Consider the following 87829-nt stretch of genomic DNA (forward strand, 5'->3'; position numbering starts at 1 on the left):
GCAATGGTATCCACGGCCCCACCGCCCAGCCAGTGATTGAGGGCCCATGTGGCCAGGGCCGCCGCCACCAGTGCCACCAGGGGTGCGGGCACGGGAACCTTGAGACGTCCCCAGAAGACGAGGATCAGCAGGGTGAAGATGCCCACCCCCAACTCCATCGGGTTGATGCTGGGGAAGGCGGACACGATGCTCCCCAGGTTGGCCAGATAGTGCTCTCCCAGATGATCCACGGTCAGCCCCAGAAAATCCGGCAACTGCAGGGTGGCGATCACCACGGCGATGCCGGCGGTGAACCCCAGTACCACCGGATAGGGCACGAACTGGATCAGGGCACCCATGCGGGTCAACCCCAGGGCAATCAGGATCAGTCCGGCCATCACGGTGGCCACCAGCAAGCCGCCCAGACCGTACTGCTGCACCACCGGGATGAGGATCACCACGAAGGCCGCCGTGGGCCCGGAGACGTTGAAACGGGAGCCTCCGGTGAGGGCGATGATGGCCCCCGCCACGATGGCCGTGTACAGGCCATGTTGGGGCGGCACCCCCACGGCGATGGCCAGCGCCATGGCCAGGGGCACCGCGACAATACCAATGGTCAGGCCGGCCATCACATCCTTGCGCAGGTCGGCCAGACCGTAGCCTTCCTTCCAGGCGGCCCGAAGCCCCATGAACAGACCGGGCATGCGGCCGGACCAGGGGGAATTGTGCATGAATGACACTCCTCAAAGGTGCTGACGGTTCGACGACGGCAAGGGGATGGCAGACAGCTGCCCGGGGCAGACCACGGCCTGTGCCTGATGCAAGGTGACGGGAGTCGTGGCAGATATTGCCAAACGGAATGATGGTATCACTTCTGACACAAATCAGGGGATTCACGCGTCACGGTCTTGCCCTGGCGAGCCGTAAACGGTGAACATCCGGAACTGGGCATCCAGAATCATGGAGCAAGGCATGGCAAAGGCATTCCATTCTTCAGGCAACGGACGGACCCTGGCCCTCTGGGTGGTGGCGCTGGTGTCCCTGGCGGCCATTCTGACCGCCCTCTGGCAACTTCATGCCGGTACCCGGGGGCTCGAGATACGTCAGATTCAGGTGGATGGCGTACCCATGACCCTATATCTGCCGGCCCGGGAGGCTCCCGCCCCGGTCGCGGTCATTGCCCACGGCTTTGCCGGCTCACGGCAGATGATGCAGCCCCTGGCCATCACCCTGGCCCGCAACGGGTACATCGCCCTGACCTTCGACTTCCCCGGTCACGGCGCCAATACCCAGCCCTTCGTCGCCGATCTGCTGGACGAGGACAAGCGTCGCGGCCTGCTGGGCGGAGCGCTGGAGACCGCGGTGACCACGGGCCTGGCCCTGCCCCGTTCGGATGGACGCCTGGCGTTGCTGGGGCACTCCATGGCCGGGGACATCATACTCATGCACATGCATGAACACCCCGACCGGGTCCGGGCCGCCGTGCTGCTCTCCCCCTACATCTCGGGCGCCTTTCCCATGGAGACACTGAACAACCTGTTGTTCGTGTTCGGCGGGCTCGAACCCGCCGGCCTCCATCAGGCCGCCCTGGCGGCTTTTGCCCCGTTGACGGATACCCCCGAGACGGGCGTCACCTACGGCAACATGGCGGACGGCTCGGCCCGGCGCCTGGCTCTGGCCGGCGGGGTGGAACACATTGGCGTGCTCTACGCGCGGGACATGCTGCGGGAGTCCCTGGCGTGGCTGAACGCCAGCGTCAGCCCGGCGGGTGCAAGCCACGACGGTGATCTGGACCGGCGCGGCCCCTGGCTGGGCCTGCTGTTTTTGGGCATCATCGCCCTGGCCTGGCCCCTCTCCCGCCTGCTGCCCCGGGTGGCGGTCCCGTCGGTGGGTCTGGGCCTGCCCCGTCGGCAATTGCTGAAAATCCTCTGGTTACCGGCCCTGCTCACGCCCCTGCTGCTCTGGCCCGTGCCCGTGGGGCTGTTGCCCCTGTTGCTGGTGGACTACCTGGCCCTGCATTTTGCCGTCTATGGCCTGCTCTGCTGGGGCCTGCTGGGATGGTCGGCCCGTCGCCACCGGGAATCCGCCGGGGCCACCATCCGCTGGCAGGCCCTGGCTCCGGCCGTGCTGCTGGCGGCCGGCTATCTCACCCTGGCCATCGGCATCCCCGTTCATCTCTATGTCACCGGCTATCTGCCCGGACCGGAGCGGGCGCTGATCCTGCCGCTGGTGTTTCTGGGCATGCTCCTGTTCTTCTCCGCCGACGAATGGATGACCCGAGGGTCTGAAGCGGCCCGCGGGGCCTATGCCCTGACCAAGGTCTTTCTATTCCTGTCCCTGATCCTGGCCGTGGCCCTGCGGCTGGAGACCTTGTTCTTCCTGATCATCATCCTGCCGGCGATCCTGGTGTGTCTCACCGTCTACGGCCTGCTCAGCGGGTGGATATATCGCGCCACGGGGCACCCCTGGGTGGGCGCGACGGCGGTGGCCCTGGCCCTGGCCTGGGGCATGAGCGTGACCTTCCCCCTGGTGGGGGCATAAGATGAAGCGGGACAACCAAGAGGACAACCAATGACAAAGAGAATCGTCACCCTGACCCTGAATCCGGCCGTGGATGCCTCATGCGCCACCGACAAGGTCAGGCCGGTCCACAAGATCCGCACCACCAACGAGCGCATGGACCCGGGCGGCGGCGGCATCAACGTGGCCCGGGTGGTCAACGAGCTTGGCGGGCAGAGTTTCGCCGTCTATCTGGCCGGTGGACGGTCCGGTGACGTGCTCGACGAACTGGTGGCCGATGCCGGGGTCATGGCTCACCGGGTCCACACCCGCGAAACCACCCGGGTCAGCCACGTGGTCTACGAACAGAGTTCAGGACAGGAATTCCGCTTCACCCCGGAAGGTCCCACGGTGCAGCCGGCCGAGTGGAAGGCCGCCCTGGATTTCATCGAACTGCTGGACTTCGACTACGTGATCGCCAGCGGCAGTATCCCGCGGGGGACACCGGAAGATGTCTACGCCCGTCTGTCGGTGATGACCAAGCGACGCGGTGCCCGGATGGTCCTGGATACCTCCGGACCGGCACTGGCGGCCGCGTTGGAAGAAGGCGTTTACCTGGCCAAGCCCAGCCGGGGTGAGTTTGCCGCGCTGATGGGACGGGATCTGGAAGACCCCAGGGAACTGGAAGCAGCGGCCCGGGAGATCGTGGCCGATGGAGGCGTCGAGATCCTGACGGTAACGCTGGGGCATGATGGCGCCCTGCTGGCCACCCGGGACGGCATCGCCTGGCTCAAGACACCGGAAGTGACCGCCAAGAGCGCCGTCGGTGCCGGTGACAGCTTCGTGGCCGGCATGACCCACGGCCTTTCCACCGGTGAAAGCATCTCCCGGGCCTTCGCCCTGGGCGTGGCGGCGGGAACGGCCACGGTGCTCACCTCGGGTACCGAACTGTGCCACAAGTCCGACGTGATGCACTTCTGGGAAATGCTGACGCAGCAGGAGTAGGTGCATGATCCCATGCCTGCCTTTCTCTTTCGGCTCAGTCCTGCATCGCCACCTCGTCCACCAGGGCATCCAGCGCCGCCGGATCGGGCAATGCCAGATAATCCACCAGATGCTCGCTGCTGATGCTCCATTCCGCATAGGTCATCAGGGAGGCATCCACCGCCGTGGCAAAACGCAGGGCCAGTTTGAGAATGACGACCAGATCCGGCACGTCTTCATGGAGGGTTCCCAGATGCGTGATCTGGTCCACCGCATACTGCTGGTCGATGGCGTGGACCACCGCCGGGGGAATATGCCAGCGCTGGGTGATCAGCGCCCCCACCCGGGGATGCTGCACACCGAACAAGCGCATCTCCTCCGGCAACAGTGCCGACCATCCCTTCGTCGGCGCCGCCTTGACCAGGGCGACATACTCATCGCCCATCAGACTGCACAGGGCTGGAATCCCCACCATGTGGAACAACCCCAAAAGATGGGCCTCGTCCACCAGATCCGGGCGCTTGATCACCCGTGCCGCCCGGGCCGCCGACTCCGCCACATGGACCCCGCGTTTCCAGAAGGCCGCCATGCCGGGATACTGAGCCATGGCATTGCGCAGTGCGACGGTACGGACAATGGCGTAAACCCGGTTAAAACCCAGCAACATCACCGCCTGCTGAATGGAACTGATCTCCCGGGCCCGTCGAAACAGGGGGGAATTGACGATCTGCAACACGCCGCCGGCGATACTGGCATCACCGGCGATATGCCGGGCGACCCGCCCCAGGTCGGGATCCTCCCTTCTGGACTCCGCCACCACCACTCGCAGCACCTCCGGTTGGGGAGGGATGACCAGCTTGTCGACGATGTCGTGTTCTTCAACCTGCATGGATCCAGTATCCTGTCGGGCACAAGCGCGATAGCTTCCTTTCGCGGAGAGTAATCCATTGACAGCCGATTGCGTAGTCGCATGAACAGCACCAAGCAGGAAGACCCCCATGGCCTGATCCGCGACCAGGGCATGATTACCCGCTGTGCCCTGGAAGTCATCGACGCCATCCGTGTGCAGCGCGGCCGACCCCTGCAGTCCCGGGACCGAATGGCCCTGAAACTGCTGACCCCGCGCAATGCCGCCCTGATGATGAAGGAAAACCGTCGACATCTGGCCTGTCGTCAGGTGAGTTTCGAGATCCTTACCGATGACGTGGGCCTGGGTGCCTATCGCCTCCTCCCCGTCGGCGTGCATGTGCTCAATCCGGAACGGGGCTGGTGGAACGATGACTACGGCGTCCGCCGTTTCCTGTGGAACCTGTATCTGGGGGAAGATCCCATCGAAGGCATGCAACGCATCCTGGAGCGCCTGTTCAAGGTATCCCCCCAGGGCCTTCGCACCCTCTCCGGCAACCTGGACATGCACCAGGCGGAACAGGACATTGAGGCCACCGTCCGCCCCGACCTGAATCTTTACATCCGCCGTCACAAGGGCAGCGTGGAAACCTCCCTGCGCAGGCTCAACCAGGCCCAGGCCCTCCACCGGATCAAGGACCTGGGAATCGACACCCACGGACAGGGCCGCATGGCCCTGGTGTTCGGCAGCAACCGACGCTATGCGGTGAGTTTTGCGGTGGAGAGGGCTTGATACCGGCGCCCATCAAGGGGCATCATCCCCGGTCAAACGGGTTCGTGACACCGGAGTGTCATGGACCCGGTGCACAATTCATCCACTGCAACATGATCCTGTCTCGGACCCCGGTCCGATCCGCCTTTTTTCTCACATCTTTCCCAGTTTGATTCGAGGCCTATGAGCAAAGTCCTGATTATCGGCGCCGGCGGCGTTGGCGGAGTTGTCACCCACAAATGCGCGCAGCATCCGGAGGTCTTCACGGAGATCTGTCTGGCCAGCCGCAACGAGGCCAAGTGCCGCGCCATCGCGGCCCAGCTGGACCGTCCCATCCAGACCGCCCAGGTGGACGCGGACGACGTGGAGGCCCTGGTGGCCCTGATCGAGTCCTTCAAGCCTGATGTCCTCATCCATGTGGCCCTGCCCTACCAGGACCTGACCATCATGGAAGCCTGCCTGCGCACCGGCACCCCCTACCTGGATACCGCCAACTACGAACACCCCGACGAGGCCAAGTTCGAGTACAAGGAGCAGTGGGCGTTCCAGGACCGCTACGCCAAGGCCAACCTCATGGCTACCCTGGGCTGCGGCTTCGATCCGGGGATGACCAACATCTACTGCGCCTGGGGTCAGAAGAACCTGTTCGACGAAATCCACCGCATCGACATCCTGGATGCCAACGGCGGCGACCACGGCTACCCGTTCGCCACCAACTTCAACCCCGAGATCAACATCCGCGAGATCACCGCCAACGGCCGCTATTGGGAGGAAGGCGAGTGGAAGGAAACCGCTCCCCTGGCGGAAAAGCGGGTGTTCGACTTCGACGGCATCGGTCCCAAGGATATCTACCTGCTCTACCATGAGGAGCTGGAGTCCCTGTGCCGCAACATCAAGGGTCTCAAGCGCATCCGTTTCTGGATGACCTTCTCCGAAAAGTACATCACCCACCTGAAGGTGCTGGAGAACGTGGGCATGACCTCCATCGAGCCCATCCGCTTCGAAGGCAAGGAGATCATCCCCCTGCAGTTCCTCAAGGCCATCCTGCCCGACCCGGCTTCCCTGGGGCCTCGCACCAAGGGCAAGACCAACATCGGCGTGATCCTGGACGGCATCAAGGACGGCAAGCGGCGCAAGGTCTACATCTACAACATCTGCGACCACGAGGCCTGCTACCGGGAAGTGCAGTCCCAGGCCATTTCCTACACCACCGGCGTGCCCGCCGTCACCGGCGCCATGCTCATGGTACAGGGCATCTGGCAGGGTGCCGGCGTGTTCAACGTGGAGCAGCTGGACCCGGATCCGTTCATGGAGCGCATCGGCGACATGGGCCTGCCCTGGCAGATGGTGGAACTGGATCCCGACAGCGATCCCCTGGCCTGATCGCCCATGGACAAGACGACCCCTCCCTTTTTTGACGTCCATGCCTGCCCATCACCCGCCTTCGTGGTGGACGACGCCCTGCTGCGCAAGAACCTGGCCCTGCTCAAGCAGGTCCAGGCCGACAGCGGCTGTCGCATCCTGCTGGCCCTGAAGGGCTTCGCCATGTGGGATACCTTCCCCATGGTCCGGGAATACCTGGTGGGCACCACCGCCAGCGGCCAGGACGAGGCCCGCCTGGGGGCGGAGAAGTTCGGTGGGGAGGTGCATGTGTACTCCCCCGCCTTCACCGACGAGGAGATGAAGGTGGTGGTGCAATATGCCGACCACATCAGCTTCAACTCCCCCACCCAGTGGCAGCGTTTTCGCACGCAGGTGGCCGGGGCGGCCCGGCACATCTCCTGCGGCATCCGGGTGAATCCGGAGTATTCCGAAGGCAAGGTGGCCCTCTACGACCCCTGCGCCCCCGGCTCCCGCCTGGGGACCCGGTCGGTGGATCTGGCCGGGGTGGACCTGACGGGCCTGGAAGGCCTGCATTTCCACACCCTGTGCGAGCAGAACAGTGATGCCCTGGAGCACACCCTGGAGGCTTTCGAGGCCCGGTTCGGGCAATACATCCCGGGCCGACGGTGGATCAACTTCGGCGGCGGTCACCACATCACCCGGGACGACTATGACGTGGAACGGCTGATCCGCCTGATCCGGGATTTCCGTGCCCGTCATCCGGGGGTGACGGTCTACCTAGAGCCGGGCGAGGCCATCGCCCTGCGCACCGGCTACTTGGTGTGCACGGTGCTGGACATCGTGCAGAACGCCGGTCCCATCGCCATCCTGGACACCTCCGCCACCGCCCACATGCCGGACGTGCTGGAGATGCCCTATCGACCGGAGATCATCGGCGCGGGCATGCCGGGGGAGAAGACCTTCACCTATCGTCTGGGTGGCTCCACCTGTCTGGCCGGCGACATCGTCGGGGAGTATTCCTTCGACCGTCCCCTGGAGATCGGACAACGTCTGGTATTCACCGACATGGCCCACTACACCATGGTCAAGACCACCACCTTCAACGGCATCCGCCTGCCCGCCATCTGCCGGGTGGAAGAGGATACCCGGGCCGTGAGGACAGTGAAGACCTTCGGCTACGAAGACTACATGCGTCGACTGAGCTGACGGATTCTCCGGGACGACAGGAACCCGGACACGCCGAAACCAGAAAGACAGGCACGAAAAAGGGCGGGATATCCCGCCCTTTTTTCATACTACTTCCCTTTTCACCCCATCATGCCGCCGGGGGCTGCTCGTAGGTACCTTCCAGACGGTCTTCCAGCTCCTCGCCGGCACGGCGCAGCGCCTCCAGGGTCTCCTCGTCGGGCTGCCAGTAGTTGCGCTCCGAAGCCTCCAGCAAACGATTGGCCATCTTGGCCGAGGCAGTGGGGTTGAGGGCGGCCAGACGCTCGCGCATCTCCGGATCCAGCATGAAGGTCTCGGACAGCTTCTGGTAGACCCAGGGCTGCACCTGACCGGTGGTGGCGGACCATCCCATGGTATTGGTGATATGCACCTCGATCTGGCGCACGCCCTCATAGCCATGCTTGAGGGCCCCTTCATACCATTTGGGATTGAGCATCCGGGTTCGGGTTTCCAGGGCGACCTGTTCCGACAGGGTGCGGACGGTCCCGTCACCCTTGGTCTGGTCACCGATGTATACCGGGGTATCCTGGCCGCCCCGGGCCTGACGCACTGCCCGGCTGATACCGCCCAGGGTATCGAAGTAATTGTCCACCGTGGTGATGCCCAGCTCCACCGAATCCAGGTTCTGGTAGGTGAGCTGTACGTCCGCCAGCATGCTCTTGAGCAGGGCGTCCTGCTTCACCGGACGGCCGGACAGGCCGTAGGCAAAGCCCTTGCGCTGGGTGTAAGTGTCGGCCAGTTCGTCCTCGTCGTTCCAGCGGCCGTTCTCCACCAGGTTGTTGACGTTGGAGCCGTAGGCACCATCGGCGTTGCCGTAGACCCGCAGGGCGGCGGTTTCCAGATCGCAGCCGTGCTTCTCCTGGTAGGCCAGGGCATGGGCACGGACGAAGTTCTGATCCAGCGGTTCATCGGCGCTGGCGGCCAGGAAGGTGGCCTCGGCCAGCAGCTTGATCTGCAGCGGCAGCAGGTCGCGGAAGATGCCCGACAGGGTGATCACCACGTCGACCCGGGGACGCCCCAGCTCCTCCAGGGGAATCAGGGTGGCGCCAGCCAGGCGACCATAATTGTCGAACCGGGGTCTGGCACCCACCAGGGCCAGGGCCTGACCGATCTGGCTGCCCTCGGTCTTGAGGTTGTCACTGCCCCACAGCACCAGGGCGATGGACTCCGGCAGCGGGTTGCCTTCTTCCACATGGCGGGCCAGCAGGCGTTCCGCCTGGCGGGCGCCATCCTTGAGGGCATAGGCACTGGGGATCCGGAAGGGATCGAAGCCGTGCAGGTTGCGGCCGGTGGGCAGCACCTCGGGGGTACGCATGACGTCACCGCCCGGGGCCGGGCGCAGGTAGCGTCCGTCCAGGGCCTTGAGGATGCCTTCCAGCTCAGTTTCCTGGGCCAGCAGATGGTCGGCATTGGCCAATTCACGCAGACGCTCCAGGGTGGCGTCGTCCACCTGGGCGCCGGTCTGCTTCACCGCCTTGTCGGCGGAACCGGTGCGGACCAGTGCCTCGATCAGGTCACGGTCGGGCCGACTCTCGTCGGTGGCCTCGGCCATGGACAGGAGCATGTCCACCCGCTCCTCTTCGGACAGGGGCTGCCCCACCACGTGCAGGCCGTGGGGAATGAGGGTGTACTCCAGTTCCAGGATCTGTTCGTTCAGCTTGAGGATCTGCGTGTCCGCATCCCCGGCATCGGAGACATCCCACAGGGGCTCGGCCTTGCACAGCTCCAGCTCGGCGGCCTGGGACTGGATCAGGGCCGCCAGTTCCTCCCTCTGATGGGCCTGCTCGGGCTCCAGACCGCGCCAGCGCTCCAGGGAGCTCTTCAGGTCCAGCAAGCCGCGATACAGCCCCGCATGGGCCACCGGCGGGGTCAGGTAGCTGATCAGGGTGGCACCGGCGCGGCGCTTGGCAATGGCCCCTTCCGAGGGGTTGTTGGAAGCGTACAGGTACAGGTTGGGCAGATCGCCGATGAGACGGTCCGGCCAGCAGGTGCCGGACATGCCCACCTGCTTGCCGGGCATGAACTCCAGGGCGCCGTGGGTACCGAAATGCAGCACCGCGTGAGCCTTGAAATCCTCCCGCAGGTAGCGATAGAAGGCGGAGAAGGCATGGGTGGGGGCAAAGCCGTGCTCGAACAGCAGGCGCATGGGGTCGCCTTCGTAGCCGAAGGACGGCTGCACGGCCACCAGCACGTTGCCGAACTGCCGTCCCTGGACCAGGATGGAGCTGCCGTTGCTGAGCAGCTTGCCCGGCGCGGCGCCCCACTGGGATTCGATCTGCTTGAGCCAGCGCTCCCGGCGCACGTGCTCTTCGGCGGGGATCAGGGTATGGACGTTGGCATCGGAGCCGTACTGCTCCCGGTTGCCGTTGATCACCGCCTCGCGCAGGGCGTCGGCGTTCTCGGGCAAATCCACCTGGTACCCTTCCGCCTTCATGGCCTTGAGGGTATTGAAGAGGGATTCGAACACCGCCAGGTAGGCGGCGGTGCCGGTATTGCCCGCATTGGGCGGGAAGTTGAACAGGACGATGGCCACCTTGCGCTGGGCGCGCTCGGAGCGGCGCAACGCCACCAGCTTGCGCACCCGGGCCACCAGCATGGCGGTACGCTCCTTGCAGGTGGACATGTCCTGCGGGTTCTCGATCTGGCTGAAGGTGCAGGGGGTGTCGCAACCCTGGCAGACCGCCCCTTCACCACCAGGACGTCCCCCATAGACCATGGGCACGGTGCTGCCGTCCAGCTCCGGGATGGCCACCATGATGGTACTTTCCACCGGCAACAGGCCGCGGTCCGAGTTGCCCCACTGGTCCAGGGTCTGGAATTCCACCGGATGGGCGGCCACATAGGGCACGTCCAGCTTGGACAGGATCTCCTCGGCGGCGCGGGCATCGTTGTAGGCAGGACCGCCCACCAGGGAAAAACCGGTCAGGGACACCACGGCATCCACCGTGGGACGGCCATCCTTCATGAAGAACTTTTCGATGGCGGGACGGGAGTCCAGGCCGGAGGCGAAGGCCGGCACCACCTGCATGCCTTCCTCTTCCAGGCTGCGGATGACCGGATCGTAGTGGCCGGCATTACCCGCCAGGACATAGGAGCGCAGCACCAATACCCCGACCCGACCCTTGGCATTCTTGTCGGACCAGCGGACCGGCAGATCCTGCAGACGGTCGGAGATGCGCGGTTTCATGTCCGGGTGATAGATGCCGGTCTCGGGATATTCCACCGGCATGGAGGACGGCACCTTGCCCTTGAGGGCGGCGCGAGGGCCGGAGGCATAGCGGTCGACGAGGAAGCGAATCATGTTGCTCATGTTCTCTTCCGAACCGCCCAGCCAGTACTGCAGGGTGAGGAAATAGGCGCGGACGTCCTGGGCGGTGCCCGGGATGAAGCGCAGAAGCTGGGGAATGCGCCGCAGCATCTTCATCTGCTGGGCGCCGGCGGTCCCGCCGGATTCCTTGTCCTTGTTGCCCCGCAGGCGCTTGAGCAGGGTCATGGGGCCGCTGCTGGGCTTGGACATGTCGAAGCTGCCCATGTGGGTCAGCTTGGTCACATCGGCGGCGGACATGGCGCAGACCAAGGCATCGCAGTTGTCACGGCGGGCTTCCAGGGCCGGCACGATGGGCTTGTACTGGTCTTCCAGGAACAGCATGGTGGCGATAATGATGTCCGCCTTCTCGATGTCCGACCGGCAGGCCTCCAGGGCCTCCTGGTCGCCCTGCCACTCGGAGGCGGCATGCAGGCTCAGCGTCAGGCCCGGCAGGTCTTTCTGGAGCTTGATCCGTGCCCGGTCCGTGGCACTGGCCAGATGAGTGTCCATGGTCACGATGACAACCCGGACGGGAGTATGATCAACTGTGGACTTGGGCTTTGTTGCCATGATGCTCTTGGTGCCTGTTGATAGATTGGGCCGGGTGAGGCGGTCGGACGAATTCACCCTGGAATGCGTGTCAAATTAGATCGCCCTGCCCCGGGTGTCAACCAAGCTAGACAACAACCCGGGGTATAGTTGAGCTTTATCGTGTTGTCAGTTCAAGTGGAGACCTGTCTTGAAAGGAATTACCCGAACCTTCCTCACCGGCCTGGCGGCCATTCTGCCACTCCTGGTCACCATCGTCCTGCTGTTATGGCTGGGCAACACCCTGGAAAACCTGCTGGGCGCGGTACTGCAGTGGGTATTGCCCGACATTCTCTATTTCCCGGGCCTGGGGCTCGTCACCGGACTGGGCCTGATCTTCGTGCTGGGACTCCTGATGCGGGCCTATGTGGTGCAGGGGATCTTCAACTGGGTGGAAGGCTGGATGCAGCGCATCCCGGTGGTGAAGACCATTCACGGCACGGTGCGGGACGTGACCCGGCTCTTTTCCAGCGACATCCAGAAGCGCTTCGGTGAGGCGGTGCTGGTCACCCTGCCGGGGCTGGAAGGCAAGCTGGTGGGATTCGTCACCCGGGAGGATTTTACCGGACTGCCCGACAACCTGGGCGGCAAAGGGATGATCGCCGTCTACCTGCCCATGAGCTATCAGATCGGCGGCTACACCCTGATGTTGCCGCGGGAGCGGGTGGAACCGCTGGATCTGTCCCTGGAAGATGCCATGCGCTATACCCTCACCGCCGGTGTCTCCGCCCACAAGAACGATGACTGATCCTGCACACTCCCGCTGCCGGCGCTATCTCAAGGTGCCCTGGAACCCGTCCTGGAACACCCTCAGGGCAGCCACCCCAAGGCCTTCCGCCAGACGGGTGAACAGATCCTGGCGCCGGGTGAAGTCCACGATCCGCTCCTCGCCGACCACCTCCCGGGCGACATAACCGGCACTGCCCAGGCCGTCGATCAGACCCAGCTCAACGCCTTCCTCGCCGGTCCAGATCAGGCCGGTGAAGAGGCGGGGATCATCCGCCAGCCGATCGCCACGACCGGTCTTCACCGCCTCCACGAATTGCATGTGGATGCGATCCAGCATGGCCTGGACATGGGCCTTTTCATCCGCCTGCACGGGCATGAAGGGATCCAGCAGCCCCTTGTTGCCGCCCGCCGTCATCAGACGGCGTTCGATGCCGAGGCGGTCGATGGCGTCCACAAAGCCGAAGCTGTCCATGCGCACCCCGATGGAACCGATGATGCTGGCCCTGTCGGCATAGATCCGGTCCGCGGAAACGGCCACATAGTAGCCACCGGAAGCCCCCACATCGGAGATCACCGCATAGAGCGGGATATCGGGATGCTGCTCCCGCAGGTGCCGGATGGCGTCATTGATGTAACCGGCCTGTACCGGACTGCCGCCCGGGCTGTTGATGCGCAGGATCACCGCCACGGTATTGCGGTTCTCGAAGGCGGCCCGCAAGCCCCTCACCACCAGGTCGGCACTGGCGGCACTCCCCTCGGCAATGATGCCCTGGACATCCACCAGGGCGGTGTGGGGCGCCTTGCGATCCGCGTCCCGGCCCGGCATGGAGTCCATCACCGCAAACAGGATGAAGAAGAGATAGGCAAAGCCCAGCAGTTTGAAAAAGATGCCCCAGCGGCGGGCGGCGCGACGCTCCTTGACGCCCGCCAGGGCAATCTCGCGCAGCGCCTCCCGCTCCCAATTCTCCGGGGCGGAACGGCGCTGGCCGTCATCGGGATCCATTGAAGCATTCATCGGTTGAAGTATCCTTGATTGCACATGATGTTTTCGACCACAGGCCCTATGAGGACCACCCCTGGCACCGGCGTTTCAGCCACTCCGGCAATTGCGCCACCCCTTCCAGCAGGCCCCTGGGCGCATGGGATTGCAGTTCCCGGGCGGAATGGACACCGGAGGTGACACCCAGGGCGTCGGTACCGGCATTGCGGGCCATCAGCAGATCGTGAGTGCTGTCGCCGATCATCAATGTCCGCGCCGGCATGACGCCCAGCTCGTCCATGATGCCCAGCAACATCTGGGGATGGGGCTTGGAGAGTGTCTCGTCCGCGCAACGGGTCGTCAGAAAGCGAGGCCCCAGGCCCGTTTCCTCCAGCACCCGATCCAGTCCCATCCGTGACTTGCCGGTGGCCACGGCACACCAGTATCCCTGTCCACGCAGGTCATCCAGCAGTTCCGGCACACCCGCAAACAGGGGCATGGGGGTGTCGTCGGTGAACAGGAACCGTTCCCGATAGGCCTGGGTGAAGGCATGGAACAGATCCTCGTCCGCGTCCGGATAGAGCTGCAGGATGGCTTCCCGCATGCCCAGGCCGATCACGTGACGCAGACGCTGTTCCGGCAACGGGGCAATACCCAGGACCTCGATGGTGGACTGCATACAGGTCACAATGCGCGCCACCGAATCCATCAGGGTGCCGTCCCAGTCGAAGACCAGCAGTTGATAGGGGTTTTCAGATGTCACGGGGAAAAGACCTCAATCCAGCGATGCAAGCCGCTTCAGCACCTGCGCCAGCTCCGGTTCCAGCGGGGCTTCGACGGCATAGGTGCGGCCGCTGCCCGGCAGCGTGAAATGCAGGGCACGGGCATGCAGAAATTGGCGCCTGAGCCCCAGTGTCTTCAACCGGCGATTGAACTCGAAATCACCGTAGTGCCGATCGCCCGCCACCGGATGTCCCTCATGGGCGGCGTGCACACGGATCTGATGGGTTCGCCCCGTGCCGATACGGATATCCATCAGGGTGGCTTGGTCAAAACGCCGCACCGGGATGAACAGGCTGTCCGCGTCACGGCCCTCCTCCTCATCCACCTGTACCAGACGGATGCCACCGCGACGGACATTACGGGCCAGACCCGCGTTCACCCGACGCTCCCCCCCCGGCCACCGCCCCGCCAGCAGGGCCAGGTAGATCTTGTCGATCCCACCGCCACGCAGAAGTTCATGAAAGGCCAGCAACGCCTGGCGGTTGCGGGCCAGAACCAGGCAGCCGCTGGTCTCCCGGTCAAGGCGATGGGCCAGTTCCAGGAAGGGCTCGCCACGGCCCATCTTGCGCAAGGCCTCGATGACCCCCAAGGCCACGCCACTGCCCCCATGCACCGGCAGACCGGCGGGCTTGTTGATCACCAGCAGGTCGTCGTCTTCCAGCAGCACCGACCGTTCCAGCAGATCCACCAGCCCCGGGGGTAGCGGCCGGTCGTCCTGACGCGGCTCACTGCGGCTGACCGGCGGAATCCTTACACTATCCCCGGTCACAACCCGGTAATCGGGCTTGGCGCGGCCCTTGTTGACTCGCACCTCACCCTTGCGCAGCAGCCGGTAGACCCGGGTACGAGGCACGCCCTTGAGATGGCGCAGGAGGAAATTGTCCAGGCGCTGTCCGGCATCGGCCGCGCTGACCTGGACGTGGACAACCGTCGAAGGGCTGGATTCGGGGCTTTTGGACATCATCGAATAATAACAGGTCACTCAAAGGTTTGATGGAATTTTACCGGATTGCTATCATGACGTGTCGCGCTGGGTTGACTCGGCAGATATCGGAGCGGCCCCCGCAGCCTCGTGGTTGCCGCAAACCCTCCCGAATCGCCCACCTCCCGCGACCGACAGAACACCAAACGGAGAATGCCTGCCCAGAGGGCATGTGTCGTTCCCCGTCATGGATATCCACGCTCTAGAAAAAAGATCCTTTTGAATATTCTGAGCGGTTTTTTGGACAATCTTGCCCCCACGCCCCCATGCCCTGCACATGCGGGCGTCGTGCTCCCATGGCTGTTCGCATGCGCCCTGATGATCGGCGGCGCGCGCCCCCTCCATGCAGCACCGCCGACGCCGTGTGACCGCCGGGGCGTGGCCGGGCATTGCACCCGAGACACACTTCATGAAACGAATCCTAGTCAATGCCACGCAGCCGGAAGAGCTGCGTGTGGCCATGGTGGACGGCCAGAAACTCTACGATCTGGACATCGAACTGCCTTCCCGCGAACAGAAAAAGGCCAACGTCTACAAGGGTGTCGTCACCCGCGTCGAACCCAGCCTTGAAGCCGCCTTCGTCAACTATGGTTCGGAGCGCCACGGCTTCCTGCCCTTCAAGGAAATTGCCCGCGGCTATCTGAACCAGCCCGACAGCCCCGAAGCCTCGCCGAAAACCTCCCTCAAGGAGGGCATGGAACTCATCGTCCAGGTGGAAAAAGAGGAACGGGGCAACAAGGGCGCCGCCCTGACCACCTTCGTCAGCCTGGCAGGGCGTTATCTGGTGCTCATGCCGAACAACCCCCGGGCCGGCGGCGTGTCACGCCGCATCGAGGGCGAGGAACGCAGCGAGATCCGCGAATCCCTGGCCCAGCTGGACGTCCCTCAGGGCATGGGCCTGATCGCCCGCACCGCCGGTGTCGGCCGCACCGTGGAAGAACTGCAGTGGGATCTGGAATACCTCAAGACCCTCTGGAACTCCATCGCCGAGGCTGCCGAAAGCCGCAAGGCCCCGTTCCTGATCTATCAGGAAAGCAACGTGATCATCCGTACCCTGCGGGATCACATGCGTAACGACATCGCCGAAGTCATCATCGATGATGCCAAGGTCTTCGGTCAGGCGCGGGATTTCGTCCAGCAGGTGATGCCCAACAGTCTGCGCAAGCTCAAGCTCTACGAAGATCATGTCCCCCTCTTCAACCGCTATCAGATCGAAAGCCAGATCGAAGCCGCTTTCCAGCGGGAGGTGACACTGCCCTCCGGCGGTGCCATCGTCATCGACCACACCGAGGCGCTGATCTCCATCGACGTCAACTCCGCCCGCGCCACCAAGGGCAGCGACATCGAGGAAACCGCCCTCAACACCAACCTGGAAGCCGCCGAGGAGATTGCCAGGCAACTGCGCCTGCGGGACTTGGGCGGCCTGATCGTCATCGATTTCATCGACATGGCCCCCAACAAGAACCAGCGCGAGGTGGAAAACCGTCTACGCTCGGCTCTGGAAATGGACCGGGCCAGGGTCCAGGTGGGACGCATCTCCCGCTTCGGCCTGCTGGAGATGTCCCGCCAGCGCCTACGTCCCTCCCTGGGGGAATCCAGCCAGATCGTCTGTCCCCGCTGCAATGGTCACGGCCATATCCGCAGCGTGGAGTCGCTGTCCCTGTCCGTGCTGCGACTGGTGGAAGAAGAGGCCATGAAGGAGAAAACCGGACGCGTGCTGGCTCACCTGCCGGTGGATGTGGCCACCTTCCTGCTGAACGAAAAAAGGGACGTGATCTCCACCATCGAGAGCCGTTACAAAGTGGACATCACCCTGGTGCCCACTCCCAACATGCTGACGCCCCATTTCACGGTACGGCGCATGCGCGGCGAGGAAGTGACGGAAGAACTCGAAGGCAAGAGCAGCTATCAGATCCTGACCGAAGATGAACCGGAACTGGTGAATCAGACCCGCAAGAGCCGGCTGGAGAAGGCGCTGGTGCAGACCATTGCCCCCTCGGCCCCGGTGCAACCGGACATGCAGCCCCGGGCTAGGCCACTCGCCCCTCAGGATCGCCGTGGTGTCTCTCCGGTGTCCCTGCCCGGCCTGTTCAGCCGCATCTGGAGCAGCCTGTTCTCCAATGAAGAGCGCCCGGTGGCGCCGCAGGCCACGCCACCTCGCCCGGCGCAACGCAGTCAACCTGTCCGCGGCTCTGAGTCACAGGGCGGCCAGGCCCACGGCGAACACGCTGACAGCGGCACGCCTCCCGCTCGGCGTGAGCGCCAGCCCCAGGAGAGTGATGCCGAGACGGGCAGGGGACGCTCTCGTCGCAACCCCCGTTCCCGCCGCGGTCGGGATACGGGCAACGATGAGCGCTCGCGCGGCAATGGCGGTCAGCGCCCGGAATCGTCCAGGCGCGTCGAAGAATCCGACGCCGGCAAAACCGTGGAATCCAGAGCGGCCGAGACACCATCGGCGGCCACCGTCGAGGAATCCCGCCCGAGCGAAACCACCCAGCCCCCAGCTCAGGAGCGTCGGGACCGGGACGGTGCCACCGGTAGCGGCACCCGCAGCCGGGGACGCCGTGGTGGGCGCCGTCGTCGCCGCGGCACAGGCTCGGGTGATGAGACGCGCGGCGCGGAAAACAATCGTCAGGGCGATGCTCAGACCACCACGGAGCCGACACAGGAAGGCCGCAAGGCGCCTTCCGACGGTGCGGAGCAACGTTCCGGAGAGGGTGAGGACAGCCGCGCCAGGGATCGGCGCCCGCGTCAGGCAGAAACCGGAGCGACCACGCCCAAAACAGAGCAACCCGGACAGGAATCCCCGGTAGCCGCCCCCCCCGCCGACCCTGACCACCGGCTGCCCCCGCCGCCGGCGGCCAAGCCCTTGGTCGTCTCGACGGAACCCCAGTCTGCCGGGCAACCGGCACCCAAGGTGGAGCCGGCCCGTGAGGCTGCCCAGCCCACCCAGGAGAAGGCGTCACCGGTAAAGGAGACCGCAGGGGAGAAGGATCTGCAGGCCGCCCCCTCGGCCAAGCCGGACGAGGGTGGCAAGGGCGTGGCGGAAGACGCCCGGGAACCCCGTCGCTCGGGTTCCGTCAAGGCCCAGAGACCGGCCGGCAATCGCCGCGGGGAAGGCCGACGCACGACGGCCGGCACCAGCAAGGAAGAGGCCGCCAGGACGGCGAAGGAACATGCCGGCACGGTCGCTACTGCCACCGCTCCGGAACCATCGGCCGCGACTGACAAATCCGCGCCCACCGACAAACCGGCGCCCGCCGGTCCGGTGAACAACGGCAAGGAAACACCGACGACGGACAGCGGCAAGGGCCAGGAAACGACGGATCGCTGACGGCGAGGCCCGATCCGCCACCCGGGCCGGGGGGACTACCCCCGGCCCTTCAACGGAAGATCGTGAGCCTGACAGAGGTGCAACAACAATCCTCTTGAAGCGTCTTCCACCATGTCCATGACCCGCTCAAAGCCGGTGGAACCACCATAGTAAGGGTCCGGCACCTCCCGCTCGGACCAGTGGTTGCCGAACTCCATGAACAGGGACAGACGCATGCCGGGACGCCCCTCGCCCATCAGGCGGACGTTCTCCAGATTGTCCCGGTCCATTACCATCACGTAATCAAACCGTTCCAGATCCGCGCGCTCGATGCGCCGAGCCCGTTGCCCGGACAGGTCAATCCCCCGAGCCTGGGCCGTGCGCCGCGCCCGCTCGTCCGGTGGCTCGCCCACGTGATAGGCATGGGTCCCCGCGGAATCCACATGAAGCAGATCCGCAAGACCGGCCTGTGCCACATGATGTTCGAAGACACCCTGAGCCATGGGGGATCGGCAAATATTCCCCATGCAAACGAACAGGACATTCACTTTCATCTTGAAATCTCCGTCAACAGGCCCGGATTGCCTGCGCCGCTGAAACCATTTCTTGATCATTCATCATCCATCCCGACACTCTCCAGGCACGTTGCCAGGGCGCATCGACGCAGGCTATGGTTAGACCATCCATGGAAACTTCCGCTCCCCAGCTGATTCGTCTCCCACCTGCCGACCTGCAGGCCGGCACGCTGAGCAATCTCCTGCAACGCCTACAGACCGGACAGATCCTCCAGGCCAGGGTTCTGACCGGCAGTCTGAATGCAGGAGATGCCGTCCAGTTACGGCTGGCGGGTGAAACCCTGGCACTGCGCCTGCCGGTGGTCGTGCGCGCCGGGGATAGCCTGCGGATGCAGGTCACCGCCGTCAACCCCAGACTGGAACTGTCCCTGCTGCGGGAAGCATCGTCGCCACAACCCTCCACACCGCAATCTCCGCTGCAGTCCGCGCCACACTCTCCATCGCCGAATACGCCGCAGGCAATCCTGCCGACCTTGCTCCGACAATGGGTGCCCCAGCAGTCGGGACAGGCTCCCCTGCTGGCAAGCCTGCATGCATTGAACCAGCCGGGACAGGCCGGTGCCGCCGGGATTCCCGAACCGCTGACCCAGGCCTTGCAACGTCTGTGGCAGGCCCTGCCCACCCCCTCACACATTGCCACCCCGGAAGGTCTGCGCCAGGTGATGCTGGGGTCGGGCCTGTTCTACGAAGCCCGGCTTGCTCACCCCGCACCTTCGGCGCGCACGGATCTCCCCCAGGACCTGAAGGCACGCCTGCTGTCCCTGGCCGAACAACTGCGCGCCCTGCCCCTGCAGCCGCGCACCTCGTTGCCCCGGGGCGGCCAAGTGACGGCGGATCTGCCGCCGCCCTTGCCCAACACCTTACCGACCGCCCAGCCTCGCGCTCCGGCGGCCGCCGGTACCGCACTCCTGCCCGCCCCTCTGTTGCTGGACGCACTGCGCCAGCAGGTGGAGCGATCCCTGGCCAGACTGGTGATCCACCAGCTTTCGTCCACGGAAAAACCGGACGAGGTTTCTCAGCCACGGTGGCTGCTGGAACTGGCCCTGCGCGCAGAACAGGGGGTCGACATCGTCCATATGCGTCTGGAACGGGAGGCTCGCCAAGGTCACGGGGATGATGCCCGTGAACATGCCTGGAAGGCGGATCTGGCCCTGGATCTGCCGGAACTGGGACCGGTGCATGTCAGGATCGTAGTCCGGGGACAGGATGTCAGCACCCACTTCCGGGTCGGCTCGGAAGAGACACGTCGACGCCTTGAAGACGCGCTACCCCGGCTCAAGGACAACCTGGAAGCCAGGAATCTTCAGGTTCACAGCCTGAACTGCCGCACCGGAACACCCCCGGAACCCTCGCCCACCGCCGCGGACGGCCCCTGGATCGACAGCCACGCCTGATGAAGACACCCATCGAACACAAGCAGGGCCGGCGGCAGGCAATTGCGTTGCACTACGGCGGCAGCGGCGCCCCACGCCTGACGGCCAAGGGTGAAGGGGAGCTGGCGGAGCGGATACTGGACATCGCCAGGGCCCATGATGTGCCCGTTCATCGGGATGCCGCCCTGAGCATGACCCTTTCCCGCGTCCCCCTGGGTGAGGAGATTCCGGAAAATCTCTATGTGGCGGTGGCGGAAGTCCTGGCCTTCATCTACCTGCTCAGCGGCAGGACGCCCGCCGATGCCGGCAGACATCAGGACACGGACTGATCGCGATGCATGGCCAGCAGCAGTTCCGCCTCCCCCGATGAGAGCCCGCAACTGGCCACTAGGTCATCCCGGGTCGCCCCCTGTCTGACCATGCGCATGGCCTGCCGGTAAGGGCCTTCGTCCACATCGCGCATGAGCACCTGTTCCTGCTGCTCCGCCAGACGCCGCAGTTGCTGATCCACCTTCTTGCGATAAGCCTCGAACTGCTGTTCCTCGCTGTGCAGCGCACTGAGTGCGCCCCTCAGGGCCAGCACGGAGGTTTCCTGCAGGCTCAGGCGCTTGCGCACGCCATCCAGTTGGTGCTTGAGCCAGAAACAGGCCGCGGCACTTGCCATGGCAATCAGCAAGGCCAGGGTCATGACGATGTAAGGAATCATGCGTATTCGTCTATGTGGTTGGGGTCATCATCCCGGTCAGACCTGCGCGGCGGCCCGGAGGGCGGCTTGCCGTCATCCTGACTCTCGTCGTCCGCATCGTCTTCCGGTCGCTTGCGACGGGGCGGAGAACGGGGAAACCGCCCCCGCTCGTCCCCTTCCTCGGGCACGGGGCGCCCCGGCACCAGTGGGTGGGCAGGCGGAATCGGGAGATCTGCGGCCATGGCGTGCCTCCGGAAAAGAAGGTCATCCCTCTTAAAGGGTTGCCACCTCGGCCCACTCATCATCGGTGAGCAGCTTGTTGAGGTCAACCACGATGGTCAGCTCGCCGTCACGACTGGCCACGCCCTGGATGTACTTGGAGCTTTCATCGTTGCCCACGTTCGGAGCCGGCTCCACATCCCGGGCCGCCAGCTCGATGACTTCGGCCACGCTGTCCACCATGATGCCCACCACCTGTCCACCCACCTCGATGATGACGATCCTGGAGGCATCATCGGACTCCTTGTCCATCAGCCCCATGCGACGACGGGCATCAATCACCGTGACCACATTGCCGCGCAGGTTGATGATACCGAGCACATAATGGGGTGCCCCGGGTACCGGCGCGATCTCCGTCACCCGCAGCACTTCCTGCACCTGCATGACGTTGATGGCATAGGTCTCCTCCGCAAGCCGGAAGGTGACGTACTGAGTGGCAGCTGCCGCCTGGGATTCTTTTGCCATGAAATGAAACCTCTGTTCGGGCCGGGTGCATCATGTCATGTGACCGGCAATGGATCTTGATATTGGAATTCAGGCTGCAGGAAATGCCTTCAGCCCCAGGTCCCCTGTTCCAGGCTCCGGGCCAGATAATCCGCATCCAGTATCGCACACAGATGCTTGATCACCGTGCCGGAGAGCCAGGGCCGCTTGCCGCTGGGCGAACGCCAGCGCACCAGCTCGGGAGACAGGGTCAGGGTCTCTTCCACCCGGTCACAGACCAGTCCCCAACGCCCCTCGTCGATGAGAATCAGGTTGCCGGGAGGCGGCCTTTGCGCCAGACGATCCGGTGGCAGTACATGGGGGCTGATATCCACCACCTTCACCTTGCGGCCGTGGTGCTCCGTCAGTCCCAGAAACAGGGCACTGTGACCGGGCATGGGGGTAATGTCCCTGGGCATCGCCAGAATGCCGGTCAGTTTGACCAGTGGAATCGCCAGCGTCACCCCGCCCAGCCGGAACAGCAGACACTGAAAGGGCTTCCGTGCCCAGGCCGGGGGGTGATCCTGCACCGGTGCCGTCGGGGGCGGCGGCGGTGCGACAGGTACCGGCTTGATCGGGGTCACCAGGGCGCGTGCCGGGGCGGCGGGCGCGGTCTTGACGACGGCCGGCGGTGCCTCCGGCGCGGACGGCCGTGGCGTGACTTCCGCAATTTCCTGCAGCAGGTCATCCAGATAGGCGGTGAGTGCCTGGGGTTCATCCACCACCGTGATCCGTTGCTTGCGCGCCTCCGGCCTGTCATCCCGCTGGTTCATGATGCGGCCCTTTGACGAAAGTCGTCCTGTCCCAGTAGGCTCGCCAGCAGGCGTGCGTAGGCCTCCGTCCCCCGGGCGTCCGGCGCCATGATGGGCAGGGGCATGCCGGCAATGGCCGCTTCCCTGAACTTGGTATCCACCGTGATCACGCCTTGCCAGAGGCAGTCGCTGTAATTGTCACGCAGCTCCCACAGCGCCTGGGTGGAGGCGCGGGTACGGCGATCGAACAGGGTGGGTACCACCACGTATTCCAGGCTGTCCTTGCGGGAACGCTGGATCATCTTCAATGTCTGCAGCATGCGGTCCAGCCCGCGAATGGCCAGATATTCCGTCTGTACCGGGATGAGCAGCTTGCTGCAGGCCGCCAGTGCATTCACCATCAACACCCCCAGCATGGGCGGACAATCCAGCAGGACGTATTCAAAGCGCCCCTGGAGTCCCTGGATCGCCCGTTTGATAACCAGCCCCATGCCTTCCCGGGTCCCCAGCTGACGATCCAGCGTGGCCTGGGCCGTCGATGCGGGCAGGATGTACAGGTGATCGAAGCGGGTGGCGCGTACCGCCCCGGCCGCCTGGATCGGCCGGCCTTCCGCGGCCTGGTGAAACAGGCTGTAGACGCCGCCGGTCGCGCCTTCCGGATCACCGCCGAAATAAGCGGTCAGGGAACCGTGCGGGTCCAGGTCCACCAGCAGGGTCTCATGCCCCCTGGCTGCCAGCAGCCCGCCCAGGGATACCGTGGAGGTGGTCTTGCCCACCCCCCCCTTCTGATTGGCGACAGCCCATACTACGGTCATGGCTGATCCTCCAAAGTACGTCGTCCCTGGTGCAACAGTATCTGGATATCCTCGCGCAGCATCTCCGGCGGGGCACCCTCTCCCATGCCGGGACGACGCCCCGCCAGCACCACGATGTTGACACGACGATTCCGCAGACGCCCTTCCGGTGTCGCATTGTCGGCCTTGGGGCGGTATTCACCGAATCCGATGGCCGCCATCTGCTCCGGATCCACCCCGTTGCGGGCAAACAGGTTGACCACGGTGGCGGCCCGCCCGGATGACAGCTCCCAATTGGAAGGATAGACCGGCGTGCTGATGGGTATATTGTCGGTATGACCTTCCACATGGATGCGCGCGGGAAACTGGGCCAGGATGGCGGCCAGTCTCTCCAGTATCGGCACCGCTTCCGATGCCAGTTCGGCACTGCCGCTGGCGAACAGGATGCTGGTATTGATCTGGACCTCGATCCAGAGTCGATCCCGTCCTACCTCGATCAGGCCTGCCTCGATCAATGGCGCCATGGCCACCTCGATCTGGTCCGCCATGGCATTGATGCCCTCGATGGCTACCGACAGTCCGTCCAGATCCATGTCCACCAGAATCTCTTCCAGGCTGCGGGTCATCTGCCCCAGTTCCGCAGGAGAGGTGATGGGCGGCGGCTCCACCACGGAAGGACGTGGTGAGCGGGTCAGATCACCCACCTGAACCGGCTCGATGGTTCTGGGGGTAGCCCTGAAGGCCTCGACCAGAGACTCGGAAAGGATCCGGTACTTACCTTCGTTGAGCGACGAGATCGCATACATCACCACGAAGAAGGCCAACAGGAGGGTCAGCAGATCCGCATAGGGGATCGCCCAGGCCTCGTGATTGACATGATCCTCGTGTTTTTTGCGACGTCTCGACATGACAGGCTTCCAGCAACCTCCTCAGAGCCGCGGCCATGGTGCATGGCCCAACGGATCAGTGCAGATACCCCTGCAGTTTGGTTTCGATATTGCGCGGGTTCTCACCCTCGGCAATGGAGATGATTCCTTCAATGATCATTTCCCGATAAGACCCCTGATTCTGGATGATGGCCTTGAGCTTGTTGGCCACGGGCAGGAAAAACAGGTTGGCCGAGGCAATCCCGTAGATGGTGGCCACAAAGGCCGCCGCGATGCCGGCACCCAGGCGACTGGGATCGGCCAGGTTCTGCATCACTGCCATCAGGCCCATCACCGCGCCGATGATGCCCATGGTCGGTGCATAGATGCCCATGCTTTCATAGACCTTGGCGGCCTGGGTGTGAAAATCTTCACGGGTCTGGCTGTCCACTTCCAGAATCGTGCGGATGGTCTCGGGCTCCGTGCCGTCCACCAACAGCTGCAGGCCCTTGCGGGCGAACGGGTCTTCCTCGGTTTCCGCCAGCGACTCAAGCCCCAGCAGGCCCTCCTTGCGGGCCACCTGACTCCAGCCGATGATCCGCTCGATGATCGCCTCCGGATCCAGACGCGGCGGCATGAAGGCCCAAGGCAGGATCTTCATGGACTGCAGGAACACCGCCGGCCGGGCCTGGATCAGGGCGGCGGCGATGGTACCGATCACCACAATCACGAACGCGGCCAGATTCCACAGAGCTGCCAGGCCACTGCCCTTGGCAATGGTGCCACCGAAAATGGCCACCAGGGCCAGCAGTACACCGATCAGCGTCAGGATATCCATGGGTCAGCTCCCCTCCGCCAGCAACCTGCCGATCTGAGAGAGCGGCAGAATCCGATCCGCAAGCCCCGCATCCACCACCGCGGCCGGCATGCCGTACACCACGCAGCTCTCCTCATCTTGGGCCCAGATCTTCGAACCGCAGCGTTTCAGGAGTCGCGCTCCCTCCCGACCGTCGGCACCCATGCCGGTCATGATGATGGCCAGGGCATCGCCGCGAAACACCGCGGCAGCGGAATTGAAAGTGACATCCACGCTGGGGCGATAGTGTTGCTCGGGTGAACTGTCGGTGATCCTGATCCGTTGCTGGCCTGAACGGGCCTCCACCAGCATCTGCCTGCCGCCGGGGGCCAGCAGGGCCAGTCCCGGGGCCAGCACATCGCCGTCGGCCGCTTCCTTGACCCGGATCCGGCACAGCTGATCCAGGCGCTGAGCGAAGGCCGGCGTGAAGGTGCCCGGCATATGCTGCACCAACAACAACGGAAGTGGAAAATGGGCGGGCAGTTCGGACAGCACCTTCTGCAGTGCCAAAGGCCCTCCCGTGGAGGTCCCGATAAGAACCACCCGAAAATCCCTGAGCTGGATCGGGGTGCGATCCGGGACGCTCCTGGCCGATCGGGGTACCGGCGTACCGGCAGGCGGCACGACCATCACCGGCCTGCCCGACAGTGGCGGCGCCGGCGTCACGCGAGAAGCGGCGCCGGATGGCGAGGCAACCGCCGTGGTTGAGGTCGTGGGCCGGGAGAAGCGCCGCCGACCCACTGCCTTGACACGCCGTCGCAGCACTTCCTTGGCGTGCTCCTGGTCACGGGCAATCTCCTCGAATTTCTTCGGCAGGAAATCCACCGCCCCGGCCTCCAGGGCATCCAGGGTGGCCTTGGCCCCTTCGGTGGTGATGGAGGAAAACATCAGGATCGGCACCGGATGACGGGCCATGATGCGCTTGACGGCGGTGATGCCGTCCATCACCGGCATCTCGATATCCATGGTGATCACGTCCGGACCCAGACTGGCGGCCAGTTCCACCGCCTCCTGGCCGTTGCCGGCAGTCCCCACCACCTCAATGGACGGATCGGCATTCAGGATTTCCACGATGCGACGCCGGAAGAATCCGGAATCGTCCACCACCAGAACGCGAACCGCCATCAAGTCTCTCCGTCTTTTCCAGGTCATGGGCCCTCGCGTCCGAGTCGATCGGGATGATGCGAGAGCAGGTCAGATCAATGCCTTCTGGCGTAATTCTTCAAAAGCCCAGGCACGTCAAGAATCAGCGCAATGCCACCATCACCGGTGATGGTCGCCCCCGCCAGACCGGGAACGCCGTGCAGCATGTTGCCCAGGGGCTTGATGACCACCTCTTCCTGGCCGATCAGGCTGTCCACCACGAAGCCCACGCGCTGATTACCGCTGAACACCACCACCACATGCCCCATGCCCCGGTATTCATCGCTGCTGCCGGGCACAAGCCACCGCCGCAGATAGTAAAGCGGCAGGGAGCGATTACGCACCATGATGACCTCCTGGTCATCCACGCGGTTGGTCCGGGACAGATCCAGGTCGAAAATTTCACTCACATTGGCCAACGGCAACGCAAAACGCTGCCGGCCCAGCACCACCATCAAGGTGGGCAGGATGGCCAGGGTCAGCGGCAGACGGATGCTCAGGGTACTGCCCTTGCCCAGTTCGGAAGTGACTTCCACCCGCCCATTGAGCTGGGCAATCCGGGTCTTGACCACATCCATGCCGACACCGCGACCGGAGACGTCGGAAATTTCGGTCTTGGTGGAAAAGCCCGCCCTGAAGATGAGATTGAAGGCATCGTGATCGGAAAGCCGTGATGCCGCATCTTCATCCATCAGTCCCTTTTCCACCGCCTTCCCGCGCAACACCTCCGGGTCCATGCCCTTGCCGTCATCGGAGATGGTCAGCAGGATATGATCACCCTCCTGGGCTGCGGACAGGACCACGTGACCGGCACGGGGCTTACCGGCGGCCAGGCGCTCCTCCGGCGACTCGATGCCGTGATCGACCGCATTTCGCACCAGATGCACCAGGGGGTCGGCCAGGGCCTCCACCAGGTTCTTGTCAAGATCGGTGTCCTCCCCCCACAGTTCCAGATTGACCTCCTTTTTCAGGCTGCGGGCCAGATCCCGGACCACCCGGGGAAAGCGCCCGAACACCTTCTTGATCGGCTGCATCCGGGTCTTCATCACCGCGGCCTGCAGATCCGCCGTGACCACGTCCAGGTTGGTCACGGCCTTGGATACCTGTTCATCCCGCATCCGGGAGCGCAGGGTCGCCAGGCGGTTGCGCACCAGCACCAGTTCCCCCACCAGATTCATGATGTCATCCAGACGCTTGGTATCCACCCGGACCGAGGTATCAGCCAGAGCGGCGGGCTTGGCTCCCTTGTCGACACCACCGACCGGCGTCTCCGTCGGCGGCGCAGGCCTGGCAGCGGACGGCGCCGGAGCGGCGGGTGTCACGGGTTTGGGCGCCGCCCCCTTGCCATGGAGATTATCCAGCAGGTTTTCAAACTCATCATCGGTGATGATGTCCCCCGCCCCCGGGGAGGATGCCGGCTGGGCAGAGGCCGCCCCCGGCTTTCTGCCCTGCAGCGCATCCAGGAGTTGGTCAAACTCTTCATCACTGATGGTGTCACCCTCGGCCCGATGCGTGCCGGCGGACATCGGCGATGGTACGGCGGCGGCGGGCGACGGTTGCGGGCCGCCATTCTGCTTCTGATCCTGCAGAGCGTCCAACAGGGCTTCAAACTCATCATCCGTAATGTCCCCCTGCAACTCCCCCGATGCCGATGCCGGTGCGGGCGGAGGCTCGGGTGCCGCGGGGATCGCTGGAGGGGGCGGCGGTGCCGATGCCTCCTCTTCTCCCTCGGGTAGCGTCAGGGGTTCCAAGGCAGCCATCAGCGGGTCCGGCGCGGGCGCCGGCTGCGTGCCGGAACGCACCTCGTCGAACATCCGATTCAGCACATCAACCACCTGAAGGATGATATCCATCAGGTTGCTGTCCACATGGCGCTGGCCCTGGCGCAGCAGGTTGAAGACATCCTCGGCGCGATGGCAGATCTTGACCAGGTTATCCAGACTCAGGAACCCGGCTCCGCCCTTGATGGTGTGAAAGCTGCGAAAGACCGCATTGAGCAGGTCCTTGTCATCGGGGGTCTGTTCCAGCTGCACCAGCTGCTCACTGAGACCCTCCAGCAATTCGCCGGCCTCAACCAGAAAGTCCTGCAGGATTTCGTCGTCGGTATCCAGACTCATGTCCGTCTCTCACGCCCGGTGCAAACGCACCCTGATATTCCGGTTTGGCGGCCGGAGCGGCGAAATCTGAAACCGGCGGGTGCTCCGATGACAGGCCCGGCCTTAAAATCCAAGACTGGACAACAGGTCATCCACATCATCCTGGCTTTTCACCACGTCACCATGATCCGAGGTCCCCTTGACCGCGGGACCCGTCGGCTGAACCCCCGCGTCCCTGTCCTTGCCCTCCGGCGTGGACAGGCGCTTGCCGGAAATCCGCACCAGCCCCACCAGGTTATCCTCCAGATCCTGCACCAGGGTCATGACGCGACGAATGACCTGCCCCGTCAGATCCTGGAAATCCTGGGCCATCAGCACTTCCGACAGCTGACTGCGCAGGGTTTCCGCGTCCCGTTCCGTATCCTGGAGAAAGTCGGCCAGGGCCTGACTCACCGACCGGAACTCGTCCACGGTCATTTCCCGCTGGCGAAAACGGGCCCAGTCGGCCCCGAGTATCCGTGCCCGATTTGCCAGTGCCTCGGAAACCGGCAATGCCGCCTCCACGGCATTGAGGGTGCGATGGGCCGCCTGATCGGTCATGGCAACCACATAGTTGAGGCGTTCCTTGGCATCGGGAATATCCTGGTGTGTCAGTTCGGAGAGCCGGGAATCCAGACGGAAACTGTTCAGAGCCTCGTGCAGATCACGGGTCAGCTTGCCCAGCTCCTGGAACAGCAGGCTCTCGTGCATGCGACCCATTTCCTCGATGAGACGCCCTGCCCCTTCCTCGTCCCCCGACTCCATGAGCGTGACCAGCTCCCGGGCACGTTCCAGCTGCTGCTGTCTGAACAGGGCTTCTTTGCTGTCTTCCTGGTTCTCCATGACGTTGTTCACCCTTTTTCCTGAAGCCGCTCGAAGATCTTGTTGATCTTCTCCTTCAGGGTTTCCGCGGTGAAAGGCTTGACGATATAGCCATTGACGCCGGCTTGGGCCGCTTCAACAATCTGCTCTCGCTTGGCTTCCGCCGTCACCATCAGGACGGGCATGTCCTTGAGGCGGGGATCGGCACGCACAGCCCGCAGCAGATCAATGCCGGGCATGCCGGGCATGTTCCAGTCGGTGACCAGGAAGTCATAGTTACCGTTCTGCAGCATGGGCAGCGCAGTGCTGCCGTCATCAGCCTCGGCGGTATTGTTGTATCCAAGATCCCGCAGCAAATTCTTGATAATGCGGCGCATCGTGGAAAAATCATCCACGATGAGGATCTTCATGTTCTTGTCCACAATAACCTCCCGATTAAACACGTACCGAAGCGAGATCCCCGAACGGGGCGCTCCGGCATTCTGAAATCAAATTCTGCCGGCAAGCGGGGAATCAGACCCGCTCACCGTCGGCCACCCAGTCGGCCATGCGGGCCCGGAGACGAACCAGCGCCTGACCATGGATCTGACACACCCGGGACTCACTGACACCGAGCACTTCACCGATCTCCCGCAGGTTCAGTTCGTCATCATAATACAGCGAGAGGATCAAACGCTCCCGTTCGGGCAAGGCATTGACGTGCTCGGCCAGGGCTGTCTGAAAATCCATCCGGGTGATGGACTCCAGGGGCGTCTGCCCCTGGGCCGGGAGGAAATTGTCCACATCACCATCCCCGTCGCAAAGATCATCAAAACCCAGCACCCGGCTGCCGGCGGCATCCCGCAGCATGTCGTGGTAGGTGTCCAGGTCCACGCCCAGGGCAGCCGCGATTTCCGCACCGCTTGCCTCGCGCCCTTCCCGGTTTTCAATTTCCCGGATCACCTCGCTGATGCGCCGGGCATTGCGATGCACGGAGCGGGGGGTCCAGTCACTGCGACGGACCTCGTCCAGCATGGCACCTCGGATCCGGATGCCGGCATAGGTCTCGAAACTGGCCCCCTGGGAAGGGTCATAATGACGGGCAGCCTCCAGCAGACCGATGACCCCGGACTGGATCAGGTCTTCCACCTGCACATTGGCAGGCAGGCGGGCGAGCAGATGGTAAGCGATTCGCTTGACCAAGGCGACATGCTCATCCACCAGTCGAGTATGATCTGACTCTGCGCTGGCATACATGGCTATGGCACTGATGTGACTGGCTCCAGGTCGTTTCGACCACTGTTGATCAACCTTTCCACAAAAAATTCGATCCCGCCCCGGGTGTTGCGGGGCATGGGCCATTGATCGACGCGACCGGCAATGCTGCGAAAGGCACGGGCGGCAGGGCTGGAGGGATAGGCCTCCAGCACAGTCTGCCGACGCTGCACGGCCTTGCGCAACAGGTCGTCATGAGGAATGGCGCCGACGTAATCAAGGATCACGTCCTCCAGAAAACGGTCACAGACGGACACCAGCTTGCGAAACAGGGCCCTGCCCTCATCCTCATTGTCGTTACGGACCATGTTGGCGAGGATGCGAAACCGCATCAGGCCATGATCCCGGTGCAGCACCTTGATCAGGGCATAGGCATCGGTGATGGAGGCCGGCTCGTCGCACACCACCACCAGCACCTCCTGAGCCGCCCGGCAGAACCGGGTCACGCTGTCATGCAGGCCTGCCGCGGTATCCACCACCAGTACATCCAAGGGGTGAGACAGGGCGCTGAAGGCACGAATGATACCGACATGCTGTGCCGGTTCCAGATCCGCCATGCGGGCAATGCCCGAGGCCGCCGGCACGATCAGCATGCCGGCGGGGCCTTCCAGCAACACCTCTTCCAGCGTCTTTTCGCCGTTGAGGACATGGTACAGGTTGGCCTTGGGCTGCAACCCCAACAACACGTCCACATTGGCCAACCCCAGATCCGCATCCAGCAGCATGACCCGCTTGCCGCCCTGGGCCAGGGCCGCGGACAGGTTCACCGACACATTGGTCTTGCCCACCCCGCCCTTGCCGCTGGACACCGCCAGCACGCGCACCGGGGACACCGCTCCCGCCGGCGGGGATAACCGGGCCATATTGGGCTCACTGGCTGGAGGCATGGACATACCTGGCATTGGGCTGGTTGATGGGCTCGCGGAACATGGGAGAAACCACCTGGGCCTGACGGGCATCCGCCCGCTCGCCACCGGCATCCGCCATCCTGGCGGCGGTGGCCACCAGTCGGGCGGCACGGGCCGGACGCAAATCATCGGGGATGCGCTGGCCTTCGCTGACGAAGGTCAGCGGCAGGCCTGCCCGGATCAGGGTCGACAGGGCCTCGCCCAACGAAGCGGCTTCATCCACCTTGGTCAGTACGCACCCCTCCGGCTGCAATCGGGCAAAGGATTTCACGGTCTCCGTCATCACGGCCTTCTGCACATTGGCGGCCATCACCAACAGGGTCCTGGCGGAAGGCAGTGCCGTCAGGGATTCCAGTTCGGCCAGCAGCTTCATGTCCCGCTGATTGGTACCCGCCGTATCAATGATGACCAGCCGCTTGGATTTCAACCCCTCTAGCATATCGCCCAGCTGGCGTGCTGTCTGCGCCAGATAGACGGGAACCTCAAGGATCTGACCAAAGGTCTGCAACTGTCGATGAGCGCCGATGCGGTAGGCGTCCGTGGTGATCAGGGCCACCGAGTCATGGCCGTGCCTGAGGCTCTGCAACGCCGCCAGCTTGGCCACCGTCGTGGTCTTGCCCACGCCGCTCGGCCCCACCAGGGTGATGATGCCGGCCTGATCCAGGATACCGTCCGGAGTGACCGCCAGGCGACCGGACAGCTGGGTCAGGGCCTCCTGCCAGGCCTCCGCGGGGTCCTCGGGATGACTGACAGCCAAGGCAATCTCCTTGGCCAGCTCCGGCTCCAACCCCATGCGCTGTAACCGGGCCACCACGCCGGCCCGACCCGGATCACGGCGCATGAACTCCTGGCCCGCCAGACTGGCAAGCTGGTCCTGCAGCATGGCGCGCAACCCCTGAATTTCTTTCTGCATGGCCAGCAGCGTGGGCTCCTGGGACCATTCGATGTTGACGACCTTGCGGGCCTTGGCCGGTTTCACGGGCTCGGGTTCCGTGGCCGGAGGCGGCGGATCGACCACCGGCGTCATCAGGGCGGGCAGCCCCTCCTCCGCCCAACCATCATCACGACGGGCGCGCAGAGGCGGAAATTCCCCCGTCTGGACTCGGATGCCTTCCCGGAGTGCGGGAGCTTGTACCGCCTCGGGCCGAGGCGTCCCGGGACTGCGCGGGGCCTCCGGCCCGTCATCGGGCGCGCCGGAGCCGGCCCCCACGGCGGGAGAGACCGTCCGTTCGGCGGCAAGGGGTGAGGGTCTGGACAGGGGCGAGGGTCTGGATACCGGCTCACCCGACTGGGCGGCCATCTCCATTACCGCCTCCTCGTCATAGTCCATGGCGGCGATCAACTCAATGCCGCCCTCCACGCTGCGGCTGGAAAGGATCACCGCATCCGGTCCCTGACTCTCCCGCACCAGGCGGATGGCCTGGCGCATATCCGGTGCAAAATAGCGTTTTATCTTCATGACGGTAACCCGTTACCCCCGTTGCACTAACCCGTTTCCCTACCGACGGTGGCCACCACCCGGATCTGCTTGCTGTCCGGTATTTCCGTGTAGGCCAGGACATGGAGCCCGCGTACCGCCGAACGCAGCCAGCGGGACATCCAGGGCCGGATGTCCGGCGACACCACCAACACGGAAGGTTCGCCCGACATCTCCTGACGCTGGGAGGCCTCTGCGATGGAACGCTGCAGGCGTTCGGCCAGTCCGGGTTCGATCCCGAGTCCTGCGCCGCTGCCTCCCTGTGAGGATTTCTGCAATATCTGTTCCAACGCTGGATCAATGGCCAGCAAAGGCAGTTCCGATGCGGTTCCCACAATGTTTTGGACAATGGCCCGCGACAGGGAGACCCGGACCGCGGCCGTCAATGCGTCAGGATCCTGACTCTTGGCACCATGCTCCGCCAATGTTTCGGCGATGGTGCGCATGTCCCGTACCGGGATCTGCTCCGCCAACAGGTTCTGCATCACCTTGAGCACCACCCCCAGTGCCAGGGTCTTGGGCACCAGGTTTTCCACCAGCTTGGGTGAATGCTTGGCCAAGGTGTCCAGCAGGTGCTGGACCTCCTCGTGGCCCAGCAGTTCATGGGCATGGTCACGCAGGATCTGAGACAGATGGGTGGCAATCACCGTCCCCGCGTCCACCACCGTATAGCCCAGCCCCTGGGCCTCCTCCCGCTGCGCCGGATCGATCCAGAGCGCATCCAGACCGAAGGTCGGGTCCTTGGTGGGCGTCCCCTTCACCTGACCGAAGACCTGTCCGGGATTGATGGCCAGTTCTCGGTCCGGGAACACCTCGCCCTCCCCCGTGGTCACGCCCATCAGGGTGAGCCGATAGTGATTAGGCCCCAGGTCCAGGTTGTCGCGGATGTGCACCGGCTGAATCAGGAAACCCAGTTCCTGGGACAACTTGCGCCGCACGCCCTTGATCCGGGCCATCAGCTGCCCCCCCTGGGAACGGTCCACCAGCGGGATCAGGCGATATCCCACCTCCAGACCCACCAGATCCACCGGCGGCACGTCATCCCAGGTCAATTCCTTCATCTCCGGACTGGTGGGGGGCGGCGCCTCCTCATCCAGCGCCCGGGCCACGGCGGCCTCCTCGGCGACGCGCTGCTGGCTCATCAGGTAGGCGCCGGCGCCCATCAGGGCCCCCAGACTCAGAAACACCATATTTGGCATACCGGGCACCAGTCCCAGGGCACCAACGATGCCGCCCGCCACATAGAGGGCGCGGGGAGAACCGAACAACTGCTTGACGACCTGCTGGCCCATGTCCTGGGCGGTCGACACCCGGGTCACGATAATGGCCGTGGCCGATGACAGCACCAGCGAAGGAATCTGTGCCACCAGGCCGTCGCCGATGGTCAGCAGAACGTAGTTGGTGGCCGCATCCCCCACACTCATGCCGTGTTGCAGGGTACCGATCACCAAGCCACCGACGATGTTGATGAACAGGATCAGGATGCCGGCGATGGCATCCCCCCGGACAAACTTGCTGGCACCGTCCATGGAACCGTAGAAGTCGGCCTCCTGGGCCACCTCCTCCCGGCGCTTACGGGCCTCGTCCTGGGAGATCAGCCCCGAGTTGAGATCGGCGTCGATGGCCATCTGCTTGCCGGGCATGGCATCCAGGGTGAAGCGGGCGCTCACTTCGGAGACACGGCCGGCGCCCTTGGTCACCACCACGAAGTTGATGATCACGAGGATGGCAAACACCACCAGGCCCACGGCGTAGTTGCCGCCCACCACGAAATCGCCGAAGGCCTGGATCACATTGCCCGCCGCATCGGTGCCGGTATGTCCTTCCAGCAGGATGACCCGGGTCGAGGCCACATTCAGGGCCAGGCGCAGCAGGGTGGCCACCAGCAGTATGGTGGGGAACACCGCGAATTCCAGCGGGCGCGGGGTGTATACCGCCACCAGGATCACCACCAGGGAAAGGGCGATGTTGAAGGTGAACAGCAGATCCAGGGCCAGCGGCGGCAGCGGGATGACCATCATGGCCAGCAACGCCATCAGCAGCAACGGCGCTCCCAGCCCCATGCGGTTCACATTCTTCAGACTGTCTGCAAAGCTCGCCATTTATGCATTCTCCGCAGGCGGCACATCACGTTTGAGAAACTCTTCCGGCACCGGCAGATCGGTAGGCGGTGTCGGCACCATCCCGCCTTCACGCAGCGCGGCACGCAACTGGTAGACATAGGCCAGCACCTGGGCCACGGCGACATAGAGTCCGGCGGGGATCTCCTGCTCCAGACGGGTGCTGTAGTACAGCGCCCGGGCCAGGGGCGGCGCCGACAGGAGGGTGACACCGGACTGTCTGGCCACCTCCCGGATCTCCCCCGCCACCAGATCCGCCCCCTTGGCCACCACCCGGGGCGCCCCGCCCTTCTGCTGGTCATACTTCAGGGCCACCGCAAAATGGGTCGGGTTGGTCACCACCACATCGGCCTTGGGCACCTCGGCCATCATGCGGCGCCGGGACACCTCGTACTGGAGCTGACGCACCTTGCTCTTGACCTCCGGCTTGCCTTCGGTCTCCTTGAACTCATCCTTGACCTCCTGCTTGGTCATGCGCAGCTGGCGCTGGTGATTCCACAACTGGAACGGCACATCAATCATGACCACCAGGATCAGGGCCACGCTCAGGGCGACGAAGGTCCAGGCGATCATGTAGCCGGCGCTCACCACGCCCGGCACCATCTCCTGCCCCCCCAACCCCAGCAGGCGATCGGAAAACTGCCAGAGGATGCCCATTGCCACCACCGCGATCAGGGAGAACTTGGCCAGGGTCTTGGCCAGTTCCATCAGTCCCTGGGGACCGAAGATGCGCTTGAGCCCCTTGATGGGGCTGAGCTTGTCCGGCTTGGGCTGGAGTCCCTTGAGACGAAAGCGCCCCCCGCCCATGACCACCGGCCCGGTGATGGCGGCAATCACCAGGACCAGGAACATGGGGGCTAGGATCATCAGTGCCTCGCCGATGCGTGCCTGCAGCGCCACCATCATGAAGGAGGGATCAAAGATGCGATCCCGATCGATGATCAGGCTATTTCGGATCAGGGCCTGGATATGATTGAGAAACGCTCCGCCGAACAGCAGCAAGGTGGTGGACCCGGTGAGCAGTACCAAGGTGGTGTTGAGTTCCTTGGAACTGGCCACCTGCCCTTTGTCCTGGGCGTCCCGCAGGCGTTTGGGCGTCGGTTGTTCTGTTTTTTCCTGTGAGGATTCATTCTCGGCCATGGCCTAGCCTCCCAGGATGCGCTGGATGAGTCCGAACCCGGCCATGGCCAGATCACGGATACGGGGTTCCAGGGTGGGCAGATTAAGCATGATGAGGACGAAACCCAGCATGATCATCATGGGAAAGCCCACCGCGAAGATGTTGAGTTGGGGCGAGGCCCGGGTGATCACGCCCATGGACAGGTTCACCATCAGCATGGCCGCCACGATGGGCAGCCCCACCAGCAAGGCCCCCACGTACATGGCGGACCCGAAGCTCGCCACGCCCCAGAAATCCACCCGGGTCAGCCCATCGACACCGATGGGCATGAGGTAGAAGCTCTGCAACAACATGTCCAGCAGCGCGACATGGCCGTTCATGGCCAGGAACATCAGGGTACCCATGATCACGAAGAACTGGGACACCACCGGCACCTGGACCCCCATGGCGGGATCCACCATGGAGGCATAGCCCAGCCCCATGGACAGGGCGATGGACTCACCGGCCATGGTCAGGGCGCTCATGACCATCTGAAAGATGAACCCCATGGTCACCCCGATCAGCACCTGCTGGAGGGTGACGATCAACCCTTCCATGCTCAGGGGCTGCACGGCGGGCGCCGCCGGCAGCAGAGGAGCGATCAGCAGGGCCAGGACCATGGCAAGGACCAGACGCACCCGCAACGGCACCGTCCCCGCGCCGAAGATCGGCGCCGCCATCAGCATCGCGCCGATGCGCACGAACGGCCACAGGAAGGCGGTGACCAGGGCGATGAGTTCGGTGTCGGTGAAATTGAACATGACCGATGACGCCTACCCGATCAGCCCGGGGATGCTCTCATAGAGCCGCAGGCAGTAATCCACCAACAGATCCAGCATCCAGCCGCCGGCGATCACCAGGGCCGCAAACATGCCCAGCAGCTTGGGAATGAAGGACAGGGTCATTTCCTGGATCGAGGTGGCGGCCTGGATCATGCCAATGAACAGACCGATGGCCAGGGCGGTCAGCAGCACCGGCGCGGCGATCAGCACGATGACCCACACGGCCTGCTGCCCCACTTCCACCACGGTATCCGGCGTCATCGGCATGCTCCTCGCGGTTCAGACAAAGAAACTGGTGGCCAGGGTGCTCATGATCATCGCCCAGCCGTCCACCAGCACGAACAGCATGATCTTGAACGGCAGGGAGATGATCAGCGGGGAGAGCATCATCATGCCCATGGACATGAGCACGCTGGCCACCACCAGGTCGATGATCAGAAATGGAATCAGGATCAGGAAGCCGATCTGGAAGGCGGTCTTGAGTTCACTGGTGATGAACGAGGGTACCAGGACGGAAAAAGGTACATCCTCGGGTCCCTCGAAACCGTCATGCCCGGCAATGCGGGCAAACATGGCAATGTCCGTCTCCCGGGTCTGCTCCAGCATGAAGTCCCGCAGCGGCACCCAGGCCCGCTTGACCATCTCCTCCTGACCGATCTCCTCGGCCATGAAGGGCTGGATGGCCTGCTCGTTCACCGCCTGAAAGACCGGCGCCATGATGAAGAAGGTCAGGAAAAGGGCCAGTCCGATCAGGATCTGATTGGAAGGGGTCTGAGTGGTGCCGATGCCCTGGCGCAGGATCCCCAGCACGATAATGATCCGGGTGAAGGAGGTCATCATGATGAGGGCTGCCGGCAGCACGCTCATCAGGGTCATGAGGATCAGGATCTGCAGCGTGACCGAATAGGTCTGAGTACCGCCCGGATCCGTGTCCACCGACAGCAGCGGGATACCGGCCTGCGCCATCACCGGAGCGGCCGGCCACAGGAGCAGCAGCAGCGCCAGGGGTGACAGCAGCAGCGCCCTCATGACGTCCCTCCCTGCCGGCCCATGGCTTGACGCAGGCGCTCGGCAAAACCGCCGCCATGACGGCCCTGGGTCGCGACACCCTCCCCGGTCCGGACCGGCGCATCCAGGACATGCAGGGTCTGCACCCGGCCCGGCGCCACCCCCAGCAACAACTGGGTCTCGCCCACCTGGACCAGGACCATGCGCTCGCGGGCCCCCAGGGAGACCGCACCGAGCACCCGCAGCTCTCCGGACACCCCGCTGTGCATGCCGCCCATGCGGCGCATCATGAAGCCCAGCAACAGGATGGCGAAGATCACCAGGATCAGGCCCATCACCAGTTGTCCCAGATAGGCAGCGCCATCCCCCGTGATGCCCGGTCCGGGCACCCCCCCTCCCGACTCACCCGCCGACACGGCCAGGGGCATGAGCAGAAGCAGCACCACACCGATGAAGGGCTTGAGTAGGGACATGGGACGCCTCACTTGAGCTTGCGAACCCGTTCCGCCGGGCTGATCACGTCGGTCAGGCGGATACCGAACTTCTCGTTCACCACCACCACCTCGCCATGGGCCACCAGGGTGCCGTTGACCATCACGTCCAGGGGTTCTCCGGCCAGGCGATCCAGTTCCACCACGGAACCCTGGTTGAGCTGCAGCAGGTTACGGATGGGGATCCTGGTCCGCCCGATTTCCATGGAGATGGTCACGGGCACATCCAGGATCACACCCAGGTTGACCTCGGCACCGCCCTCGGCACCCCGACCGGGGGTGGCTTCGGCACCCAGATCCTCAAAGGACATTCTGGGCGTGGGATCCTTCCAGGCATTACCCTTGTTGGCGGCCTCGCCACTCGCGGCACCGCCTGCATCCTGTGCGCCCCCGGCGGCCTCATCGGCGGCCGGGGCACTCCCTCCGGCCTTCTGGTCCGCCTCGGCCTGTTCGGCCAGGGCCGCCGCCCAGATATCCTCTTCTTCGGCTTCGGGTTTGTTGTCCTGATCTTTGTCACTCATGGAGGTCATCCTCGCTGTATTCATTCACTGAGCCGGATCGGCCCGGTAATCTTGATGGCATTGAAACCGTCCGACGTGCCGAAACGACCGCGAAACACGGGGATGCCCTCGGCCCGGATCGTGACTTCCTCGGGAATTTCCACCGGAATGATGTCACCGGGCTTGAGGTTGATCATGTCGGCCACGGTGAGCTCGGTCTCCGTCAGCTTGGCGGTGAGTTCCACCTGCACCATCTTGAGTTCCTCGCGCAGAGCCTTGACCCAGCGGTCATCCACGTCCGCCCGATCGCTCTGCAACCCCGTGTCCAGCTGTTCACGGATGGGCTCGATCATGGAATACGGCATGGTCACGTGCATTTCACCGCCACCGCCGTCCAGTTCCACGTGAAAGGAGCAGACCACCACCACCTCGGTGGGGCTGACGATATTGGCGAACTGGGGATTGACCTCGGAGCGGTTGTATTCAAAGTCCAGATCCATCACCGGTGCCCAGGCCTTTTTCAGATCCGTAAAGGACTGGTCCAGCAACATGCGGATCACCCGCAGTTCCGTCGGGGTGAACTCCCGCCCTTCGATCTTGGCGTGATAGCGACCGTCCCCGCCGAAGAAATTGTCCACCAGGATGAACACCAGCTTGGGGTCGAGCACGAACAGTGCGGTACCCCGCAGCGGCCGGACCCGGACCATGTTGAGGCTGGTGGGCACATACAGGGAGTGCACGTATTCCCCGAACTTCATCATCTTGACCCCGCCCACGGAAATCTCCGCCGAGCGACGCAGGAGTTCGAACAGCCCGATGCGCATGTAACGGGCAAAGCGCTCGTTGATCATCTCCAGGGTGGGCATGCGCCCCCGGACGATACGATCCTGGGTGGTCAGGTCGTATTCCCTGGCCACGCCATCGTGAGCGAGCAACTGATCCTCGGTCTCCACCGCACCGCTGTCCACCCCGTGCAGCAGGGCATCAATCTCGTCCTGGGAAAGAAGATCACTGGTGGCCATCACTCTGCCTCACTGCATCACAAGACTGTTGAAGTACACCGCTTCCACCTGGGTGCGTTCTCCCCGCGTGCCCAGCACGTTGATCACTTCCTCCAGCACTTCGGCGCGAACCTGTTCCTTGCCTGCCTCGGTGATCAGATCGTCATAGGTCTTGTTGCCGATGAGGATCATCAGGTTATTGCGGATGACCGGCATGTGGCGGTTCACCCCGTCCAGCACGGCCTGATCCCGCGCCATGACCACGATGCCCACCTGCACGAAGCGTATCCGGCCCGAGCCCTGGAAATTCACCACCAGCGGAGGGTCCAGAGGCAGATAAATGGCCGGCCGCACCGGCTCCGGACGATCCTGCCCCGGCTCGCTACCGCCCAGCAGATACCAGGCAATCCCGCCGCCGGCCCCGGCGGCCACCAAGGTGGTCAGCAGAATGATCACTATCAGCTTCAGCATGCCGCCCTTGCCCTTGGTGGGCTTGGGGGCGGCGGTTTTTTCAGGTTTTTTGGCCATGACTGCCTGGGCCTCCGTTTTTCATGGAAAGAAGCAACACCCGTGCCAGATAAAAAAGAAACACAAAGTGCCATAAAATCAATTACCTGAGAACCAGGAACACCAGGACGTGACGAAATATTGACGACCGACGACAGCCACGGGACGACGGGCCGACACGGCCCGCCGGAAAGGCAAGGTGTACAGGGAGGGAATTATACGGTGGTCGGACAGGAGACGCCGCCCCGAAGAGGCGCGGCATCGACGACGGCACCTTCCGCGGCCGCTAGAGGCCGGGAAAGGTGATCAGGCATAGGCATCCAGAAGGCCGGTACCGTTCGGATCGGCGGCGCCCGCGGTCCCGTCTCCGGCGACACGCGGATCGACACCGTCGGGATCATCCGGACGCAATCCGGCCTCGTCCCGAGCCATCTCGTCCTGTCCGCCGGCCTCGCGACCGGAAACATCCACATCACCCAACTGCACGCCGCTGTCGGCAAACATCTCCCGCAGCCTGGGCATGGCGGCATCCAGTGCCTCGCGGGCCTGGGGATGATGGGCCAGGAACTGAATATTGGCACGATCGCCCTCCATGGTGATGCGCACCTCCAGCGGCCCCAGGTGGGGTGGGCTCAACCTCAGTTCCGCCCCCTGCATGTTCTGGTTCACCATCCACAGGACCCGGCTGCCCACCGCCTGCCCCCAGTTGGGGCGTGACATCGGCACGTCCACATCCAGGGCACGCAGGGGGAGGGGCTGCGTCGGGGAATGGGGCTGGGCCTGACCGGCAGGCAATGTCTCGGCACTGGTCGGCGCCAGGGGAGCGGCCGCGTCACGCCCGCCCTCCCCGCCCAACCGGGCCACCAGGGCATGCAACGCCTGAGGCATGATCGGGCTCCCGTCCTGTTGTGCCGCTCCCGCGCCCTGCTGCCCGTGCAACACCTGGGTCAACGCCGCCGTCAGCGCGGTGAGCCCGCCCCCTTCCGGGCGACGATCCCCCCCGGGATTGAAGGATTCCCCGGCAATTCCCGGCAATCCCCGGCCCGTCTCGGCCAGTTGCTGCCATGCCGCCAGCAGGGAGGCCATTGCGGTATCGTCCCCCTCCTGCCGCAGATCCTCCAGGGTGATGCCGGCCTCATCCATGAGCCGAGCCAGCCAGTCGGGCGGGAAAATCATCGCCGTCGGATCCTGCGCCAGCAAGGCATCCAGGGCCACGGACTGCATCGGGTCCGGATGGCCGCCCGTCAGCTGCTGCAACTGTCCCAGCAGGCTCAGGTGAAAATCGGCGCCCTCCCCGGTCAGGGCAGCGACAGGACTGCGCGAATCCCCCCCCAGGGCAGGCAGGGCGTTCAGTGCAGAAAAGGGCATGAATGACATGTTCATGGCCAGACCCTCGACAGTATCAGGTGAGTCCCGAAATGATGATAAACGTTTGCAATATACGGGCCAGGAATCACTCGATGTCATGTCGCCGGCGACCGTTACGGTCGTCCTGCTCCGCCTGTTCCCGTCGGTCCTGCGCCCTGCGCTCTTCGTGCTGGAACTGTTCGACCACACGATTGAGGGCCTCGGTCTTGCCCCGGGCCTCCACCCAACGCCCACGGCTCATTTCCAGTTCGCGCCGAGCGGCGGCCACCAGCCTCGCCTGCTGTTCGATCGCTTCATTGAGACGGTGCAGAAACAGGCGGTAGTCCCGCACCGACATGCCGGTCATGCCCACCCCGCTTTGGGACTCGAAGCGCTGGGCATACTCGTCACGGTAGCTGCTCAGCTCCTCCAGACGCGCGACGCGCTCTTCCAGGGCCTGCTGTGATTGACCCAGGCGCTGTGCGGCCAGTTGCTGGCGGTTATCCGCCACCTGTACCACGGGTTCCATGCGTTTGGATCGATTCATGACCTACCTCTCTGGTTACAGCCCATCAACGGATCAGCTGCCTGCCCCGCTCGTCACCGCCGGTCGGGGGCGGCGGCGGTTCCATCAGTCCATCCAGTGCCTTCAGGCTGTCCTTGAACGTCACCGACTGGCGCATGTCCTGCTGCAGGTACTGTTCCAGCCTGGGCTGCATGGCAACGGCCTCGTCCACCCGAGGATCGGCACCGCGCTGATAGGCACCCACGCTGATGAGATCCCGATTCTGCTGATAGTGGGAATACAGTTGTTTGAAGCGGCGGGCGGCCTGGATATGCCCGGGGTCCACGATCTCGTTCATCACCCGTGACACGGAGGCCTCGATATCGATGGCCGGATACCGTCCCGTGTCGGCAATCCGTCGCGACAGGACCACATGGCCGTCAAGGATCGCCCGGGCGGCGTCGGCGATGGGATCATTGGTGTCGTCCCCTTCGGCCAGCACCGTATAGAAAGCCGTGATGGACCCACTACCCTGATCCCCGTTTCCGGCCCGTTCCACCAGTTGGGGCAACTTGGCAAAGACCGACGGGGTATACCCCTTGGTCGCCGGCGGCTCGCCAATGGCCAGGGAGATCTCCCGCTGGGCCTGGGCAAACCGGGTCAGGGAATCCATCAGCAACAATACGTCATGCCCCTTGTCGCGGAAGTATTCCGCAATGCTGGTGGCCAGCATGGCCCCGTGCAAACGCATCAGGGGAGGATGATCCGCCGGCACCGCCACCACCACGGCCCGCGCCATGCCCTCGGGACCGAGGATGTTCTGGACGAATTCGTTCACTTCCCTGCCCCGTTCCCCGATCAGGCCCACCACCGTGATGTCCGCCGTGGTGTAACGGGTCATCATGCCAAGAAGCACGCTCTTGCCCACGCCGCTACCGGCGAACAGCCCCATGCGCTGACCCCGGCCCACCGTCAACAAGCCGTTGATGGCCCTGACTCCCACGTCCAGGGGTTCGTGGATGGGGCGCCTGGCCAGGGGGTTGATGCTGCGACCGTTAAGGGAGACATGCGCATCGCACTGGGGCGCGGGGCGACCATCCAGCGGCCGCCCGGAACCGTCCAGGACCCGCCCCAGCAAGGCGTCACCCACCTGGGTGTCGCGGGCATGACGGGTGGGAATCACCCGGGCGCCCGGCGTCAGGCCACTGACGTCGCCCACCGGCATCAGGAAGGTACGTTCCGCGGAAAAACCCACCACTTCCGCCTCCACCTCGTGGCCGCCGGCACTGATGACCCGGCAGCGCCCACCGATGGAGGCCTGACAACCTTCCGCCTCCAACGTCAGGCCCACCATCCGGACCAGACGCCCCTCCGCGACAACCGGTTGGGCACGGGCCGCCCGTGCCCGATACCGGGCCAGTGTCTCCGCCAGCAGGCTGGAACGCACGTCGGGACGGAGCGCGGGCGGCAACCGGCGGGTGTCAGTCATCGCCGCCGCCTCCCCCCTGATCGGTGCTGCGCTCCCCGCCCCATACCGAGGCAATGACGGCATTCAGACGGGATTCCAGGGTGGCATCCACCCGTGATGTTTCGGTGATCACCCGCACCCCGCCGCGACTGAGAGTGGGATCTTCGACAATGGACCAGGGACGTTCCAGATCATCCAGCCGCAGGGTTTCCCGGACCAGCTTGCTGTCATCCGGATGCAGGTGCAGATGCAGCTTGCGTTCGGCGCTGGGCAGGGCTTCCAGGGCCTCCCTGAGCACCGCGACGATCGCCCCGGGGTCGGTCTTCAACTCGCGGCGGACCAGCTGGCGGGCTACCGCCATGGCCAGTTGCACCAGTTCGTCCTCCACTGCGGCATCCAGCGCCGCATAGGGCTGCTCAAGCCCCTGGATCAGATGGTCCAGCAGCGCCAGGCGCTCCTTCACGGCGGCCTCGGCGGCCTTCAGGCCATCCGCCTGTCCCTTGGCAAATCCTTCCTTGCGACCCTGCTCCAGCCCCAGTCGGCGCCCCTCCTCCTGTCCCGCCCGCAGGCCTTCTTCACGGGCCTGGCGCTCGATGTCCATGATGCGGTCGGCGGTGGGCAAACCGGGCGCCGAATCCAGCGCCTCGTCTTCCGCCTCTGTCTCCGGCGCCGACGGTTCGGGATCAGATGCCTGATCCGCCAGGGGCGCATGGATATCGGGCAGTTCCCAGCGCCTGGCACCAGTCCCCTTTTCCGATGTGATAATGCGTTCGATCATTCAGTGTCTCCGTCCGGACTAGACCATCTGCTCGGCGCCCTTGTTGCCGAGCACGATCTCGCCGGACTCGGCCATGCGCCGGGCGATGCTCAGGATTTCCTTCTGCGCGACCTCCACCTCGCTCAGACGCACCGGCCCCTTCGCCTCCAGGTCGTCCTGCAGCATCTCGGCGGCGCGCTTGGACATGTTCCGGAGGATCTTGTCCTTGACCGCGTCGTCGGCACCCTTGAGGGCCAGAACCAGGGAGTCGGTGGACACCTCCCGCAACAGGGACTGGATACCGCGATCGTCCACATCCACCAGGTTGGCGAACACGAACATGAGATCCTGGATCTTCTGCCCCAGGCCCTCGTCCAGATCCCGGACCTTGTCCATGATCATGCCTTCCTTGGTGGAGTCCATGAAATTGAGGATGTTGGCGGCACTCTTCACGCCGCCCACCGACGAGGACTTGACGTTCAGGTTGCCGGCAAACTGACGTTCCAGGATCTCGTCCAGTTCCATCAGTGCCGCCGGCTGTACTCCATCCAGGGTGGCAATGCGCATCAGAATGTCCGGCTGGGTACGATCCGGCAGGAAGGACAGCACGGCGGCGGCATGGTCCGGATCCAGGTAGGACAGGACGATGGCGATGATCTGCGGATGTTCCAGCCGGATGACCTCGGCCACGGCGCGGGGGTCCATCCACTTCAGGGATTCAAGCCCCTTGGAGTTGCGTCCCAGCAGGATCCGGTCGATCACCCCGTCCGCCTTGTCCTTGCCCAGGGCGGAGGTGAGCACGCTGCGGATGTACTCGTCCGACCCCATGCCCAGCGCGGTCTGCTCCTCCACCACGGCGATGAAGTCATCCAGCACCTCTCCCACCTCCTTCTTGGAGACATTGGACAGGGAGGCCATGGCGGTCCCGATCCGCTGCACTTCCTTGGGACCCATGTGCTTGAGGACCTGGGCGGCCGATTCCTCGCCCAGGCTCATCAGGAAAACCGCGGCCCGGTCGGGCCCGGACAGTTTGCTCTTAGGATCCATCTTCAGCCACCCAGTTCTTCACCACTTGAGCCACCAGTTTGGGATCTTCCTTGATCAGTTCGCGCACCCGCTGCAGATTTTCTTCATAGCTTGCCGGCTTCTTACCCGGCAGGGCCTGAGGTTCACCGGCGCCCTCGTGGGTCAGGCTGAGTTGATCTTCTCCCAGCCCTTCACCTTCCAGGCGCTTGCGCTCCTCCGCTTCTTCCTCCGTTTCCGGCGCACCCTTGGCGGCCAGTCCCTTGAGCATGGGACGGACCACCAGGAGGATCAGCAGCAGGGCCACCAGTGCCACCAGCGCCATTCTTGCCAGATCCTGAGCCCAGGGCTCCTGCCAGATCACCGGCGCGGGGAAGGGATCAGGCTCGGCCACGGCGCGGAACGGGGCGTTCATGACATTGACACTGTCGCCGCGACGGGCATCAAAGCCCACCGCCTCGCGCACCAGGTTCTCGATGCGCTGCAGTTCTTCCTGGGGGATGGGCTCGCGCACCATCTCCCCATCCTCATTCAACTGTTCACGGAAATCCAGTACCACCGCCACCGACAGGCGACGCACGGTACCGGGCGCCTCGCGGACGTGGCTGATGGTGCGATCCACTTCGTAATTACGGGTCATGCGGCGACTGCTGGAGCCGGGCATGGCGGCGGCATCAGGCCCCAGCACACCCTCCCCTTCGGCATCGAGCACGCCACCCGCGGGCGGCTGATTGGTCAGGGCACCGGGGATACCCATCATGCCCAGACTGCCGCGGGATTCCTCCTCCGCAAGTTGCTCGCTGCGCAGGGCCGTGAGTTCGGGGTCATAGTTCTCGATCGTGCGTTCGATGCGGGAAAAGTCCAGGTCGGCGGACACCTGGGCGCGCACCCCGTCGGGTCCGACAATGGGCGAGACGATGTCCATGATGCGTCGGACATAGCTCTCTTCCATGCGGCGGGTGAATTCCAGGTTACGGGTGGAGAGATTCATGCCCTCATCCTCGTCCCTGGGGGTCAGCAACTGACCTCGCTGATCCACCACGGTCACCCGCTCCGGCTCCAGATCGGGAATGCTGGACGAAACCAGATGGACAATGCCGGCCACCTGACGTTCCGTCAGCGTCCTGCCGGGGTGGAGATTGACCAGCACCGAGGCACTGGGCTTGGTGCGGTCACGCACAAACACGGTTTCCCGGGGCATGGCCAGATGCACCCGAGCCGTCTCCACGCTGGCCAGGGTCGATACCGAACGGGCCAGTTCTCCTTCCAGGGCACGGTGATAACGGGCCGTCTCCACCAGGCGACTGGTTCCGATCCCCTGATCCTGTTCCATCAGCTCGAAACCGAATCCCCCCGTGCGCGGCAATCCTTCCGTCGCCATCTGCAGGCGGGCTTCATGCACCCGTCCCGCGGGCACCGTCAGGGCGCCGGTCATGGGGTCGATCCGGTAGTTGATGCCCTGACGCCCCAGTGCCTCCATCACCTGAGCCGACTCCCGTTCTCCCAACCCGGGGAAGAGCACGGCATAGGATGGCCGGGTGACCCACAGGAACAGACTCGCCACCAGGGCGACCACCGCCGCCACCCCGACCAGCAAGCCGACCTGGCTCTGCCGGGGCAGACTGGTGAAACCCTGCATCTGCTGATTGAACGTCGTGGTCAGTGAAGTGGCCATGATGCTTCCTTAAAAGGACCTACACCTGCATGTTCATGATGTCCTGATAGGCGGACACCAGACGATTGCGCACCTGCATGGTGGCCTCGAAGGAGATGCTGGCCTTTTGCGTGGCGATCATCACCTGGGCCAGATCCACGTCAGGGTCCCCCATCTCGAACCGGGTGGCCAGCTGATTGCCCTTCTGCTGGGCACTGTTCACCTTGTCCATGGATTGCTTCAGCGCCGCGGCAAAATTGGGCTGCGCCGGTGGTGGCACCGCGGCCTTGGGCCCTTCCAGACCGGCACTGGCCGCCAGCACGCGCATCTGCTGAAGCACCTGGTTGATCTGCATGTCACTCATCTCGATACCCTCCCGGCCCGCATCGGCGGACCAAGCATCAATGCATGTCAATAGGGAATGGTCACGCCGGCATCGCGCAGTCTGGCCAGCTTGTAGCGCAGGGTGCGCGGGCTGATGCCCAGACGGGCGGCGGCGTCCTTGCGGCTGCCCTCTTCCACCCTGAGAGCATCCAGAATCAGTTGTTCTTCCCGGGACCTCAGCCTGTCACCCAGGCGCTGGGTGGCGGCGGACGTCGGCTCCGAGACAGGGGCATGGAGAGAAGCATGGGGCGCGGCATCGACCTTCCCCATGGCCTCGAACTGGATGGAGGCGGCATCCAGTTCCTCTCCGTCGCGCAGGATCATGGCCCGCTGGATGACGTTGTCCAGCTCGCGCACGTTGCCCGGCCAGGTGTGATCCATCAGCCGTGCCGCGGCGGCGGTGGTGAGATTGGCCTGGTCGATGGCGCGACCGTGGATATAGATCAGTCGTCGGGCCAGGGGCAGGATGTCGCCGGGACGCTCCCGGAGCGGGGGAATGACCAGGGGGAAGACATTGAGCCGGTAGAACAGGTCCTCGCGGAACTTGCCCTCCGCCACCGCCTGCATGAGATTGCGGTTGGACGTGGCCAGCACCCGGACATCCATCTGCATGGGACGCCGTCCGCCGAGCCTCTCCACCTCCCGCTCCTGCAGCACACGCAGCAATTTCGCCTGCAGGGAGAGATCCATCTCGGAGATCTCGTCCAGCAGCAGGGTCCCCCCTTCCGCCAGCTCGAACTTGCCGGGACGGGATTCATAGGCCCCCGTGAATGCCCCCCGCTCATGACCGAAGAGCATGGCTTCCAGCATGTTTTCGGGAATGGCTGCGCAGTTGACCGCCACGAAGGGACCGTCGGCGCGGGGAGAGTGGGCATGAATGAATCTGGCATAGACTTCCTTGCCCACCCCCGACTCGCCGTTGAGCATCACGGTCGCTTCCGAGGCGGCAACACGACGCGCAAGCTCCACCAGTTCCCGGCTCCGCGGGTCCTCCGCGACCAGCTCGAAGGCCCCGCCGGAAGGGTCCATTGTCAGAAGTGTTGCCTGGGTCATCTCACCTGCTCCGAAATGTGGTCCGGTTGTCGGCCCTCCCGGCGGTGACGTAACACCGGCGATGGAGTGGCCTGCAACCTTCCAGAAGCAGGTAACGTGCCAGAAAATAAAAACAATTAAAAACAGATACTTAAAAACAAAAAACAGAACTGCGTCAGGATTCCGTCGTCATATCATCCCGCTGGACGCCGTATTTCCGCATCTTTTCCACCAGCGTGGTCCGGCGCATGCCCAGTAACTTGGCGGCATGGGCCACCACCCCGTCGGAGCGATCAAGGGCCTGCCGGATCAGCTGGGTCTCCAGATCGCTGATGTACTCCTTGAGATCCAGCCCGGACTCGGGCAACCCGGCCTCCAGGGTGACGGGAGCATCGACCTCGGCCGCACTGATGGTCTGCAGATCCTGTTCACTCAGGCCGGCCCTGAATTTGCCGGGCAGGTCATCAGGCGACACGGTTTCTCCCGGAAACATGATGGAGAGACGTTCCACCAGGTTGGCCAGCTCACGAACATTGCCGGGCCAGTCATAACGGGACAGTACCCGCAGGGCAGCGGGAGAAAACCGCACCCCGGAGCGTCCCTCGGCCTCCATCCGGGTCACCAGCTCATCGATCAGCAAGGGCAGGTCCCTGAGCCGATCCCGCAGCGGCGGTACCTCGATGGGGAATACATTGAGTCGATAATACAGATCTTCCCGGAAGGTGCCTTCCTGGATCGCCACCTCCAGATCCCGATGGGTCGCGGCAATGATGCGTGCATCGGTGGTCAGCGTCTTGGTGCTGCCCACACGCTCGAAAGTACGTTCCTGCAGTACCCGCAGGATCTTCACCTGCATGGGCAGCGGCATGTCACCGATCTCGTCCAGGAACAGGGTGCCGCCCTGGGCCAGCTCGAAGCGACCGGGACGGGCGGTGATGGCGCCGGTGAAGGCCCCCTTTTCATGACCGAACAGCTCGCTTTCCAGCAATTCTCCGGGAATGGCGCCACAGTTCACCGCCACGAAGGGCTTGCCGCCACGGGACGAGCACTGGTGAACATTGCGGGCCACCACCTCCTTGCCGGTCCCGGTCTCGCCCAGAATCAGCACATTGGCATCGGTCATCGCCACCTGCTGGATCAGCTCACGGATACGCTGCATGGTCCGGTGATACCCCACCAGGGAATGGTAGAGCGCCTGATGCCGGACCTTGTCCGGCGAGACCCCGTTGACCACCAGATGACGCGCCGTCTGCAGACTGCCCGACAAGGCGGGATAACGCAGGGGGAAGTCCAGGCGACCCAGCACCCGGGGATGCATCGCATCCGGCAGGGATGAAAATTCCTCGGCGGCACCCGCCAGGATCAGTGGGGGCAATCCATCAAGCGCCGACAGGGGTTCCACCAGCTCGGCCCCATGCGCCACGGCGCAACCGCTGACCAGAATCGCCAGCCAGTCCCCCCGGGTCTGCTCCCGCAGATGAGCGCCGCACTCCCGTGGCGACATCACCCGTGGACGACAGCCCAGAAAGTCCAGGATGGTTTCCATGCGTTCGGCGCGCCGGGCATCCCCCGCCACCACCAGGACGACATCGGGCAACAGTGGAGGCTGTCCGTCCGCGTCTTCGGTTGTCGATAATGGGTCTTGAAGTGTCATAAATATACGCCCTGGACCGTTCCATGGGTCCGAAACAATAACCGCTTTTTGAAAAGGCTCAGTTGACCTGCGCCGCCGTCCCGACCCGTTCAGTTCGGGGTTTCATCACGCCTGGACCGGCTCTGGGCGATGCTGCGTCGATGGCGCCGGAACACCATTTTCTGAATGCCGTCTTCGAGTGCCGGACTCATTCCCTGGAACAGCACGCTCAGATCATAGCCCGATTCCGCGGCCTCGCACGAGGTCACCCGGGCATACAGCGTCAGCGGCCGGGGAAACTGGGGACACAGATAAAAGCTCAGGCACAGGGCCTGCCCGGGCGGCAGGGACTCCGGCTGGACCCAGCCCAGGCCTTCGGCGGAAATCCGCAAAGGAACCGGCGGCGGAATCCGCGCATGGGCATGCAGCAACAGACTCACCATTTCCACCAGCAGGTTGACCTTCGACTCGATTCTGAGCAGTTCCTGGGTCACCTCACCGGCGTCATCGATCCGTCGCGGCTGAACATCATCCATGCCTGCGCAGACCCGGAGCAGGCTTTCATTGGCTTCATTGATCCGGGCCAGCTCTTCAGCCGGAGGAATCCCGTCCACCGGTTCCATCGCCAGGGGGAGTCGATCCCTGATCACCAGCACATCCTTGAAGGGATCGTCTGTCGTCATGATCTCATTTCAGCATAACCGCAAAGTGACAGGCAAAACCCGGATATCCCGGATCCGCCCCGATCAAGTACCGCAGAAAGTCTGGTACACCCGCTCCGCCGGGTCCGGAGGCCGGGCATAGGCCTGGTCGTCCTCCGCCAGTGCCCAGGGATTGCGCACCACCTTGAGCAACCGCCGAAAAGGCCCGAAATCCCCCGCCTCCACGGCCGCCGCAATCACCTGTTCCACCCGATGATTGCGGGGAATACAGGCCGGGTTGATCCGTCGCATGCGCGCGGCCCGCGCCCCGGGAGACATCGCTCCCTCCCGGCGCAGGCGTGACCGCCACTGCCGCGCCCAGGCATCGAAGGCCTCGGGCTGCGTGAACAGGCGACGAACCGGCTCATCCTGCCCCTCGTCCTCGGCCGCATCACACAGATGACGAAAACACAGGGTGAAATCCGCCTGGCCCTGCTGCATGGCCTGCAGCAACCCCTGAATCAGGGCAATGTCCCCCTTATCGGCCGTGCTCAGCCCCAGCTTGAGGCCCATCACGTCAATCCAGTGACGCGCAAACCGTTCGGAGAAGGAATTTACCAGATCCGTGGCCGATTCCAGCGCCTGATTTTCGTCGGAGCCGATCAACGGCAGCAATGTCTCGGCCAATCGGGCCAGATTCCACTGGGCCATGGCCGGCTGATTGGCATAGGCATAACGCCCCCGGCTATCGATGGCACTGAAGACCTGATCCGGATGATAGACGTCCATGAAGGCGCAAGGACCGAAATCGATGGTCTGTCCGGACACGGCCATGTTGTCCGTGTTCATCACCCCGTGGATAAACCCCACCCCCATCCACAGGGCCACCAGCCTTGCCTGGGCTTCCACGATGGCCTCCAGCAAGGCCAGACCGGGCTGGTCCGCCTCACGGGTCCAGGGGTAATGACGATCCGCGACATGGTCCGCCAGTTGCCCCAGCGCCGCCCGATCGCCACGCATGGCGAAATACTGAAATGTCCCCACCCGCACATGACTGGCTGCCACCCGGGTCAGCACAGCCCCCGGCAGGACCGTTTCCCGCAGCACCGGTTCTCCGGTGGAGACGGCGGCCAGGGCCCGGGTCGAAGGGATGCCCAGGGCATGCATGGCCTCGCTGACCAGATACTCACGCAACACCGGACCGAGGGCGGCACGGCCATCGCCTCCCCGGGAAAACGGGGTACGGCCCGATCCCTTGAGCTGGATATCCCGACGCTGCCCCCGCACATCCACCACTTCCCCCAGCAGGATGGCCCGCCCATCCCCCAGCCGGGGCACGAAATGCCCGAACTGATGGCCGGCATAGGCCATGGCCAGGGGCTCCGAGCCGGGCAGTACGCGGTTACCCGCAAACACCTGGGCCCAGACTTCCGGCGTCAGGGACAGGGGATCGATGCCCAGCTCCCGACACAGGTCGTGATTGAGTTCTATCAGGGAGGGGGCAGGCACCGGATCCGGGTCAAGCCGGACATGGAAGGTCTCCGGCAGGCGGGCATAGGTGTTGGAAAACGGGATCGGATCAGGCACCGGGGACACAGGGTTCAAACCTCCTTCATTGGGCCGGCGGGCACACCGCCACAGCAATCCGACCACGCGCCGCCGTCGGGGTTCGCGCCGACGGCGGCAAGGAATATTGACCATACTCAATTCCGGGTCTACGCTCTAGCTTATATACCTATTACAAAAATGAAAATCATCGTTGCCGACCCCACAGCGACCCTCATCGTCCGCGATGTGCAAGGGCCCACATACCACAACAGGCCCGGAGGAGAACCGATCGATGCAAGTCACCAGACGCCAGTTCATGAAGCTCTGCGGCGTCGGGCTGGGATCATCCAGCCTGGCGGTCATGGGCTTCTCCCCCACCGAGCTGCAGGCTTCGGTGCGCCAGTTCAAACTGGCCCGCACCAGGGAGACCCGCAGCACCTGTCCCTACTGCTCCGTCAGCTGCGGCGTGATCCTCTATACCCGGGGTTCCGGCGCCAAGAATGCCAAGGCCGCCCTGGTGCACGTGGAAGGCGACCCGGACAACCCGGTGAACCGGGGCACCCTCTGCCCCAAGGGTGCCGGGCTCATGGACATGATCAACAGCGACAGCCGCTTGCGTCAGCCCCAGTACCGGGCACCCGGTTCGGATCAGTGGCAGACCCTTTCCTGGGATGAGGCCATCACCCGCATCGCCCGTCTGATGAAGGATGACCGCGATGCCAACTTCATGGAATTCAATGACCAGGGGCAGCGGGTCAACCGCTGGAACACCACCGGTTTTCTGGCCAGCTCCGCCGCCGCCAATGAAAGCGGCTACCTGACCGCCAAGACCGCCCGTGCCTACGGCATGACGGCGGTGGATACCCAGGCACGCATCTGACACGCCCCGACGGTGGCCAGTCTGGCCCCGACGTTCGGCAGAGGTGCAATGACCAATCACTGGGTCGACATCAAAAATGCCGACCTGATCCTCATCATGGGCGGCAACGCAGCCGAGGCCCATCCCTGCGGCTTCAAGTGGGTCACCGAGGCCAAGGCCAACCGGGGCGCAAAACTGGTGGTGGTGGATCCCCGCTTCACCCGCTCCGCCGCTGTCTCCGACTACTACGCTCCCGTGCGGGTAGGCTCCGATATTGCCTTCCTCGGCGGTGTCATCCGCTACCTGCTGGAGACCGGACAGATCAATCACGAATACGTGGCCCATTACACCAATGCGGCCCTGATCGTGAAGGAGGAGTACAGTTTTGCGGACGGTCTGTTCTCCGGCTACGACGAGGTCAACCGCCGCTATGACCGCAGTTCCTGGGGTTACGAGCTGGGCGAGGACGGCTACGTGCGGGCGGATGAGACCCTGCAGCACCCCCGCTGCGTCTACCAGCTGATGAAGACCCACTTCGATCGCTATACCCCCGAGGTGGTCAGTCGCATCACCGGCACACCGGAAGACCGTTTCCTGAAGATCTGCGAGATGATCGGCGAAACGTCCCGGCCCGACAAGGTGATGACCATCATGTACGCCCTGGGCTGGACCCAGCACAGCGTCGGCTCCCAGAACATCCGCACCATGGCCATGATCCAGCTGTTGCTGGGCAACATGGGCATGCCGGGCGGCGGCGTCAACGCGCTACGGGGCCATGCCAACGTGCAGGGCATCACGGACATGAACCTGGTCACCACCAACCTGCCCGGCTACCTGGGACTGCCCGGCGATGACGACCAGAGCTTTGAGGGCTTCATGGACAAGCGCGCCCTCAAGCCCGTGCGCCCGGGCCAGATGAGCTTCTGGCAGAACTATCCCAAGTTCCATGTCAGCCTGATGAAAGCCTGGTGGGGCGAACACGCCAACGCCGACAACGGCTTCGCCTGGGACTACCTGCCCCACGTGGACAAGCCCTATGACGTGCTGCAGATGTTCGAACTGATGCACGCCGGGCAGATGAACGGGTTCCTCTGTCAGGGCTTCAACCCGCTGGCGGCGGTGTCCCACAAGGCCAAGATGAGCACCGCCCTGGCACGCCTGAAATACATGGTGGTGATGGACCCCCTGGCCACGGAGACGTCGGAATTCTGGCGCAATTTCGGCGAGTTCAATCCGGTCAATACCCGCCAGATCCAGACCGAGGTCTTCCGCCTGCCCACCACCCTGTTTGCCGAGGAAGACGGCACCTTCACCAACTCCGGACGGGTCATCGCCTGGAAGGAGAAGGCAGTGGATCCTCCGGGCGTCGCCCGCACCGACCGGCGCATCATCGCCGGACTGTACCTGGAACTGAAGCGACTCTACGAGGAGGAAGGCGGCGCCTACCCGGACCCCATCGTCCACCTGCACTGGCCCTACGGCAATCCGGACGAACCCTCGGCGCCGGAACTGCTGCGGGAGATCTCCGGCCGGGCGCTGCAGGACATCGGCGATATACCCGCCGGGCGCCAGCTGGCCGGTTTCGGCCAGCTCAGGGACGACGGCGGCACCGCCTGCGGCAACTGGCTCTACAGCGGCTGCTGGTCGGCGGAGGGCAACCTCACCGCCCGCCGCGACACCGCGGACCCCTCCGGCCTGGGCATCTACCCCGGCTGGGGCTTTGCCTGGCCGGCCAATCGGCGCATCCTTTACAACCGCGCCGCCTGCGACACCCAGGGCAAGCCCTGGGATCCCCGCCGGGCTCCCATTGCCTGGGACGGCAGTCGCTGGAGCGGGCCGGACATCCCCGACATGCGGCCCACCGCCGCCCCCGGGGAACAGGTCAGTCCCTTCATCATGCTGCCCGAAGGGGTGGCGCGACTGTTTGCGGGCATGAACGACGGTCCCTTCCCCGAGCATTACGAACCCTTCGAAAGTCCCCTGGGCTACAACCCGCTCCATCCCGACCAGCCCGCGGTGACCAGCAACCCGGCGGCCCGGGTGTTCGCCAACGACTGGGCCAGTTTCGGCACCGCCCGGGACTTCCCCTACGCCGCCACCACCTACCGGCTCACGGAGCACATGCACTTCTGGACCAAGCATTCCCTGGCCAACGCCATCGTCCAGCCGTCCCAGTTCATCGAGATCGGCGAAGCCCTGGCGCGGGAAAAGGGGATCGCCAACGGCGACCAGGTCACGGTGGAGTCCAACCGGGGGGAGATCACCGCCACCGCAGTGGTCACCAAACGCATCAAGCCCCTGCGGGTGGAGGGCCGCACGGTACACACGGTGGGCATTCCCATCCACTGGGGCTTCACCGGCGTGGCCAACAAGGGCTACCTGGCGAACGTGCTCACGCCGTTCGTGGGCGATGCCAACTCCCAGACGCCTGAGTTCAAGGCGTTCCTCGTCAACATCGAGAAGGCCTGAGGAGGTGCGCCATGGCATCCATGCAAAGTCTTGATATCAAGAACCGCTCGGCCACCAGCCTGCCCTCCCCCAGCGTGCGCAGTCACACGGAACTGGCCAAGCTCATCGACGTGTCCAAGTGCATCGGTTGCAAGGCCTGTCAGGTGGCCTGCATGGAATGGAATGACCTGCGGGGACCGGTGGGGGAAAACACCGGCGTCTACGACAACCCCCAGGACCTGAACGAGCACACCTGGACCCTGATGCGCTTCTCGGAAGTGGAACCGGATGATTTCTCCTTTGAATGGCTCATCCGCAAGGACGGCTGCATGCACTGCGACGACCCGGGCTGCCTCAAGGCCTGCCCGGCCCCCGGAGCCATCGTGCAGTATGCCAACGGCATCGTGGACTTCATCTCGGAGAAATGCATCGGCTGCGGCTACTGCATCGCCGGCTGTCCCTTCGACATCCCGCGCCTGTCCCGGGCGGACAACCGGGCCTACAAGTGCACCCTGTGTTCCGACCGGGTGGCCGTGGGCCTGGAACCGGCCTGCGTCACCACCTGCCCCACCGGCTGCATCACCTTCGGCACCAAGGAGGACATGAAACAGCAGGCGGTCCTGCGCATTGCGGACCTCAACAGCCGGGGTTACGACAACGCCGGACTCTACGACCCGCCCGGCGTGGGCGGCACCCATGTCATGTACGTGCTGCAGCATGCGGATCGACCCGGGCTATACCATGGCCTGCCCGAAGACCCGCGCATCAGTCCCATGGTGGGATTCTGGCAGGGCATCACCAAACCCCTGGCCATCGGTGCCCTGGCCCTGCTGGCCATGGCGTCCTTCCTGCACTTCATCAAGCACGGCCCCAATGTGGCGGAGGAGGACGACGACGCCCCCTCCCGCGACAAGACCCGGGACCGCAAGGAGGAATCCAGCCATGTCGAATAAAGACGATATCCGGCGCTACAAGGACGGGGAAAGACTGCACCACTGGATCGTGGCCGTCACCTTCATCCTCCTGGCCATGTCGGGGCTGGCCCTGTTCCATCCGTCCCTGTACTGGCTCACCAACCTCTTCGGCGGCGGCCAGTGGACCCGCATCCTGCACCCCTTCATCGGCCTGGTGATGTTCGTGTCGGTGATGGTGCTGATGGTGCGATTCTGGCGTCACAATCTCGTCAACCGGGATGACCTGCGCTGGATCCGCTACCTGCCCGACGCCCTGCACAAGCGGGAAGGCCGCCTGCCCCCGGTGGGTCGCTACAACGCCGGCCAGAAGATCATCTACTGGTCCACGGTCATCGGCATGTTCCTGCTGCTGTTCTCCGGGCTGATCATGTGGCAACCCTACTTCGCCCCGGTCTTCCCCATCGGTCTGGTGCGGTTCGCCATCCTGGTGCATGCCTTCAGCGCCATCCTGCTGATGATGGTCATCATCCTGCACATCTATGCCGCCATCTGGGTCAAGGGCAGCCTGCAGGCCATGGTCAAGGGCACGGTGAGCCGGACCTGGGCGAAGAAGCACCACCCCCTGTGGTACCGGGAAGTCACCCAGGAGGAGCGTAAATGACCACCATCCTGCGGCCGGGAGAGATCCAGGGTCCCGGCACCCCGGCACCATTCCTGAAACTGCCCGACCCGGACAGCCTGTTCACCCGGCGGGCGGAACGGTTCCAGGGACTGGCACAGGATCATCCGGTGGAGGCCTTCCTGCTGTTCATGGCCGCCCTGACCCAGGCCCAGCACCGCCTGGTGGAGACGCTGACCGGCAGGGCCCCGGACACCCTGCCCCGCCCCGCCCCCCGGGGACTGCCCTTCCCGGCGGCCGGGCTGCCGGACATCCGTCACTGGCAACCCGGTCTACGGTCATTGCTGGAAGAGATCGAACCATCGGCTCCGGCCCCCACCCGGGCCGCCATCCGGCGGCTGCGGCACATGTCCGACCCGGATCGGGTCGCCATGGCCAGGGAGATCCTCCGTGGCCATGGCAGTGCCCGGGACCCGGCCGCCGCCCCACTGCTGGCGGCGGCCCTGCAGGCCCACTGGACTGTGTGGATTGGACAGACGGCAGTGGAGGGCATCCCGGCGCAGACCGAGGCCACCCACTGTCCCGTCTGCGGCAGCCCCCCGGTGGCGGGGGTGATCCACAGCGGCGGCGGCATCCATGGTCGCCGCACCCTGCACTGCAGCCTGTGCCAGAGCCAGTGGCATCTGGAGCGGCTCAAATGCAGCCACTGCCATGCCACCACCGATCTGGAGTATCCGGGTCTGGAAGGCCATCACCCGGCCGTCAAGGCCGAAGTCTGCGGCCACTGTCGCAGCTATCTCAAGCTCATCAACCTGGAAACCGATCCCCGGGCCGACCCGGTGGCCGACCATCTGGCCACCCTCGCCCTGGACCTGCTGCTGGGGGAGGAAGGCTACACCCCCAGCGGCATCAATCTGCTGCTCTATCTGGAAGAGGCACCCGCCACCACAGCCTGATGCAACCCCAAAAACCCCGCGGGAGCGGGCCTGCCCGCAAACAGCGCCGCTGAAAGCACAACCGTCGCTCCCCACAGTAACCCAGTGCCGCGTGACGGCCGAGTCAAGGACCATGACCACCAGAACAGACACCGAATGCTCCCCATCACCCACCAGCATCGACCCCAGCCACCGCCCTCCCGCGGTGGAACGGCTGCTCACCCATCCCCGGGCCGTCCCCCTACAGAACCGACACGGTCGCCGCTCCCTGATCCAGGCCCTGCGCCTGGTACTGGATCAGTGGCGGGGCGACCCCCGACCCTCACCCACCCCCGACCACTTCCTCGATCGTGCCGAAGCCGTGCTGGAGGCCGCCGCCACCCCGCGCCTGCGCCCTGTGTTCAACCTCACGGGCACCGTCCTGCACACCAACCTGGGCCGCGCCCTGCTGCCGGAGGAGGCCATGACCGCCGTGATCCAGGCCGCCACCCGTCCCGGCAATCTGGAGTTCGACCTGGCCACCGGCAAGCGCGGCGACCGGGACACCCTCATCAACGGCCTGATCCGGGAACTCACCGGTGCCGAGGCCGCCACCGTGGTCAACAACAACGCCGCCGCCGTGCTGCTGGCCCTCAACACCCTGGCCCTGCGCAAGGAAGTGATCATCTCCCGGGGGGAACTGGTGGAGATCGGCGGCGCCTTCCGCATCCCCGAGGTGATGAGCCGGGCCGGTTGCAAGCTGGTGGAGGTGGGCGCCACCAACCGCACCCACGCCCGTGACTTCCAGCAAGCCCTCACCGAACGCACCCGCCTCATTCTCAAGGCCCATACCAGCAACTATGCCATCGAGGGCTTCACCCACACGGTTCCCGAACCGGAACTGGCCGCCCTGGCCCACGCCCACGCACTGCCCTTCATGGTGGACCTGGGCAGCGGCACCCTCACCGACCTGAGTCGCCACGGGCTGCCCCGGGAACCCACGGTGCAGGACACCCTGGCCCATGGCGCCGACGTGGTTACCTTCAGCGGTGACAAGCTGCTGGGCGGCCCCCAGGCGGGGCTGATCGTGGGCCGAGCCGACCTCATCGACCGCATCAAGAAAAACCCCCTCAAGCGCGCCCTGCGGGTGGACAAGATGACCCTGGCCGCCCTGGAGGCCGTGCTTCGTCTCTACCGGGACCCGGACCGATTGGGAGAACGACTCACCACCCTGCGCCTGCTCAGCCGCCCCGTCGAACGGATCCGCACCCAGGCCGAACGCCTGCTGCCGGCCCTGCAGGCGGCCCTGGGGGACGGCATGACGGTCACCAGCCGTCCCTGCCGAAGCCAGATCGGCAGCGGCGCCCTGCCGGTGGACCGACTGCCCAGCCAGGCCCTGGTCATCCAGCCCACCCAACGGGGACGGGGCGCCGGCACCACCCTCAAAGGCCTGGAACAGCGGCTGCGGGACCTGCCCGTGCCGGTGATCGGCCGGCTGCACGACGGGGCCCTGTGGCTGGACCTGCGCTGCCTGGAGGATGAGGCCGATTTCGTATCCCAGCTACCTCGCCTGCGGGAGATCGCATCATGATCATCGGTACCGCCGGCCATATCGACCACGGCAAGACCGCCCTGGTGAAGGCCCTCACCGGCGTTGACGCCGACCGCTGGAAGGAGGAACAGGCACGGGGCATCACCCTGGACCTGGGCTATGCCTACCAGACCCTGGATGACGGCCTCAGCCTGGGCTTCGTGGATGTGCCCGGGCATGAAAGGCTCATCCACAACATGCTGGCCGGGGCCACCGGCATCGACCACGTCCTGCTGGTGATTGCCGCCGATGACGGTCCCATGCCCCAGACCCTGGAACACCTGCAAATCCTTTCCCTGCTGGGACTGGAGCGGGGCACGGTGGCCCTGAACAAATGCGACCGGGTGGACGAGGACCGACTGGCCCGGGTCCTCTCCCGGGTCCAGGCCCTGCTACGGGATTCCGCCCTGGCCGATGCCCCCGTCCTGCCGGTTTCCGCCATCACCGGCCGGGGTCTGGCGGCCCTCAAGGATCATCTGCACCGGCAGGCCCGCCTTCAGGGCGAACGGCGGCATGAGGGCCGTTTCCGGCTGGCGGTGGATCGCTGCTTCACCCTCGGCGGGACCGGCACCGTGGTCACCGGCACCGTCCACGCCGGACAGGTCAGGGTCGGCGACCACCTGTGCCTGAGTCCTTCCGGCCTGAACGTGCGGGTCCGCGGCCTGCATGCCCAGAACCGGCCGGCGGAACGGGGCCTGACCGGCCAGCGCTGCGCCCTCAACCTCACCGGCCCCCATCTGACCCGGGAGGCCGTCAGCCGGGGCGACTGGGTGGTGGACCCGGACCTTCACCACCCCGCCGTGCGCCTGGATGCCCGACTGCGGGTGCTGGCGGACGCGCCCGGCCCGCTGACCCACTGGACACCGGTCCACCTGCACCTGGGGGCCGCCCGGCTCATGGCCCGGGTGGCGGTCCTGGAGGGAGAGGCCATCCCGCCGGGAGCCGACGGTCTGGTGCAACTGGTCCTGTCCCAGGAGACCCACGCCCTGCGGGGGGACCGCTTCGTGCTGCGGGACGTCTCCGCCCGCCGCAATCTGGGGGGCGGCCTGATCCTGGATCCCTGGGGACCCGCCCGGGGCAGGCGCACGGCCTCGCGTCTGGCCCTGCTGCGGGCCTGGGAACAGAACGATCCCCTGGCGGCATTACGCCAGGCCCTGCCCCAGGCGCCGGGCGGCCTGAATCTGGAAACACTGTCCCGCCAGTGGAACCTGGACCCGACCGAGCAGACACGACTGGCGGACACGCCGGATCTGCTGACCCTCGAAACCCCGGCGGGTCCAGTGGCCTTTGATCCCGGACTCTGGCAGGACCTGAAGACACGGACACTCAAGCAACTGGGGGAAGAGCATGCCCATCACCCCGACCGCCTGGGTCCCGACCGGGAACGCCTGCGGCGCCGGGTGGCCCCTGCCCTGGCCCGCCCTGTATTCGCCGCCCTGGTGGATGAACTGCTAGCGGCAGGTGCCGTACGGCAACAGGCCCCCTGGCTGCACCTGCCCGACCATTGTCTGCACCTGTCCCCGGATCAGGAAACACTCTGGCAGAACCAAATCCTGCCCCTGGTCCAGGCCGACCCCTTCAATCCCCCCCGGGTGCGGGACATTGCCCGCGCCCTGTCCCAGGATGAGACCCACATCCGGGCCCTGATGCAGCAGCTCACCGCCATGGGGCAGGTCTGCCGCATCGCCCATGATCACTATTTCCACCGGGAGGCAGTGGCCGAACTGGAAGCCATCGTCCGCGAGTTGTCCGACACCGAGGGGGCGGCCCTGGCGGCTCCGTTCCGGGACCGCATCGGCACCGGCCGCAAGGTGGCCATCCAGATCCTGGAGTATTTTGATCGCATCGGCTACTGCCGCCGGGTAGGCGATGAACACCGGGTATTCCGGGACTCCCTATGGCGCATGCGCTGAACACCCGTTCCGTATCCATCGGCACCCATTGCAAGGAATCCAATCATGTCCACCACCGACCACATCCCCCTCACCACCCTCTCCCACGGCGGCGGCTGCGGCTGCAAGATCGCCCCAGCCGTCCTTCAGGAGGCCCTGCGGGGACTGACCCAGGGGGTGTTTCAGCCGGACCTGCTGGTGGGCAATGCCGGCAGCGACGATGCCGCCGTCTACCGGCTCAACGACCAGCAGGCCCTGGTGGCCACCACCGATTTCTTCATGCCCATCGTGGATGATCCCTTCGACTTCGGCCGCATCGCCGCCACCAACGCCCTGTCCGACGTCTATGCCATGGGCGCCACCCCCATCCTGGCCCTGGCCATCCTGGGCATGCCCCTGGACAAACTGCCGGTGTCCACCATCCGCCGGATCATGGCGGGGGGGGCGGCAATCTGCGCCGAGGCGGGCATCAACGTGGCGGGCGGTCATTCCATCGACAGTCCGGAACCCATCTATGGCCTCGCCGCCCTGGGGCTGGTCCACCCGGACAGGGTCAAACGCAACGATCAGGCCCGGGACGGAGACGTGCTGATCCTGGGCAAGCCCCTGGGCATCGGTGTGCTGAGCAGTGCCTTGAAGAAAGGCCTGCTGGACGCCGCCGGCTACCAGGCCATGCTGAGCACCACCACCCGCCTCAATCGGGTGGGCATCCCCCTGGGGGAACTGCCCGGTGTCCACGCCATGACCGATGTCACAGGCTTCGGCCTGCTGGGGCATCTGCTGGAGATCTGCCGGGGATCGGGCCTGGCGGCCCGGGTGGAGTTCTCCCGGCTACCCATCCTGGACGCGGCCCGTCCCCTGGCGGAACAGGGTCTGGGGCCGGGGGCCATGGAGCGCAACTGGGAGAGTTATGGGGCCGCGGTGAGGCTGGCGGACCATCTGCCGGACTGGGCCTGGCGCATCGGCACCGATCCGCAGACCAGCGGCGGCCTGCTGGTGGCCTGCGACGAACAGGCGGCGGCCACGGTACTGGCCCTGTTCAGAAGCCATGGGTTTGAAGCAGCGGCAACCATCGGCAGGCTGGAGGCAGGCACCCCGACGGTGGATCTGGGCTGAACGCCCCCCTTAGCGGCCAAGGGCCGCTACGGACAATGGCGGAAGGGCGTGGGAGTCGAACCCACCCGGGACCGCCTGACGGCCCCAACCGGTTTTGAAGACCGGCCGCACCACCGGGCACGAAGCCCTTCCCATGTCCTTTCCCTAAAAGGCCTCCCCGTGTCCCTACACGACGTCTTCCTTGAACGACGTCTTCCTTGAACGACGTCTTCCTTGAACGACGTCTTCCTTGAACGGCGCCTTCCTTACACGACGCCTTCCTTACACGACGTCATTCCCGCGAAAGCGGGAATCCAGTCCGCGCTGAAAAATCCCGGACTCCCGCTTTCGCGGGAGTGACGACAGCGGTGCCGCGGAACAAACGAAGATCAGGAGAACAACCCGCTTCCGCGGAAGCAACAACGGCGAAATGATGGAAATGATTGTAAGGCCACATGACCACCAGTACCATCCTCCCCCGTCCGAACCATCAGTAACATATCCCCCGCCCGACACAACCGAAACCGATCTCGGCCAGGACTGAAAACCAGAGTCGCCAGACAAAACCCGGGGCCAATCCCTCACTGCCGCCAGCCCGAAATCACCCGGGGGCTACCATCCACAAACCGGGCCCACTCCGGCGTCCGGTGTACCCGCCCCTGATCATCCACGGTCAGGGTGCCCGTCAGACCATGGAGACGCTCCCCGCCTCCCTGTTGCAAAGTGCCCAGCCGCATCCCCAGCCGATAGGCATCATAGCCAAAGGCCCCCATGCGCGGCCATCGCTGCAGGGAGGCATCCAGCGATGTCTCCAGGCCGGCCCGGGGACCGGTCTGGCCAAGCAACCAGGGCATGTCGGCCACCAGCACACCCTCCATATCCCGGTCCACACCCGGATCCATACGCCCGGAGAAGACGTGGGAGGTGGCAAAAACCGGCAGATCACCCGCCTGATGGAAACGCAACTGGGGCACGATCAGCCGGGCATGACGGGGTTCGCCGGAGATGAACACCATGTCCACATCCCGACGCCCGCGCCCCTGTTCATCCGCCATCACACCGGCACGGATCACATCGCCAAAGTCCGTGGCCTGATGGGGAAAGGTCTGCACTGATCGCACTTCCCCGCCCAGGGCTTCAAACCGGGCACGAAAGGCGACCCGCAGCCGCTCGCCCAGATCCGTGCGCGGCACCATCACCACCGCCCGTCGGTGCCCCTGGGCAAAGGCCCGCTGGGCCGCTTCGACCGCTTCATCCTCGGGATTGAGGCCGAAACGGAAAAAATGCGCCGGATACTGCCTGCGTCCTTCCCCATGATTCAGGGCCAGCACCGGCACTGGCAACGCGCCGGGACGAGCAGCCAGCCGGTCCACGGCCTCCCGGGACAAGGGGCCGATGACCAGATCCGCCCCCTCGCGCACGGCTTCCTCGTAATGACGCAGCACATCGCCGGCATCCTCACCCATATCGTGGACACGCAACACGACGGACGAGGCGACGCCGGCGTCCTCGTGGGCCGCCTCAATCCCCTGCAGGATGCCGCGGGCGACGCTGCCGTAACGCCCGGTCAGGGGCAGGATGACCGCGATCCGGCGCGGCGGCGAGCCACTGCCCGCCATGCCCGTCCGCTGTGAAATCGGTGTTCCCGCACCGGTGACCGTGCCAGGCAGGGAGCCGGTCGAAGACGGCGCGACCGGCCGTGTGGGCACCAAGGCCACCCGCACTGCAGAGGGCGGCTCGATCCCCCGTGAGCGCAATGCCTCATCCAGACGATTCACCGTATCCGGGCTGGATGCCCGGCTTCTCAGGGCCCGTAATTCAGCGGTATCCAGCCCTTGCAGCCAGTGCATCAGTTGCTGCCGTGCCCATGCCTGCGAAGCGGCATCCTCCGCCAGGGCATGGGCACGATTCCAGGTGGTGATCGCATCCAGATGACGTCCCAGCGCCGCCTCGGCCTGGGCACGGATGGCCAAGGACTGCAGCGCCAGGGTCGTGGACAGACGATGGGATTCCAGCGGCAGATGACGCAATGCCTGCAGGGGATCCTGCTGCTCCAGTGCCATCCTGGCCGCCTGGAGCCGGTCATCATCACCGGCCAGCGCGGGCATGAACGCCGTCACCAGCAACAGGCAAAGACCGAGGAGCAAACCATGCAACCCTGGCAGATGGGTGCATCGCCCCGACACAACGCCACTGCGCATCATGACCTGACCCTTCGATGATCGAATTTCCATGGTGAATCCATGAGCGGATATCCCCCTGTGTCGGCTTCCCCCTCATTTTCTTGACCCGGCCATGGATGTTCCGAACCCGTCATTCCCGCGAACGCGGGAATCCAGTCACGGTGCCCCCATGGACTCCCGCTTTCGCGGGAGTGACGGCTGATAAATACGGGAGTGACGCCGGGGAATAACGGCCGGAGACAGGGTCGGAATATTCCTAAAGAGTTCCATGCCCCCGGCCGATACGTTCAATGAAGGGGACATTCATCGGATATCCCACGAAGTGCCCGGGTATAGGCTGAGGCATGGCCGCGGCGAGGTCATGTCGGCAGATCGATGGGACACTGCAGGAATAACTAAGGCTGGTTCCATCTCAAGGAGATAAAAATGAAAAAAATGAGTCTGCTGTTGCTCGTGCTCATACTCTCGTTCGTCACTTCCGCCTGCGCACAGCACTACGCACATCCTCCCGTCGTCTACCATGGACACTATGAAGACCGGGTCATTCGGGTCAGCGGCTACGGCGCGGTGACACCCAGCGTCCATCAGACCCAGGCACAACTCAAGCTCAATGCCATGCGCGCCAGCCGCCTGGATGCCTATCGCAATCTGGCCGAAAGTGTCTACGGCATCAACCTGGAAGGCAGCTCCACCGTCAGGGACATGGCGGCACGCCATGACCAGATCCGAACCTATGTCAATGCCAAGGTCACCGGTGCCCGGGTGGTGGATGTCATCCTTGCCGATGACGACATCTACGAGACTGTCCTGGAGCTCACCGTCGGCCGCCAGTTCTACAGTTGTGTCACCCAGCCGCAAACCTGCATGGTGCCGGTGGGCGCGCCGGTCAGAAGCCCGGCTTATGTGGCTCCGGCGGCGCCTTATCACCCTGCCGTCGTACCCAACCAGTGCGGTGCCTGGGGCTGCGCCCCCATCCGCCGGGCCGCCCCGCGCCCCTACTGGCAACACTGCGCCGGATCCTACTGTGATTACGGCCCCGGCGGTTACAATGCACCTTACCATTACTATCCCCGTTGACCGGGAGGTTCGCCGTGAAGGTGCTCTTGCTGCTGGCCCTGCTCTGTCTGCCCGGTGCAGTGCTGGCTGACGTGATCTTTGCCGAGGGCGTGGCGTCCTCGGCCGGAAGATCGATCACCGAAGCCCGGCGGGATGCCCTGGAAGACGCCCTATGGAACGCCTCTGCCCAGCTGGGCATCACGGTGAGGGGACGATCCCAGGTAGGTGAGGCCGCGGTGATCCAGGACGATACCCGCCTGGACACCGCGGCCCGCATTTCACGGTATGACATTGTCGGGGAATGGCAGGAAGGGGACATCTACCATGTCCGCATCCGGGTGGACGCCGCACAGGCCCTGTGCGGTGACCCGGATGCCCGGATGGGCGCCGTCCACTTCCCACTTCTGCAACCCCATCAGCAGCTCACCAGCAGTCTCAACGGCATCGAACCCGGGGTGCCCAATGAAATTCTTCACCGCCTTTCCATCCGTACGGGAACACCGCCACGGCGAGCGGAACATCGCCGGCTGCTGGAACCCCTGAACGGACTACCCAATCCCCACGCACCGGAGATCCGCGAACGGGCACGACGCCTGGCCCGGGAGATGGAGGTCAACTACCTGCTGGCCGGGGTGATCATCGACATCGGCTATGAAAACGTCGGCCTCATCCGCAACACCTACCTTCGTCGCAGTGAAGTGGAAATCTACGTGTTTGCCGGTGACACCGGAGAACTGCTCCTGCAGCGCCGAGCGGCCCGTGAAGCCAAGGGCGACGTACTCTACCCCACGCCGGTGGCCTTCGGCAGCCGGCGTTTTTATGAATCACGCTACGGAGAAGCCTTCGACTGGGTGCTGGACCGGCTCAGTCAGGAAATCAGCGGCCTGCTGGCCTGCCCACCGGGAGATCGGGCTTTCGATTGATCATTATGGTGCCCGGAGCCGGACTCGAACCGGCACGGCCAAAGCCGAGGGATTTTAAATCCCTTGCGTCTACCAATTTCGCCATCCGGGCAGGACAGGGCGAGAGTGCGAGGCACCGGATTATACCCGAAACAGGCACTGGAAGAATGTGCCCGACACGCTAAGATTCGGGATTGACCTATTTCACATCGACGCCGCCCGTGTTTCCGACCCTCACATCCGTATCCACCCTGCTCCTGGGCATGGGCATCCTGCTCTGCGGCTCCGGCATGCTGGGTACCCTGCTGGGCCTGAGCGCCGCCCAGGAAGGCCTGCCGAGCTGGCTGATCGGCCTGGTCATGTCCGGCTTCTTCATGGGCTTCATCATCGGCTCGTTCCTCTGCCCCCGCCTGATCCGACGGGTGGGACACATCCGTGCCTTCGCCGCCCTGGCCGCCGTGTCGGCCATCGCCGCCCTGCTCCACGGTCTGATCTTCGATCCCTGGGTGTGGTGGGTGTTGCGCATCTTCAACGGCATCTCGGTGGTGGGGCTTTACATGGTCATCGAAAGCTGGCTCAACGAACGGGCACGACAGAACCGGGGCCAGATCTTCGCCTTCTACATGACGGTCTGCCTGGTGATGCTGGGCGTGGGACAGTTCCTGGTACTGATCTACGGACCGGGGCATCTGGCCAGCTATGCCCTGGTGGCCATTCTGTTCTCCCTGGGGCTGATCCCCATCGCCCTGACGCCGGCCTTGCAGCCCACGCCCATCAAGGCCCAGGCCCTGCCGCTGAAGACCCTCTATGGCAGGACGCCGGTGGGCGTGGTCGGAGCGCTGGTGGCGGGGATCGCCTCGGGCGGGTTCTGGGGGTTCGGAGCCATCTATGCCCAGCAGTCCGGCATCGAACCCCTGGGGGTGGCCGCCTTCGTCAGCGCCGTGATCCTGGGCGGCGCCCTGCTGCAATGGCCCATCGGCTTTTTCTCCGACCATCGGGACCGGCGCTGGGTGCTGGTCTTTGCCTGTGCCGGCGCGGCCCTGGCGGCCCTGAGCATCTTCATGACCGTGGATCAGTCACTGCTGGTACTGCTGGTGGCGGCCCTGTTCTACGGCGGGTTTGCTTTCAGTCTCTACGCCCTGGCGGTGGCCCATACCCATGACCGACTGGATGTCACCCAGGTGCTGGAAGGCACCCAGGGGCTGCTGTTGCTCAACGGCATCGGTGCCACCCTGGGGCCGTTGCTGGCCGGGATTGCGGTGAGTGTCGCATCCATCAGCGTGCTGCCCCTGCTGTTCGGGAGCATCATCCTGCTGCTGTCCCTGTTCGCGCTATGGCGAATCCTGCGGGAACCTCCGGTGGCGCCCGAGGAGAAGGCCGGCTTCGTGCCGGTCACCCGTACCTCGGCGGTGGCGGCCGAACTGGACCCCCGCACCGAACTGCAACCGGAGCTGGACCTGGAACACAAGCCCTGACCGTTCTTCCCTACCCCCTCACCCGGTGACCACCGACCGCCCGCGGGTGCGCAGGCCGATCAGGGCGGCATGCCGGATACTCTGGAGCAGGGCCTGGCGGCCGGTGCCGGTGCAGGGGATCCAGGGCCGGGGCGGGTCATTGAGGGCCTCGCGCAGGACCCGGCCCAGGGTGGTCCGCATCATAGTCATGAGAACCACCGCGTCGGCCTCCGACGCCTGACGCTTGAGGTGATTGACATCACGCCCCCAGTTGGAAGACCAGCCGGTGTGACGAAACTCCACCCGGACTCCCGGCCACTGGTCGGTGATTTCCCGGATCAGGTCATCACTGTACCGGGCCTGGATCTCGTTACCACCCACGAACAAGACGGTCAGCTCGGCCCCGCCCTCCAGTTGCTCCAGCAGTTCGCTGTCCTCGTCGTGTTCCGCCTCGGCACCGGGCAAAACCAGATCTTCATACTGGGCCGGGGCCGCGCCGCACTCGCGGAATAGCGCCAGGGTCTGAGCGGCCTCCAGGGGCCGGGCATCGCGCAGGGCAAAGAACAGGGCCCTGAGTTGGGCAAAGGCTTCCGGATCACGGCCCAACCGGCGATACAGGCGGAACCGGGCGCGCAGGATATCCGTCTCCGACCAGGCCGGATCCAGCCGGGCCGGCGCCTCCAGCAGATCGAGCATGGGTTCGCAGAACCGGGAATCCTCATGGGCCAGGTGCTCCAGCCCGTCCAGCCCCTCCTGAGCCGTCTCCAGTCGCCCCGCCGACAGGGCCGCCGACACCAGCAGTGACAGACGTTCCCAGCGGGCCTGCAGCGGCTGATCAGCGCCATCCCGGCACAGGATCTGCAGATCGTCCAACAGCCGGGATGAGCGGGCAAACCATTCCGGCCGGTGGATCAGCGGCAGGACGGCCTGTCCGTGCCGACACCACAGGGATTCGGCAATCTCTCCCGCCAGGGCCGGATCCACCAGATCCGCGCATTCCAGCAGACGCTGCATCCCCCACTCCGGCCACGGGGCCGCGGACGGGTCCCGCGCCAGCAGCATCCGCCAGGTCTCCATGGCCGCCTGGGCCGAGGCGGCATCCAGCCGGGCCATCATGAGCACGGCCTGCATGAAACGGCAGCGATCCACCAACAACGGACGCTCCGGGTCCTGGGCATCGGTTTCCGTCATCATCCCGATCAGGGCGGCATTCACATGCATCAGGGCCTGCTCCCGGGCCTCGTCACCGCTGTCGGTCTCCATCCAGCGCAGAAAATCCCGCACCCCCAGGGCATAGTGAGCCCCCAGGGCCGCCGACCCGAATCGTTCCACCGCCTCGGTGAAATACCGCTCTCCCTGTCGGAGCTGGGCCAGGATCGCGCGCACCCGATCCAGGCCCGGCGGCAACACCAGTTCGGCCAGGGAACGAAAGCCCCCCAGCACCAGCCCCATGTCCGCATGCAACCGGGGCGACATCAGACGCCCTTCGGCGATCAGCCCGGCAAAGGCCTCCTTCGCCGCGGAGAAATTGCCCTGCAACTGCAGGGCCTGGCCCAGACGGCGCCCCACCCCGGCCTCAAGAGCGGCCCGCTCGGTGATGTCCAATGCCACATGGGGCAGGCCCTCCCGCAGTTCCACCAGCAACACGTTGGCAATGGCTGCATCGCCTCGGTGGATGGCATCGGTGGCGGACTGGAGAATCAGCGCGGCGGTCGCCGGGGTCAGATGCCGGCGCTGGCCACGCAACAAGCGGGTGGCCTCGTTCTGGAATCCGTGGGTGAGTAAATAGGGGTGTACCTCGGTGAGCATGCCGGCCCCGGCCCCGCCGGGGGTGGACGAAGCGGCCCGGAAGATGGCGGCATACCGGTGCAGGGCATCCCTGACCGAGGCATGATTCTGCTGCCGCACGTAGCCGCTGAGCAGTCCCGCCAGATACCACTGGCGTCGTTCGTCATTCATCTCGGGGCGTCCCATGTCGGGACGTCGCCCGGGCAACAGGGCGTCGAGAAAACCCAGGTGAAAATAGCTGCGCTTGCGACTGGTATCCAGGGCATGTACCGATTCCACCAGATCCACCAATTCGTCGGGCTTGAGGGCCCGGTCTTCCTCGGCCAGAGTGGCGATGATCTGTTCCATCACCACCCGGTCCAGCTGAGTGAACTCCTCGGAAACATCCAGTACCGCCCGCTCGTTGGCCTCCTCCACCACGATCGACTGCTCTTTCTGTCGGGCCGCTTCCGCCGCCGCCATGGCCTGGTCCAGGGCCGGCAGCACCGGGTCCAGAAACCGCCACAGATCCGGGTCCATCAGCTTGAGCACATGGAAATAGACACCCACCTCCATGGCCCCGAACTCCTCCACCAGGGCGTCCTTGGCCTTGACCATGTCGGCGGGGGGATGGATCTTGTCGTCCCCGCCCACCACGAAGCCCCGTTCATCATGGGGGACACCGCACAGATCCAGGAATCGGCACATGATGGCCGACTTGTAGTCGGCGAAGTACCCCAGGAACAGCAGAGTCCATTCCCGCGCCCCCAGAACCACCGGCACATGGGGCAGCAAAACATCGGCCAGCTGATGGTTGTTCATGCGCTTTAGGGTTTCAACGCGAAACCCCTTGCGGCGCGCCAGGGTCTTGAGGGTGGCGTCGCATACCAGCTCAAGCCGGGAGGCCGGCTCCCGCAGACGTTCCAGAAAGGAGATCACCGCCCGGTGTCGATCCAGGGGCAGCAGCCGATTCCAGACCGCCTTCCAGTCGTTGAGTCCCGCCTGCGGCATCGGTGCCGCCACGCCCCGGGCCATGGTCACCCTCCCCTTGCCGGTCCGCCGACCGGCGTCCGGACAATTCGGGAAGAAAGGCCCACAAGGGCCTGAAGCATAAGCAGATGTGCTGAAGGGTATCTGGGCATACCCCGATCATAGATGGGTCCCGGTGGCTCAACAATGGCCACGGGGCTGAATTTCACCCGGGGACGGGCCGCCGTCACTCAAGCGACGACAGGGCCTCCGACCGCATCCCCACCAGCAAGGCTTCCACTTTCGGCATACCTTCCCGAAGTACCTGGCGATGGCGGGGCAAGGTGCCCAGCACGGCCGTCAATGCACCCGGAAGCTGTTCGTAGATCAGCAGCAACGCATCATCCAGGGTCTCGATCATGTCCAGCGCCTGATCGTGATGATCGGTCCCGAGCCCGGCCTCGATACTTGCCAGGTCCGTGGCCGCGGCGGAAGCCCCTATGGTCATCAGATGCCCCTTCAAGGTATGTGCCATGCGACGGGCCGTGATCAGATCATTCTCCGTGAGAGACTGCCTGAGTTCAGCCAGCCGCTCCGGCAACTCGGGCAGGATGGTCAACAGGGTATCCATCAACAGGATACTGTCGTCTCCCAAACGCTGCAGCACCACGGACAGATCCACGATGGGAAGGGTCTCTTCCTCCGCGGCTGAGAGGGTCTCGATTTCACGGGGCGTTCGAGCGCCCATCACCCGGTCAATGGCCTGTCCCAGCCCGGCCAGACTGATGGGTTTGAAGATATAATCATTCATCCCCGCCGCCAGTCCCCGTTCCCGGTATTCGCTCAGGGCATGGGCCGTCAGGCCGATCACCGGCAGCTCCCGACAGGCCTCGCCGGCCTGCCCTTGCCTGATTCTGCGAGTGGCCTCAAAGCCGTTGATCCCCGGCATCTCCACGTCCATCAGGACCAGATCGGGACACTCCGTTGTCAGATACCCGAAGGCGGCCTGGGCATTATCGGCCACCGTCACCCGGTGTCCCAGCCGCTTGAGCAGATGCACGGCCACCACCACGTTGGCCGGGGTATCTTCCACCAAAAGCACATGCCAGGAGCGGGTGGGTTGAATCTGCAGTGTTTCAACCGCGGGCAGGACGGATGCCTTCACCGCCTTGCCCGGGGCCATGGCCACGGTGAAACGGAAGGTGCTGCCCTCTCCCGAACGACTGCTCACCGTGATCTCACCCCCCATCTTCTCCACCAGTTGACGGGTAATGGTCAGCCCCAGCCCGGTGCCGCCATGGCGGCGTCCGGCCGAGCCGTCCACCTGGGTGAAGGCCTGAAAGATCTCACGCTGACGTTCCGGGGGAATCCCCTCACCGGTATCGATCACTTCGAATGCCAGTCGCAGTCGCTGGTCCGGCTTACCCAGACAATGGGTCTGCAATCGCACCGACCCCTGCTGGGTGAACTTGACGGCATTGCCGATCAGATTGATCAGAACCTGGGTCAATCGGTGCGCGTCCCCTTTCAGGTAGCGTGGCAGATCCGGGGCCAACTCCAGTGTCAGTGCGAGCCCCTTGTCCTCGGCCGGCACACGCAGGGTCTCGATCACCTCTGCCAGAACCTGGTGAAGATCAAAATCCGCCTCCACCAGTTCCATGCGTCCGGCCTCGATCTTTGACAGATCCAGGATGTCGTTGATGATCGTGAGCAGATGCCGGGCCGAGTGCTCGATGATGTGCATGAAGTCCCGCGACTGCCCGGCGGGCTGATTGAGCAACACCAGTTCACTCAAACCCAGGATCGCATTCATGGGGGTCCGGATCTCATGGCTCATCCGGGCCAGAAACTCGCTCTTGGCCTGATTGGCCGACTCCGCCGCCTCACGGGCACTGATCAGCTGTCGCTCCATGACCCGCAGGTCACTGATATCGGTGTAATAGACCATGCCCCCGATCACTTCCCCCTCCTCATTCAGGATGGGGCCGGAGAAGATCTGCAAAGCCTTCCCCCCGAAACGGTCTTCTTCCCGGGGCGTGGAGTAGCGGACCATCGGTTTTTTGGAACGAAAACATTCCGATAATGCACACTGTGGACAAGGATCGATCTCGTTCCAGGCAATGCGGTAACAAGGTTGATCCAGCACGGAGGAAAGATTGAGACCGAACAGCTCCAGCAGGCCCTGACTGGCGCTCACGATGCGAAAATCCGCATCGACGATAACGATGTAACCAGGGATGTTCTCAAAAAAGGCCCGCAACCGGCTGGAGGCCCGATCCAGTTCCTCGGTTCGCTGCGCCACCCTTTGCTCCAGCAGGACGTTCTGCTCGGAGATCACCCGTGCCTGGGATTCCAGGCGCTCGAACTGACCACGCAACTGCCCGGACATGGACTGGAAAGCCTGATCCAGCAGATTGAATTCACGAATGGAAGTATGGCCCGGCGTGCGTTCCCAGTCCCCCCTTGCCAGTCGATCCGCATCCATGCCCAGGCGCTCCAGCGGAGAGGCGATACGGGCCGCGATCCACACCCCCAACAGCAGGGCCGCCAGTAATACGCCTGCGATCATGATCAGGGTATCCCGGGTCTGGGCGTGAATACTGCCGAGAAAATCCTGTTCCGGCACCACCGCCCCCAGCACCCAGTCAAGCCCCGGTGCCGGTGCGAAGTGCTTCACCTGGAGAAACTGGCGCTCTCCGTCCAGATCAAAAGTGAGCAGTTCCTCCTCCCCGACGGCCGCCAGGCCGCCGGGCCTGGCACTCAGCAGACGGGCAACCTCCGCCAGCGCTGGAATACCCGAGTCCACTGCCCGCAATGGCAGGAAACGGCCGGCCTCCTCCCGAAAAAACCCGCCCTCGGGCGCCGACGACGAAGCAACCAGATGCCCGTCCCTCTGCATGACGAAAATCAGGGCGCCGGGACTCAGGTCGATGCGGCGTAAAAAGTCATGCACCTGAGTCAACACATAGTCCACGGCGAAGACACCCAGCAGATTCCCGTCGTCGTCCTTGAAGGGCTGGGCGGCGGTCAGCGCCAAGTCGTGGATCACGAAATGCCGGTAGATAGGCGTCCAGGTCGGACCGTCCGCCGCCACCCCGGCCTGGTACCAAGGCCGGGCGCGAGGGTCAAAACCGGGATAGACTTGCCTGAGCTCCAGGGCATCCCCGAGATCATTGGTGGAAAAGTTATGGGAATCCCCACCGGTCACCGCACCGGCGCGCACCACCTGGATATCCCCGTCCCTGAGCCGGCGGGCGCCATAAAACTCACCTTCCACGGTGCCGAAGAAGCTGTAGGCCAGCGAGGGGTGGGTACTGAGAACACCGTGGAAATAACGCTGCACATTGGCGGTATCCTCCGGTCGCAGCACACCGCTGCGCAGGGCCCGGGCATTGGCTTCGTTAACGGCGGGGGGGATGCCCAGATACCCGGTCAGACGATCTTCCACCCGGATCAGCACATCGGTGCGCAGCTGACGCGCAATATCGTCCACGGCCAGCCGACCATCGTGAATCGCCAGCCAGGCCACCAGCGCGGCGGATATCATGGTCAGCAGCACCAGCGGCAGGCCGATGAGCAGACGCAGGGAAAAAGCCGGTGCCCTGATGCCCTCGAATCCCCGTCTCATGTCTGACCGACGTCCCGCCCCCGCCATGCTTCTGCTCCCCTTTTCAGAGCAAGCCGCATAGTCAAATTACCCTGTGATCCAGCGGCAGATCGTGTTCACCCAGTCAATGCCCCGTCCACGGCGACATCCATCGTGATTGTACGTCACCCGCGGCAACATCCGCCTTGATTGTTCACCCCCCTCATTTAAGGGTTGATTGATGCGGCTAAGGGTTGATTGATGCAGCATCATTCCCACGCAAGCGGGAATCCAGTCACGGAGTTTCCTGGACTCCCGCTTTCGCGGGAGTGACGGGCAATGGGCCGGGGGCAGCCGGCCTGTGAGGAAATGACGGCAAGAGACCAGCGGCAGCCGGCCTGCGAGGAAATGACGGCAAGAAACCAGCGGCAGCCAGCCTGTGCAGGGGCGGTGACAAAGGACCGATGGGCGGCAGCAAGGATCAGTCCGACCACTGGGTCGCTGAGGCAAAACCTTGGAGACGAGACTCAAATATCAAAAAAGTCATCCCCGAAACCGTCAAGGAAACCGCCTTCGTCCGCGCCCATGTCACCGGGATCCAGATCCAGATGCGCGGTGTCCAGGCCGATGTCCAGCGGGGAGACGCCCAGGTCCATGGCCACGTCGGCAAAAGCCTGCTGCATCTGTGAGCTCAGGACCATGCCGGCGAACAGGGTCCCCAGATAGGCCCCGCCGGCGGCGGCCAGGCCGGTGCCCAGCAACCCGGGTCCGCTCCGGCGACCTCGGGCGGCGATCCGGGGATTACCCTGGGTGGCCTCCAGGAAATGCAGTCGGTCGATCAGCTCCTTGTTGCCCGACTGCAGGATCTTCTGCCGGGCCTCTTCCGCGCGCTTGCGTCGTGAATCCATGGGGAGATCCTCCAGGTGAATGGGGGTGTCTGATGGGATTGGACAAGGGAAATGTTGAGAAATCCCGATCCATCACCAAAAATTTTGCCGTCCTCACTCCCTCATGGGAACCCATCACCCCCACAAAAAACCTCGTTACTCCCGTAAAAAACCTCTTCACTCCCGCCAAAAAACCCGTCACTCCCGCGAAAGCGGGAGTCCAGGAGCACCGGCGACACTGGATTCCCGCCTTCGCGGGAATGACGGAAGTTCAATCCCGACATACCATCATGGCGACACTGGATTCCCATCGGCGGAGGAATGACCTGATCCGGAATTCAATGCCGGATCAGGTGATCAAACGCCCCCAGCGCCGCCTTCGCACCCTCGCCCACCGCAATCACGATCTGCTTGTAGGGCACCGTGGTCACATCACCGGCCGCAAACACCCCGGGCACCGAAGTCATGCCATGGGCATCCACCACGATCTCACCCCGGGCGGACAACGCCACCGGCGACGCCTTGAGCCATTCGGAATTGGGCACCAGACCGATCTGCACGAAGATCCCCTCCAGATCCAGACGCTTGAGCGCATCCGTATCCCGATCCTTGTAGGTCAGGCCGGTCACCTTGCTGCCGTCCCCGTTCACTTCCATGGTCTGGGCATGGGTGATGATGTCCACGTTGGGCAGACTGCGCAGCTTTTTCTGCAACACCGCATCGGCCCGCAGCTCGGTCATGAACTCGATCAACGTGACGTGGGCCACCACGCCCGCCAGGTCGATGGCCGCCTCCACGCCGGAGTTGCCGCCGCCGATCACCGCCACCCGCTTGCCCTTGTACAGGGGACCATCGCAATGAGGGCAGTAGGCCACGCCCCTGGCACGATACTTCTGCTCACCGGGTACGTTCATCTCCCGCCAGCGGGCACCGGTGGCCAGGATCACCGTCTTGCTGCGCAGCACCGCGCCGGAGGCGAAATGCACCTCGTGCAGCCCGGCCTCACCCTGGGCGGGCACCAGCTTCGCGGCCCGCTGCAGGTTCATGATGTCCACCTCATATTCCCTGACGTGGTTTTCCAGCGCCGCCGCCAGCTTGGGGCCTTCCGTATGGGGCACCGAGATGAAGTTCTCGATGGCCATGGTATCGAGCACCTGACCACCGAAACGCTCCGCCGCCACCCCGGTACGGATGCCCTTGCGGGCCGCATAGATGGCCGCCGCGGCGCCGGCGGGACCACCGCCTACCACCAGCACGTCGAAGGCGGCCTTTTCATTGAGCTTTTTCGCCTCCCGCTCCGCCGCCCCCTTGTCGATCCTGGCCAGGATCTGCTCCAGGCTCATGCGGCCCTGATCAAAGGGCTGACCGTTGAGGAAGATGCTGGGCACGGACATCACTTCCCGTGTCTCCACCTCGTCCTGGAACAGGGCGCCGTCGATGGCCACGTGACGCACGTTCGGGTTGAGCACCGCCATCAGGTTCAGGGCCTGCACCACGTCGGGGCAGTTCTGGCACGACAGGGAATAATAGGTCTCGAACAGGAACTCCCCTTCCAGAGACCGGATCTGCTCAATCACCTCGGGCGAGGCCTTGGGCGGATGCCCCCCCACCTGCAGCAGGGCCAGCACCAGGGAGGTGAACTCATGGCCCATGGGCAGACCGGCAAACGCCACCCGTCCGCTCTCGCCGGGACGCACCAGGGCAAAGGAGGGACGACGGTTATCCCGACCGTCGGTGCGCAGGGAGATCTTGTCGCTCAGGGCGGTGATCTCCCGCAGCATCTCCAGCAGTTCATTGGATTTTGGGCGTTCATCCAGGGTGGCCACGATCTCGAAAGGCTGGGTGACCTTTTCCAGATAAGCCTTCAATTGATTCTGCAGATTGGCGTCCAGCATGCCGAATGACCTCATAAAAAAATGCCCGGGACTCGGCCCGGGCAAGGAATAGGAGATTTGGGCAATTCAATGGGCGTGAGCGAACCTGCTCAGATCTTGCCGACCAGGTCCAGGGACGGGGCCAGGGTCTTCTCCCCTTCCTTCCACTTGGCGGGGCACACTTCGTTGGGGTGAGCCGCCACATACTGGGCCGCCTTCACCTTGCGCAGCAGTTCCTCGGCGTTACGACCGATGTTGCCGGCATTGATCTCGACGATCTGGATCACGCCCTGGGGATCCACCACGAAAGTACCGCGCTCGGCCAGACCGGCCTCCTCGATCAGCACTTCGAAGTTGCGGGAAATGGTCAGGGTCGGATCCGCAATCATCGGGAACTGCAGCTTGTTGATGGTTTCAGAGCTGTCGTGCCAGGCCTTGTGGGTGAAGTGGGTGTCGGTGGACACGCTGTAGATCTCCACGCCCAGCTTCTGGAACTCGGCATAGTTATCGGCCAGATCGCCCAGTTCGGTGGGGCACACGAAGGTGAAGTCGGCCGGATAGAAGAAGAACACCGACCACTTGCCCTTGATGCTCTCGTCGGTCACCTCGACGAACTCGCCGTTGTGGAAGGCGGTGGCCTTGAAGGGCTTGACTTCGGTATTGATCAGGGACATGACAGGCTTCTCCAAAGGTTGTGATTTAGACGCATTCCAAATGTTGTGGTGCAATAATACCCAGACTGTCGGATAGATGCAATTGAAGATTTCAATCGCCCAAAAAGCTGTTATCTATCACGAAGGGGGAGAGTGTTGCCCGCGAAGCGCACGTTCAAATCCCTGCCTCGACAGGTTAAACTGCCGCACACCCCGGCGGGTCTTCACAGCCGCCCTCCCACTTCCAGTGGCAACCGGACTCAAGCAAGCACACCATGGGTTACACCTTGCACAAGGCCAGATCCACCCCCCTGGCCCTCCTGATCTGTATGGCCACCCTGACGGCCTGCAACACCCTGCCGACCGCGCCCACCGAAGGCGCCTGGCTCAGCATCCATGCTCCGGACGCCATGGATGCCCTGTCACCCGCCCTCAACAGCTTCCTCAATGAGGCCCCCGCCGGCAGCAGCATTGCACTGTCGGACAGTCCTTGGGGCAATGACGTCCTCATCCACGCCGAAGCCACCTACTTCGCCGCCAGCGGACGCACCTGCCGCGGCCTGGTGGTGCAAGGCGAGCATGGACAACGGCCGGCCCTGGTCTGCCGCAAGAGCGAAGCTGAATGGGAAGAAGTTCGCGTACTCACCGGCCCGGTCGGGGACATCACACCATGAGCCTTTGCACAACCGCCCAAAGCCTGCCCAAAACCGGTCGCCCCGCCGCATGGCTTGTGACAACCCTGCTGCTGATCATGCTGCTCCCGGCATTGCCCATGACCGCCGCGGCACAGAGCTTCAGCGGCATGGGAGACCTCCCCCGCGCCCAGCAGGCCGCCCCCATACCAGACACCCTGGAGCCCCCCTCTCCGGTGGACTGGCGTACCGGCACCCACGGCCCCGTACCCGGCACCCTCGGCCGGGACACCGGCATCGCCCCTTTCGGCGCCCACCTGTTCAAGGGCGGCTTTCGCGGCACCCGCGCCGCCGGCCTGAGCCCCGACTACCGCATCCTTCCCGGTGATCAGATCACCCTGCGGGCCTGGGGCGCGGTGGAAATCGACCGCGTACTGCCCGTGGACGCCCAAGGCAACATCTTCATCCCCTATGTGGGGCCGGTGCAGGTCCAGGGGCTGCCCCACGGCCAGTTGGACGGTCGCGTCAGAAGCGCCGTCAGATCCGTATTCACCGACAACGTGGAGGTCTACACCAACCTCCAGGGCATCCAGCCCGTGGCCCTGTTCGTCACCGGGCACGTGGTCAACCCCGGCCGCTACGCCGGCAGCCCCCACGACTCCCTACTCTACTTCCTGGATCAGGCCGCCGGCATCGACCAGGACACCGGTAGCTACCGCCGGGTGCGCCTGATCCGCGACGGCGAGACCATCGCCCTGGCCGACCTGTACGATTTCCTGCTCACCGGCAGCATTCCCCGGCCCCAATTCAAGGATGGCGACACCTTGGTGGTGGAACGCCGCGGCCCCGTGGTCACCGTGGCTGGTGACGTGGCCCGCCCCCACCGCTTCGAACTGGAACCGGACACCCTCACCGGCCAGAGCGTGCTCGATCTGGCCCAGCACACGCCGGATGCCTCCCATGTCCTGGTGCGCGGCGTGCGTGCCCAAGGCCCCTTCTCCGCCTATCTGAGCCTGGAGGAATTCCGCCGCACCCCGCTCAACAACGGTGACGAGATCCTGTTCTCCGCCGATGAGCGGCCGGACACCATCGTGGTTCAGGTGGAAGGCAGCTACATGGGGCCCTCCCGCTTCGCCGTGCCCAAGGATGCCCGTCTCCGGGAACTGCTGGACAGCATCGCCGTCGATCCGCGCCTGACCGACGTCACCGCCGTCTCCATCCGTCGCCTGTCGGTGGCCGAACGCCAGCGTCAATCCCTGGAAGATAGCCTGCGGCGCCTGGAGACCACCTACCTGGGGGCCTCGTCCGCCACGCCCGAAGAGGCCACCATCCGCGCCCGCGAGGCGGAACTGATCCAAGGCTTCGTCGCCCGGGCGCGACAGGTACAGCCCACCGGCCGCATGGTGGTGGCCAGCGAGGACCGCATCGCCGACATCCGCCTGCAGGACGGCGACATCATCACCATCCCGGAGCGTTCCGATTCCCTGCTCATCAGCGGCGAGGTGCTGATCCCCCAGGCCATGGTCTATGTCCCCGGTCAGAGCCTGCGTGACTACATCGACCGGGCCGGTGGCTTCAGTCAGCACGCGGATCGCAAACACATCCTGGTGGTGCGTCAGAACGGCGAGGTCCGCGCCGCCGACCAAGTGGTCCTGCGCCCCGGCGACGAGATCCTGGTGCTGCCGGAAGTACCCACCAAGAACCTGCAACTGGCCGCCACCCTCACCCAGATCCTTTACCAGATCGCCATCGCCACCAAGGTTGTCGTGGATCTTTGATGCGTACCCCCTGGCAGGTCACATGGAGCGTCTGGCGGGCGCTGTTTCTGCGGGAAGCGGTGGCGCGCACATCGGGAGACCGGTTTGCGTGGTTCTGGATGCTGGCGGAGCCACTGGCCTTCGTGGTGGTCATGGTCTGGATCCGCAGCCTGATAGGCCGGGTTCAGTACATCTTCGGAGCCGACTTCGTCACCTGGCTCATCGTCGGTCTGACCGCCTTCTTCCTGTTCAGGGAGGGGGTCACCCGTTCGCTGGGAGCCGTGGAGGCCAACCGGGGGCTGTTTGCCTATCGCCAGGTACTGCCGGTGGACCCGGTCCTGGTCCGCAACGTGGTGGAAGGCATCCTCAAGACACTGGTCTTTCTCATTCTGCTGATCGGTGCCGGCCTGCTGGGTCATCCCGTCATTCCCGCCGATCCCCTGGGTGTACTCTACGTCTGGTGCCTGCTGTGGCTACTGGGCATGGGCATCGGTCTGGTCATGTCGGTGGCCGCCACCCTGGTCAGCGAGATCGGCATCATCGTTCGCGTCATGATGCTGCCGCTACTGATCCTGTCCGGAGTCATCATTCCCCTGCAGACCCTGCCGCACCATGTTCAGGAGGTGCTGCTTTACAACCCGATTGTCCATGGACTGGAAGCACTGCGCCTGGCCTTCTTCCAGCATTACAAGACCATGCCCGGCGTGGATCTGCTGTACCTGTGGTACTGGATCATCGGCAGCACCGCGCTCGGACTGGCCATGCATCTGCGCTTTTCCCAGCGACTCAAGGCCCAATGATCCACATCAACCACGTCTACAAGCGCTATCACAATCACCATGGCAGCGACTGGGTATTGCGGGACATCGACCTGAAGATCCCCAAGGGCGTGAGCGTGGGCCTGGTAGGCCGAAACGGTGCCGGCAAGTCCACCCTCCTCCGACTCATCGGCGGCATGGACACCCCGGATCGGGGAGAGATCATCCGCCGCTGCCGGGTTTCCTGGCCCATCGGACTGGCGGGGGGATTCCAGGGCTCTATGACCGGACGCCAGAACTGCAAGTTTGTTGCCCGCATCCACGGCAGTGAACGGTCCATCGCGGATGTCATCCGCTTTGTCGAAGACTTTGCCGAGATCGGCAAGGCTTTTGATGAACCCGTCAAAACCTATTCCAGCGGCATGCGCAGCCGCTTGGCCTTCGGTCTCTCCCTGGCGTTCAACTTCGATGTCTACCTCTCCGACGAGGCCACCGCCGTCGGGGACAAACTGTTCCGCGAAAAGGCCACCAAGGCCTTCAAGGACAAGGTAGGACAGGCCAGCCTGATCATGGTGTCCCACAGCGAGGGCATCCTTAAAGATCTGTGCCAGGCAGGCATCTTCCTGCACGAAGGCCATGCCCACTGGTTCGATAGCATCGACGCAGCCATCAAGGCCTATCACGAGAGCATCGGCACCAAGGACAAAAGTGCAAAACCGGCCCCGAGCGCTGCCCCCAGGCCCCCTGCATCGAAACCCGCATCCGCACAATCATCATGAAAACCATATTCCTTCGACACTTCTACTGGCCCGTCTGCCTGCTCCTAATCATCGGCGCCGCCACCTACTGGTCCCTGCTTTCCACGGATCGCTACGTCTCCCAAGCCAACGTGGTGCTGCAGACCCCGCAGATCGCCCCACCCACCCTGAGCTTTGCATCGCTGATGACCGGTGGCGGCAACATGGCCGACATGCTGCTGTTGCGGGATCATCTGCTGTCGGTGGACATGGCCCGCAAGCTGGATGAGGCCTTCGATCTCAGGGGACATTACAGCGACCGGCGCATTGATCGGTTCTCGCGCCTGAGTGACGCCGACCTGCCGCTGGAAAAATTCCACCGCCACTACCTGCGCCGGGTCAAGGTGGAGATGGACGAATACGCCCAGATCATGCGCATCAGGGCCAGCGCCTATGATCCGGATCTGGCCCAGGCCATGGTCATCAAGCTCATGCGCGAAGGCGAGGCCCACATGAACGCCATGGGCCAGCGCCTGGCCACCGAACAGGTCCGGTTCATCGAAATCCAGGTCGCAGACCTGCAGCGGCGGCTGGAACAGGCCCGGGAAAACCTCCTGGCCTTCCAGAACCGGCACGGCCTCGTCTCCCCCACCGGCACGGTGGAAAGCCTGAGCACCGTGGTGGCCTCACTGGAGGCGGAACTGGCCAAGCTCAGCGCAAGACAGATGGCCCTGAGTGAGTCCCAAAGTCCCACCTCGCCGGAAATGGTCCGTCTGCGCAGCGAGATCCAGGCCATTCGCAACCAGATCGACATCGAACGCACCCGCATGGCGGCCCAGAGCGGTGACGCCCTCAATCGTCTGGCCGCCGAATATGAAACCCTGCTGCTGCAGGTGGAGTTTGCCCGGGAACTCTATGCCAACGCCCTGGCCTCCCTGGAAAACACCCGGGTTGAAGCCGCCCGCACCCTCAAGCAGGTTTCGGTGCTGCAGGAGGCCACCTACCCCCAATACGCCATGGAGCCACGGCGGGTGTACAACATCACCGTTTTCAGCATCCTGGCCATCCTCGGCGCCCTGATCATCCACATGCTGGCCGCCATCATCCGTGATCACCGGGATTGATGATCCGGGAGCAGGCCCGCCACCAGGCCCCTGACCTTGCGAACCTGCCGTCGGACCCAGCCCCGCCGCAAATGCACCAGCCTGCCCTGCGCCTGCAGGGCATCGCGCTCCGCCACCAGCCCCCGCAGCACCGACTCGCAGGACACGAAGCCCCGCACCGACCCGTCCCAGTACAGCGGATAACGCAATAAGGCCCCGGCCACCAGCGCATCCAGCGTCAACCGGCGGGTGCGCCCGGGCATGGGCAAGGCATCCTGTGTCAGCCCCCATCCGGCATAGAAGGGACGACCATGGACCACCACCGGTTTTTCCCGCAACAGGGCCTCGAACCCGGCCATGGAAGTCATGGTATGTACCGCATCCGCCGCCTCGATACAGGCCACCACGCTGGCCTCCCGCTCGATCCAGTCCGCGTGAGCCAGCGCCTGGTCATCAGGCACGTGCCCTCGCCGGTTGCCGGAACTCACGTCCGGATGCGGCTTGAAAACGATGAAGGCCTCCGGACAGGCGGCCCGGGCGGCCCGGATCAGCCCAAGATTGGTGTTGACCCCGGCACAGCCGTGGCGGATGGAGGCATCATCCTCCACCTGCCCCGGCACCAGGATCACCGGACGGTCCCCGGCGGGCCACTGCACCGGGGCATGGCTTTCCAGGTTGTATTTGGTCAGCCCCTGTTGGACGATCAGATCACGCACGGTACGCGCCCGCGCCAGTTCATCCGGCTGGAACACCGCCGTGTTGAGCAGCCGTTCCAGATCGGACGGCGTCCGGGGATCGAAATAGAGTCCCTGTTCATCCAGCACCAGGGAACGCGGCGGAATCAGATCCGAACCCAATCCCACCGAGCGATAGAAACCGTCCTCGATAAAAAAGGTGCGTAGCCCCCATTCCCCGGCAAGCGTCATCAAATCTTCCGGCGCATCCCGCCCCCAATGGACGAAGGCATCACCGGGCCGCGGATCCATCGCCGCCGCGGCCTTCGGTGTCGGCACGAACACCACCCCCTCCCGTGCCTGGGCCAACAGCGGCCTCAAATGGGCCTGCTTCCAGCGCTGAACCCCCACACCGATGAAGCGCCGGGGCCACTGATCGCGGACACGCTGCTGGCGCTCGATGAAGTCGGCGACCTGAAAGAAATCCCCCGGGTTGCCGGTTTCCGGATCCAGGTAGCGGGGGTAGCGCAGATAGGCGGCGGCGATGAGTTCCCTGAGGGTGCGCCGCGTGGTACGCCGATCGCAACCGGCACGATCATCGGTCAACCCCCAGCCACTGTAGAAGGGCACTCCGAAACAGGTGACCGGACGCCCCACGATCAGGGCATCCAGTCCCATTTGGGAGGTAACCACATAGACATGGTGAAAATGGCCCAGCAGGTCATGGGGATGCCAGTCCTGAGTGATCCAGTGGACATCCCGACGGGCCTGGGCCCGGGACAGACAGCTTTGACGGCGCCCGGCCAGGACATCCGGATGGGTCTTGATCCAGACCTGGGCATCGGGATGCTCATCGAAGGCGGCCTCCAGCATGCGAAGAAAGGTCTCTTCCGTGGCCAGACCGCAGGTGATGGAGGCATCCCCGGCGGTCTGATCCACCAGCAGGACCCGCTTGCGATCAGGATCGAAAGCGCCGGGAGGCACCTCGGCGCCCTGGTTGTACTTGGTCAGACGCCCCCGACGCAGTCGCTCCAGGGCCAGATCGGCCTGCACCAGGCGTGGCGCCGAGAACGTTTCATGCTGGAGTATCTGCTCCAGGCGGGAAGGTTGCCGGGCATCAAAATAGATCCCCAGATCGTCCACCACCACGGACAGGGCGGGCGTACCGTTGACCCCCAGCCCGAAGGAGCGCAGGAAACCATCTTCCAGGGTGATGAAGGGCAGATCATGTTTTTCGGCCAAGGCCAGGGTCTTGAAGGCAGGACCCTTGCGCCCCCAGCCCACCAGGGTGGTCACTTCGGCCGGAGGCTTTCTCCATGCGGAAACATGCACCAGGCGGGCGCCGAGCATGCGGGCAACCCGTGTATTGCGGCTCAATGTCCTTGAGCAGGTACCGAAAACCTGAAACAACGAAAATCCCCCTGTGCCATCACCCCGTTGACCGGCCAATGATGCCACAGCCATGGGTTTCTTCCTGAAAAGCCTGCCTCGTGGAAGCCCCGTGGGAGCCATCCTGCCAGCGAAATAACGTCCGAGGTGTCATTCCCGCGAAATCGGGAATCCAGTGGCAGACTGAAACCGTGCACTGGACTCCCGCTTTCGCGGGAGTGACGATGATAATGCCGGTGCCGGTGCCGGTGGCCGTGGCCGTAGCCGTGGCGATGAAGATGAAGATGAAGATAAAAGATGACGACAACGACCACCACCAAGGCCATGATAGACTGCCGCCGGCACAAGACTTGTTCCCGGAGGGCCAGGCATGGCTGACCAACAGCGCCTCAGACTCCCCATCGGCATTCAAACCTTCTCCGAGATCCGTGAGGGGGGCTACTACTACGTGGACAAGACGCCAATCATCGAGCGCCTGATCCACCAGAACAAGTACTACTTCCTCTCCCGCCCCCGACGCTTTGGCAAAAGCCTGCTACTGGACACCCTGCGCTGCCTGTTCGAGGGTCACCAAGCACTCTTCGAGGGGCTCTACATCCACGACCGCTGGGACTGGCAAACGACGCATCCCGTGATTCGCCTCAGCTTCGGCAGCGGCGTGATGCGCAATCGCGAGGAGCTGGACAGGCGCATTCGCCACCAGCTGCGCAAGGAGCGCGAGCATTTCACCCAGGCCACCAGCCCCGAGACGGATATTCCCGGCGAGTTCTCCGACCTGCTGGAACTCGCCCACCGGGAAACGGGCCAGCCGGTCGTGCTGCTGATCGATGAGTACGACAAACCCATCCTCGACAACATTCTGGAACCGGACCGTGCCCGCGAACTGCGCGAGGGGCTGAAGAACCTCTACAGCGTACTCAAGGACGCCGACCCCCACCTGCATCTGGTGCTGATCACCGGCGTCTCCAAGTTCAGCAAGGTCAGCCTCTTCTCGGGACTGAACAACCTGCGCGACATCACCCTGCTGCCGGAATACTCAACGATCTGCGGCTATACCGATGAGGATATCGACACGGTATTCGCCCCCGAGCTGCCCGGCCTGGACCGCGAGACCATCCGCCAGTGGTACAACGGCTACCGCTGGGGCGGTTCCGAGGTCACATCGGTCTACAACCCCTTCGACGTCCTGCTGTTGCTCCAGAATCGCGAAATCGGTCCCTACTGGTTCGAGAGCGCGACGCCCACCTTCCTGGTGAACCTGCTCAAGGAACGCGGCGTCTTCACCCCCGAGCTTACCGCCTGGCACAGCCGACCGGCACTGCTCAGCCGCTTCGATGTGGACGACATCTCCACCGATGCCCTGCTGTTCCAAACCGGCTACCTCACCCTCAAGGACATCCACGAAGAAGTCCCCAACCGGCCCCTCTACAAACTGGGCCTGCCCAACCAGGAGGTGGAAATCAGCCTCAACGAGGCCCTGCTGCCGGCGCTGGGCGTCAGCCATGCCGTCTTCGATGATGTGGTCATCCGTTTGCCGCGCCTGCTCAAGACCGCCGACCTGGCCAGCCTCGAAGCCCACCTGAAGGCCCTCTACGCCGGCCTGCCCCACGACTGGTATCGCAACAACCCCATCGCGAAATACGAAGGGCACTATGCCAGCGTCTTCTACAGCCACTTCGCCGCCCTGGGGGTCCAGGTCACGGTGGAAGACGCCAGCCACCACGGCAAGGTGGACATGACCGTCGACTTCGGCGGCCACCTCTACCTGTTTGAATTCAAGGTGGTGGAGCAGCTACCCGAGGGCAAGGCCCTGGATCAGATCAAGGCCAAGGGCTATGCCGACAAGTACCGCGCCACCGGCAAACCCATTCACCTGATCGGTGTGGAGTTCTCCCGCGAGCAGCGGCAGATCGTGGCATTCGACGTAGAAACCCTTTTGACACAGGGAGGAGGACAAGGCAGACTACAAAAGTAGCAAATCCCATCAGGAGAAGATCATGGGCATGCCTGTCCGCATCGAAGACGAACTGTACGAAAGTGCCAAGGCCCAGGCCCGGGCGGAATGCCGCACCATCGCCGGTCAGATCGAGTTCTGGGCCAAAGTGGGTAAGGCCGCTCTCGACAATCCCGACCTGCCGGTCGAGTTCGTACGCGATTTGCTCATCGCTCGCGCAGAAGGCCGCGAACGGGCCATACCCTTTATTCCGGAAGGCCTTTCCCGGGAATGATCACGGTCCTGCAAACCAACGCCTTCAGCCGTGCCTACAAGCGCCTTCAGCGCAACCAGCAGGCCGCCATCGACGCTGCAATCACAACCATCATCGACCAGCCTGAGCGGGGCGAGGCCAAGAAGGGCGATCTTGCCGGTGTGTTTGTCTACAAATTCCCATGCGTCGGTCAACAATTCCTGCTCGCCTACGAGTACGACCCGGCAACCCGACTGCTCTTGCTGATCGGCACCCACGAGAACTTTTATCGCAACCTCAAACGCTGATCACCTCGCCATGGCCGCCCCACTCTTGGTGAGATTCCTGGGCTTGTCCACCTCGGTGCCCTTCACAGCGCCACATGGTAGGCCAGCGGAAAGTACGGACGATATAGTCCCTGTGCTCGCAGCTGCCAAACCCACACAAGCGAAGAACCACTAGGGGCCATGATAGACTGCCGCCGGCACGATACATGTTCCCGGAGGGCCAGGCATGGCTGACCAACAGCGCCTCAGACTCCCCATTGGCATTCAGACCTTCTCCGAGATCCGTGAGGGGGGCTACTACTACGTGGACAAGACGCCGATCATCGAGCGCCTGGTCCACCAGAACAAG

77 protein-coding genes and 2 tRNA genes (1 of these 79 running past the window's edge) are annotated in these 87829 nt (G+C 64.2%); 29 read left to right on the top strand and 50 right to left on the bottom strand.

Annotated elements, in window-relative coordinates:
- A protein-coding gene (gene dauA, locus LQD11_RS13640) for a C4-dicarboxylic acid transporter DauA (RefSeq protein ID WP_238618038.1) crosses the window boundary here: on the bottom strand, nucleotides 1-710 show its start. It extends 1024 nt beyond the left edge of the window; the window shows 710 of its 1734 coding nt (coding positions 1-710); its start codon is at nucleotides 708-710; its stop codon lies off the left edge, out of view.
- A gap of 241 nt (nucleotides 711-951) precedes the next feature.
- Between dauA and LQD11_RS13645 the strand changes: the two genes are divergently transcribed.
- Both LQD11_RS13645 and LQD11_RS13650 read left to right on the top strand, forming a co-directional pair.
- Nucleotides 952-2520 carry an alpha/beta hydrolase family protein gene (locus tag LQD11_RS13645; RefSeq protein WP_238618039.1) on the top strand — a complete coding sequence of 523 codons (1569 nt, stop codon included), beginning with the start codon at nucleotides 952-954 and terminating at the stop codon, nucleotides 2518-2520.
- Nucleotides 2521-2550: 30 nt separating this feature from the next.
- Nucleotides 2551-3483 carry a 1-phosphofructokinase family hexose kinase gene (locus LQD11_RS13650; RefSeq protein WP_238618040.1) on the top strand — a complete coding sequence of 311 codons (933 nt, stop codon included), beginning with the start codon at nucleotides 2551-2553 and terminating at the stop codon, nucleotides 3481-3483.
- A gap of 34 nt (nucleotides 3484-3517) precedes the next feature.
- On the opposite strand, the gene LQD11_RS13655 is transcribed toward LQD11_RS13650, so the two are convergent.
- Nucleotides 3518-4351, bottom strand: a complete 834-nt coding sequence (locus tag LQD11_RS13655) for an HDOD domain-containing protein (RefSeq protein WP_008931496.1) — start codon at nucleotides 4349-4351, stop codon at nucleotides 3518-3520.
- 81 nt (nucleotides 4352-4432) lie between these two features.
- On the opposite strand from LQD11_RS13655, the gene LQD11_RS13660 reads away from it, so the two are divergent.
- The 3 genes from LQD11_RS13660 (at nucleotide 4433) to nspC (ending at nucleotide 7630) form a co-directional block, all read left to right on the top strand.
- The gene (locus tag LQD11_RS13660) at nucleotides 4433-5101 is read left to right on the top strand and encodes a hypothetical protein (RefSeq protein ID WP_238618041.1); all 669 of its coding nucleotides are present in this window, start codon (nucleotides 4433-4435) and stop codon (nucleotides 5099-5101) included.
- Nucleotides 5102-5263: 162 nt separating this feature from the next.
- A complete protein-coding gene (locus LQD11_RS13665) occupies nucleotides 5264-6463 on the top strand; it encodes a saccharopine dehydrogenase family protein (protein WP_238618042.1) in 1200 nt (399 codons plus the stop codon).
- 6 nt (nucleotides 6464-6469) lie between these two features.
- Entirely contained in the window at nucleotides 6470-7630 is a 1161-nt protein-coding gene (nspC, locus tag LQD11_RS13670) for a carboxynorspermidine decarboxylase (protein ID WP_238618043.1), read from the top strand.
- 109 nt (nucleotides 7631-7739) lie between these two features.
- Here nspC and LQD11_RS13675 read toward each other — a convergent pair whose 3' ends face one another.
- Nucleotides 7740-11528, bottom strand: coding sequence for a magnesium chelatase subunit H (locus tag LQD11_RS13675; protein ID WP_276315713.1), 3789 nt, complete (start codon nucleotides 11526-11528; stop codon nucleotides 7740-7742).
- A gap of 169 nt (nucleotides 11529-11697) precedes the next feature.
- On the opposite strand from LQD11_RS13675, the gene LQD11_RS13680 reads away from it, so the two are divergent.
- Nucleotides 11698-12294 (top strand): DUF502 domain-containing protein, encoded by a 597-nt coding sequence (locus LQD11_RS13680; protein ID WP_238618044.1) that lies wholly within the window; start codon nucleotides 11698-11700, stop codon nucleotides 12292-12294.
- 24 nt (nucleotides 12295-12318) lie between these two features.
- Here the strand turns inward: LQD11_RS13680 and LQD11_RS13685 are convergent, their stop codons facing one another.
- The 3 genes from LQD11_RS13685 to LQD11_RS13695 are packed head-to-tail and all read right to left on the bottom strand — an operon-like array spanning nucleotide 12319 to nucleotide 15001.
- Nucleotides 12319-13290 (bottom strand): S49 family peptidase, encoded by a 972-nt coding sequence (locus LQD11_RS13685; protein ID WP_040405131.1) that lies wholly within the window; start codon nucleotides 13288-13290, stop codon nucleotides 12319-12321.
- Between the two features lie 46 nt (nucleotides 13291-13336).
- Nucleotides 13337-14017, bottom strand: a complete 681-nt coding sequence (locus LQD11_RS13690) for an HAD family hydrolase (protein WP_238618045.1) — start codon at nucleotides 14015-14017, stop codon at nucleotides 13337-13339.
- 12 nt (nucleotides 14018-14029) lie between these two features.
- On the bottom strand, nucleotides 14030-15001 hold the full coding sequence (locus tag LQD11_RS13695) for an RluA family pseudouridine synthase (RefSeq protein WP_338081495.1): 972 nt from the start codon (nucleotides 14999-15001) through the stop codon (nucleotides 14030-14032).
- 427 nt (nucleotides 15002-15428) lie between these two features.
- Between LQD11_RS13695 and LQD11_RS13700 the strand changes: the two genes are divergently transcribed.
- Nucleotides 15429-18353 (top strand): Rne/Rng family ribonuclease, encoded by a 2925-nt coding sequence (locus tag LQD11_RS13700; protein ID WP_238618047.1) that lies wholly within the window; start codon nucleotides 15429-15431, stop codon nucleotides 18351-18353.
- Between the two features lie 35 nt (nucleotides 18354-18388).
- On the opposite strand, the gene LQD11_RS13705 is transcribed toward LQD11_RS13700, so the two are convergent.
- Nucleotides 18389-18886 (bottom strand): low molecular weight protein-tyrosine-phosphatase, encoded by a 498-nt coding sequence (locus LQD11_RS13705; protein ID WP_238618048.1) that lies wholly within the window; start codon nucleotides 18884-18886, stop codon nucleotides 18389-18391.
- 131 nt (nucleotides 18887-19017) lie between these two features.
- On the opposite strand from LQD11_RS13705, the gene fliK reads away from it, so the two are divergent.
- Together fliK and LQD11_RS13715 are read left to right on the top strand one after the other, a co-directional pair.
- The gene (fliK, locus tag LQD11_RS13710) at nucleotides 19018-20301 is read left to right on the top strand and encodes a flagellar hook-length control protein FliK (protein ID WP_238618049.1); all 1284 of its coding nucleotides are present in this window, start codon (nucleotides 19018-19020) and stop codon (nucleotides 20299-20301) included.
- Complete coding sequence (locus LQD11_RS13715) at nucleotides 20301-20609, top strand: EscU/YscU/HrcU family type III secretion system export apparatus switch protein (RefSeq protein ID WP_238618050.1); 309 nt, start codon at nucleotides 20301-20303, stop codon at nucleotides 20607-20609. The genes fliK and LQD11_RS13715 overlap by 1 nt, the downstream gene beginning before the upstream one ends.
- Here the strand turns inward: LQD11_RS13715 and LQD11_RS13720 are convergent.
- The 34 genes from LQD11_RS13720 to LQD11_RS13885 form a co-directional block, all read right to left on the bottom strand.
- Nucleotides 20594-20986, bottom strand: coding sequence for a DUF2802 domain-containing protein (locus LQD11_RS13720; protein ID WP_238618051.1), 393 nt, complete (start codon nucleotides 20984-20986; stop codon nucleotides 20594-20596). The two genes, LQD11_RS13715 and LQD11_RS13720, sit on opposite strands and share 16 nt — an antisense overlap.
- Complete coding sequence (locus LQD11_RS13725) at nucleotides 20983-21207, bottom strand: hypothetical protein (protein WP_238618052.1); 225 nt, start codon at nucleotides 21205-21207, stop codon at nucleotides 20983-20985. The genes LQD11_RS13720 and LQD11_RS13725 overlap by 4 nt, the downstream gene beginning before the upstream one ends.
- 31 nt (nucleotides 21208-21238) lie before the next feature.
- Nucleotides 21239-21709: a chemotaxis protein CheW gene (locus tag LQD11_RS13730; protein WP_238618053.1), complete on the bottom strand. Its 471-nt coding sequence runs from the start codon at nucleotides 21707-21709 to the stop codon at nucleotides 21239-21241.
- Nucleotides 21710-21798: 89 nt separating this feature from the next.
- Nucleotides 21799-22500, bottom strand: a complete 702-nt coding sequence (locus LQD11_RS13735) for a chemotaxis protein CheW (RefSeq protein ID WP_238618054.1) — start codon at nucleotides 22498-22500, stop codon at nucleotides 21799-21801.
- Nucleotides 22497-23294 (bottom strand): ParA family protein, encoded by a 798-nt coding sequence (locus LQD11_RS13740; protein WP_238618055.1) that lies wholly within the window; start codon nucleotides 23292-23294, stop codon nucleotides 22497-22499. Before LQD11_RS13740 ends, LQD11_RS13735 begins: the two co-directional genes overlap by 4 nt.
- A complete protein-coding gene (motD, locus tag LQD11_RS13745; RefSeq protein ID WP_238618056.1) occupies nucleotides 23291-24181 on the bottom strand; it encodes a flagellar motor protein MotD in 891 nt (296 codons plus the stop codon). The genes LQD11_RS13740 and motD overlap by 4 nt, the downstream gene beginning before the upstream one ends.
- 55 nt (nucleotides 24182-24236) lie before the next feature.
- Nucleotides 24237-24977, bottom strand: a complete 741-nt coding sequence (locus LQD11_RS13750; protein WP_238618057.1) for a flagellar motor protein — start codon at nucleotides 24975-24977, stop codon at nucleotides 24237-24239.
- Between the two features lie 3 nt (nucleotides 24978-24980).
- Nucleotides 24981-26120, bottom strand: a complete 1140-nt coding sequence (locus LQD11_RS13755; RefSeq protein WP_238618058.1) for a protein-glutamate methylesterase/protein-glutamine glutaminase — start codon at nucleotides 26118-26120, stop codon at nucleotides 24981-24983.
- 74 nt (nucleotides 26121-26194) lie between these two features.
- Complete coding sequence (locus tag LQD11_RS13760) at nucleotides 26195-28255, bottom strand: chemotaxis protein CheA (protein WP_238618059.1); 2061 nt, start codon at nucleotides 28253-28255, stop codon at nucleotides 26195-26197.
- A gap of 102 nt (nucleotides 28256-28357) precedes the next feature.
- Nucleotides 28358-29116, bottom strand: a complete 759-nt coding sequence (locus LQD11_RS13765) for a protein phosphatase CheZ (protein ID WP_238618106.1) — start codon at nucleotides 29114-29116, stop codon at nucleotides 28358-28360.
- 8 nt (nucleotides 29117-29124) lie between these two features.
- On the bottom strand, nucleotides 29125-29505 hold the full coding sequence (locus LQD11_RS13770; protein WP_238618060.1) for a chemotaxis response regulator CheY: 381 nt from the start codon (nucleotides 29503-29505) through the stop codon (nucleotides 29125-29127).
- A gap of 103 nt (nucleotides 29506-29608) precedes the next feature.
- On the bottom strand, nucleotides 29609-30331 hold the full coding sequence (locus LQD11_RS13775; protein WP_238618061.1) for an RNA polymerase sigma factor FliA: 723 nt from the start codon (nucleotides 30329-30331) through the stop codon (nucleotides 29609-29611).
- Nucleotides 30332-30333: 2 nt separating this feature from the next.
- On the bottom strand, nucleotides 30334-31173 hold the full coding sequence (locus LQD11_RS13780) for a MinD/ParA family protein (RefSeq protein WP_476700532.1): 840 nt from the start codon (nucleotides 31171-31173) through the stop codon (nucleotides 30334-30336).
- A 46-nt stretch (nucleotides 31174-31219) separates the two neighbouring features.
- Nucleotides 31220-32716: a flagellar biosynthesis GTPase FlhF gene (gene flhF, locus LQD11_RS13785; RefSeq protein ID WP_238618062.1), complete on the bottom strand. Its 1497-nt coding sequence runs from the start codon at nucleotides 32714-32716 to the stop codon at nucleotides 31220-31222.
- A 26-nt stretch (nucleotides 32717-32742) separates the two neighbouring features.
- Nucleotides 32743-34836: a flagellar biosynthesis protein FlhA gene (flhA, locus tag LQD11_RS13790; RefSeq protein ID WP_238618063.1), complete on the bottom strand. Its 2094-nt coding sequence runs from the start codon at nucleotides 34834-34836 to the stop codon at nucleotides 32743-32745.
- On the bottom strand, nucleotides 34837-35994 hold the full coding sequence (flhB, locus tag LQD11_RS13795) for a flagellar biosynthesis protein FlhB (protein ID WP_238618064.1): 1158 nt from the start codon (nucleotides 35992-35994) through the stop codon (nucleotides 34837-34839).
- A gap of 3 nt (nucleotides 35995-35997) precedes the next feature.
- Nucleotides 35998-36774 carry a flagellar biosynthetic protein FliR gene (fliR, locus tag LQD11_RS13800; protein WP_238618065.1) on the bottom strand — a complete coding sequence of 259 codons (777 nt, stop codon included), beginning with the start codon at nucleotides 36772-36774 and terminating at the stop codon, nucleotides 35998-36000.
- Nucleotides 36775-36786: 12 nt separating this feature from the next.
- Nucleotides 36787-37056, bottom strand: coding sequence for a flagellar biosynthesis protein FliQ (fliQ, locus tag LQD11_RS13805; protein ID WP_008931528.1), 270 nt, complete (start codon nucleotides 37054-37056; stop codon nucleotides 36787-36789).
- Nucleotides 37057-37074: 18 nt separating this feature from the next.
- Nucleotides 37075-37824 (bottom strand): flagellar type III secretion system pore protein FliP, encoded by a 750-nt coding sequence (gene fliP, locus LQD11_RS13810; protein WP_008931529.1) that lies wholly within the window; start codon nucleotides 37822-37824, stop codon nucleotides 37075-37077.
- Nucleotides 37821-38276: a flagellar biosynthetic protein FliO gene (fliO, locus tag LQD11_RS13815; protein WP_238618066.1), complete on the bottom strand. Its 456-nt coding sequence runs from the start codon at nucleotides 38274-38276 to the stop codon at nucleotides 37821-37823. Before fliO ends, fliP begins: the two co-directional genes overlap by 4 nt.
- A gap of 8 nt (nucleotides 38277-38284) precedes the next feature.
- Nucleotides 38285-38839 carry a flagellar motor switch protein FliN gene (gene fliN / locus LQD11_RS13820; RefSeq protein ID WP_412851462.1) on the bottom strand — a complete coding sequence of 185 codons (555 nt, stop codon included), beginning with the start codon at nucleotides 38837-38839 and terminating at the stop codon, nucleotides 38285-38287.
- Nucleotides 38836-39816 (bottom strand): flagellar motor switch protein FliM, encoded by a 981-nt coding sequence (gene fliM / locus LQD11_RS13825; RefSeq protein ID WP_238618068.1) that lies wholly within the window; start codon nucleotides 39814-39816, stop codon nucleotides 38836-38838. Before fliM ends, fliN begins: the two co-directional genes overlap by 4 nt.
- A 9-nt stretch (nucleotides 39817-39825) precedes the next feature.
- Complete coding sequence (locus LQD11_RS13830; RefSeq protein ID WP_238618069.1) at nucleotides 39826-40323, bottom strand: flagellar basal body-associated FliL family protein; 498 nt, start codon at nucleotides 40321-40323, stop codon at nucleotides 39826-39828.
- A 285-nt stretch (nucleotides 40324-40608) separates the two neighbouring features.
- On the bottom strand, nucleotides 40609-41685 hold the full coding sequence (locus tag LQD11_RS13835; protein WP_238618070.1) for a flagellar hook-length control protein FliK: 1077 nt from the start codon (nucleotides 41683-41685) through the stop codon (nucleotides 40609-40611).
- A gap of 70 nt (nucleotides 41686-41755) precedes the next feature.
- Nucleotides 41756-42196, bottom strand: a complete 441-nt coding sequence (gene fliJ, locus LQD11_RS13840; RefSeq protein ID WP_238618071.1) for a flagellar export protein FliJ — start codon at nucleotides 42194-42196, stop codon at nucleotides 41756-41758.
- A 25-nt stretch (nucleotides 42197-42221) separates the two neighbouring features.
- Nucleotides 42222-43643: a flagellar protein export ATPase FliI gene (fliI, locus tag LQD11_RS13845; protein WP_238618072.1), complete on the bottom strand. Its 1422-nt coding sequence runs from the start codon at nucleotides 43641-43643 to the stop codon at nucleotides 42222-42224.
- Nucleotides 43636-44400, bottom strand: coding sequence for a flagellar assembly protein FliH (locus tag LQD11_RS13850; RefSeq protein ID WP_238618073.1), 765 nt, complete (start codon nucleotides 44398-44400; stop codon nucleotides 43636-43638). The genes fliI and LQD11_RS13850 overlap by 8 nt, the downstream gene beginning before the upstream one ends.
- Nucleotides 44401-44418: 18 nt before the next feature.
- Nucleotides 44419-45432 (bottom strand): flagellar motor switch protein FliG, encoded by a 1014-nt coding sequence (gene fliG / locus LQD11_RS13855; RefSeq protein ID WP_412852767.1) that lies wholly within the window; start codon nucleotides 45430-45432, stop codon nucleotides 44419-44421.
- On the bottom strand, nucleotides 45416-47077 hold the full coding sequence (gene fliF, locus LQD11_RS13860; protein WP_238618075.1) for a flagellar basal-body MS-ring/collar protein FliF: 1662 nt from the start codon (nucleotides 47075-47077) through the stop codon (nucleotides 45416-45418). Before fliF ends, fliG begins: the two co-directional genes overlap by 17 nt.
- 19 nt (nucleotides 47078-47096) lie before the next feature.
- Complete coding sequence (gene fliE / locus LQD11_RS13865; RefSeq protein WP_008931540.1) at nucleotides 47097-47420, bottom strand: flagellar hook-basal body complex protein FliE; 324 nt, start codon at nucleotides 47418-47420, stop codon at nucleotides 47097-47099.
- Between the two features lie 47 nt (nucleotides 47421-47467).
- Nucleotides 47468-48493: a sigma-54 interaction domain-containing protein gene (locus LQD11_RS13870; RefSeq protein WP_276315714.1), complete on the bottom strand. Its 1026-nt coding sequence runs from the start codon at nucleotides 48491-48493 to the stop codon at nucleotides 47468-47470.
- A gap of 154 nt (nucleotides 48494-48647) precedes the next feature.
- Nucleotides 48648-50069 carry a sigma-54 dependent transcriptional regulator gene (locus tag LQD11_RS13875; RefSeq protein WP_276315715.1) on the bottom strand — a complete coding sequence of 474 codons (1422 nt, stop codon included), beginning with the start codon at nucleotides 50067-50069 and terminating at the stop codon, nucleotides 48648-48650.
- Between the two features lie 146 nt (nucleotides 50070-50215).
- On the bottom strand, nucleotides 50216-50788 hold the full coding sequence (locus LQD11_RS13880; protein WP_008931543.1) for a PilZ domain-containing protein: 573 nt from the start codon (nucleotides 50786-50788) through the stop codon (nucleotides 50216-50218).
- Nucleotides 50789-50851: 63 nt separating this feature from the next.
- On the bottom strand, nucleotides 50852-52342 hold the full coding sequence (locus tag LQD11_RS13885; RefSeq protein WP_420828270.1) for a protein adenylyltransferase SelO: 1491 nt from the start codon (nucleotides 52340-52342) through the stop codon (nucleotides 50852-50854).
- Between the two features lie 244 nt (nucleotides 52343-52586).
- Here LQD11_RS13885 and LQD11_RS15805 point away from each other — a divergent pair, with 244 nt between their 5' ends.
- From LQD11_RS15805 to selD, 8 genes are all read left to right on the top strand, one after another.
- Entirely contained in the window at nucleotides 52587-53174 is a 588-nt protein-coding gene (locus LQD11_RS15805) for a molybdopterin-binding domain-containing protein (RefSeq protein ID WP_238618077.1), read from the top strand.
- 12 nt (nucleotides 53175-53186) lie between these two features.
- The gene (gene fdnG, locus LQD11_RS13895) at nucleotides 53187-55622 is read left to right on the top strand and encodes a formate dehydrogenase-N subunit alpha (RefSeq protein ID WP_476700531.1); all 2436 of its coding nucleotides are present in this window, start codon (nucleotides 53187-53189) and stop codon (nucleotides 55620-55622) included.
- An 11-nt stretch (nucleotides 55623-55633) separates the two neighbouring features.
- Nucleotides 55634-56554 (top strand): formate dehydrogenase subunit beta, encoded by a 921-nt coding sequence (gene fdxH, locus LQD11_RS13900; protein ID WP_238618079.1) that lies wholly within the window; start codon nucleotides 55634-55636, stop codon nucleotides 56552-56554.
- On the top strand, nucleotides 56544-57176 hold the full coding sequence (locus LQD11_RS13905; protein WP_238618080.1) for a formate dehydrogenase subunit gamma: 633 nt from the start codon (nucleotides 56544-56546) through the stop codon (nucleotides 57174-57176). Before fdxH ends, LQD11_RS13905 begins: the two co-directional genes overlap by 11 nt.
- A complete protein-coding gene (gene fdhE / locus LQD11_RS13910; protein ID WP_238618081.1) occupies nucleotides 57173-58090 on the top strand; it encodes a formate dehydrogenase accessory protein FdhE in 918 nt (305 codons plus the stop codon). The genes LQD11_RS13905 and fdhE overlap by 4 nt, the downstream gene beginning before the upstream one ends.
- A gap of 112 nt (nucleotides 58091-58202) precedes the next feature.
- On the top strand, nucleotides 58203-59639 hold the full coding sequence (gene selA, locus LQD11_RS13915; protein ID WP_238618082.1) for an L-seryl-tRNA(Sec) selenium transferase: 1437 nt from the start codon (nucleotides 58203-58205) through the stop codon (nucleotides 59637-59639).
- Nucleotides 59636-61552, top strand: a complete 1917-nt coding sequence (gene selB / locus LQD11_RS13920) for a selenocysteine-specific translation elongation factor (protein ID WP_238618083.1) — start codon at nucleotides 59636-59638, stop codon at nucleotides 61550-61552. The genes selA and selB overlap by 4 nt, the downstream gene beginning before the upstream one ends.
- Nucleotides 61553-61597: 45 nt before the next feature.
- Complete coding sequence (selD, locus tag LQD11_RS13925; protein WP_238618084.1) at nucleotides 61598-62647, top strand: selenide, water dikinase SelD; 1050 nt, start codon at nucleotides 61598-61600, stop codon at nucleotides 62645-62647.
- A gap of 36 nt (nucleotides 62648-62683) precedes the next feature.
- Here selD and LQD11_RS13930 read toward each other — a convergent pair.
- Nucleotides 62684-62779: transfer RNA gene (locus LQD11_RS13930), tRNA-Sec, on the bottom strand.
- A 428-nt stretch (nucleotides 62780-63207) separates the two neighbouring features.
- Nucleotides 63208-64773, bottom strand: a complete 1566-nt coding sequence (locus tag LQD11_RS13935) for a penicillin-binding protein activator (RefSeq protein ID WP_238618085.1) — start codon at nucleotides 64771-64773, stop codon at nucleotides 63208-63210.
- A gap of 462 nt (nucleotides 64774-65235) precedes the next feature.
- Between LQD11_RS13935 and LQD11_RS13940 the strand changes: the two genes are divergently transcribed.
- Both LQD11_RS13940 and LQD11_RS15725 read left to right on the top strand, forming a co-directional pair.
- Nucleotides 65236-65886, top strand: a complete 651-nt coding sequence (locus LQD11_RS13940; RefSeq protein ID WP_238618086.1) for an LPP20 family lipoprotein — start codon at nucleotides 65236-65238, stop codon at nucleotides 65884-65886.
- A 14-nt stretch (nucleotides 65887-65900) separates the two neighbouring features.
- The gene (locus tag LQD11_RS15725; RefSeq protein ID WP_238618087.1) at nucleotides 65901-66788 is read left to right on the top strand and encodes a flagella assembly protein FlgT middle domain-containing protein; all 888 of its coding nucleotides are present in this window, start codon (nucleotides 65901-65903) and stop codon (nucleotides 66786-66788) included.
- A 6-nt stretch (nucleotides 66789-66794) separates the two neighbouring features.
- Here LQD11_RS15725 and LQD11_RS13950 read toward each other — a convergent pair.
- Nucleotides 66795-66879 (bottom strand) — tRNA-Leu (locus LQD11_RS13950).
- Between the two features lie 109 nt (nucleotides 66880-66988).
- Between LQD11_RS13950 and LQD11_RS13955 the strand changes: the two genes are divergently transcribed.
- Nucleotides 66989-68242, top strand: a complete 1254-nt coding sequence (locus tag LQD11_RS13955) for an MFS transporter (RefSeq protein ID WP_238618088.1) — start codon at nucleotides 66989-66991, stop codon at nucleotides 68240-68242.
- Between the two features lie 18 nt (nucleotides 68243-68260).
- Here LQD11_RS13955 and LQD11_RS13960 read toward each other — a convergent pair whose 3' ends face one another.
- The 5 genes from LQD11_RS13960 to ahpC form a co-directional block, all read right to left on the bottom strand.
- The gene (locus tag LQD11_RS13960; RefSeq protein WP_238618089.1) at nucleotides 68261-71023 is read right to left on the bottom strand and encodes an ATP-binding protein; all 2763 of its coding nucleotides are present in this window, start codon (nucleotides 71021-71023) and stop codon (nucleotides 68261-68263) included.
- A 181-nt stretch (nucleotides 71024-71204) separates the two neighbouring features.
- Nucleotides 71205-74585: an ATP-binding protein gene (locus tag LQD11_RS13965; RefSeq protein WP_238618090.1), complete on the bottom strand. Its 3381-nt coding sequence runs from the start codon at nucleotides 74583-74585 to the stop codon at nucleotides 71205-71207.
- Between the two features lie 485 nt (nucleotides 74586-75070).
- Nucleotides 75071-75451: a hypothetical protein gene (locus LQD11_RS13970; RefSeq protein ID WP_238618091.1), complete on the bottom strand. Its 381-nt coding sequence runs from the start codon at nucleotides 75449-75451 to the stop codon at nucleotides 75071-75073.
- A 317-nt stretch (nucleotides 75452-75768) separates the two neighbouring features.
- The gene (gene ahpF / locus LQD11_RS13975) at nucleotides 75769-77325 is read right to left on the bottom strand and encodes an alkyl hydroperoxide reductase subunit F (RefSeq protein ID WP_238618092.1); all 1557 of its coding nucleotides are present in this window, start codon (nucleotides 77323-77325) and stop codon (nucleotides 75769-75771) included.
- Nucleotides 77326-77414: 89 nt separating this feature from the next.
- Nucleotides 77415-77978 carry an alkyl hydroperoxide reductase subunit C gene (ahpC, locus tag LQD11_RS13980; protein WP_008931554.1) on the bottom strand — a complete coding sequence of 188 codons (564 nt, stop codon included), beginning with the start codon at nucleotides 77976-77978 and terminating at the stop codon, nucleotides 77415-77417.
- 254 nt (nucleotides 77979-78232) lie between these two features.
- On the opposite strand from ahpC, the gene LQD11_RS13985 reads away from it, so the two are divergent.
- The 5 genes from LQD11_RS13985 to LQD11_RS14005 are packed head-to-tail and all read left to right on the top strand — an operon-like array spanning nucleotide 78233 to nucleotide 82965.
- Nucleotides 78233-78631, top strand: coding sequence for a DVU3141 family protein (locus LQD11_RS13985; protein WP_238618093.1), 399 nt, complete (start codon nucleotides 78233-78235; stop codon nucleotides 78629-78631).
- Nucleotides 78628-80367 carry a polysaccharide biosynthesis/export family protein gene (locus tag LQD11_RS13990; protein ID WP_238618094.1) on the top strand — a complete coding sequence of 580 codons (1740 nt, stop codon included), beginning with the start codon at nucleotides 78628-78630 and terminating at the stop codon, nucleotides 80365-80367. The genes LQD11_RS13985 and LQD11_RS13990 overlap by 4 nt, the downstream gene beginning before the upstream one ends.
- A complete protein-coding gene (locus LQD11_RS13995; protein WP_238618095.1) occupies nucleotides 80367-81146 on the top strand; it encodes an ABC transporter permease in 780 nt (259 codons plus the stop codon). Before LQD11_RS13990 ends, LQD11_RS13995 begins: the two co-directional genes overlap by 1 nt.
- Nucleotides 81143-81883 (top strand): ABC transporter ATP-binding protein, encoded by a 741-nt coding sequence (locus tag LQD11_RS14000; protein WP_238618096.1) that lies wholly within the window; start codon nucleotides 81143-81145, stop codon nucleotides 81881-81883. The genes LQD11_RS13995 and LQD11_RS14000 overlap by 4 nt, the downstream gene beginning before the upstream one ends.
- Nucleotides 81880-82965, top strand: coding sequence for a KpsE/RkpR family capsule polysaccharide export protein (locus LQD11_RS14005; protein ID WP_238618097.1), 1086 nt, complete (start codon nucleotides 81880-81882; stop codon nucleotides 82963-82965). The genes LQD11_RS14000 and LQD11_RS14005 overlap by 4 nt, the downstream gene beginning before the upstream one ends.
- Here LQD11_RS14005 and LQD11_RS14010 read toward each other — a convergent pair.
- A complete protein-coding gene (locus tag LQD11_RS14010) occupies nucleotides 82953-84968 on the bottom strand; it encodes a capsular polysaccharide biosynthesis protein (protein ID WP_238618098.1) in 2016 nt (671 codons plus the stop codon). The two genes, LQD11_RS14005 and LQD11_RS14010, sit on opposite strands and share 13 nt — an antisense overlap.
- A gap of 409 nt (nucleotides 84969-85377) precedes the next feature.
- Between LQD11_RS14010 and LQD11_RS14015 the strand changes: the two genes are divergently transcribed.
- The 4 genes from LQD11_RS14015 to LQD11_RS14030 form a co-directional block, all read left to right on the top strand.
- Complete coding sequence (locus tag LQD11_RS14015; RefSeq protein WP_238618099.1) at nucleotides 85378-86982, top strand: ATP-binding protein; 1605 nt, start codon at nucleotides 85378-85380, stop codon at nucleotides 86980-86982.
- A 22-nt stretch (nucleotides 86983-87004) separates the two neighbouring features.
- The gene (locus LQD11_RS14020; protein ID WP_238618101.1) at nucleotides 87005-87235 is read left to right on the top strand and encodes a ParD-like family protein; all 231 of its coding nucleotides are present in this window, start codon (nucleotides 87005-87007) and stop codon (nucleotides 87233-87235) included.
- Nucleotides 87232-87501, top strand: a complete 270-nt coding sequence (locus tag LQD11_RS14025) for a type II toxin-antitoxin system RelE/ParE family toxin (protein WP_238618102.1) — start codon at nucleotides 87232-87234, stop codon at nucleotides 87499-87501. Before LQD11_RS14020 ends, LQD11_RS14025 begins: the two co-directional genes overlap by 4 nt.
- A gap of 205 nt (nucleotides 87502-87706) precedes the next feature.
- The coding region (locus LQD11_RS14030; protein ID WP_238618110.1) for an AAA family ATPase at nucleotides 87707-87829 on the top strand (123 nt) is incomplete at its 3' end.

The sequence above is a fragment of the Ectothiorhodospira shaposhnikovii genome (genome assembly GCF_022227765.1).
Taxonomy (GTDB): domain Bacteria; phylum Pseudomonadota; class Gammaproteobacteria; order Ectothiorhodospirales; family Ectothiorhodospiraceae; genus Ectothiorhodospira.

Coding starts and splice junctions, on each gene's coding strand:
- LQD11_RS13960 (WP_238618089.1), bottom strand. CDS start 71,023: ATGGCCCGGGGCGTGGCGGCACCGATGCCGCAGGCGGGACTCAACGAC.
- fliQ (WP_008931528.1), bottom strand. CDS start 37,056: ATGACGCCGGATACCGTGGTGGAAGTGGGGCAGCAGGCCGTGTGGGTC.
- LQD11_RS14020 (WP_238618101.1), top strand. CDS start 87,005: ATGGGCATGCCTGTCCGCATCGAAGACGAACTGTACGAAAGTGCCAAG.
- ahpC (WP_008931554.1), bottom strand. CDS start 77,978: ATGTCCCTGATCAATACCGAAGTCAAGCCCTTCAAGGCCACCGCCTTC.
- LQD11_RS13720 (WP_238618051.1), bottom strand. CDS start 20,986: ATGATTCCTTACATCGTCATGACCCTGGCCTTGCTGATTGCCATGGCA.
- LQD11_RS13760 (WP_238618059.1), bottom strand. CDS start 28,255: ATGAGTCTGGATACCGACGACGAAATCCTGCAGGACTTTCTGGTTGAG.
- ahpF (WP_238618092.1), bottom strand. CDS start 77,325: ATGCTGGACGCCAATCTGCAGAATCAATTGAAGGCTTATCTGGAAAAG.
- LQD11_RS13705 (WP_238618048.1), bottom strand. CDS start 18,886: ATGAAAGTGAATGTCCTGTTCGTTTGCATGGGGAATATTTGCCGATCC.
- fliJ (WP_238618071.1), bottom strand. CDS start 42,196: ATGAATCGATCCAAACGCATGGAACCCGTGGTACAGGTGGCGGATAAC.
- LQD11_RS13765 (WP_238618106.1), bottom strand. CDS start 29,116: ATGGAGAACCAGGAAGACAGCAAAGAAGCCCTGTTCAGACAGCAGCAG.
- flhF (WP_238618062.1), bottom strand. CDS start 32,716: ATGAAGATAAAACGCTATTTTGCACCGGATATGCGCCAGGCCATCCGC.
- LQD11_RS14015 (WP_238618099.1), top strand. CDS start 85,378: ATGGCTGACCAACAGCGCCTCAGACTCCCCATCGGCATTCAAACCTTC.
- LQD11_RS13725 (WP_238618052.1), bottom strand. CDS start 21,207: ATGGCCGCAGATCTCCCGATTCCGCCTGCCCACCCACTGGTGCCGGGG.
- fliE (WP_008931540.1), bottom strand. CDS start 47,420: ATGAGTGACATGCAGATCAACCAGGTGCTTCAGCAGATGCGCGTGCTG.
- LQD11_RS13675 (WP_276315713.1), bottom strand. CDS start 11,528: ATGGCAACAAAGCCCAAGTCCACAGTTGATCATACTCCCGTCCGGGTT.
- flhA (WP_238618063.1), bottom strand. CDS start 34,836: ATGGCGAGCTTTGCAGACAGTCTGAAGAATGTGAACCGCATGGGGCTG.
- selA (WP_238618082.1), top strand. CDS start 58,203: ATGACCACCAGAACAGACACCGAATGCTCCCCATCACCCACCAGCATC.
- LQD11_RS13750 (WP_238618057.1), bottom strand. CDS start 24,977: ATGGATATCCTGACGCTGATCGGTGTACTGCTGGCCCTGGTGGCCATT.
- selB (WP_238618083.1), top strand. CDS start 59,636: ATGATCATCGGTACCGCCGGCCATATCGACCACGGCAAGACCGCCCTG.
- LQD11_RS13755 (WP_238618058.1), bottom strand. CDS start 26,120: ATGGCGGTTCGCGTTCTGGTGGTGGACGATTCCGGATTCTTCCGGCGT.
- LQD11_RS14005 (WP_238618097.1), top strand. CDS start 81,880: ATGAAAACCATATTCCTTCGACACTTCTACTGGCCCGTCTGCCTGCTC.
- LQD11_RS13645 (WP_238618039.1), top strand. CDS start 952: ATGGCAAAGGCATTCCATTCTTCAGGCAACGGACGGACCCTGGCCCTC.
- LQD11_RS13835 (WP_238618070.1), bottom strand. CDS start 41,685: ATGAACATGTCATTCATGCCCTTTTCTGCACTGAACGCCCTGCCTGCC.
- LQD11_RS13965 (WP_238618090.1), bottom strand. CDS start 74,585: ATGAGACGGGGATTCGAGGGCATCAGGGCACCGGCTTTTTCCCTGCGT.
- fliK (WP_238618049.1), top strand. CDS start 19,018: ATGGAAACTTCCGCTCCCCAGCTGATTCGTCTCCCACCTGCCGACCTG.
- LQD11_RS13990 (WP_238618094.1), top strand. CDS start 78,628: ATGAGCCTTTGCACAACCGCCCAAAGCCTGCCCAAAACCGGTCGCCCC.
- nspC (WP_238618043.1), top strand. CDS start 6,470: ATGGACAAGACGACCCCTCCCTTTTTTGACGTCCATGCCTGCCCATCA.
- LQD11_RS13655 (WP_008931496.1), bottom strand. CDS start 4,351: ATGCAGGTTGAAGAACACGACATCGTCGACAAGCTGGTCATCCCTCCC.
- LQD11_RS13830 (WP_238618069.1), bottom strand. CDS start 40,323: ATGGCCAAAAAACCTGAAAAAACCGCCGCCCCCAAGCCCACCAAGGGC.
- fliF (WP_238618075.1), bottom strand. CDS start 47,077: ATGGCCACTTCACTGACCACGACGTTCAATCAGCAGATGCAGGGTTTC.
- LQD11_RS13730 (WP_238618053.1), bottom strand. CDS start 21,709: ATGGCAAAAGAATCCCAGGCGGCAGCTGCCACTCAGTACGTCACCTTC.
- fdxH (WP_238618079.1), top strand. CDS start 55,634: ATGGCATCCATGCAAAGTCTTGATATCAAGAACCGCTCGGCCACCAGC.
- LQD11_RS13740 (WP_238618055.1), bottom strand. CDS start 23,294: ATGACCGTAGTATGGGCTGTCGCCAATCAGAAGGGGGGGGTGGGCAAG.
- LQD11_RS13660 (WP_238618041.1), top strand. CDS start 4,433: ATGAACAGCACCAAGCAGGAAGACCCCCATGGCCTGATCCGCGACCAG.
- LQD11_RS13650 (WP_238618040.1), top strand. CDS start 2,551: ATGACAAAGAGAATCGTCACCCTGACCCTGAATCCGGCCGTGGATGCC.
- LQD11_RS13880 (WP_008931543.1), bottom strand. CDS start 50,788: ATGACGACAGACGATCCCTTCAAGGATGTGCTGGTGATCAGGGATCGA.
- motD (WP_238618056.1), bottom strand. CDS start 24,181: ATGTCGAGACGTCGCAAAAAACACGAGGATCATGTCAATCACGAGGCC.
- fliM (WP_238618068.1), bottom strand. CDS start 39,816: ATGGCCACCAGTGATCTTCTTTCCCAGGACGAGATTGATGCCCTGCTG.
- fliI (WP_238618072.1), bottom strand. CDS start 43,643: ATGACTGACACCCGCCGGTTGCCGCCCGCGCTCCGTCCCGACGTGCGT.
- fliP (WP_008931529.1), bottom strand. CDS start 37,824: ATGAGGGCGCTGCTGCTGTCACCCCTGGCGCTGCTGCTGCTCCTGTGG.
- LQD11_RS15805 (WP_238618077.1), top strand. CDS start 52,587: ATGCAAGTCACCAGACGCCAGTTCATGAAGCTCTGCGGCGTCGGGCTG.
- LQD11_RS13770 (WP_238618060.1), bottom strand. CDS start 29,505: ATGAAGATCCTCATCGTGGATGATTTTTCCACGATGCGCCGCATTATC.
- LQD11_RS13850 (WP_238618073.1), bottom strand. CDS start 44,400: ATGATCGAACGCATTATCACATCGGAAAAGGGGACTGGTGCCAGGCGC.
- LQD11_RS14025 (WP_238618102.1), top strand. CDS start 87,232: ATGATCACGGTCCTGCAAACCAACGCCTTCAGCCGTGCCTACAAGCGC.
- LQD11_RS13970 (WP_238618091.1), bottom strand. CDS start 75,451: ATGGATTCACGACGCAAGCGCGCGGAAGAGGCCCGGCAGAAGATCCTG.
- LQD11_RS14000 (WP_238618096.1), top strand. CDS start 81,143: ATGATCCACATCAACCACGTCTACAAGCGCTATCACAATCACCATGGC.
- flhB (WP_238618064.1), bottom strand. CDS start 35,994: ATGGCCGAGAATGAATCCTCACAGGAAAAAACAGAACAACCGACGCCC.
- LQD11_RS13715 (WP_238618050.1), top strand. CDS start 20,301: ATGAAGACACCCATCGAACACAAGCAGGGCCGGCGGCAGGCAATTGCG.
- LQD11_RS13940 (WP_238618086.1), top strand. CDS start 65,236: ATGAAAAAAATGAGTCTGCTGTTGCTCGTGCTCATACTCTCGTTCGTC.
- LQD11_RS13665 (WP_238618042.1), top strand. CDS start 5,264: ATGAGCAAAGTCCTGATTATCGGCGCCGGCGGCGTTGGCGGAGTTGTC.
- fliN (WP_412851462.1), bottom strand. CDS start 38,839: ATGAATACAGCGAGGATGACCTCCATGAGTGACAAAGATCAGGACAAC.
- LQD11_RS13870 (WP_276315714.1), bottom strand. CDS start 48,493: ATGACCCAGGCAACACTTCTGACAATGGACCCTTCCGGCGGGGCCTTC.
- fdhE (WP_238618081.1), top strand. CDS start 57,173: ATGACCACCATCCTGCGGCCGGGAGAGATCCAGGGTCCCGGCACCCCG.
- LQD11_RS13700 (WP_238618047.1), top strand. CDS start 15,429: ATGAAACGAATCCTAGTCAATGCCACGCAGCCGGAAGAGCTGCGTGTG.
- LQD11_RS14010 (WP_238618098.1), bottom strand. CDS start 84,968: ATGCTCGGCGCCCGCCTGGTGCATGTTTCCGCATGGAGAAAGCCTCCG.
- fliO (WP_238618066.1), bottom strand. CDS start 38,276: ATGTCCCTACTCAAGCCCTTCATCGGTGTGGTGCTGCTTCTGCTCATG.
- LQD11_RS13735 (WP_238618054.1), bottom strand. CDS start 22,500: ATGAACCAGCGGGATGACAGGCCGGAGGCGCGCAAGCAACGGATCACG.
- selD (WP_238618084.1), top strand. CDS start 61,598: ATGTCCACCACCGACCACATCCCCCTCACCACCCTCTCCCACGGCGGC.
- LQD11_RS13695 (WP_338081495.1), bottom strand. CDS start 15,001: ATGATGTCCAAAAGCCCCGAATCCAGCCCTTCGACGGTTGTCCACGTC.
- LQD11_RS13775 (WP_238618061.1), bottom strand. CDS start 30,331: ATGTATGCCAGCGCAGAGTCAGATCATACTCGACTGGTGGATGAGCAT.
- LQD11_RS13995 (WP_238618095.1), top strand. CDS start 80,367: ATGCGTACCCCCTGGCAGGTCACATGGAGCGTCTGGCGGGCGCTGTTT.
- LQD11_RS13985 (WP_238618093.1), top strand. CDS start 78,233: ATGGGTTACACCTTGCACAAGGCCAGATCCACCCCCCTGGCCCTCCTG.
- LQD11_RS13905 (WP_238618080.1), top strand. CDS start 56,544: ATGTCGAATAAAGACGATATCCGGCGCTACAAGGACGGGGAAAGACTG.
- LQD11_RS13685 (WP_040405131.1), bottom strand. CDS start 13,290: ATGAATGCTTCAATGGATCCCGATGACGGCCAGCGCCGTTCCGCCCCG.
- fliR (WP_238618065.1), bottom strand. CDS start 36,774: ATGTTCAATTTCACCGACACCGAACTCATCGCCCTGGTCACCGCCTTC.